At 43.5% G+C, this 115,343-nt stretch carries 103 protein-coding genes and 1 tRNA gene (2 of these 104 cut by a window edge); 66 read left to right on the top strand and 38 right to left on the bottom strand.

Annotated elements, in window-relative coordinates; translation table 11 throughout:
- The 3 genes from IE165_RS02845 to tyrS form a co-directional block, all read right to left on the bottom strand.
- On the bottom strand, window positions 1-213 hold the beginning of the coding sequence (locus IE165_RS02845) for an FtsK/SpoIIIE family DNA translocase (protein WP_189625098.1). 2,484 nt of this gene lie to the left of the window's left edge; only the first 213 of its 2,697 coding nucleotides appear in the window; the start codon lies at window positions 211-213; its stop codon lies off the left edge, out of view.
- Window positions 214-340: 127 nt separating this feature from the next.
- Window positions 341-736: a hypothetical protein gene (locus tag IE165_RS02840; protein WP_189625097.1), complete on the bottom strand. Its 396-nt coding sequence runs from the start codon at window positions 734-736 to the stop codon at window positions 341-343.
- Between the two features lie 49 nt (window positions 737-785).
- Complete coding sequence (gene tyrS, locus IE165_RS02835; protein ID WP_189625096.1) at window positions 786-2,069, bottom strand: tyrosine--tRNA ligase; 1,284 nt, start codon at window positions 2,067-2,069, stop codon at window positions 786-788.
- Between the two features lie 86 nt (window positions 2,070-2,155).
- On the opposite strand from tyrS, the gene IE165_RS02830 reads away from it, so the two are divergent.
- A complete protein-coding gene (locus tag IE165_RS02830; protein ID WP_189625095.1) occupies window positions 2,156-2,830 on the top strand; it encodes an ACP phosphodiesterase in 675 nt (224 codons plus the stop codon).
- A gap of 58 nt (window positions 2,831-2,888) precedes the next feature.
- Window positions 2,889-4,574: an amino acid permease gene (locus IE165_RS02825; RefSeq protein ID WP_189625094.1), complete on the top strand. Its 1,686-nt coding sequence runs from the start codon at window positions 2,889-2,891 to the stop codon at window positions 4,572-4,574.
- 138 nt (window positions 4,575-4,712) lie between these two features.
- On the opposite strand, the gene IE165_RS02820 is transcribed toward IE165_RS02825, so the two are convergent.
- On the bottom strand, window positions 4,713-6,656 hold the full coding sequence (locus IE165_RS02820; protein ID WP_189625093.1) for a KUP/HAK/KT family potassium transporter: 1,944 nt from the start codon (window positions 6,654-6,656) through the stop codon (window positions 4,713-4,715).
- A 235-nt stretch (window positions 6,657-6,891) separates the two neighbouring features.
- Here IE165_RS02820 and IE165_RS02815 point away from each other — a divergent pair, with 235 nt between their 5' ends.
- Window positions 6,892-7,305, top strand: a complete 414-nt coding sequence (locus IE165_RS02815) for a T9SS type A sorting domain-containing protein (RefSeq protein ID WP_189625092.1) — start codon at window positions 6,892-6,894, stop codon at window positions 7,303-7,305.
- 80 nt (window positions 7,306-7,385) lie between these two features.
- Here the strand turns inward: IE165_RS02815 and ispG are convergent, their stop codons facing one another.
- Window positions 7,386-9,404 (bottom strand): (E)-4-hydroxy-3-methylbut-2-enyl-diphosphate synthase, encoded by a 2,019-nt coding sequence (gene ispG / locus IE165_RS02810; protein ID WP_189625091.1) that lies wholly within the window; start codon window positions 9,402-9,404, stop codon window positions 7,386-7,388.
- A gap of 28 nt (window positions 9,405-9,432) precedes the next feature.
- Window positions 9,433-10,359 (bottom strand): toast rack family protein, encoded by a 927-nt coding sequence (locus IE165_RS02805; RefSeq protein WP_189625090.1) that lies wholly within the window; start codon window positions 10,357-10,359, stop codon window positions 9,433-9,435.
- 176 nt (window positions 10,360-10,535) lie between these two features.
- Between IE165_RS02805 and IE165_RS02800 the strand changes: the two genes are divergently transcribed.
- The 3 genes from IE165_RS02800 to IE165_RS02790 all read left to right on the top strand — a co-directional run bounded on the left by IE165_RS02800 (window position 10,536) and on the right by IE165_RS02790 (window position 13,042).
- The gene (locus tag IE165_RS02800) at window positions 10,536-11,270 is read left to right on the top strand and encodes an MlaE family ABC transporter permease (protein ID WP_189625089.1); all 735 of its coding nucleotides are present in this window, start codon (window positions 10,536-10,538) and stop codon (window positions 11,268-11,270) included.
- Between the two features lie 3 nt (window positions 11,271-11,273).
- Window positions 11,274-12,029, top strand: a complete 756-nt coding sequence (locus IE165_RS02795; RefSeq protein WP_189625088.1) for an ABC transporter ATP-binding protein — start codon at window positions 11,274-11,276, stop codon at window positions 12,027-12,029.
- Window positions 12,030-12,139: 110 nt separating this feature from the next.
- On the top strand, window positions 12,140-13,042 hold the full coding sequence (locus IE165_RS02790; RefSeq protein ID WP_189625087.1) for a class I SAM-dependent methyltransferase: 903 nt from the start codon (window positions 12,140-12,142) through the stop codon (window positions 13,040-13,042).
- Between the two features lie 107 nt (window positions 13,043-13,149).
- On the opposite strand, the gene IE165_RS02785 is transcribed toward IE165_RS02790, so the two are convergent.
- The 4 genes from IE165_RS02785 to IE165_RS02770 all read right to left on the bottom strand — a co-directional run bounded on the left by IE165_RS02785 (window position 13,150) and on the right by IE165_RS02770 (window position 18,598).
- Window positions 13,150-14,922 (bottom strand): hypothetical protein, encoded by a 1,773-nt coding sequence (locus IE165_RS02785; protein WP_189625086.1) that lies wholly within the window; start codon window positions 14,920-14,922, stop codon window positions 13,150-13,152.
- A 137-nt stretch (window positions 14,923-15,059) separates the two neighbouring features.
- Window positions 15,060-15,902, bottom strand: coding sequence for a formyltetrahydrofolate deformylase (purU, locus tag IE165_RS02780; protein WP_189625085.1), 843 nt, complete (start codon window positions 15,900-15,902; stop codon window positions 15,060-15,062).
- A 27-nt stretch (window positions 15,903-15,929) separates the two neighbouring features.
- A complete protein-coding gene (locus IE165_RS02775) occupies window positions 15,930-17,789 on the bottom strand; it encodes a DNA topoisomerase IV subunit B (RefSeq protein WP_189625084.1) in 1,860 nt (619 codons plus the stop codon).
- 305 nt (window positions 17,790-18,094) lie between these two features.
- Window positions 18,095-18,598, bottom strand: a complete 504-nt coding sequence (locus IE165_RS02770) for a cupin domain-containing protein (RefSeq protein WP_189625083.1) — start codon at window positions 18,596-18,598, stop codon at window positions 18,095-18,097.
- 207 nt (window positions 18,599-18,805) lie between these two features.
- Here IE165_RS02770 and IE165_RS18600 point away from each other — a divergent pair, with 207 nt between their 5' ends.
- From IE165_RS18600 to IE165_RS02700, 14 genes are all read left to right on the top strand, one after another.
- Window positions 18,806-21,028 carry a helix-turn-helix domain-containing protein gene (locus IE165_RS18600; RefSeq protein WP_189625082.1) on the top strand — a complete coding sequence of 741 codons (2,223 nt, stop codon included), beginning with the start codon at window positions 18,806-18,808 and terminating at the stop codon, window positions 21,026-21,028.
- Between the two features lie 96 nt (window positions 21,029-21,124).
- On the top strand, window positions 21,125-21,352 hold the full coding sequence (locus tag IE165_RS02760) for an AtpZ/AtpI family protein (protein ID WP_189625081.1): 228 nt from the start codon (window positions 21,125-21,127) through the stop codon (window positions 21,350-21,352).
- On the top strand, window positions 21,345-21,749 hold the full coding sequence (locus tag IE165_RS02755; RefSeq protein WP_189625080.1) for a hypothetical protein: 405 nt from the start codon (window positions 21,345-21,347) through the stop codon (window positions 21,747-21,749). Before IE165_RS02760 ends, IE165_RS02755 begins: the two co-directional genes overlap by 8 nt.
- A 114-nt stretch (window positions 21,750-21,863) precedes the next feature.
- A complete protein-coding gene (gene atpB, locus IE165_RS02750; RefSeq protein WP_229826305.1) occupies window positions 21,864-22,940 on the top strand; it encodes a F0F1 ATP synthase subunit A in 1,077 nt (358 codons plus the stop codon).
- A 38-nt stretch (window positions 22,941-22,978) separates the two neighbouring features.
- Window positions 22,979-23,167 (top strand): ATP synthase F0 subunit C, encoded by a 189-nt coding sequence (atpE, locus tag IE165_RS02745; protein WP_028070619.1) that lies wholly within the window; start codon window positions 22,979-22,981, stop codon window positions 23,165-23,167.
- 99 nt (window positions 23,168-23,266) lie between these two features.
- On the top strand, window positions 23,267-23,767 hold the full coding sequence (locus tag IE165_RS02740) for a F0F1 ATP synthase subunit B (protein WP_189625078.1): 501 nt from the start codon (window positions 23,267-23,269) through the stop codon (window positions 23,765-23,767).
- Between the two features lie 56 nt (window positions 23,768-23,823).
- Window positions 23,824-24,369, top strand: a complete 546-nt coding sequence (gene atpH / locus IE165_RS02735) for an ATP synthase F1 subunit delta (protein WP_189625077.1) — start codon at window positions 23,824-23,826, stop codon at window positions 24,367-24,369.
- Window positions 24,370-24,426: 57 nt separating this feature from the next.
- Window positions 24,427-26,001, top strand: coding sequence for a F0F1 ATP synthase subunit alpha (gene atpA, locus IE165_RS02730; protein WP_189625076.1), 1,575 nt, complete (start codon window positions 24,427-24,429; stop codon window positions 25,999-26,001).
- Window positions 26,002-26,075: 74 nt separating this feature from the next.
- The gene (gene atpG, locus IE165_RS02725; RefSeq protein ID WP_189625075.1) at window positions 26,076-26,963 is read left to right on the top strand and encodes an ATP synthase F1 subunit gamma; all 888 of its coding nucleotides are present in this window, start codon (window positions 26,076-26,078) and stop codon (window positions 26,961-26,963) included.
- A gap of 237 nt (window positions 26,964-27,200) precedes the next feature.
- The gene (locus tag IE165_RS02720; protein WP_189625074.1) at window positions 27,201-28,001 is read left to right on the top strand and encodes a hypothetical protein; all 801 of its coding nucleotides are present in this window, start codon (window positions 27,201-27,203) and stop codon (window positions 27,999-28,001) included.
- Window positions 27,991-30,021: a ComEA family DNA-binding protein gene (locus IE165_RS02715; RefSeq protein ID WP_189625073.1), complete on the top strand. Its 2,031-nt coding sequence runs from the start codon at window positions 27,991-27,993 to the stop codon at window positions 30,019-30,021. Before IE165_RS02720 ends, IE165_RS02715 begins: the two co-directional genes overlap by 11 nt.
- Window positions 30,015-32,099, top strand: a complete 2,085-nt coding sequence (locus IE165_RS02710) for a ComEC/Rec2 family competence protein (RefSeq protein ID WP_189625072.1) — start codon at window positions 30,015-30,017, stop codon at window positions 32,097-32,099. The genes IE165_RS02715 and IE165_RS02710 overlap by 7 nt, the downstream gene beginning before the upstream one ends.
- A gap of 4 nt (window positions 32,100-32,103) precedes the next feature.
- Window positions 32,104-34,005 carry a RecQ family ATP-dependent DNA helicase gene (locus tag IE165_RS02705; RefSeq protein WP_189625071.1) on the top strand — a complete coding sequence of 634 codons (1,902 nt, stop codon included), beginning with the start codon at window positions 32,104-32,106 and terminating at the stop codon, window positions 34,003-34,005.
- Window positions 34,006-34,135: 130 nt separating this feature from the next.
- Window positions 34,136-34,774: a sterol desaturase family protein gene (locus IE165_RS02700; RefSeq protein ID WP_229826304.1), complete on the top strand. Its 639-nt coding sequence runs from the start codon at window positions 34,136-34,138 to the stop codon at window positions 34,772-34,774.
- Between the two features lie 95 nt (window positions 34,775-34,869).
- Here the strand turns inward: IE165_RS02700 and IE165_RS02695 are convergent, their stop codons facing one another.
- Entirely contained in the window at window positions 34,870-35,916 is a 1,047-nt protein-coding gene (locus IE165_RS02695; protein WP_189625070.1) for a 3-oxoacyl-ACP synthase III family protein, read from the bottom strand.
- 66 nt (window positions 35,917-35,982) lie between these two features.
- On the opposite strand from IE165_RS02695, the gene IE165_RS02690 reads away from it, so the two are divergent.
- The 3 genes from IE165_RS02690 to IE165_RS02680 all read left to right on the top strand — a co-directional run bounded on the left by IE165_RS02690 (window position 35,983) and on the right by IE165_RS02680 (window position 39,663).
- The gene (locus IE165_RS02690) at window positions 35,983-36,264 is read left to right on the top strand and encodes an ATP-dependent Clp protease adaptor ClpS (protein WP_189625069.1); all 282 of its coding nucleotides are present in this window, start codon (window positions 35,983-35,985) and stop codon (window positions 36,262-36,264) included.
- Window positions 36,265-36,345: 81 nt separating this feature from the next.
- Window positions 36,346-38,799 (top strand): TonB-dependent receptor, encoded by a 2,454-nt coding sequence (locus IE165_RS02685; RefSeq protein ID WP_189625068.1) that lies wholly within the window; start codon window positions 36,346-36,348, stop codon window positions 38,797-38,799.
- Window positions 38,800-38,847: 48 nt separating this feature from the next.
- Entirely contained in the window at window positions 38,848-39,663 is an 816-nt protein-coding gene (locus IE165_RS02680; protein WP_189625067.1) for a 3-keto-disaccharide hydrolase, read from the top strand.
- Window positions 39,664-39,701: 38 nt separating this feature from the next.
- Here the strand turns inward: IE165_RS02680 and IE165_RS02675 are convergent, their stop codons facing one another.
- On the bottom strand, window positions 39,702-40,403 hold the full coding sequence (locus tag IE165_RS02675) for a YjjG family noncanonical pyrimidine nucleotidase (protein ID WP_189625066.1): 702 nt from the start codon (window positions 40,401-40,403) through the stop codon (window positions 39,702-39,704).
- A 103-nt stretch (window positions 40,404-40,506) separates the two neighbouring features.
- Here IE165_RS02675 and IE165_RS02670 point away from each other — a divergent pair, with 103 nt between their 5' ends.
- Genes IE165_RS02670 through IE165_RS02645 form a run of 6 tightly spaced genes read left to right on the top strand, consistent with a single transcriptional unit; the run spans window position 40,507 to window position 44,754 of the window.
- Window positions 40,507-41,385, top strand: coding sequence for a sensor histidine kinase (locus tag IE165_RS02670; RefSeq protein ID WP_189625065.1), 879 nt, complete (start codon window positions 40,507-40,509; stop codon window positions 41,383-41,385).
- Complete coding sequence (locus tag IE165_RS02665; protein WP_189625064.1) at window positions 41,375-42,085, top strand: response regulator transcription factor; 711 nt, start codon at window positions 41,375-41,377, stop codon at window positions 42,083-42,085. The genes IE165_RS02670 and IE165_RS02665 overlap by 11 nt, the downstream gene beginning before the upstream one ends.
- A 23-nt stretch (window positions 42,086-42,108) precedes the next feature.
- Window positions 42,109-42,606, top strand: coding sequence for a hypothetical protein (locus IE165_RS02660; protein WP_229826298.1), 498 nt, complete (start codon window positions 42,109-42,111; stop codon window positions 42,604-42,606).
- Complete coding sequence (gene hemE, locus IE165_RS02655; protein ID WP_189625062.1) at window positions 42,607-43,641, top strand: uroporphyrinogen decarboxylase; 1,035 nt, start codon at window positions 42,607-42,609, stop codon at window positions 43,639-43,641.
- 42 nt (window positions 43,642-43,683) lie between these two features.
- The gene (locus IE165_RS02650; protein ID WP_189625061.1) at window positions 43,684-44,235 is read left to right on the top strand and encodes a CopD family protein; all 552 of its coding nucleotides are present in this window, start codon (window positions 43,684-43,686) and stop codon (window positions 44,233-44,235) included.
- Between the two features lie 12 nt (window positions 44,236-44,247).
- Window positions 44,248-44,754: a hypothetical protein gene (locus tag IE165_RS02645; protein ID WP_189625060.1), complete on the top strand. Its 507-nt coding sequence runs from the start codon at window positions 44,248-44,250 to the stop codon at window positions 44,752-44,754.
- A 267-nt stretch (window positions 44,755-45,021) separates the two neighbouring features.
- Here IE165_RS02645 and IE165_RS02640 read toward each other — a convergent pair.
- A tRNA-Met gene (locus IE165_RS02640) sits at window positions 45,022-45,095 on the bottom strand.
- Window positions 45,096-45,321: 226 nt separating this feature from the next.
- On the opposite strand from IE165_RS02640, the gene IE165_RS02635 reads away from it, so the two are divergent.
- From IE165_RS02635 to IE165_RS02625, 3 genes are all read left to right on the top strand, one after another.
- Window positions 45,322-45,699 carry an START-like domain-containing protein gene (locus tag IE165_RS02635; protein WP_189625059.1) on the top strand — a complete coding sequence of 126 codons (378 nt, stop codon included), beginning with the start codon at window positions 45,322-45,324 and terminating at the stop codon, window positions 45,697-45,699.
- Window positions 45,700-45,750: 51 nt separating this feature from the next.
- Window positions 45,751-47,208: an LptF/LptG family permease gene (locus IE165_RS02630; protein ID WP_189625058.1), complete on the top strand. Its 1,458-nt coding sequence runs from the start codon at window positions 45,751-45,753 to the stop codon at window positions 47,206-47,208.
- Window positions 47,209-47,285: 77 nt separating this feature from the next.
- Window positions 47,286-48,500, top strand: coding sequence for a bifunctional 3,4-dihydroxy-2-butanone-4-phosphate synthase/GTP cyclohydrolase II (locus IE165_RS02625; protein WP_189625057.1), 1,215 nt, complete (start codon window positions 47,286-47,288; stop codon window positions 48,498-48,500).
- An 89-nt stretch (window positions 48,501-48,589) separates the two neighbouring features.
- Here IE165_RS02625 and IE165_RS02620 read toward each other — a convergent pair whose 3' ends face one another.
- Window positions 48,590-49,165: a pentapeptide repeat-containing protein gene (locus IE165_RS02620; RefSeq protein WP_189625056.1), complete on the bottom strand. Its 576-nt coding sequence runs from the start codon at window positions 49,163-49,165 to the stop codon at window positions 48,590-48,592.
- A gap of 155 nt (window positions 49,166-49,320) precedes the next feature.
- Between IE165_RS02620 and IE165_RS02615 the strand changes: the two genes are divergently transcribed.
- A complete protein-coding gene (locus IE165_RS02615; RefSeq protein WP_189625055.1) occupies window positions 49,321-51,195 on the top strand; it encodes an acyltransferase family protein in 1,875 nt (624 codons plus the stop codon).
- Between the two features lie 195 nt (window positions 51,196-51,390).
- On the opposite strand, the gene cydB is transcribed toward IE165_RS02615, so the two are convergent.
- Together cydB and IE165_RS02605 are read right to left on the bottom strand one after the other, a co-directional pair.
- Entirely contained in the window at window positions 51,391-52,467 is a 1,077-nt protein-coding gene (gene cydB / locus IE165_RS02610) for a cytochrome d ubiquinol oxidase subunit II (protein WP_189625054.1), read from the bottom strand.
- A 12-nt stretch (window positions 52,468-52,479) separates the two neighbouring features.
- Window positions 52,480-53,814: a cytochrome ubiquinol oxidase subunit I gene (locus IE165_RS02605; protein ID WP_189625053.1), complete on the bottom strand. Its 1,335-nt coding sequence runs from the start codon at window positions 53,812-53,814 to the stop codon at window positions 52,480-52,482.
- Between the two features lie 336 nt (window positions 53,815-54,150).
- Between IE165_RS02605 and IE165_RS02600 the strand changes: the two genes are divergently transcribed.
- Together IE165_RS02600 and IE165_RS02595 are read left to right on the top strand one after the other, a co-directional pair.
- Entirely contained in the window at window positions 54,151-54,405 is a 255-nt protein-coding gene (locus IE165_RS02600; protein WP_189625052.1) for a hypothetical protein, read from the top strand.
- Between the two features lie 439 nt (window positions 54,406-54,844).
- A complete protein-coding gene (locus tag IE165_RS02595; protein WP_189625051.1) occupies window positions 54,845-56,164 on the top strand; it encodes a PQQ-dependent sugar dehydrogenase in 1,320 nt (439 codons plus the stop codon).
- Window positions 56,165-56,252: 88 nt separating this feature from the next.
- On the opposite strand, the gene IE165_RS02590 is transcribed toward IE165_RS02595, so the two are convergent.
- The 5 genes from IE165_RS02590 to IE165_RS02570 all read right to left on the bottom strand — a co-directional run bounded on the left by IE165_RS02590 (window position 56,253) and on the right by IE165_RS02570 (window position 60,316).
- Window positions 56,253-56,525, bottom strand: a complete 273-nt coding sequence (locus IE165_RS02590) for a hypothetical protein (RefSeq protein WP_189625050.1) — start codon at window positions 56,523-56,525, stop codon at window positions 56,253-56,255.
- Window positions 56,526-56,693: 168 nt separating this feature from the next.
- A complete protein-coding gene (locus tag IE165_RS02585) occupies window positions 56,694-57,449 on the bottom strand; it encodes a LytR/AlgR family response regulator transcription factor (RefSeq protein ID WP_189625049.1) in 756 nt (251 codons plus the stop codon).
- Entirely contained in the window at window positions 57,446-58,489 is a 1,044-nt protein-coding gene (locus tag IE165_RS02580) for a sensor histidine kinase (RefSeq protein ID WP_189625048.1), read from the bottom strand. The genes IE165_RS02585 and IE165_RS02580 overlap by 4 nt, the downstream gene beginning before the upstream one ends.
- Before the next feature lie 95 nt (window positions 58,490-58,584).
- Window positions 58,585-59,655, bottom strand: a complete 1,071-nt coding sequence (locus tag IE165_RS02575) for an AI-2E family transporter (RefSeq protein WP_189625047.1) — start codon at window positions 59,653-59,655, stop codon at window positions 58,585-58,587.
- Window positions 59,656-59,710: 55 nt separating this feature from the next.
- Window positions 59,711-60,316, bottom strand: coding sequence for a hypothetical protein (locus tag IE165_RS02570; protein ID WP_189625046.1), 606 nt, complete (start codon window positions 60,314-60,316; stop codon window positions 59,711-59,713).
- Window positions 60,317-60,601: 285 nt separating this feature from the next.
- Here IE165_RS02570 and IE165_RS02565 point away from each other — a divergent pair, with 285 nt between their 5' ends.
- Complete coding sequence (locus IE165_RS02565) at window positions 60,602-63,784, top strand: SusC/RagA family TonB-linked outer membrane protein (RefSeq protein WP_189625045.1); 3,183 nt, start codon at window positions 60,602-60,604, stop codon at window positions 63,782-63,784.
- Between the two features lie 5 nt (window positions 63,785-63,789).
- Window positions 63,790-65,340, top strand: a complete 1,551-nt coding sequence (locus IE165_RS02560; RefSeq protein WP_189625044.1) for a SusD/RagB family nutrient-binding outer membrane lipoprotein — start codon at window positions 63,790-63,792, stop codon at window positions 65,338-65,340.
- Window positions 65,341-65,401: 61 nt separating this feature from the next.
- Here the strand turns inward: IE165_RS02560 and IE165_RS02555 are convergent, their stop codons facing one another.
- Together IE165_RS02555 and IE165_RS02550 are read right to left on the bottom strand one after the other, a co-directional pair.
- Window positions 65,402-65,851 (bottom strand): SRPBCC domain-containing protein, encoded by a 450-nt coding sequence (locus IE165_RS02555; protein ID WP_189625043.1) that lies wholly within the window; start codon window positions 65,849-65,851, stop codon window positions 65,402-65,404.
- A gap of 1 nt (window position 65,852) precedes the next feature.
- Window positions 65,853-66,509: a DinB family protein gene (locus tag IE165_RS02550; protein ID WP_189625042.1), complete on the bottom strand. Its 657-nt coding sequence runs from the start codon at window positions 66,507-66,509 to the stop codon at window positions 65,853-65,855.
- Window positions 66,510-66,798: 289 nt separating this feature from the next.
- Here IE165_RS02550 and IE165_RS02545 point away from each other — a divergent pair, with 289 nt between their 5' ends.
- From IE165_RS02545 to IE165_RS02525, 5 genes are all read left to right on the top strand, one after another.
- Window positions 66,799-67,506: a response regulator transcription factor gene (locus IE165_RS02545; RefSeq protein ID WP_189625041.1), complete on the top strand. Its 708-nt coding sequence runs from the start codon at window positions 66,799-66,801 to the stop codon at window positions 67,504-67,506.
- The gene (locus tag IE165_RS02540) at window positions 67,506-68,864 is read left to right on the top strand and encodes a HAMP domain-containing sensor histidine kinase (RefSeq protein WP_189625040.1); all 1,359 of its coding nucleotides are present in this window, start codon (window positions 67,506-67,508) and stop codon (window positions 68,862-68,864) included. The genes IE165_RS02545 and IE165_RS02540 overlap by 1 nt, the downstream gene beginning before the upstream one ends.
- A gap of 191 nt (window positions 68,865-69,055) precedes the next feature.
- A complete protein-coding gene (locus IE165_RS02535; protein WP_189625039.1) occupies window positions 69,056-69,577 on the top strand; it encodes a hypothetical protein in 522 nt (173 codons plus the stop codon).
- Entirely contained in the window at window positions 69,570-70,064 is a 495-nt protein-coding gene (locus tag IE165_RS02530) for a hypothetical protein (RefSeq protein ID WP_189625038.1), read from the top strand. Before IE165_RS02535 ends, IE165_RS02530 begins: the two co-directional genes overlap by 8 nt.
- Window positions 70,048-70,797, top strand: coding sequence for a YoaK family protein (locus IE165_RS02525; protein ID WP_189625037.1), 750 nt, complete (start codon window positions 70,048-70,050; stop codon window positions 70,795-70,797). Before IE165_RS02530 ends, IE165_RS02525 begins: the two co-directional genes overlap by 17 nt.
- 64 nt (window positions 70,798-70,861) lie before the next feature.
- Here IE165_RS02525 and IE165_RS02520 read toward each other — a convergent pair whose 3' ends face one another.
- The 5 genes from IE165_RS02520 to IE165_RS02500 all read right to left on the bottom strand — a co-directional run bounded on the left by IE165_RS02520 (window position 70,862) and on the right by IE165_RS02500 (window position 77,540).
- On the bottom strand, window positions 70,862-71,884 hold the full coding sequence (locus IE165_RS02520; protein WP_189625036.1) for an asparaginase: 1,023 nt from the start codon (window positions 71,882-71,884) through the stop codon (window positions 70,862-70,864).
- A gap of 9 nt (window positions 71,885-71,893) precedes the next feature.
- Complete coding sequence (locus IE165_RS02515; protein WP_189625035.1) at window positions 71,894-72,676, bottom strand: TatD family hydrolase; 783 nt, start codon at window positions 72,674-72,676, stop codon at window positions 71,894-71,896.
- A 116-nt stretch (window positions 72,677-72,792) separates the two neighbouring features.
- Window positions 72,793-73,764 carry an FKBP-type peptidyl-prolyl cis-trans isomerase gene (locus IE165_RS02510; RefSeq protein WP_189625034.1) on the bottom strand — a complete coding sequence of 324 codons (972 nt, stop codon included), beginning with the start codon at window positions 73,762-73,764 and terminating at the stop codon, window positions 72,793-72,795.
- 22 nt (window positions 73,765-73,786) lie between these two features.
- Complete coding sequence (locus tag IE165_RS02505) at window positions 73,787-74,797, bottom strand: DHH family phosphoesterase (RefSeq protein WP_189625033.1); 1,011 nt, start codon at window positions 74,795-74,797, stop codon at window positions 73,787-73,789.
- A 121-nt stretch (window positions 74,798-74,918) separates the two neighbouring features.
- On the bottom strand, window positions 74,919-77,540 hold the full coding sequence (locus tag IE165_RS02500) for a PQQ-binding-like beta-propeller repeat protein (RefSeq protein WP_189625032.1): 2,622 nt from the start codon (window positions 77,538-77,540) through the stop codon (window positions 74,919-74,921).
- A 184-nt stretch (window positions 77,541-77,724) separates the two neighbouring features.
- Between IE165_RS02500 and IE165_RS02495 the strand changes: the two genes are divergently transcribed.
- Window positions 77,725-78,114: a DUF423 domain-containing protein gene (locus IE165_RS02495; RefSeq protein ID WP_189625031.1), complete on the top strand. Its 390-nt coding sequence runs from the start codon at window positions 77,725-77,727 to the stop codon at window positions 78,112-78,114.
- Between the two features lie 152 nt (window positions 78,115-78,266).
- Window positions 78,267-80,747: a replication restart helicase PriA gene (gene priA / locus IE165_RS02490; protein WP_189625030.1), complete on the top strand. Its 2,481-nt coding sequence runs from the start codon at window positions 78,267-78,269 to the stop codon at window positions 80,745-80,747.
- Here priA and IE165_RS02485 read toward each other — a convergent pair.
- Window positions 80,741-82,072 carry an LUD domain-containing protein gene (locus IE165_RS02485; RefSeq protein WP_229826296.1) on the bottom strand — a complete coding sequence of 444 codons (1,332 nt, stop codon included), beginning with the start codon at window positions 82,070-82,072 and terminating at the stop codon, window positions 80,741-80,743. The two genes, priA and IE165_RS02485, sit on opposite strands and share 7 nt — an antisense overlap.
- A gap of 309 nt (window positions 82,073-82,381) precedes the next feature.
- On the bottom strand, window positions 82,382-84,133 hold the full coding sequence (gene aspS, locus IE165_RS02480; protein WP_189625028.1) for an aspartate--tRNA ligase: 1,752 nt from the start codon (window positions 84,131-84,133) through the stop codon (window positions 82,382-82,384).
- A gap of 580 nt (window positions 84,134-84,713) precedes the next feature.
- Between aspS and mraZ the strand changes: the two genes are divergently transcribed.
- The 15 genes from mraZ (at window position 84,714) to IE165_RS02405 (ending at window position 102,055) form a co-directional block, all read left to right on the top strand.
- On the top strand, window positions 84,714-85,187 hold the full coding sequence (mraZ, locus tag IE165_RS02475; protein ID WP_189625027.1) for a division/cell wall cluster transcriptional repressor MraZ: 474 nt from the start codon (window positions 84,714-84,716) through the stop codon (window positions 85,185-85,187).
- Window positions 85,180-86,094: a 16S rRNA (cytosine(1402)-N(4))-methyltransferase RsmH gene (gene rsmH / locus IE165_RS02470; RefSeq protein WP_189625026.1), complete on the top strand. Its 915-nt coding sequence runs from the start codon at window positions 85,180-85,182 to the stop codon at window positions 86,092-86,094. Before mraZ ends, rsmH begins: the two co-directional genes overlap by 8 nt.
- A gap of 10 nt (window positions 86,095-86,104) precedes the next feature.
- Window positions 86,105-86,512 (top strand): FtsL-like putative cell division protein, encoded by a 408-nt coding sequence (locus tag IE165_RS02465; RefSeq protein WP_189625025.1) that lies wholly within the window; start codon window positions 86,105-86,107, stop codon window positions 86,510-86,512.
- Between the two features lie 19 nt (window positions 86,513-86,531).
- Window positions 86,532-88,652 carry a PASTA domain-containing penicillin-binding protein gene (locus IE165_RS02460; protein ID WP_189625024.1) on the top strand — a complete coding sequence of 707 codons (2,121 nt, stop codon included), beginning with the start codon at window positions 86,532-86,534 and terminating at the stop codon, window positions 88,650-88,652.
- Window positions 88,653-88,657: 5 nt separating this feature from the next.
- Entirely contained in the window at window positions 88,658-90,112 is a 1,455-nt protein-coding gene (locus IE165_RS02455) for a UDP-N-acetylmuramoyl-L-alanyl-D-glutamate--2,6-diaminopimelate ligase (RefSeq protein WP_189625023.1), read from the top strand.
- Window positions 90,113-90,121: 9 nt separating this feature from the next.
- Complete coding sequence (gene mraY, locus IE165_RS02450) at window positions 90,122-91,366, top strand: phospho-N-acetylmuramoyl-pentapeptide-transferase (protein ID WP_189625022.1); 1,245 nt, start codon at window positions 90,122-90,124, stop codon at window positions 91,364-91,366.
- A 1-nt stretch (window position 91,367) separates the two neighbouring features.
- Window positions 91,368-92,741: a UDP-N-acetylmuramoyl-L-alanine--D-glutamate ligase gene (gene murD, locus IE165_RS02445; protein ID WP_189625021.1), complete on the top strand. Its 1,374-nt coding sequence runs from the start codon at window positions 91,368-91,370 to the stop codon at window positions 92,739-92,741.
- Between the two features lie 23 nt (window positions 92,742-92,764).
- The gene (locus IE165_RS02440) at window positions 92,765-93,958 is read left to right on the top strand and encodes an FtsW/RodA/SpoVE family cell cycle protein (protein ID WP_189625020.1); all 1,194 of its coding nucleotides are present in this window, start codon (window positions 92,765-92,767) and stop codon (window positions 93,956-93,958) included.
- Window positions 93,959-93,967: 9 nt separating this feature from the next.
- A complete protein-coding gene (gene murG / locus IE165_RS02435; RefSeq protein ID WP_189625019.1) occupies window positions 93,968-95,068 on the top strand; it encodes an undecaprenyldiphospho-muramoylpentapeptide beta-N-acetylglucosaminyltransferase in 1,101 nt (366 codons plus the stop codon).
- Window positions 95,068-96,426, top strand: coding sequence for a UDP-N-acetylmuramate--L-alanine ligase (gene murC, locus IE165_RS02430; RefSeq protein ID WP_189625337.1), 1,359 nt, complete (start codon window positions 95,068-95,070; stop codon window positions 96,424-96,426). The genes murG and murC overlap by 1 nt, the downstream gene beginning before the upstream one ends.
- Complete coding sequence (locus IE165_RS02425; RefSeq protein WP_189625018.1) at window positions 96,419-97,246, top strand: cell division protein FtsQ/DivIB; 828 nt, start codon at window positions 96,419-96,421, stop codon at window positions 97,244-97,246. Before murC ends, IE165_RS02425 begins: the two co-directional genes overlap by 8 nt.
- A gap of 45 nt (window positions 97,247-97,291) precedes the next feature.
- Complete coding sequence (gene ftsA, locus IE165_RS02420) at window positions 97,292-98,656, top strand: cell division protein FtsA (RefSeq protein WP_189625017.1); 1,365 nt, start codon at window positions 97,292-97,294, stop codon at window positions 98,654-98,656.
- Window positions 98,657-98,796: 140 nt separating this feature from the next.
- On the top strand, window positions 98,797-100,503 hold the full coding sequence (gene ftsZ, locus IE165_RS02415; RefSeq protein WP_189625016.1) for a cell division protein FtsZ: 1,707 nt from the start codon (window positions 98,797-98,799) through the stop codon (window positions 100,501-100,503).
- A 137-nt stretch (window positions 100,504-100,640) separates the two neighbouring features.
- The gene (locus tag IE165_RS02410; protein ID WP_189625015.1) at window positions 100,641-100,826 is read left to right on the top strand and encodes a BF3379 family histone-like protein; all 186 of its coding nucleotides are present in this window, start codon (window positions 100,641-100,643) and stop codon (window positions 100,824-100,826) included.
- Window positions 100,827-100,909: 83 nt separating this feature from the next.
- Window positions 100,910-102,055, top strand: a complete 1,146-nt coding sequence (locus IE165_RS02405) for a sugar phosphate isomerase/epimerase family protein (protein ID WP_189625014.1) — start codon at window positions 100,910-100,912, stop codon at window positions 102,053-102,055.
- A 25-nt stretch (window positions 102,056-102,080) separates the two neighbouring features.
- Here IE165_RS02405 and IE165_RS02400 read toward each other — a convergent pair whose 3' ends face one another.
- The gene (locus IE165_RS02400) at window positions 102,081-102,728 is read right to left on the bottom strand and encodes a response regulator transcription factor (RefSeq protein ID WP_189625013.1); all 648 of its coding nucleotides are present in this window, start codon (window positions 102,726-102,728) and stop codon (window positions 102,081-102,083) included.
- A gap of 211 nt (window positions 102,729-102,939) precedes the next feature.
- On the opposite strand from IE165_RS02400, the gene mscL reads away from it, so the two are divergent.
- The 5 genes from mscL (at window position 102,940) to tsaB (ending at window position 105,077) form a co-directional block, all read left to right on the top strand.
- On the top strand, window positions 102,940-103,347 hold the full coding sequence (gene mscL, locus IE165_RS02395; protein WP_189625012.1) for a large-conductance mechanosensitive channel protein MscL: 408 nt from the start codon (window positions 102,940-102,942) through the stop codon (window positions 103,345-103,347).
- 180 nt (window positions 103,348-103,527) lie between these two features.
- The gene (gene rpmH / locus IE165_RS02390; RefSeq protein WP_071790452.1) at window positions 103,528-103,686 is read left to right on the top strand and encodes a 50S ribosomal protein L34; all 159 of its coding nucleotides are present in this window, start codon (window positions 103,528-103,530) and stop codon (window positions 103,684-103,686) included.
- Between the two features lie 51 nt (window positions 103,687-103,737).
- Window positions 103,738-104,151 carry a ribonuclease P protein component gene (locus tag IE165_RS02385; protein WP_189625011.1) on the top strand — a complete coding sequence of 138 codons (414 nt, stop codon included), beginning with the start codon at window positions 103,738-103,740 and terminating at the stop codon, window positions 104,149-104,151.
- Window positions 104,114-104,368 carry a membrane protein insertion efficiency factor YidD gene (gene yidD / locus IE165_RS02380; protein ID WP_189625010.1) on the top strand — a complete coding sequence of 85 codons (255 nt, stop codon included), beginning with the start codon at window positions 104,114-104,116 and terminating at the stop codon, window positions 104,366-104,368. Before IE165_RS02385 ends, yidD begins: the two co-directional genes overlap by 38 nt.
- Before the next feature lie 7 nt (window positions 104,369-104,375).
- Complete coding sequence (gene tsaB, locus IE165_RS02375) at window positions 104,376-105,077, top strand: tRNA (adenosine(37)-N6)-threonylcarbamoyltransferase complex dimerization subunit type 1 TsaB (RefSeq protein WP_189625009.1); 702 nt, start codon at window positions 104,376-104,378, stop codon at window positions 105,075-105,077.
- 6 nt (window positions 105,078-105,083) lie between these two features.
- On the opposite strand, the gene IE165_RS02370 is transcribed toward tsaB, so the two are convergent.
- A complete protein-coding gene (locus IE165_RS02370; protein WP_189625008.1) occupies window positions 105,084-105,986 on the bottom strand; it encodes a CorA family divalent cation transporter in 903 nt (300 codons plus the stop codon).
- Window positions 105,987-106,098: 112 nt separating this feature from the next.
- Window positions 106,099-106,722, bottom strand: a complete 624-nt coding sequence (locus IE165_RS02365) for an OmpH/Skp family outer membrane protein (RefSeq protein ID WP_189625007.1) — start codon at window positions 106,720-106,722, stop codon at window positions 106,099-106,101.
- 217 nt (window positions 106,723-106,939) lie between these two features.
- On the opposite strand from IE165_RS02365, the gene gyrB reads away from it, so the two are divergent.
- Both gyrB and IE165_RS02355 read left to right on the top strand, forming a co-directional pair.
- Complete coding sequence (gene gyrB / locus IE165_RS02360) at window positions 106,940-108,898, top strand: DNA topoisomerase (ATP-hydrolyzing) subunit B (RefSeq protein ID WP_189625006.1); 1,959 nt, start codon at window positions 106,940-106,942, stop codon at window positions 108,896-108,898.
- 95 nt (window positions 108,899-108,993) lie between these two features.
- Window positions 108,994-109,875, top strand: coding sequence for a pirin family protein (locus IE165_RS02355; RefSeq protein ID WP_189625005.1), 882 nt, complete (start codon window positions 108,994-108,996; stop codon window positions 109,873-109,875).
- Between the two features lie 182 nt (window positions 109,876-110,057).
- On the opposite strand, the gene rpsA is transcribed toward IE165_RS02355, so the two are convergent.
- The 5 genes from rpsA to IE165_RS02330 all read right to left on the bottom strand — a co-directional run.
- Window positions 110,058-111,992: a 30S ribosomal protein S1 gene (gene rpsA, locus IE165_RS02350; RefSeq protein ID WP_189625004.1), complete on the bottom strand. Its 1,935-nt coding sequence runs from the start codon at window positions 111,990-111,992 to the stop codon at window positions 110,058-110,060.
- A gap of 248 nt (window positions 111,993-112,240) precedes the next feature.
- Complete coding sequence (locus tag IE165_RS02345) at window positions 112,241-113,212, bottom strand: YihY/virulence factor BrkB family protein (protein ID WP_189625003.1); 972 nt, start codon at window positions 113,210-113,212, stop codon at window positions 112,241-112,243.
- Window positions 113,212-113,622 carry an acyl-CoA thioesterase gene (locus IE165_RS02340; protein ID WP_189625002.1) on the bottom strand — a complete coding sequence of 137 codons (411 nt, stop codon included), beginning with the start codon at window positions 113,620-113,622 and terminating at the stop codon, window positions 113,212-113,214. The genes IE165_RS02345 and IE165_RS02340 overlap by 1 nt, the downstream gene beginning before the upstream one ends.
- Window positions 113,623-113,725: 103 nt before the next feature.
- Window positions 113,726-114,769, bottom strand: a complete 1,044-nt coding sequence (gene mltG / locus IE165_RS02335; protein WP_189625001.1) for an endolytic transglycosylase MltG — start codon at window positions 114,767-114,769, stop codon at window positions 113,726-113,728.
- A 10-nt stretch (window positions 114,770-114,779) separates the two neighbouring features.
- Window positions 114,780-115,343 carry the 3' portion of a PASTA domain-containing protein gene (locus IE165_RS02330; RefSeq protein ID WP_189625000.1) on the bottom strand. Its footprint extends 192 nt past the window's final position, so only the last 564 of its 756 coding nucleotides appear in the window; its start codon lies beyond the right edge, outside the window; its stop codon occupies window positions 114,780-114,782.

Here is a 115,343-nt window from a genome sequence, read left to right as displayed (position 1 = left end):
AGATACAAAAGATACTGCGAGCAAAAAAGAAACGAAGATCAAAAAAATGCCCGTGATCTTAAGCGCTTTTCGCTGACCTTCCGAAAAGTTTATTCTTTCGAACGACTTAAGCCGTTCTTTTTTTTGATATGTTGTATTTCCAGTACTCCGAGCGGGGCGTTTTCCGCTGCTGTTGTTACCGGGGCCTTTAAATGTATTTCCTTTATTTGACATGAAAAACTAGCTCTACCTCCTACATACAAACTTATAAAAAAAGGACGAGTATCGGATGACAAATTTAGCTTTGATCAACGATAGGGCACCCTCTAAAATAAGAATTTTTGCAGCACCAATGCTATATTTACATGAGGTTTAGTGGGATAGGTAACATGTATGTCACGCGGACAGGGATTCCCCGCTGCACGCCAGGAGACCATTTCTTTTTTGCCTTACTGTTAGCATGGATGGCTGTTTGCCCGATTCCATAACCTAAGTTTTTCTTGACATTAAAACTGGTCATGCTACCGTTCGTCAATCGGGTGATCAATTTAAGACGGTCACTTGCGGTGTAGTATTCCTCGTATTTTCGGAGATCGGGATGCTCCTGATCTGTTGAGATGATCCGGTAGAAGTAAGACTGTTCGGGCGTTTCAACCACTTGGCCCTCAATGGCGTGATAGTTTATTTGTTTGTTTTGCCCAAATAGTGATATATGAAAGAGAAGTAATAAAGGGGTTAGGTAGCTAAGGTTTTTCATTCTATAATTCGGTGTACAGGCAAATTTTCCTGTACACCGAAATAACTCGCTATTTCGCAATAATCAAAAAATAATTTTTCTTACCGCGTTGTGCCACGATGTATTTGCCGTTAATTAAGCTTTTTGCAGAAACCACCAATTCGACATCGTGGATTTTCTCCTTGTTTAACGCGACACCGCCGCCTTGCAGCATCTTTCTTGCTTCTCCTTTTGAAGGGAATACCTGTGTGTCTACGGCTAGCAAATCTAAAATATTGATACCTGCGGTCAGCGCCTCTTTGCTGATTTCAAACTGAGGAACGCCATCAAATACTTCGAGAACAGCCTCATGTTCCAAATCCGCCAAGAAATCCAATGATCCATTGCCAAACAAAAACTCGGATGTTTTTACGGCTGTTTCGTAGTCATGCTCGCTGTGTGTCCGGATGGTGATATCTGCTGCCAAAGCCTTCTGCACGGCACGTGTATGTGGCGCCGCGTCATGATCCGCTATGATGGCGTTGATTTCGGCTTCTGTCTTGAGGGTGAAAATCCGAATCCAATTTTTGGCATCGTCATCAGAGGTGTTAAGCCAAAATTGGTAATATTTGTAAGGCGAGGTCTTCTTCGGATCTAACCAAATGGCACCAGACTCCGTTTTTCCAAATTTTTGTCCATCGGCCTTTTTAATCAATTGGGTTGTGATGGCAAATGCGGTGCCTTGGTCCTGACGACGGATCATCTCACTGCCCGTTACAATGTTTCCCCACTGGTCGGATCCCCCCATCTGCACCTTGCAGTTGTGGTGCTTCCATAGGTAATAGAAATCATAGCCCTGTATGAGCTGGTAGGTAAATTCCGTAAAAGATAGCCCATTGTCTCCTTCCAATCGTTTCTTCACGGAATCCTTGGCCATCATATAGTTTACCGTAATTAGTTTTCCTACATCACGGATGAAGTCTAAAAAGCTAAAATCCTTGAACCAATCGTAGTTGTTCACCATTTTGGCGTCGTTCTCGCCGTCGCCAAAGTTCAAAAATTTCGCCAATTGTCCTTTCAGGCATTCGATATTGTATTGCAGCGTGGCTTCATCCAGTAGATTTCGTTCGGCAGATTTGAATGATGGATCGCCAATCATTCCCGTGGCTCCCCCTACTAAGGCAACAGGTTTGTGGCCGGCATTTTGGAAATGTATAAGTGTCATGATCTGGGTAAGATGTCCGACATGCAAGGAGTCTCCCGTAGGATCAAAACCGATATATCCCGAAACTTTCTCTTTGTTTAGTAATTCTTCAGTTCCAGGCATGATATCTTGCAACATACCTCTCCAGCGTAGTTCTTCTACAAAGCTCATTTTTTTGCTATTACGATTTTTTTATTAAGATTGCAAAGATACAAGATTAAGCTGTATCTTACGACAATAATTGAGAAGATTGGACCGTGAATTTTTTGTCGCACTATTATTTTGAACGCTACAGTCCGCACGCAGAAACTGTGTTGGGTGCCTTGCTTCCGGATCTGTTGAAGAATGTAGACAAGCAGTACAACTTTCAGCCTCAACGCGTTGAGGCAGCACTATTTGCACTGCCTCAAACACGGTGGATATCGGAGGGCTGGTATCGACATGTCGAGGTGGACAAGCTCTTTCACAGCGCCAGTTTTTTCTTGGATCACTGCCATCGTTTACGGAAGCAGCTTGATCCAATCGTTCAGCATCTTCCTGTAAGAGCTTCTTTTTTGGCGCACATCAGTGTCGAGCTGTTGTTGGATCATCTCCTGATAGCGCAGCAAGGTGTCAACGTGCATCGCCTTTACGAGCACCTAGCCCATGTTTCCAAGCCGACGATCGAAAAGTATCTCAAGCTAATCGGCGAAGTGGATATTCCGCGATTTTTAGTCTTTTACGAACGATTCATCGAGTCGAAATATATTGTACAATACCAGGACATAAGTAATATCTCGCATGCGCTATTCAATATTTGTAAAAGGGTTTGGACATTTGAGCACACTGCTGTGGATATTGACCAACTAACCGCAACGTTGACTGTGTATAAGGAGCAGTTTTTACATGACTACCTGGATATATTTCATTATATCCAAGATAATTTAGCCTAATTAGCTCAAATTTTATCATTTTTGTGCTTGTGGAGCTTCAAATTATTAACAATCTGATATGATAAATAAACTTTTCCGGAAGAAAAGCGTTGACCAAATTCTCCAAGATTCTCGAGAAGGTACAGGACTGGCGAAAGTATTAGGTGTACGGGATTTGGTATCGCTAGGTATAGCTGCGATTGTTGGTGCTGGTATTTTTAGTACCATTGGGCTCGCTAGCTTCGAAGGCGGCCCAGCTATTTCTTTGCTGTTCGTGTTTGTCGCATTTGCCTGTGTGTTTACAGCATTGGCCTACGCACAGTTTGCCAGTACAGTACCGGTGTCAGGGAGCGCCTACACCTATGCTTACGTTGCGTTCGGGGAGCTCTTCGCCTGGATTATCGGTTGGGCGCTTGTGTTAGAGTATGCTGTCTCGAACACCGTTGTCGCGATATCTTGGTCTCAATATTTTGTTTCTATGCTGGAGGGGTTCGGTATTTTTCTGCCAAAATGGTTGACCATGGCACCCGGCTATGCGATAGATGCCCACCTCAAATTTGTTGAGCAGGGGTTGTCCGCATTAAATGTGGCAGATAAAGCGGGACTAGAGGCCTACGTGACTGCTCCTCGGATCGCCGATATCCCCATTATCTTTGATTTTCCTGCCGGTCTGGTAACTTTATTGGTTACATGGCTCGTTTATATCGGAATCAAGGAATCGCAACGGGCAAGCAACATCATGGTTATGATAAAGGTCGGCATTATCGTGCTCGTGATATTAGGGGGGATATTTTACATCAAGCCCGAGAACTGGACACCTTTTGCTCCAAATGGTGTCCGCGGCGTAATGGGGTCTGTAGCGGCAGTGTTTTTTGCGTTTATCGGTTTCGATTCTATTTCAACCACTGCCGAGGAATGTAAGAATCCACAACGTGATTTGCCTCGTGCCATGATCATTTGCTTGATCATCTGTACCATCATGTACGTTGCTATTACGTTGGTCCTGACTGGTATGGTGAACTATACCGATCTAAATGTGAAAGATCCTTTGGCTTTCGTCTTTAAATACGTCGGGTTTGACCATATGGCGGGTATTGTCTCGGTTACTTCTGTCATCGCTATTACTAGCGCTTTGCTGGTCTATCAATTGGCGCAACCAAGGATATGGATGACAATGAGTCGGGACGGTTTGCTCTCCAAACGATTTGCACGTGTGCACCCGAAGTATAGAACGCCTTCTTACGCAACGATTATAACCGGCATTGTCGTTGCTATCCCTTCGCTTTTTTTTAAGATGGATTTTTTCGTCGATTTAACGAGTGTAGGTACATTTTTTGCCTTTATTTTGGTCTGTGCCGGCGTGTTGTATATGGATCATGCAGGTTTATCGGCCAAATCCAAATTTAAAGTTCCATATATCAATGGCAAATACCTCATTGGGGCCGGATTTCTCCTCGCTTGGATACTGTTGTTCAATTATGGAGAGGGAACCATAGCAGAGTGGCGTAGACTTTCCTTGGTCGAAATAGTGGAACATAAATCATTGGTGTTAATCTTTTGGCTCAGCTGGATACTACTTGCTGTGCTGGGATTTAGATATAGATTTTCGCTGTTACCCGTTGTCGGTATTTTAATCAATCTGTATTTGATGAGCGAACTGGGCGCCAGTAATTGGATTATTTTCATTCTATGGTTGGTCATCGGTCTTGTGCTCTATTTTGCATATGGATTTAAACACTCCAAGCTCAATAAAACGACAGCATAAGCATGTATGGCGCAAATTAGGGCAGCTTATCGAGATAGGCCGCCCTTGTTGTTAGTTGAGAACTGTCTGTCGAACCGCAGACTTTATCGAACTGTATAAATAGAAAAAGCCTTTCCTGAACCCCGAAGTTAAATCAATTTAGTTCAGTCTCTTTAATTTGACTTCTTTGGTGTTGGGAATATTGAGTGGCACACGTTCTAGGGTCACAAAGCTGCTATCTAAGCCGAATCCTTTCTCCTCGGAAAGACTAAATCGCTTCAAAATTTTGTAGATCTCCAAAATAATTTTTTCATGCCATTTAAGATCATGGGTTTTGGCTATCATTTTTTCCAACACAACAAAATTGAAATCGCCTGCAATCTTATGTTTTTTCAGTGTTTCGTAGTTACTGGTGATATCGATCTCGCCCTTCTCTACCATGTCTTCCACCACCTTACGGAAGAGTAGGCTAATCCGTTGCTCCTCCCTAAAACCCAGTTTGAAGTCTATTCGGATCAATTTGTTCGGAATTAATTGTTCTACGACAAATTCCCGCGTATGTGGGTTGTCCATCACATCCACATGTACGAGCCAATATACATCGGCGCGCTTTGGTTTTTTGTTGATAATGGAATAGATGATCTTTGATTCTATTTCGTTCTTGTTGTTCGCACTTGTTAAATAAACCAAGTGGGAGGAGAATAACGGAACCGATTTGTCCTCGCTAAGTTCGGATATGATAGGGAAATAATCGCGGATATGGTTGAATCGTACAAAGCTGTTCTTGATTTTCCTTGCTCCATACCAAGAGAACATTGCGATAAAAAGTGTCGAGGCCAGTAACAGCGTTAACCATCCACCATGTGTTAATTTAACCAAATTACCGGCTAAAAAAGCAATCTCTATTGTGAAGTAGAATACGGCAAATATGACGATCCAAATTTTCGATATGTGCACACGTGCGAGAAACACACACATCAAAATAGTCGTCATGATAAAAGTCAGATTGATGGCTAGACCATACGCAGCCTCCATATTGGAAGATTCCTTGAATACGGCAATAATCAGCATACAGCCAACATAAAGGATGAGATTAATGGAGGGGACATAAAGCTGACCCTTTTGATCGCTTGGATAGCGAATGGATACTTTGGGCCATATATTCAAACGAACGGCTTCCGAAATAAGCGTAAAAGATCCAGATATCATTGCTTGACTTGCGATAATGGCGGCCATGGTCGCAATCGCAATACCGTAAACTACAAACCCTTCGGGCATCATGGCGTAGAAAGGGTTTTTTTCGCCCATTTGCGTGCCAGCATGTTGCATAAGCCAAGCGCCTTGCCCAAAATAATTCAGCACTAAGGTCACTTTCACAAAGATCCAACTTATCCGGATGTTTGATTTTCCACAATGGCCCATGTCTGAGTATAGAGCTTCGGCTCCGGTTGTACACAGGAAAATTGCGCCAATCAGGAACAAGGCATTCGGATGGCTTATGATGGTGGAGATAGCATAATAAGGGTTTATGGCATAAAAGACCTCTGGAGCGTGCTTAATGTAGAGTGCGCCTAAAATACCGATCGTGCTGAACCAAATGAACATCATTGGCCCAAAGATCCGGCCGACAATGGACGTGCCAAAACGTTGGATAACGAATAAAATGGTAATGATAATGACAACAATAGGTAAGGTAGGCACTTGTGGATGTCTGATGGCCAATCCTTCTATGGCGGAAGATATCGTGATCGCCGGCGTAATCATTCCATCGGCCAACAATGTGCTAGCACCTACTATCGCAGGTATGATCAGCCATTTGGCTTTTTTCCTGACAAGAGAATATAGCGAAAGAATACCGCCTTCGCCTTTGTTGTCCGCATTTAGGGTTATCCAAACATATTTAATGGTTGTCTGCAGGGTGAGCGTCCAAAAAACACAAGACAAACTTCCTAGAATAAGGTTTTCCTCGATAGTGCCTTTGTTGAAGATTGCTTTAATAACATAGAGTGGGGATGTTCCGATATCGCCGAAAATGATACCTAAACTGATCAATAAGCCCGCGAAGCTGAGCTTATGCGTATCATGATGCTTATGAGTTTTCATGCAAAACAAAATTATCCTGCAAACTTACAGTAAATTACGTTCCAAACATATACAAAAAACCACACAACGAATAATCTTGTTAAAAATTGTTAAATGGTAATTTTTTTTTAAAATTGATATGGGAGATGACAACAAAACAATTAACTTTGTTAAGAGGATGTTTTGGATGTTGTTGCGGAAGAAATTGTGATTTTATACCAACTACCTATATCTACGTATAAGAAAAATGGAAGGAATGATGAGAAATATAGCTCTTTTTGCCATGATCAGCTTCTCTATGCTGCAGGGTGTTCAGGCTATGTCTACTTCTATGAATAATCTTTCTGTAGTGTTTAGTCCTTCCGCCAGCGTAGCAATACCAAATTTGCCTGAGGAAGATAGTGAAAAACTCATCAACAATGTTAAAGTCTTCTACAACCCCGTAGCTGAGCAAATCACGACAAATTTTAAATTATCAAAACAAGGTACGGTTACCATCAAGGTTATGGATGCGCTAGGCAATGAGGTGCTGAATTTAATGAACGGCCGTTTGGATGCTGGTATGCAGAACCTATCCTTCGACTCTAATGGAAAGCTGACGACCGGGTTTTATTTTGTGCGTGTCACCTCTGGCGCTGAGACCGTTGTCAAGCGGATTTCTGTACGCTAGAACCTGTAGTATTTACCTCCGTCCCAAAAAAAGGAAGAGCCGTTTTTTTTAAAGCCGACTCATCCGATTACAAGCAATTTTTATTTAAGAGGTGGTGTTTCCTCTTCCACCCACAGTCCGTCGTTCTTGATAATGTCAATGAGTTCGTCCAATGCATGCGTAGCGCTTACATTTTTCTTGACAACCTCTTTTCCTCGATAGAGTGTTATTTTATCTGGGCCAGCGCCCACGTAACCGTAGTCTGCATCCGCCATTTCTCCCGGGCCGTTCACGATGCACCCCATGATCCCGATTTTCAGTCCTTTTAGATGGCTCGTACGGCTACGAATCATCTGCGTTGTTTCCTGCAGATCAAATAGCGTACGCCCACAACTGGGGCAAGAAATATATTCTGTTTTTGAAATTCGGGATCGGGTGGCCTGTAATATCCCGAACGACAGCGAAGCGACCTTGTCGATAGGTGTTGCCGGGGAATCTATCCAAATGCCCGATCCTAATTTGTCTACCAATAGGGCTCCCATATCAGTCGCTGCATAGAGCTGTATCTTCGAAATAGGCTCTTCTGGATCCATATCGTCTCCAACGGCGCCAGAAAAATCCGCAGCAGGGTACGAACGTTTAATAATGACTGGATTATCTAAGCCGATTGTTTGGAGATTAACAAAAAATTGACGCTGGTCGGCCATGCCGTGGGGGTGGTTCGTTTCTAATACAAAGACTACTGTTTTATCCACTGCAAGGCTGCCGAAAGCATCGCTAACAAGATCCTCGTTAGTAAGGCGAATAAGGTTTAAAGAAGGATCGTGTGTCGATGACGCTTGGTAACTTGATAGATCGAATAAGGGGTGTTTGTTTGCCTTATTGTGTAAAGTTGCCCAGGTCGCATCATCGTAAATGACCTTTAGGTTTCCGGGCAAAACAAAAGATGGTAAATTGGACCCGAGGTAGACGAAGTCTACTGACTGATCGCCCATATGGTATTTGTCGTTCACGGCATCATAGCGATAACCTACGGCGTCCAATACGAAGGGATCCTTAAGGTTTGAGGAGGAAATATCGACCACGATGCGGGGTACCAGAGCTCCCCCGATAAAGGCATTCACCTCTTTTGTTTGGTATGGTGCTGTATGGCTATGGTTCGCTAGATTGACGATTTCCTGTTGCTTGTGGTTTTGCTGCATGGCTGCGCCCCGCTTCGCATACCTATTTACCAGTGCTATTGCTACAGGAGCCTCTTTTTCGGGCTCTTCAGTAAGTGAGACCCTAACGGTATCACCCAGCCCGTCCTCCAATAAGGTACCGATGCCTACAGCTGATTTTACACGGCCATCTTCTCCATCTCCAGCTTCGGTAACGCCCAAATGCAAAGGATAGTTCATGTTTTCAGCAACCATTTTTTCGACTAAAAGTCGATATGCACTGACCATGACTTGCGGATTCGAGGACTTCATCGATACCACTAAGTCGTAGAACCGAAGATCTTCGCAAATGCGGATAAATTCTAGTGCAGATTCCACCATGCCTTCCGGCGTATCGCCATAGCGGCTCATAATACGATCGGAAAGTGATCCATGGTTTGTTCCAATACGCATAACGGTACCATATTCTTTGCAGATATGAACTAAAGGCGCAAATTTTTTATAAATACGATCTAACTCCGCTTGGTAAGCCGCGTCCGTATAATCAATTTGATCGAATTTTTTCTTATCGGCGTAGTTCCCTGGATTGATGCGTACTTTTTCGATAAGGCGTGCCGCCGTTTCGGCCGCATTTGGAGTGAAATGTATGTCAGCAACCAATGGAACATCGTAGCCCCTTGCTTTCAATCCTTTTTTTATGTGGGCGAGGTTTTCTGCCTCTTTGATGCTTGGGGCAGTTATACGTACGTATTCACAACCAGCTTCAACCATACGAATTGTTTGCTCGATTGACCCGATCGTATCCATTGTGTCTACCGTAGTCATGCTTTGGATGCGGATCGGATTGTTGCCTCCCATGGCTATATTCCCCACTTTGACTTCGCGCGTGAGAAATCTGCTATATGTCGTTTTGGAGTTGCAGTAGCCCCCTTCCAAGTAAATTGCTTCGTTTGTGTCCATGCCTAGTCGCAAAGTTAGCTTTTTTAAGTTAATAGCGGGTAATGGTAAATGTATTGGCTGCTCCGTCTAGCTCGATATCAAATTTCGTAGGTGCTTCATCATAGTTGGCTGTTCGAGCTTTTCCATTTTTCTTGCTTTCAAAACCTTCAAATGAATTTTTCGACAGGATGGATGAATATTTTACACTGATAGCAGCTTCTTTAGGTATCTGGAAATGTATTTTTGAAGCGCCAGTGGCAATATTAATTGTCGATATTTCCGATCGCGGCATACCTAATTTCAAATCCATATTACTGGCTCCAGTGTTTATGTCAAGATGTTTGAAATGTAAGGCAGATAGATCTCCGTTCACGGTTGCAGCGCCGTAGTTAAATTCCAGATTCCAAATAGTTGATGGATTGATCGCGATGGTTGCACTGCCCGATTTTTTTCCATTGGACACCGGTTTCGCATCCAAAACAACCTGCTGAATCCCTTCTTGCAGCGTAGACTCTATATGCATGCCCATATTGCCGTCAGTACTTTGTGCGTCAATGAGATGTTGACTGCTGTTTGTATTGATTTCAAATTTGCCTGCGCCGCCGTTGAATTCCAAGTGAGCTTCCGATATTGCACTATCCAAATCGGCTTGAACATGGTTCGATAGTGCTGCATCATCATCTAGGTCACCGATTTTAATTGTTCTATTGTTCAGTAATTCGGAAGTCCAATGGCTTGAAGGACTGCTTAGTCCAATATAGGTAATCCATCCCAAGAAAAGCACATTGGCCGCAATTTTTATGTAGTTTCCATACATCCGATTTTGTACAATTAAATTGATACCAACGATAACGATTAACAATGGCCAGTATTTTAGCGTCGCGATGAAGTTGAAGTCTATCACGTCGATATTGTGCAACAACAATATGACGCCGATAAAGACAAACCAAAGTCCGGAAGTGATTTTGTTTTCCATATGCTCTATTTCCCTGTAAATATATAGGTCAAAACTATAACTTACTAATTTTTTATAAAACCAGTTTTAGGTTATGTTGTTAATATCTTCGGTGAGAGAAACCATTGTGTCGGTGAAATTTCTTCCCGGTAAATGTGTATCTTGCCGTAATGTTAATTTAAAAAGGCGATTATTCTATGATATTTCACCATTTTGGCGAATACGTTCTGCTGTTGCGTAAGGTTTTTAAAAAGCCTGAAAAATGGAAGATATATGCGAAAGAGATTTTTCATGAGATGAATGAGATCGGCCTCGGATCTTTAGGTTTGATCGTTATCATCTCTACATTTATTGGTGCGGTCATGACCTTGCAAATCGCTTTCCAGCTGGTTTCCGATTTAATTCCGTCCACGGTAATTGGACAAATCAACCGAGATTCGAACATTTTGGAACTCGGTCCTACCATTTCGGCCTTGGTATTGATGGGCAAGGTAGGGTCAGCGATATCATCTCAAATAGGGTCTATGCGGGTCACCGAGCAAATAGATGCGCTAGAGATTATGGGGATCAACGCACCTGGTTATCTCATTTTGCCCAAGGTGTTGGCAGGTGTGATTATGGTGCCTGTTTTGGTGATCATCGCTATTTTCTGTGCCATCTCGGGAGGCCTCATTGGCGGCTCACTTTCCGGGGCAGTAGCTGCTTCCGACTACATACAAGGTATACAGGGCGGATTTAATGGATTCACGGTTACTGTAGCTTTGGTGAAAGCTTTTGTATTTGGCTTTATCATAACCTCTGTGCCTGCTCATATGGGCTTTCATGTTCGCGGTGGTGCCTTAGAGGTTGGCCAAGCCGGGACAAAGGCGGTGGTCATTGGCTGTATATCTATTCTTGCTTCGGATTACATTATCACCGCGTTGATGCTTTAACTTATGATTGAGATTCAGAATATAAATAAATCCTTCGGGGACAACCATGTGTTGAAAGGGATAGATGCGATTTTTGAACCGGGTAAGGTAAGTTTGATTATCGGAGGGTCTGGCTCGGGGAAAAGTACACTGTTGAAATGTATCGTTGGGCTTCATGAGCCAGAGGAAGGGCAGGTCTTTTTCGATAAGCAGGAGTTTACCGGGATGGATTTCGAACAGCGGGTGCCCATCCGACGAGAAATAGGTATGCTGTTCCAGAATTCGGCCTTGTTTGATTCCATGACCGTTGAGCAAAACATCGTTTTTGCACTCGATATGTTTACGGACATGAGCCGACAAGAGAAAATCGACCGGGCCAACTTCTGCTTAGAGCGCGTTAACCTGAAGGATAAAAACAAACTTTACCCCGCCGAGCTTTCCGGAGGAATGAAAAAAAGGGTAGGCATTGCCCGTGCAATTAGCATGAATCCCAAATACCTCTTCTGTGATGAGCCCAACTCGGGGTTGGATCCTGCGACATCGATATTGATCGATGAACTTATACAGGAGCTTACCGAAGAATATCAATGTACGACGATTGTAGTAACGCACGATATGAATTCCGTGATGGGAATCGGGGAATATATTTTGTTTCTATACAAGGGAGAGAAGTTTTGGGAGGGCTCCAATAAGGAAATGCTACGCTCAGACGTACAAGAGTTAAATGACTTCGTATTTGCAAGCCCGCTGATGAAAGCAGCACGGAATACCATAAAATAGTCAAAGATGTGCTTAATTTGATATTTGTGTTGAAGTTCATACTTTTGCATACATTTTCTATTCCACGCGCCATTGCGTCAGGATTTTTTTTAACTTTTGAAATTTAGCTTTTGACTTCAACAACAACTATTCAGCTGCTTACGCCAAAACACTGGGCCGACTACGAGCTTATTGATTGCGGAGATTTTGAGAAATTGGAACGATTTGGGGAATTGGTGCTGATTCGCCCCGAGCCGCAAGCTGTGTGGCCTAAAACGCTGTCAGAGGCTGAATGGACAAAAAAACACCACATCCGTTTCAGGGGACGCTCGGCAACATCGGGGGATTGGGTAAAGAAAGATCCCAAGCTTAGAGATCGTTGGCATATCAGCTACAAGAATAATGATGTTGCCATAAAGTTTCGATTGGGCTTGACATCCTTTAAGCACGTGGGGATCTTCCCAGAGCAGGCTGTAAATTGGGACTATATTTCGGAGTCGGTAAAATCTTTTAAGACCGCACAACCGAAAGTCCTGAATCTTTTCGCGTATACAGGTGGAGCTTCACTCATCGCAAAAGCCGCTGGAGCGGATACCACGCACGTGGATTCCATCAAACAGGTTGTTACCTGGGCCAATGAAAATCAGGACCTTTCAGCGATCGATAACATCCGTTGGGTAGTCGAAGATGCGTTGAAATTTGTGAAGCGTGAACTTAAAAGAGGCAATACATATAACGGTATCATATTGGATCCACCAGCATATGGGCACGGGCCAAAAGGCGAGAAATGGAAGCTTGAAGATCACATCATGGAGATGATGCGCGATGTAGTGCAGCTATTGGATCCGAAGGAGCATTTCTTGATCTTGAATTCCTACTCGCTCGGATTTTCTTCTGTCATTGTCGAAAATTTGATCCGTACATCTTTTCCAGCGGTGGAAAACCTTGAGATCGGTGAGCTGTATCTGCAAGCAACGGCCGGCTCCAAGCTCCCATTGGGGGTTTTTGGTAAGTTCCGTAAGCTAGCGATATAACCTGAGATATCTAATGCAGAGCTGGCTGTAGTCTTTTTTTCTTCGGTAACGCAGGTTACTTATAGCTTGTCAATGGGATCTACGAATGTAGTAAATCCCATTTTTTGTTAGTGTTGAAGTTTTAGCAGTTGCTCTTCACAGGTCGTCAATCCCGATAAAAAGGCTGGAAGGTCAAAGACATTCAGCTTGCCAAATAGTTTGCCAAGTGTACGGTAGTAACTGATTCCGTCCAGCAGCTGTACTTTAAACTTCTCGGCAAATTTCACTTTTCTATCGTCTTGCGCGATATCTTGGATGTAATTCCGCAGATAGTCTACATACAGCTGGAGTTCATTGATAAAGAAGTGAGGCCTGTCGCTAAGGGCTATAGGTGCTCTGCCGTATATATGATCTACCATCTGTTGGAGCGAATAGGTTTCTTGAAAGAAAGCTGTGTTGGGGCCCGGGCAGATTGCGACAGCCGTGCTTTCCTTTGGCTTGCTGATACCATACTTCAGGTATGCTGCCGCTGCAAGGCCATCGCAAAGGCAAGCTTTTTCGGTTATTTTATGATAGGCTGCTCGGAACGCTTCAACAGATAGTTGCTGCGTTTCTAGCTCTTTTATTTTGGCATGTTGATAGGCGCGCGCGGCGGTACAAATAGGTGTTTCCGAAAATTCGGTGTTCGAAATGAGATACTTTTTCGTGCAAGGGCTTCCGGGGCGTCCCTTTCGGATACGCTCAAGACGTTCCTGTTCTGCCGTACTTTTCTTAAAATTTCTGAACGGGACACCAAGAGGAGAGGCGTTGCTAAGGTAGAAATCTTCCCTTTCTGAATGGATGAGGTGGTTTAATGTTTCGTCATCTACCGTGGTAGCTTCTGGAACCAATAAGAATGGTGAACCCCAACCAACGCTGTCGAAGCCATAGTAGGTCAACAGGAAAGACTGTTCTTGGGCAGTTCCAATGCCCCCCTGTACAGTAAACCGGATAGTAAAGTCGGGCACCTGCAGGTAGCCTTTCTGCAATAAAGCGCTTTTGTAAATACCCGACAATTCCTGTAGCAGTTCCTGCCTTTTTTGTTTGAATTCTTCTAATATTGGACCCAACAAATAACCATCTGTAGCAAAAGCATGGCCGCCACAGTTCAAGCCCGATTCTATACGGAATTCAGAAACCCAGATCCCCTTTTTTACGAGGTATTTCGCCTGTATATAGGCCGATCGGAAATCGGACACCTTTAGCGTGATCTTCTTTTCCAATTCGCCAACATCATTCGGAAGAAAGGCGGACAGTTCCGCGATGTATTGATAAAGCCGGGGGTTCATACCCGCGGAAAGGACGACGGATGAGCGCAGCGTAGAGTAGGCAAACCCACGTAAGGCCGCCAGCGCATCTGAGTGCTTATCTTCTAGTGTCACTCCTTTCGTGTCAAAATTGATTTTGTCAACTTTAGACATGATGTTTACATCAATATCGCCTGCCTGGATTGCTGACTTCAGTTTGTGGGACAGTACATCTCGTTCTTTGCCCGGCTCCATCTTCGACATTTCTAGATAGATCTTTTTGTCTGGGCTGCTATGAGGAAGCAGGTCGAAATATTTGTTTAGATCGGAGCCGGGCAGAAATGCACTGTCCTCCATCGCACGCACGTCGGCTTCGACAAGCTGCTTCAGCAGGTTCAAGTATGCCGTTATTCTCTTCGCGCGGTAATCGCCGTCTTTCTTTTGTATGGGTTGGCCTTGGATATTGTTTTTTTCTAAATAGAACAAGCGCATCCGCTCGATCAATTCATCATCAACAATGGAAACAACTGAATTGATTCCGAATTTAGCCACTTTCAAGGGGGTATCGACGGAAAATGCCAGTCCTAATACTGGAATGTGGAAACCATGTTTCATATAGCTGTAATATACTTGCGAAGTACGGCAAATACATATAGCTATAAAATAATGGAGCCGCTACGAAAAAATGATATCGATCATTTTGTACATGCATGCCCTAGTTTTACGCTGACGTTTCCGATAAGGTTGTGGCGCTACTCAAAGACGACAGTCTTGTTGCCCTGCCGCATCACGCGATCTTCCATAAGTAGCTGTATCGCGTGGCTAAGCACTGCTTTTTCAATCTCCTTACCCGCAATAACTAGGTTAGGAACGTCGTAACTGTGATTGATGGATTTGGTGCGTTGCACGATAATCGGTCCTTCATCCAAATCGTTGGTAACAAAGTGGGCGGTAGCACCGATGATCTTTACGCCTCGTGTATGAGCTTGTCGATAAGGGTTTGCGCCAATAAAGGCAGGCAAAAAAGAGTGATGAATGTTGATGAGTTTATTTTCAAATCGAGCTACGAAATCAGGAGATAAGATGCGCATGAACTTTGCCAATACGATATAATCCGGCTGATAGCTTTCGACGATTTCGGCCAGCTCATGTTCGAACTGTTCTTTGCTTTTGTCTTGATGCGATACCAAGTGATAGGGAATAGTAAACTTTTCCGTAAAATCTTTCAAGTTGTCGTAATTACCTACGACCGCTTTTACATCGGCATTTAGCGTTTGAAAGAAATGGCGAACTAATATATCTGCAAGACAATGATGCTCTTTTGTGACCAGCACAACAATTTTCTTCTTGCGATCGGGATTGATAGTCACGATCGCCTGAGGAGGTAAAGTGGACAGCAGGTCGTCCTGCAGGGCCGAAATTTTCGCAGGTAAACCGCTACATGCCACACGCAGGAAAAACTTTTTGTTTTCTTCGTCAACAAATTCCCGCATGGTGACGATATTCAGTTGATGCTGGGCAATGATCTGGGCAATTCCCGCGACCAGTCCAACGGCATCTTGGCATTGGATAAGGATTAAGGTTTGGTTGTGCATGCTTAATTTGCCTAATAGCCGTAACGCTTACGCGGTTACGGCAGCTTTTGCGAGTTCTTCTTCTAAGTCTACTTCTATGCGGAGGTTATCCACGATATGTCGTTGCCGCTCAGGGGTATTCTTCCCCATGTAATATTCCATTAACTGTGGTAATTTGTTCTCTTTGGATAAAATTACCGGATCTAAACGGATGTCTTTCCCGATGAATAGTCCAAATTCGGACGGAGAAATTTCTCCTAGCCCTTTGAAACGCGTAATTTCAGGCTTGCCGCCAAGTTTCGCTATGGCACGTTGCCGCTCTTCGTCGGAGTAGCAGTAGATCGTTTCCTTTTTGTTTCGCACCCTGAACAGTGGCGTTTGTAAGATGGAGACATGTCCGGCTTTCACCAAATCAGGAAAAAATTGTAGAAAGAAGGTCAACAGCAGCAGACGGATGTGCATGCCGTCCACATCAGCATCGGTAGCGACGACAATATTGTTGTAGCGCAAGCCATCTAAGCCGTCCTCTATGTTTAAAGCGTGCTGTAGCAAGTTAAATTCTTCGTTTTCATACACAATCTTCTTGGACATGCCGTAAGAGTTTAGCGGTTTTCCTTTTAAACTGAAGACTGCCTGTGTTTGTACATCACGAGACTTCGTGATCGAACCGCTGGCAGAATCCCCTTCGGTGATGAACAAAGTTGTCTCTTGGTTGCGTTCGTTTTTATCGTTGTAATGCACCTTACAGTCGCGCAGCTTTCTATTGTGCAAAGAAGCTTTCTTTGCGCGTTCGTTGGCAAGTTTCTTGATGCCGGCAATGTCTTTGCGTTCGCGCTCCGATTGTAAGATACGCTTCAGCAAAGCATCAGCGGTATCCTGATTTTTATGCAAGTAATCATCGAGGGCTTTTTTGATGAAGTCGTTGATAAAGGTACGTACCGTTGGACCCTCTGGACCGATACTTTGTGAGCCCAATTTTGTTTTCGTTTGCGATTCAAAAACGGGTTCTTGTACTTTGATCGCAATCGCGCCGATAATTGATGACCGAATATCCGCGGCATCGAATTCTTTTTTGTAAAATTCGCGTACGGTCTTTACAATTGCTTCGCGAAAAGATGCTTGGTGCGTTCCTCCTTGTGTGGTGTGCTGGCCGTTAACGAAAGAATAATATTCCTCGCCATATTGTTGACCGTGTGTTAGCGCGATCTCAATATCTTCACCTTTCAGGTGGATAATAGGATAACGCATGGCCTCGGTATCGATATTTCGCTCTAAAAGATCTTTTAAACCATTTTCCGAGATGTATTTTTGTCCGTTGAAATTGATGGTCAAACCGGCATTTAGAAACACATAATTCCAAATCATATTTTCCACAAACTCCGTACGGAATTTATAATTGCGAAAGATGGATTCGTCTGGAAAAAAACTTGTTGCCGTTCCATTCCGTTGGGAGGTTTCTTTTTGCTCGTCGCTCACCAGTTCGCCACAGCCAAATTGGGCGATCCTCGTTACACCTTGCCGATATGATTGCACAACGAATTGGCTGGACAGGGCATTCACCGCTTTTGTACCAACGCCGTTGAGTCCAACAGACTTTTGAAAAGCCTTGCTATCATACTTTCCTCCGGTGTTTATTTTGGATACGACGTCTACCACAGAACCAATGGGTATACCACGCCCATAGTCCCGAACTGCGACCTTGTTCTCATGAACGGTGATGTCAATCGTCTTTCCGGCGCCCATAACAAACTCATCGATGGAATTGTCCACAATTTCTTTTAACAGAACATAGATGCCATCATCGTATGCAGACCCATCGCCTAATTTTCCGATGTACATACCAGGACGTAGGCGAATGTGTTCTTTCCAGTCTAATGACCGTATACTGTCTTCGTTATATGTCGTCATGTAATTCTATGAGGTGTAAACTTACTCGTTTCGAGAACAAAAATAGCAAAAAATCTGAAGGATGCCTATGATGAAAAGGGGCGACTGTGTCGGGATAAAATATCGGGGCAGCATACAAGGGGAGGTCGGACTTATTTACATTTTTAAGGACGCTGGAGTTTTAAATAGATTCGTGCGATATAAAATCTGCTAGCATAGCAGTTTGTCCAATTTGCTTCCCATATGAAGCTGGCTAATCCCGGGAACCTTGGGGGAGGCAAAATGCATGAAGAGTGGTTTTGAATCTCCCTTCATGCATGTGTTGTTTAACGTCCGAAATCGTCTTGTACACGTACAATATCGCTTTCGTCAGAAGGGTTTTCGCTATCAGTATGTTGCCATATCTCCGCCACCACACCATAACCCGCTAACCCTATAAGACGATGTCTTTCTCCTTGTGAAAGACGGATAAACTCGCCTTCACCCAATCGTTTCAGCTCATTTTCTTCGTCTGTAGCGCTTGTTACCACCCCTACTTCACCTTGCGTAACGCGCCAGATTTCGGCTCTCCGGTGATGGTATTGCCAAGAGAGGCGTTTGTTCGGAGCTACAATAAGGATCTTTGGACTTAACTTGCCGGATATTTTTAACCCTTGTACGTCCAATCCATCGAAGTATTGGTCGGCAAATTGCTGCGCCTGATCTTCGTTGATAACAAAAAAGCCACCCCAAGGTCTCGTTTGGTCAATGTTGTCGATCTGGAAACCTTCGTTCTTTAATTTCTCCTCAATTTGGCTAAATAATTCGCCTTTATCAATATTTTCTGCCATGTCTTATGTATTTGCGGTGAAGTTAGCTGTTTTCTCAAAATACACAAAATAAAAAGGAGCTTTGGGTCACAAGGATGAGCAAATCTTGCTCAGAGCCGTTTTCTTCCGGCTAAGTGTCGCCTACGATCAGAATAGTGCGTTCGTTGTCCCTGCTGAACGGATAGATATGCTTATCTTTGTCTTTCATCAATCATCAAGGGGACATTCATGGGACAACCAAAAGTTGACGATAAAAATATTGCCTTCATGCAGGCCGTTTCTTTTGTCAATCAAACCAATCAACATTTGTTTTTGACCGGAAAAGCAGGGACGGGGAAAACTACTTTTTTAAAATATATACGCGAAAACTCGTACAAGAAGATGGCGGTTACGGCCCCTACAGGTGTCGCAGCTATGAATGCCGGCGGGACTACGTTGCACGCTTTGTTTTGGCTCCCTTTCGGAATGTTCATCGAAGATTACCCCTTGAAATGGGACGAGCACGATAGCGGCATTTACAACAAAAGTCGGCTCTTTTCGACCATCAAGCTGACAAAGCAGCGCCGAGCCATCTTACAGGAACTGGAACTTCTTGTTATTGATGAGGTGTCAATGGTACGGGCAGATACTTTGGATGCAATCGATGTCATATTGAAATCTGTACGGAGAGACATGCGTCCTTTTGGCGGTGTGCAAATGCTTTTTATCGGCGATTTGTACCAGCTACCGCCAGTCGTGCGCGATCACGAATGGCAGGTGTTGCGCCAGCACTACAGCAGTCCGTTTTTCTTTGATGCCAAGGTATTGCGTGAACATCCGCCGGTTTTGTTGGAGCTCCGTAAGATTTACCGCCAAAACGATAGTAATTTTATTGAGCTCTTAAACAATATTCGTAACAATAAGTGTACACAGCCTGATTTGGATTACTTAAACTCGCACTACCGCGAAGGTTTTACGCCAAACGGTGGTGAGCAGTTCATTACCCTTACTTCGCACAATAAGTTGGCCGACAGTATCAACCAAGAACAACTGCTTCAATTAAGTGGTACGCTCCACAATTTGAAAGCCGTCGTGAAGGATGAATTTCAGCAATCTTCCTATCCGGCGGAAGAGACATTGCCACTTAAGATCGGTGCCCAGGTAATGTTCATCAAGAACGATAGTGGCGAGGATCGCAAATTTTTCAATGGAAAGATAGGAGAGGTCAAGGAGCTCAATCTTGACAAACATCAGGTGGTTGTAGGGTTTAAGGATGGCTCAGAGGATGTGACCGTGCGCCGTGAAACATGGGAAAATATCCGTTACAACTACAATAAGGGCGAGGACAAGATAGAAGAAGAGGTAATGGGTACGTTTTCGCAGTACCCCTTGCGCTTGGCATGGGCCATTACGATTCATAAAAGCCAAGGATTAACTTTCGATAGAGCAGTCATTGATGCAGGAACTTCATTTGCTGCCGGACAAGTATATGTTGCCTTAAGCCGACTTACCGGTTTGGATGGTTTGGTGTTGAAGTCTAGGATTCCGCACCACTCTATTCGCACGGATTCTCAGGTAGTGGATTTCATGCAGCGGATGACCTCGGGGGAAGAGGTTGGCAAAATCTTGGAGCTATGTCAACGGCATTATATGGGGCAAATTTTGTTGCAGAGCTTTCGTTGGACATCCTTGGTGGAGGGTGCGCAGGAGCTTAAAGCATCGTTGATGAAGCGTAATATCGATAGTAAAGATGCTGCCTTAGACTATTTCGGGGGGCTGATTGGCGCACTGCAAGAGCAGGAGAAGGTTGCCAATAAATTCGTTACGCAACTTTATGCCATGCTTCGCGATAAAGAGCAGTTGGACTACGGTAAAATCTGTGCGCGAACTAAATCTGCCGTGGCTTGGTTTCTGCCAAAATTTGATGCCGATGTGCTCCTGTCGACGCAGCAGCATATTGAGGAGTGGAAGGTAAAGAAACGAACCAAGAAATACACCGAGGAGCTACGTTCGTTATTGCTTGATTTCAGGAGGAAGAAAGAACAGCTCGCCCATTGTTTGACCATAGCGGATATCTTGACCGAAGAAGGTGATTTGTCAGCCATTGTTCATGCACTGCACGAGCGGGAGACAACCAAAGACAGCCTCGTCAAATCCGTGGCGGATGACGATGCCGTGAAGGATACCAAAGCCATTTCGCTTGATCTATTTATGGATGGGTTTAGTATAGAGGATATTGCTAAGAAGCGCGATATGGTTGTAGGGACGATATACGGTCACTTAATCAATTATGTAGGGCAGGAGGTCGAGGCAACAGACCTAATTACAGAAGATAAACTCAACAGGATACTGGCTGTAATCCGGGAAAATCCGGAAAAATCGTCGTCGGAACTAAAGGGCATGTTAGGCGCCGATTTTGATTATCCAGATATCAAGATCGGGCAGAAGGTTTTGGAACTCGGGATCGGATAGCGCGCACACGCAGGGAGGAATAAATCATAGAAAGCACGAGTGTACAGGATAGTTTCTGCATATTAAATCCTATCTTTGAGTCCTTTTAGTTTGCTGATGGAAAAACACAAGGGAAGTAACGCCAAAAATAAGTGGTTGGTTTTTACGTCTATGCCCATACAGATGGGTTTGACTATTTATCTGTGCTACCGTCTAGGCGATTGGTTAGATGGCCGCTATGGCGTGGAAGGGGGATGGTGGATGAAAGGCTTGACCATGTTAGGCGTCATAGCATCGATGTATCAGTTTATAAGACAGGTCAATTATTTAAATAAGAATGAATAAGTACGCGAGATTTGGGGGATTGCTGTTTTTAGTAACCGTATTGGGTTTTGGGATCCATACGCTGCTGTTGCAAAATTTAGGCTTGAATGCCTATTGGAAACAAACTCACTACACGTTGATGGGCATGTATGCGTTTGGATGCATCGCTTCATTAACGGTCGCGACCTTCTTGCTACTAGCAGATTTCGCGATGAAAAATTACGTAAGTATCGTTTTTCTGGGTTGCATTCTTATTAAAGCGGTCGCGAGTTATTTGTTTATTCAATCTGGTCTAAATTTATTCGAAAACGACTTTTTAGAGTTGAACTTTTTAGGGGTGTTTTTTATCTTTTTAATGTATGATATATTGGTAGCGTATCGTCTTGTAAATCAAGAAGTAAAGGTTGTTGAAAAGTAAATCGCTAAAAAGTTCTAACATTTGTTAACAAATGCCAAATAAAGTTGTATTTTTGCGCAAAAATTTTTATCATTCAATAGTAAATCGAAAATGGTGAGTCTTAAAAGAGCACTTTTGTTTTTTGCAGTAATCTTCTTTGCTGTTGCCCCTTTTGCCACAGTTCACGCGGTAGAAGAAGGACATCACGGTCATGGCGAGCAGCCGAAGTCCCAAGCGGAAGAAATTCAGGAATACAGTCAGCATCACTTGCAGGACGATTATTATTTTTCACTGTTTACCGATAAAAAAGCCGGAAAACATTACGGTTTTCCGTTGCCTGTTATCCTGATTGATGGAGGCCTTAAGATGTTCTCTTCGGGAGCGTTTCATCATGGTGAAAAAGTGGTAGAAAAGGACGGGCAGTTTTACACGTTATATCATGGCAAGATCTACAAGACTGATGCAGCGGGTACATTGGCATTTGATGAGCATGGACACGCAACGAACGCAAAACCATTGGATTTTTCCATTACCAAAAATGTGGTGGGTTTGTTTTTGGCAGCCGCGCTTTTGTTTTGGGGTTTCATCAGCTTAGCTGGCACATACAAGAAAGGATCAAATGCGCTGCCTAAGGGCATCGGGCGAGCATTGGAACCATTGGTGCTTTATGTGCGGGACGAAATGGCGATGCCTAATATCGGTCATCGATACAAGGAGTTTATGCCTTATTTATTATCGGTGTTTTTCCTGATTTTTGTATTAAATCTTCTGGGTTTAACACCCCTTGGGTTTAACGTAACTGGTAATATTTCCATCACGTTATGCCTCGCACTGTTTACATTCTTAATTACCACTTTCAAAGCAAATAAGGACTACTGGAAACATATTTTTTGGATGCCGGGCGTGCCTGTTCCATTTAAATTCGTATTAGCACCTATTGAAGTTTTAGGCATGTTCACCAAGCCTTTTTCCTTAATGTTGCGTCTTTTCGCAAATATTACCGCTGGACACGCCGTCGTTATGGGACTAATTGCCATCGTATACTTATTTCAACAGCAGTTGACAATTCCGGGAAGTATTGGTGTATCCTTGGTATTGACGTTGATCTTGACGTTTTTGGAACTGTTGGTAGCCTTTTTACAAGCATTTATCTTTACGATGTTGTCTTCGTTATTTATCGGGATGGCAGTGGAAGAACATGCGCATCACTAAGCATTTTTTGTTAAATTTTATATTATAAATTCATTACTATGTACAACTTAATTGGAGCAGGTTTAATCGTAATCGGTGCAGGTTTAGGTTTAGGTAAAATCGGTGGTTCCGCTATGGAAGCTATCGCTCGCCAACCAGAAGCAGCATCTAAAATTCAAACTGCTATGATCATCATTGGTGCCCTAGTAGAAGGTTTAGCATTCGGTGCTTTAATCTTGGGTAAATAATCCAGTGTATCGTACAAGGCACCCTTTGCAACGGTTGGTTGCAAAAGGTGCTTTTTTCAAAGCACAAAAAATAACACTTTATATCTTAGACTATATACAATGGAAGCATTAATTAATCAGTTCTCATATGGTTTGTTCTTTTGGCAGATTATCATTTTATTGATTGTAATATTTATCTTAGGTAAATTTGCTTGGAAGCCAATCATCAATGCGTTGGAGGATCGCGAAAAGGGTATTTCTGATGCGTTGGCTTCAGCGGAGAAAGCTAAATTGGAGATGACCCGCTTGACGAATGAAAATGAGCAATTGCTGAAGGAAGCACGTGTAGAGCGGGACGAGATTCTGAAAGAGGCGAAAGAACTTAAAGATAAGATTGTTTCCGAAGCTAAGCACGAGGCGCAAGAGTCCAGCAAGCGGATTTTAGAACAGGCAAAAATTGAAATTGAAGAGCAGAAAAATTTGGCATTAGCCGCCGTTAAAAATCAGGTTTCTTCTCTTTCCTTGGATATCGCCCGTAAAGTGTTAACAAAAGAATTTGCAGACCAAGATAAGCAGGAAGCATTTGTTGCCGATTTGGTGAAGGATGTTAAATTAAACTAGCAGAGAAGAGCGCTTCGCTTTTTTAGTATTTAATTTTTAATTATTAATTTAATAGCATGTCAATTTTTACAGTCGCCTCGAGGTACGCAAAATCCCTTCTTGAATTGGTGCAGGAGCAAGGAGACTTGGATGCAGTGAAATCGGATGTCGAGCAGGTTATAGCGGTCCTTAAGTCTAATACGGAAATCCAAGCAGTTCTTAAAAACCCAATTATCAGCAGTGATAAAAAGCGCAGCATTTTGTTGGCGATTTTTGATAATAAGGTTAACCCATTGGTGGTTTCCTTTTTTACCATTTTGGTTAGCAAAGGGCGTGCGGATATCCTTTTGGACATTTTGCAGGAATTTATTCGAGAATACAACGAAGTAAAGGGCATTGTCAACGCAACTGTTTTTTCAGCGGCCGCGATGTCGGAAGCGAATTTGGGTGAGCTGCAGGCCAAGATTTCAAAAGAGGTGGGCGCTAAAGTTTTATTAAAGAACAAAGTAGACTCGTCTTTAATCGGTGGCTTTGTGCTGCGCGTGGGTGATAAGCAGGTAGATGCTAGTATTGCTGGTAAGTTGCAAAAATTGGATAAATATTTCGTAAGTCAAGGCGTATAGTCATCTTGAACTTGTTGGATAATAAAATAAAATCAAAAACCCCTTATAATAATTACAATGATAGAGGTAAGACCAGATGAAGTTTCGGCAATTCTTAGAGAGCAGTTGTCAGGCTTTAAATCAGAAGCCGAACTCGAGGAAGTGGGTACCGTACTTACTGTGGGTGACGGTATTGCTCGTATTTACGGCTTAACTAAAGTTCAGTCCGGTGAGTTGGTTGAATTTGATAACGGATTAGAAGGTATTGTGCTAAACCTCGAGGAAGACAACGCAGGTGTTGTGCTTTTAGGACCTTCGGACGAAATTAAAGAAGGTGACACGGTTAAACGTACCAAACGTATCGCATCGATCAAGGTTGGTGAGGGTATGTTAGGGCGTGTAGTGAACACCCTAGGTCAACCTATTGATGGTAAAGGACCGATCACTGGCGAAACGTATGAAATGCCTATTGAGCGTAAAGCACCGGGCGTTATCTATCGTCAACCAGTTACGGAGCCATTACAAACAGGTATCAAGGCGATTGATGCGATGATTCCGGTTGGGCGCGGTCAACGGGAACTGGTTATTGGGGATCGTCAAACAGGTAAAACGGCAGTTTGCATTGACACGATCTTAAACCAAAAGGAATTTTATGATGCAGGGCAGCCTGTGTTCTGTATATATGTTGCAGTAGGTCAGAAAAACTCTACGGTTGCCAATATCGTTCGAGTATTGGAAGAAAAAGGTGCCATGGCCTATACCATTGTGGTAGCGGCTTCTGCTTCTGATCCTGCGCCTCTGCAGTTCTATGCCCCAATGTCAGGTGCTGCGATCGGAGAATTTTTCCGTGATACAGGTCGTCCGGCATTGATCGTGTATGATGATTTGTCGAAACAAGCCGTGGCGTACCGCGAGGTGTCGTTGTTGTTGCGTCGCCCACCGGGACGTGAAGCATATCCAGGTGACGTATTCTATTTGCACTCCCGTTTATTGGAGCGTGCTGCAAAAATCAATGCGTCAGATGAGATCGCTCGTAATATGAACGACCTTCCTGATTCCATTAAGCATTTGGTAAAAGGTGGCGGTTCTTTAACTGCACTTCCTATCATTGAAACACAAGCTGGTGACGTTTCTGCGTATATCCCAACTAACGTAATCTCCATTACTGATGGTCAGATTTTCTTGGAGTCTAACTTGTTCAACGCTGGTATCCGTCCTGCGATCAACGTAGGTATCTCCGTATCACGTGTGGGTGGTAATGCACAGATCAAGTCGATGAAGAAAGTTGCTGGTACATTGAAATTGGATCAGGCGCAGTTCCGTGAGCTGGAAGCTTTTGCAAAGTTCGGTTCCGATTTGGATGCGGCAACTAAAGCGGTATTGGATAAAGGTATCCGCAACGTTGAAATTTTGAAGCAAGGACAGTATTCGCCCGTATCGGTAGAGAAGCAAGTAGCTATTATCTACGCAGGTACGAAAGGCTTGTTCCGTTCGGTTCCAGTTAAGAGTGTTCGTCAATTTGAGGAGGAATATTTGATGCAGCTAGAGCAGCGTCATCCAGAAGTCTTGGCGAGCTTAAAAGCCGGTAAATTTACGGATGAGTTGACGGATGTCTTAGAAAAAGTCGCTAAAGAATTAGCAGCAAAATATTAATCGGATAGGTGTATAGCGTATTGCGTATCGGTATACTCCATACACACTACTTTATACTCAATCTACTCTAGTATATGGCAAATTTAAAAGAAGTAAGAAACCGGATTAGCTCGGTAACCTCCACGCAGCAGATCACCAAAGCCATGAAAATGGTTGCGGCGGCGAAACTGAAGCGTGCAACAAATGCTATTGTACAGTTACGCCCTTACGCCAATAAGCTAAGAGATATTTTAGCACAAGTTTCTGCTTCTGTTGAAGGTAACGACTCTCCGTATACGCAGGATCGTATACCGACTAAAGTGCTGGTTATTGTATTGACATCCAACAGAGGATTGGCAGGCGCGTTCAACGCGAATGCGATAAAAATGGCTAACAATCTGATTTTTAGTAAATATGCAGAGCAGCATGCACGCGGAAATTTGCGTATTATCGCTATCGGCAAACGTGGTCATGATTTCTTCCAGAAGCGTGGCTTTCAAGTGATCGGTAACTACAATGATCTTTACAACGACTTGAATTTTCTTAATGTCTCGCAGGTGACATCCTATGTTATGGACGAGTTTAAAGCCGGAAACATCGATCGTGTGGAGATTGTGTATAACGAATTTCGGAATGCTGCTGTGCAGATCATGAGTGCTGAGCAGTTGCTGCCTTTACTTCCACCGGAAAGCTCTCAAGCCGAGAATGCAGCGAATGAGGTCGATTATATTATCGAGCCATCAAAGGAAAAGATTATAGAGGAGTTGATTCCAAAGGCTATCAAAACACAGCTTTTTAAAGCTGTGCTAGATTCCAATGCTTCTGAACACGGGGCCCGGATGACTGCAATGGATAAAGCAACGGAAAATGCGGGGGACTTATTGAAGTCGTTGAAGCTTTCCTATAACCAAGCCCGTCAAGCTGCGATCACAACTGAATTAACGGAGATTGTATCCGGTGCAGCAGCGTTGTCTAACGGCTAAATTTTAATTATTTTTATAAGGTCGAAGGGCTGTCCATTTTGATGTGGGCAGCCTTTCCTTGTTTTTTGTTGTCTTCAATAGATGGAAGGATCGTCACAAACCAAACTAGCCGCCACGTGCGTCTTCATCATTTCATAAATAAATGCCTGTTTATTGGCAGCCATTCATTTACTTTTCTTCCTGCTGTTTTTTCTTTAGAAGATTTTTTTTATATTTAACCATCAATTATAATGAATTATGATAATCAAGGTATTACTTCTCCTAGTAATCTCCTTCCGATTATCTGCTCAACAATTTTCTCCAGCACCTTTTTTAGGTGCCGGCGGTGCTGGTATAGCGCGGGAGGGAGTGTTTGCGCTGCATGATAATCCGGCAGGAATTACATCGCTAAAGCGACTGGCTGTGGGCAGCGCTTATCAGCAACATTTTGTGGGAACGGGCGTCGCTTCACAAGCGTTTTATTTGGCCGTTCCGTTTGCTTCTTCCCATGTTATAGGTATCAGCGCTGTAAACTATGGTATATTTGATGTGATTAGCCTCCTGAAAGCCGGCATTTCCTTTGCGCGTGCCTTTGGCCATCGATTTTCTTCTTCCGTAAGCGTGAATTACCATCAATTTGGCGTGCAGTTTTATGAGAGTGAACGGCAATTTAGTGCCGATTTAGGCTTTCAGTACCAAATGCTTAGCAGATGGAAGATCGGTGTATTTTGGCGGAATATCTCTAGCGCATCTTTTATGCCCTGGGTGGATCAACGGATTCCGCGACAGGTTGGTTTAGGTACATTGTTTCAATTGACGGAAGAGGTGCAGGCAGCCGCTGATATTTGGCGTGAAAATGCGTTAGATTGGGAGTATCGCACGGGCATCACCTACCGTTTTGTCCAACCGCTCTGCATTCGAGGCGGCTGGGCTTCCAACCCGTTTCGTTACACGGCTGGCATTGGTATCGTTAAAAGATGTTGGCAAATTGATCTAGCATCTACTTTTCATCCTACGTTGGGAACATCTCCACAAATCGCGATGTCTTATGTGTTTTAATGTAGCTGGCATTGCATTATGTGTTTTTGTGCTATACCAAGGGTTGGCACATGCACAGACTACACTTTCGGAAGAGACAGAAGAAGCCATCATAGAACAGCTTTTAGAGGGATTGGATGAAGCGGTGGATATGAGTGAATTTACAGAAGTATTACGCCACTACCAGCGCTTTCCAATAGATCTAAATCGGACAGATGGAAAAGATTTAGCAGACCTGTTGTTTATCACACCGCTTCAAATAGCGGGTATGCTGCAGCATCGGGAGCTGTCCGGCCATTTTCTTTCTGTGTTAGAGCTGCAGGCTGTGGAGGGCTTCGATTTGCCAATGATCGAGAAGTTGTTGCCGTTTGTCACCGTGCGGCCAATAGGCTCGCTGCACCAAACGGGTAAGGTAAATCAGCAACTGATCGTGCGCTATGCGCGTGTCTTGGAGCGGCAAATAGGATATGCGATGAGGGATTCTTCGCGATCACGATACTTGGGCGATGCCAATCGTTACGCTGTGCGATATAGGTTACGTTTGGGCGAGAATATCCGGTTGGCTATCAATATGAAAAAGGATGCCGGAGAACCTTTTTTTCGCCAGCAGCAGCGTTGGGGTTTTGACCATTATGGTGTCAGCTTGCACGTTAAAGGAAGTGGGTTTTTAAAGGAGTTGCTGTTGGGCGATTATGCGTTGCAGGTGGGTCAAGGTCTTGTAATTTGGAATGGACTGAGCTTTGGCAAAGGACCTATGATCACCACGACAGCACGCAGTGGTGCCGATATGCGGAGCTACACTTCGATGAATGAATATAATTTCCTGCGAGGCTTCGCGGGTAAGCTACAATGGAAAGCGCTATCAATGACGCCGTTTGTGTCCTTGCGTAAGCTCTCCGGAAATCGTGTAGAAACGGAGGAAGGCGTGGAAATTCGTTCACTTTCCACATCCGGATTACATCGGACACCCAACGAACTAAAGAACCGGCAACAAATCAACCACCTGACAACAGGATTAAATGTATCTTACGAACGCGCGCGATTACGTGTAGGGGCTTTGGGGGTTTATAGTTTGTATAATGGAACCATTACTCCTTTGCCAGCCTTGCGCAATATCCATCGATTTTCTGCGCAGTCAAGTTTGCATACCTCGACAAACTACCAATTTACCATTCGTAATATCTATCTCTATGGAGAATTTGCCTACCATATTAATGGCACTTGGGCCATGTTAAATGGCTTGCTTGCCAGTCTATCACCGCAGGTTTCGATGTTCTTGACCTACCGCAATTATCAGCCCGCCTACTATGCACCTTTTAGCCAAGCATTGGGGGAAGGTTCTCTCGTGGCAAACGAGCGGGGTGTATACGGAGGGATATCATACCAGCTGGCTAGGAAATTTGTCTGTATTGCCTATGCTGACGCGGTCCGCTTTCCGTGGATCAGGTTTCGTGCCGATGCTCCTAGTCGCGCTGTAGACCTTTTCCTGCAAGGTACCTACCAATGGTATAAAAAGGGGCACGTCGGCTTACGGTATCGTTATCGGATACGGCAGGAGAATACAAGATTGGATGTCGCAGAGCGTTATTTGGTGGACATAGAGCGTCGACAGGTCCGGTTGAACTTTCAATACAAGCTATCGAACACTTGGGAAATCCGCTCTCGTTTTGAGCGCATAGCCGTTCAGAAGGAACAGCAGATCGACAAAGGCATCCTTTTGTTTCAAGACCTTTTTTTGAACGTACGAGGGGGGCGATTGCATGCGAACGCCCGAGTAGCTTACTTCACGACTGATTCCTATGACGCAAGGCTGTATGCTTTCGAAAATGATGTACTCTATGCAAATGCCTTTCCCTTGTACAGCGGCAAAGGATGGCGTTCCTACGCGAACATCCGGTATAAGATAAACAAACAGATTGATCTATGGGCTCGCTATAGTTTTACACGTTACCGAGATGCGGAAAAGGTAGGCACGGGTCTTGACCAAAGTGACGGCCCATATCGTTCTGAAGTGAAAATTCAAATGCGATGTCAATGGTAGCAATTAGCATCGCCGAAGCACTCCGTAGAACACCCTTTGCAAAATTATTTTCAGTCCTTTCGCTTGGTATTGTAGCCGGTCGGTATATCGAGGTTTCTACTACGTTACTCCATCTATCAAGCATTATTTTCCTGATCATTGTCTCCTTATTGTTTCTTTGCGCCGCCTTTTCAAAAACTCTTCCGCGCGCTGTATTTCCTGTGCTTCTTTATTTCTGTTTTGTATGGGTCGGTTTTCAGTCCATCGCCTATCGACTACCAATCCATCAGAAGTTAGCGATAGACGGCTATGAAGCAGATGCAGTCATTGGCATCGTTAGCAATGAACCGACGGTTCGCGAAAAAATCATTAGATTTCCGATAAGCATCACCCAAGGACAGTTAGGTAAAGATCGCTTTCCTGCTTCTGGGTCCATCATCGTGAGTGTTGTTCGTACGGCAAACATGCCGTTGAATTATGGAGATAAGATTGCAATTGTCAACAAGCTTCAGAAGATACCGCCAGCTTATAATCCGCATCAGTTTGATTATCAGCAATATTTAGCTAATAAGAACGTGTACCATCAAGCTTTCTTACAAGAAGGGGAGTGGCATGTCTTAGAAAAGGGAAGTGGAAACTGGCTAGTCAGTATGGCGCTGCACTTACGCCATAGGTTGAGAGATAAGTTTGGAGAGGTAATATCAGATCCCGCGTCTCTAAATGTTTGTGCAGCACTTGTTTTCGGATATCGTAATGACTTTAATGACGAAATTTTACAGAAGTTTTCTGTAACAGGAACCGTCCATGTATTGAGCGTTTCGGGCATGCATGTTGGCCTCGTATTCTATTTGCTTAACCTGCTTTTTTCCCGCCTTAAATTTTATAAATATGGACGTTTTGTGCGGAATACTTGTATGTTGATCGCGATATGGAGTTACGTCATCCTGACCGGAATGGCTCCGTCTATTTTAAGGGCAGGTCTTATGATCTCTTTTCTACTGCTGGCCGATTTAGGAAAGAAGCGATATGGCGGTATCAATTCGCTTTTCGTTTCAGCCTTTGTATTGGTCGCCTTCGATCCGTTTTTGCTTTTCGATGTGGGATTCCAATTGTCATACGCTGCGGCATTCGGTCTGTTTACAGCATATCCTCTCCTGCGATCGTTATTCCGGCCTAAATTCTTCCTTGCTAGATATTTGATGGAACTTGTTTGGGTATCGATTGCGGCGCAATTGTTTACCAGTCCATTAGCGCTTTATTATTTCCACCAATTCCCAAACTACTTCCTTTTGGGTAATTTATTGGTTGCAATTCCGTCAACTTTGTTGATGTATATCGGAATTTTATTGGCAGTTTCACCCTTAACCTGGCTTAATATCATACTGGGAAAATGTTTGGACGGTCTCTGTACATTCATGTTAATGGGACTAGATATCATTCAATCTTTACCATTTGCTTTAGTGAGCGATATTTATTTGGAAAAAATTGATTTATTTTTTTTTATTGGTATACTGCTGACGATGGTGTGGTCTTGGTATAGCCGCAGAAAGTCCATACTGGCTATGGTTCTTTTGTTCACGGCGATGCTTAGTTTCCGTATGGGCGTGCAACGGTTGCGACGGCAGATGTTCCAAGGTTTAAAGATTTACAACGTGCAACACGATTTGGCTGTTGCAATTATCCATACGGGAAGAGCGGCCTTGGTTACTACGTTAGATAGCATGGATCATCCCAAACTTAAGCGACTAGTTATGGGAGATTTGTCACGATACGCAGATCCGTCGCAGATAGCGTTTTACAAAGCGGATGTGCCGGTAAAGGGTATACGCCTGATCGAAACGCCGTTTGGGCGCATCGCTCTAACCAATCGATTGGACGACACCGCAGCATTGCAATCAGCTTCTTGGATTATAGCAAGGCAGCTAAGAAATCAAAATGCCATAACCACATGTACGATTAATCCCAAAAGAGCTATTATCTTTGATGGATCAAACGAAGCCGGAACAATAGCGTTTATGGTACAAGGAGCTTCGTCCGGGCATGCGCACTATTATATCTTGAAGAATAATTATGCTTATGTTTGGGAGAAGTCGGATTAAAAAAATGGAAAGCAAAAGTTTAGCCATATTAAAGCAATACTGGGGATTTCAAACATTCCGACCCTTGCAAAGCGAGATCATAGCGTCTGTGCTGCAAGGGCGGGACACCTTGGCGCTGTTGCCTACTGGCGGAGGCAAATCGGTGTGTTTCCAAGTGCCAGCACTTCAGCTGCCAGGAATATGTATTGTGATCAGCCCACTTATTGCCTTGATGAAAGACCAGGTGCAAAATTTGCGAAAAAAAGGAATAGATGCCGTTGCTATTTTTTCAGGCATGTCTCACCGAGAAGTGGATATTGCACTTGATAACTGTATTTATGGACGTATTAAGTTTTTGTACCTATCTCCGGAACGACTTTACAGCGATTTGGTAAAAGAGCGAATCCGTTATATGAAGGTCAGTTTATTCGCTATCGATGAGGCACATTGCATATCGCAATGGGGCTATGACTTTCGACCACCCTATCTGCAGCTTGCCCTGTTAAGGCAGCTTCATCCGAATACTCCGTTTTTGGCGCTTACTGCTACAGCTACACCAGCCGTGGTTAAGGACATCCAGGATAAATTAGCTTTTGTCGGGGGCGCTGTATTTCAGCAGAGCTTTCGACGAGGAAATCTGGGGTATATGGCTTTAGCGGAGGACGACAAAATGGGACGAATGTTGCGCATGATTCAAAAATTGGGCGGTTCAGGGGTCATCTACGTCCGCAATAGGCGGGAAACACAGGAGGTTGCTCAATATTTGGTCAACCATGGCATCTCGGCCGATTTCTACCATGCTGGCCTAGATGCACAAACCCGTTCCCTTAAGCAGGATAGTTGGATGGATAATAAAGTAAGCGTGATCGTGGCGACAAATGCGTTTGGCATGGGAATCGATAAGCCAGACGTTCGCTTTGTGCTGCATATCGATATTCCCGATTCGCTGGAAGCTTATTATCAAGAGGCTGGGCGGGCAGGAAGGGACGGGAAAAAAGCGTTTCCCGTTTTGATGTACCAGCAAGCCGACAGAGATAGGCTTTGGGAGAACTTTGAAGCGAGTTATCCCCCCATTACCTTTATCCAACAGGTCTACCATCAATTGGCTAACTATTTTCAAATAGCTTATGGAGCTGGAAAAGGAGCTTTTTTTGATTTTGATATCGTCGATTTTTGCAAACGCTACCTTATTGATATCTTACCGACCATGAGTGCGCTTAAATTTCTAGAGCGTGATGGGTGGATCAGCGTATCAGAAGCGGTATTCATCCCTTCGCGTTTTAAGTTTGAAATCGACTACCAAGAATTGTATAAATTTCAGGTACAATCCGCTAAATACGATCCGTTGATTAAGCTTATTTTGCGGACATATGGAGGCGTGTTCGAATATTATGTGCCGATTAATGAATATGAGTTTGCTAAAAAGCTGAAAATGTCCTATAGCGATGTGGTCGATATGTTCGGAGGTCTGCAAAAATTGCAATTGGCAAGTTATCTTCCAAAAACCGATGCACCCCAACTGGAGTTTTTGCAACCAAGGGTAGATTATAGAAACCTGTTCATTGACGCGACGTTTATCCAAGAACGAAAAGATGTCAAGGAAAAGCAGCTTAAAGCGATTTATGCCTACCTAGACGACACCGAGTGTCGAAGCAAAGCACTCCAACGATACTTCGGTGAAAAAGATGACACCTATTGCGAAGTGTGCGATCTTTGTTTGATGCGGGCACACCGGCAAGATATAGCGAAAAAATTGCGAAAAGAGATCAAGCTGTTGCTGCTGCAAGATCAAAAGACAATTAAGCAATTAGTAGATGAACTGACTATCGGCAATGATGAAGTAAAAGTACGTGTAATCCGTGAATTGTTGGACGAGGGTGCGGTTTTGTTGGCGAACGGTTTTTACAGTTGGAAAACGCCGTTCTAATCTTTGAATCAGCGACAATTTATTCACGATAGATCGTGATTTGACAAAATAATGTTGATGTTCAAAAAGTAAAACTTTGATCCATGTTAAAGTCTTGTTAATTTTGTGTTATCATTAAACCCTTCATGGTATGGCAAAAAAATTATACGTATCAAACTCAACAGAATCTACTCGGATGTTTAAGAACAATTTTCTAGAGTCTTTGACAAAAATCCACTTTAGCGTTCCACTTATTTTTTGGATACCTGTTATTTGCTACCTGATTTACAGAGCGCTTGTTTTTGGGGAAATGGAGGTCGGCGACGTGCTATTCTATTTTTTTGGTGGGCTAGCTTTTTGGACGTTAGCTGAATATGTATTGCACCGTTGGGTATTTCACTATCATCCCACTTCTGCATGGGGGAAGCGTATCCACTTTATCTTTCACGGGGTACATCACGATTATCCTAGAGATCGCTTACGGTTAGTGATGCCGCTCTCGGCGAGTATTCCCCTGGCGACAACGATATACTTTTTATTTAGTTTTTTCTTTGAAGAGTTTACCCTATCTGCCTTTTTCGCCGGATTTTTAATTGGGTATCTCATTTACGATGAATGTCATTATGCCATGCATCACGCCAATTTCAAATCTGGTCTTTTCAAAAAAATAAAAGATCATCACATGCTGCACCATTATGCGGATCCGGAACGCGGTTTTGGTGTAAGTTCTTCGCTTTGGGATGCCATATTCAATTCAGGGTTCGGTAAGAAACACAAAAAGTCGACGTAAAGCCACCGACCTTTTGCGTATGCGGCAAGATTTTCCTTGCCGACTCTTTTTTGACTCACGGCGGCGTGGGTATTTCAAGCGTGCCGTTTACTTTGCTACCAGCGTATCAAGGCAGAACCCCAAGTAAACCCTGCGCCGAAAGCAGCGAGGCAGACTAGGTCTCCATCTTTGATCTTGCCCTGTTCCCAAGCTTCGCATAAGGCTATAGGCACAGAGGCTGCTGTAGTATTTCCATACTTCTGTATGTTGTTGAAAACCTGATCGTCACGTAGGCCTAATGTTTTTTGCACAAATTGAGAGATACGTAGGTTGGCTTGGTGAGGCACCAACATGTCGATGTCGCTGGCTTTAAGATTATTTTTAGCAAGTGCTTCGTGAATTACCTCGGGGAACTTGACGACAGCTTTTTTGAAGACCGCTTGTCCATCCATGTAGGGGAAAGCGGTTCCATCCGCCAACATATCACTTGTCATCAGCATTCCACCCAGTTCCTGATCGGGCCAAGTTGGTTTTTGGTCGAGCCATTTTCCACCTGAAGCGCCTGGATAGTACATCGCCAATTTTTCCGCTTCCCCTCCATCGGCATGGAGGTGGGTACTTAATATGCCTTTTCCTGCTTCGCTGCTGGGTTGCAGTACCACGGCTCCCGCGCCGTCACCGAAGATAACGGAAACGCTACGTCCGCGGGTCGAGTAGTCGAGCGCAAAAGAATGCTTTTCCGAACCGACCACCAATATATTTCTGTACATGCCGGTCTTTATAAATTGATCAGCGACAGATAGCGCGTACACAAATCCCGAGCACTGGTTACGGATATCCAGGGCACCGATTTCCTTCATTCCCATTTCCCGCTGTAGCAATACCCCGCAACCAGGAAAGTAGTAATCGGGAGATAGCGTGGCGAATATGATGAAATCGATCGCTTCCGTAGATGTCCCAGCCCGCTCGATCGCTATTTTTGCCGCTTCAACAGCCATGGTGGTCGTCGTTTCTTCCAATCTGTCTGCGTAGCGACGCTCTTTTATTCCTGTGCGTTCCTGTATCCATTCATCGCTTGTTTCCATAAAACGGGTGAGATCGTTATTCGTGTACACGTTTTTGGGCACATAATAACCGATGCCTGCTATCTTCGACTGAAACATAGTTTATATATTTTTGATTAATTGGTAAAAGTACGGCATTTTTTAAAAAATAACTACTTTTGTACCATGAGTGTACAAACCGAACAAGAGACCTTTACGCTTGACGAAATCTTGGCGTCTGTTAAGACCTCCAACCGTCTAATCCTCTGGAACGATGAGATTAACACCTTTGACCACGTGATCGCCTGTTTAATGAAACATCTACAGTACACAGAGCTGCAGGCAGAACAGATTGCGTGGAGGGTACACCATGACGGTAAATGTGCAGTTTTGGAGGGATCATTTACCGAGATGGAGGTTTATCGTAAAATTTTGAAGTCGGAAGGGCTCACCGTATCCGTAGAGTAAAACCTTGCGCGTAATAATACAGTTACGATAGAACGATAGCAGCTTTTATTTTGTTGTTTTGTGAACATGTATGTTCTTAAAATGATATCAACTAAAAACGTTAAACTTCTTTTACTTTTTATTTTCTTCCCATTTATTCTTGTCGCCCAAAAGGGGAAAATCGAAGCTCTTGTCATGGATGCGGAAACCAATGAGCCTATCATTGGCGCTAGCGCGTCCTTATTGCGTCAATCCGACAAACAATATGTTTCTGGCGCGCAAAGCGATGTACAAGGAAATCTTCGGTTTGGCGAAATCAATTTCGGAACCTACGCCTTACGTATAACTTATGTGGGTAAACAAGATATCATCCGGGACAATATCCAAGTGAATAGTGTCGATCCATTGAATCTAGGTAAGATCATGCTTACGGGCGATGGTAAGGTCATTCAAGAAGTGGTTGTGGAGGGACGCGCGCCCGAAATGCGATTGGGTATTGATCGGAAGATTTTCGACGTTTCGCAAAGCCTCGTGAGTGTCGGTGGCTCGGCAACAGACCTTTTGCAAAATGTACCTACCTTACAGGTGGATATGGACGGCTCGGTGTCCCTGCGTGGCTCGAGCAGTGTCAAGATTCTGATTGATGGGCGCGAGTCGGCTCTTGCGGGGAGCGACGTAAATGCCTTGTTGCAATCTCTGCCGGCCAATGCAATTGATAAGGTCGAGATTATCACCAACCCTTCCTCAAAATATGATGCCGAGGGCCAATCGGGGATCATAAATATCGTGATGAAAAAGAATGTGCGTACGGGGCTGAACGGAACTGCAACGGCGTCTGCCGGATCGTACAATAACTACATGGCTGGTGTTACGCTAAATTTCAGGGATAAGAAATTCAACTATTACGGGAATTATAATTTTAATAGAAGGAATATGTTGGGGTCTGGTGCCAGAGATAATCTGTACTTGAATAACAATAGCCGTATCGATAATTCCGAAGAGACGTCCCGACGAGGGGTTAATAATACTGTGAAATTGGGAGCAGATTACTTCCTGAATGACAAAACTACAATTGGATTATCGACAAATTTAAGTGTCCGCGACAATAATCGCGACGCAGACCTTATTTACCGCTATGTGAATCATCCCTCACTTACAGGTACCAGTACACGCCTTTCTCGACAGAAAGAAAGCGATCTCGGTTATGAATTTAATGTTGATGTCATTCGTAAATTTGAGCGTGAAGGTGCAGAGCTGGTAGCAAATTTCAATTACGGTAGGGATACGGAAGATGGAACGAATAGCTTTACGCAAACCTATAGCTCGGGCTCACCAACAGATGGAAGGATAAACGAGACCAGCGAAGACGGTAAGATGATGAACATCCAGCTAGACTATGTGCTCCCATTCAATGAGGATAGTAAATTCGAAGCAGGATACCGAAGCTTGATTCGCAAGTCTTTCGATACTCAATTTTCAGACACGCTCAACACAGTCACTAATCAGTATTTTCCAGACTTCTCCATCAGTAATGATTTCGATATGACCAATGCGGTACATGCGCTTTATGTCAATTATCAAAATAAACTATCGGGGAGGATTGGTTATCAAGTGGGGCTCCGTGCCGAGCAGGTCGATCTTACCACCAAGTATTTTGGAAAAGATCCTAATCTGTCTGATGCAGAGCAGGTCGTAGATGGCGGACAGAACTATTTTCGATTGTATCCAACCGTTTTTCTGACCTATGACGTGAACGAAGGTGGAGATAAGGTGCAGTTGAGTTATTCGCGTCGGGTACAGCGTCCGCGCGGATGGCAGGTTAACCCGTTTCCCGATGTATCGGACGAAATGAACAGACGTCAAGGTAATCCAAATCTATTACCTGAGGACATCCATTCGTTTGAAGCCAGCTTTGCCAAAACCTATAGTAAATGGAATTTTATTTCTACGGCCTATTATCGCCGAATGAACGATGTGATGCAGCCTTATATTTATTTGGTCGATGAAAATAGTGTCACATTCAGCCGCTGGGAAAATTTGACCAGTTCTAACGTGGCTGGTCTTGAGTTGATCTCGAAGGTCAATATCACAAACTGGTGGGACGCGACTTGGAACGGAAATTTGTTTTACAATAAATTTGAAGGCAATGCGGCTTTTGCTATTCAGGAACAAGAAGGAATAAACTGGAATACAAACCTAAATTCCAATGTGAAACTGCCTAAAAATTGGGCATTTCAGCTTCGTGGAGATTACTTTGCGCCACGTGTGATGGCACAAGGCAAATCAAAGTACATGACGGGGGTAGATGTTGCGGTGAAAAAAGAGTTTATGAACAAGCGGGCGAATCTCTCGCTGAATGTGCGGGACTTATTCAACACGCGACGGTTTGGCGCTCGGACAACTACACCGCAGGTCGTGACAGACTTTGAGCATCGTTGGATGAAACGAATGGTAACCTTATCGTTCTCCTACCGTTTTGGGCTCCAAGATCTGACGAAAAAACGTGAACAAAAAGATAGTGGGGATATGGGCGACGAGATGGGAGGCGGCTTTTAATGAGATTTTTACTATCTTTATTCAGCAACTAAACTTATGCATGTTAATATGAAGAGAAATTTTATGTATGTAATAGGCGCAGCTATGCTCGTATCTAGTGTGGCTTGTAGTGCGCAACAGTCGAAAAAGGCGTCATCAACCGTTCCGCAATATGAGGTGCTGAACCTTCCCAAGGTCGATCTTAAGAACTTTAAAAAAGATGCAAATGGTGCCTACGTTATTTTTGATGGCACTTCGCTGAATGGTTGGCGAGGCTACAACAAAGAAAAGGTTCCGGCGAAATGGTCGATTGAAGACGGGATGTTGAAATTCTCCAAGAATCCGGTTGGTGTAACGAATCCGGATGGAGGTGACTTGATCTTCGCACACGACTTTAAAAACTTCGAATTGGAATTCGAGTGGAAAATTTCTCAATCGGGAAACTCCGGCGTTTTCTTTTTAGCAAAAGAGGTTAAAGACCAACCGATCTACATATCCAGTCCGGAATACCAGCTGTTGGATAACGATAACCATCCTGATGCCAAGATGGGAGTGGACGGCAACAGGAAATCTGGTTCGTTGTATGATATGATTCCGGCAAAGCCTCAAAATGGAAATCCTGCTGGACAGTGGAACAAAGCGAAGATTGTCGTGAACAAAGGAAAAGTCACTCACTACCAAAATGATGCAAAGGTCGTAGAGTATACGTTATGGACGAATGACTGGACGAAATTATTGCAAGCAAGCAAGTTTAGCGAATCCAAGTGGCCATTGGCATTTGAGCTGTTAAACAATGTGGGAGGTAAAACCAAATCTGGTGTCATAGGATTTCAGGATCATGGCGATGATGTTTGGTTAAAAAATATAAAGGTGAAGGTTCTTTAGAAAATAGTTAGAAGGAGGACGTTGATCCTCCTTCTCTGTTAAAAGTAAGATTGCAGTTCCCGCAAGTCTGCGATCATGTATTTCACGTCAGCAGGCCTTCTTGCGCCCACCGCATTAAAGAATATGGCATCCATGCCAACCGCTTGAGCGCCTCTTACGTCAGCATCTAGATTGTCGCCAATCATAACCGATTTTCCTACAGCAGCTTCCCCGTTTTTTAATGCGTAATGAAAAATAGCCGGATTGGGTTTGTTAACGCCTACATTTTCGGATATGACGATTGTTTGAAAATAATTCACCAGTTTGCTGTGTGCCAATTTGGTTTCGCAGGCCTCTTTAAAGCCATTTGAGATTACATGCAGCCGATAATTGTTCGCAAGGTACGCCAACGTTTCATGTGCATGAGGAAAGAGGTTGGTTTTCGTGGGGCAAATGGCTAGATATTCTTCTTCAAAAGCCCAAGGAAATAATGAAGGAGAGATGCCGAGCTGTGAAAAAGTATCTTCAAATCGTGCTTTTCTGAGCATTGCTTTATCTATTAGGCCATGATGATAAAGCCCCCATAGGCGGTGGTTGTTGGCTGTGTACGCATCTATGAAAGCATCTGGGCTGCTTTCACCGGTTAGCGCATCGAATTTATAGGTATGGTAGAGCTCTTGCAGCGTCTCACGTGCGTTTTTATCAAAATCCCAAATGGTGTGATCCAAGTCAAAAAAGATATCTTTTTTATCAAAAAACATGTGCAAATATAGGAAAGGATTTTTCTTATTAGTGTCAAAAAAAGTTTACTATTTCCGTAGCCTGACGCAAATAGTTACTTTTGTGCATATAGGTCATAGGTATATGAAAAGAGCCCTCGTTTTGTTTTATTTTTTGGTGTTCTACGCAGTCATGCAGCTAGGTTGGTGGGGTTATCTGTTAGTTAGTTACGAACCGGAGCGCAGAGGCATGATTATCGGCGAGGGGATTTTCTTTCTGCTGATTTTTATTTGGGGAGCCATGCGATTGAAGAAATTGTTCAGCCGCGAACATAAACAGCAGCAACAGCAGCAGAATTTTCTGTTATCCGTAACACATGAATTGAAGTCACCCCTAGCGTCCGTGAAATTGTATATTCAAACGATTCTCAAGCGAGATCTGGATCGCGAGCAGCAAAAAATGTTTTTGACCAATTCTTTGAAAGATATTGAACGTTTAGACGACTTGGTGGAAAACGTTTTGCTAACGACTAAGCTGGAAAGTCGTAGCTTTAATCTACCAAAAGAAGATTTTAATTTTACGGAAGTAGTAAATTCCGTGGTGGACAGGTTGCAGAAGAACGCATGCAGTTCACAAGTAATCAAACCAGAGCTAGAGGAGAATGTGGTGATCCATGCAGATAAATTTGCTATTACTAATGTCGTCAATAACTTGGTCGAGAACGCCATCAAATATTCTCCGCCATGCGCGAGTGTTTTGGTGCAATTGCGGAAGAATGATTTTGGGAAGTTACAGTTTTCGGTGGCGGATCATGGGCAAGGTATACCGGATGAAGAAAAAAAGAATATATTTAACAAATTTTACCGCGTGGGAAACGAATCCACCCGTAAAACTAAAGGCACAGGCTTAGGGTTATATATTGTGAAAACCGTGTTGCAAAAACACAATGCCTCCATTAAAGTAAAAGATAACACTCCTTCGGGGAGTATTTTTGAAGTAACATTTGATAACTATGCAAGCTAAACAGCGTATACTTTTGGTAGAAGACGAGGAGCATCTATTGGAAGCAATCAAACTAAATTTGGAATTGGAAGGCTATCGGGTCACTACAGCGACAGATGGTAAAAAAGCGTTGAAAATATTTAAAGAAGAACGGTTCAACCTAGTGGTGTTGGACGTGATGATTCCGGAAATCGACGGTTTTCAGGTGGCAGAGACGATTCGACTGCAAAACACCGAAGTACCTATTATGTTTTTAACGGCGAAAAACAGTAGTGAAGACCGTATAACGGGATTGAAAAAGGGCGCCGATGATTATTTGGTTAAGCCTTTCAATTTAGAGGAGCTTATATTACGCGTTGGAAACCTGATCCGACGAGGCTTAAAAGCAGATGATCTGAAAGAGTTTAATTCGTATACTATCGGCGAAAAGACCATCTATTTTAACTCTTATGAGCTGCATCACGCCGATGGCAGCATCACTTCGCTGACCAAAAAGGAAACGATGCTGCTCAAGTTGCTTATTGAACGCAAGAATGAGGCGGTTTCGAGGGAGCAAATATTGGAAACGGTTTGGAATTATGACGTTTATCCCTCTACAAGAACGATCGATAACTTCATACTAACCTTCCGTAAATATTTTGAACCCGACCAAAAACATCCGGTGTTCTTTCACTCCATACGTGGAGTAGGCTATAAATTTACGGATACGCCAACCGTTTAACGCTGATGAATACACGATCCAGAATGATTGTCATCGCAATCGCGGCGGCATTTCTTCTTTATGCATTGTACGCGCGCCATTTCAATATAGCGATCTATATTCTAGGTGGTATAGGGTACATCATTTGGAGTCATTTTCGTGAGGGGACGGTGTTTTTGGCTACGCAGGCTTTTCATAAGCAGGATTATGAAAAGACAGAACGTTTGCTGAACGAAATTCAAAACCCGGATCGGTTGCGTAAAGGTAGACGCAACTATTACGAGTTCATGATGGGAAATATCCGCCTTAAGCAAGAACAGATAGAGGAGGCCGAATATCATTTCCAATTGGCCTCTAGGTTGCCTTGGAAGCGAGATACCGAGAAAGGGTTCGTTTTGATCAATTTAGCAAACATTAACCTGCGAAAGAAGAATTACGAACGGGTACCGGTGTATATTGAATTGGCGAAGAAACTTAGATTGACAGAGCGCCAACTAGGAATTGTCCACAAAATTGAAATAGAACTTAATAAACAGAGCTAAGTGAATCAACTTTTACAGAACGACTTATTGATTAAAGCTGCGTTGTCGCAGTCTACGGAGCGTCCACCGGTATGGATGATGCGACAGGCAGGTCGATTTATGCCCCAGTATTGGGAAATAAAAAACAAGTATAACTTCTTGGAGATGTGCAAAACGCCCGAGATTGCGGCCGATGTTACGATGTTGCCGGTAGATCTATTGGATATTGATGCTGCCATTCTGTTTTCTGATATTTTAGTGACAGCGGAAGCTATGGGAGGCGATCTTTCCTTCGAACAGGGGGTAGGGCCACGGTTCAGTAACCCTGTTCGTTCGCAGAGCGATGCGGATAAGCTACAGGTTGACTGCTTAGATAGATTGCAATATGTTGCCGACGCAATTAAAGTGATACAACAGCGTCTGAGTGGCCGCATTCCGCTTATTGGATTTGCTGGCGCGCCCTTCACCATTTTAAGTTATCTTGTCGAGGGAGGGTCATCCAAAGATTTCAAACGTACGAAATTGTTGCTGAACAATGAACCACAACTCGCGCACTATATCTTGCAGAAGATTGCCGATGTGACCATTCAGTACCTGAATATGCAGATCGATGCCGGTGTGAATGCTGTGCAACTTTTTGACAGTTGGGCACTGGCGCTATCGTGGAATGACTATCGTGATTTTTCGCACTATTACAATAAATATATACTGGCCGGTATCAGACGCACTGTCCCGGTTATTTCTTTTTGCAAGGGGTCATCTGTTTTTGCTCCGATGATGGCGGAGGCACATCCTGATGTCATTTCGATCGATTGGAATGCTGATTTGAAAAATATCAAACAAACACTGCCGGAAGGTATTGCAGTACAGGGAAATCTCGATCCATTTGTGTTATACGCAAACAAACCGGTTATTAAGGAGAAAATCCTTCAATTATTTGAACGAATGCGCGGCGAAAGTGGTTTTATATTTAACCTTGGTCATGGTATTATGCCGGATATACCATTCGACAATGTTAAATACGCTATTGATGTCGTAAAGGAATTTAGATATTAAGAAGAGCAGGGGCGAATAAGCCCCTTCTTTATATTGCTGACTATGTTGTACTTATATGCAAAATCGATACATATCATCTTTATGGTATGTTGGATGGCAGGCCTATTTTATATGCCGCGCCTTTTTATCTACCATACAGAAGCTCGGCAAAAGTCTCCGGAGGTCTATAAAGTCCTGCATGCACAATTTGTATTGATGGAACGTCGGCTTTGGTGGGTGATCACCACGCCTTCCATGTATTTGATGATCGCGTCCGCTGTCACTATGCTATACCTGTCTCCTGGACTTTTGACCCAAGGTTGGATGCACGTAAAACTAGCGTTTGTTGGCTTATTGGTATTTTATCACTTCAAGTCACAGCATATCATGAAGCAGCTGGCGGCGGAACGTTGCTCCTGGAAGTCTTCCCAACTCAGACTTTGGAACGAGTTGGCGACCGTCGTGCTGTTTGCCATCGTTTTCTTGGTGATCTTTCGCTCTGCGGTAGATTGGCTATACGGTGTATTTGGTCTCGTGGGTTTGGCCGTATTATTGATGGTTTTGATTAAGTTGTACAAGAAATATAGAAAATCAAAGGGTGAAAAAATAGATTAAAACAATTGAATTATGAAAACAATCCGCTTACTTTTTATCGCAGTCTTGACCATATCGTCTTTGCTTACCAAAGCACAGGACCACACTTGGGCTTTTGGATTTTATGGTGATGTCCAGCTAAAGGCACCCGCCTACAACGGTGCATTCGGTATTCAAGGCAAGTACGATTTTGGAACCTACTCTGCAGTGCAGGCACAGATTTACGGGCGCAATGGATTTGTAGCTGCCGGAGCCGATTACCTTTTCTCATTTCTTGACAAGGAAAAAAGCAATTTTAACGTGTTTCTGGGAGCGGGTCTGAGCCAAGATTTCTATCGTTTCAACGAAATCGATGGGGAAATAGTTACCCCAGAAGCGAGGCGAAATTTCACAGTTTCCAATGCACAGTTAGGGCTGAGCTACTATTTTCCGGACGCGAATATATCCGTGTACGGGGGCTACAAAGTGAAATATCATTTTGACTGGGAAGAGTTTGAACCCAATTTTGTGATGTTTGGACTACGTTACCATCTTTGGTAGTAGTTTAGGGCTATGCTAGGGACGAGTGCTACAGCATAGCTACATTTTTCGACTTATTGCCGGGCATGCCTTGTCATTTTTAGGAAAGAATAGCCACTTAAAAGTCAATCGACCAACATCCCTAGTATTTTGATGCGAGGCACAAGGGTTTGTTATAGCTCGGGGCATGCTCGTATCTCGCCACAACATTTAGGGATGTTATGGCCATACCTCCTTACCAACGAAAAAGCCTTTAGAATGTTGATTCTAAAGGCTTGTTTTCCAATGTAGCGGGGAGCAGGATCGAACTGCCGACCTCAGGGTTATGAATCCTGCGCTCTAACCATCTGAGCTACCCCGCCGTTTTCGTGTTGCAAATATAGTAAATACAGACTATATGCAAAGAAAAAAAAGTAATTCAGCACCCTTTTATAGTGTTAGTCTGCACAATGTGCTCATTTTTAAATGGATAATTTGTCCGTGTTTGTTGCCATAAAATTAATTGGACATTCTATTTTGATTACCAAAATAAAATTGTATAATTACAACCATCAACAATGGTTTTTATTATTAACCAAAACAAACTGTATGGAACAAAAAGTTGAAATTCATTTGGAATATATCATCAATTCATCACCTCGAATTTTATTCCCCTATATTCAGGAGCCTAATGCATTATCCCAATGGTTTGCCGACGATGTGAATTACAAAGATGGGATATACGAGTTCATTTGGGATGATGAAGTAAATAAAGCGAGACTGGTCGCCAGCAAAGAAAACAAGTCCGTGCGTTTCAAGTGGATTGATGATGAGCCGTATTATTTTGAAATCGAGATTATCCAAGATGAGTTGACGAATGATGTCGCATTGGCCATAACCGACTATGTAAAACAAGATAATTTGGAAGACAGAAAAAAAATATGGGCCAATTCCGTTGGCTACCTGCAGAGTGTTATCGGAGCATAAAAAAAATAGTATCTTTGTATCGGAGATTGCGAAGGGAAATTCAGCGTCGATATGAAGAAGATACACCTCTTGATTTTACAGGCATTTATAAGGCCATTTATGGTATGTTTTTGTATCGTGATGTTTGTCCTGCTAATGCTTTTTTTGTTTAAGTATATTGACGATCTGATCGGAAAGGGCTTTGAATGGTATGTGTTAATGGAGCTGATCGGTTACCAGTGTGCTGTACAGCTGTCAATGGCCCTGCCTTTGTCGATGCTGCTATCGTCAATCATGACGTTCGGGAATTTGGGTGAAAGCTACGAGTTGGTAGCAATAAAGGCTGCTGGCTACTCCCTGCGAAAAGCTATGACCCCCTTAATCTTTTTCGTTACCTTTTTTGCTGCGGGATCTTTTCTCTTTTCTGATTATATTCTGCCTGTTGTAAACCTGAAAATGGGTTCGCTTCTTTGGGACGTTCGTAACAAAAAAGCTGATTTTTTAATTAAATCGGGGATCTTTAACAGCACCATCCCTGGCTATTCCATTCGAGCGAAAAGCAAAAATGAAAATGGTACCGTGTTGTACAATCTAATGATTTATGATCATCGGGCAGGAAATGCGACGAATAATGTGCTTTTGGCTAAAGAAGGATTTATGCAGAATTCAGCCGACAATAATTACATGATTTTGCGTCTGAAAGACGGTGTGCGTTATGAGGAGTCGAGGGCAAAAAATGCGAAACGCTACGACCCTCGACAGCAATTTACACGTTTCCGGTTTAAAGAGACCGAACAGAAATTTGATATGGAGGCTTTTCAGATGAAGCGCACGGATGAAAGTTTTTTCAAGACCCACCATTCGATGTTGAACCTTCGCCAGCTAAAAATATACACAGACTCCAATCGGATTCAGTTGGATAGTATACAACGAAGCATCTTTTTAGAAGCTAAGAATTATGTGACATACTTATCCCCCTATTATCACGAAGCACAGTCGAGCCCCGTTCCGGTCAAGAAATTCGATAATTTCTTGACGGATTACGTTCCTAAGGAACAACGAAGGATGCTCATCAGTAATGCACTTGGCCAGGCACAACAGATGAATAACGTCTTCGAAATGAAGGAGCCGGATTTTAAAGCCTATGTCGAGAAAGACATACGCTATCATATCGAATTTCATAGAAAATTTACCTTGGCTGTTTCTTGTTTATTGCTTTTTGCTATTGGTGCACCACTAGGAGCTATTATCCGTAAAGGGGGGCTAGGACTACCCGTTGTGGTGGCGATTATATTCTTTTTGATCTATCATATTATTTCCACAATGTCAGAAAAAGCTGCTAAAGACGGTAGTCTTGATCCAATTTTTGGCATGTGGATGGCGATTATTGTGCTCAGTCCTTTGGCTATGTTTTTAACATACAAATCAACCACTGATTCGTCATTGTTCGATATTGAGCAATATAAACTGAAGATGGAGAAAGCATGGGGTTGGATCAAATCTAGATTTCGCAGGCGGTTATCCCAATAACCAACAGATTTTTGACAAGGGTATTATACAAAAGAAAGCAAAGAACGCTAATTTTGCTGACGCAAGACTAACACAACATGGAAATAAAATTAAATACGATCGAAGACGCCATCGCGGATATCAGGGCAGGTAAAGTCATCATCGTTGTTGATGACGAGGATCGTGAAAACGAAGGTGACTTTGTGACGGCAGCCCGAAACGCGACCCCTGAAGTCATCAACTTCATGGCTACGCACGGTCGTGGTTTGGTGTGTGCGCCATTAACGCAAGAGCGCTGTATGGAATTGAATCTAGACCTTATGGTCGGACAAAATACCGCAGTTTACGAGACCAATTTCACGGTATCTGTTGATCTTCAAGGCTATGGTTGCACAACAGGAATATCAGCATCTGATCGCTCAAAGACTATTAAAGCATTGATAGACCCCAACATTAAGCCTGAAGAACTAGGGAGACCGGGGCATATTTTTCCGCTTATTGCGAAAGATGGCGGCGTTTTGCGGCGTACGGGACACACCGAAGCTTCGGTAGATTTATCTCGTCTAGCAGGCTTCGAACCCGCCGGTGTGTTGGTAGAAATCTTGAAAGATGATGGTGAAATGGCTCGCCTTCCAGATCTTATGGAAGTCGCGAAAAGGTTTGATTTGAAGATTATCAGTATTGAAGATCTTATCGAATACCGGCTGAAACACGATTCACTTATCCAAGAAGAAGAAACGGTTCATATGCCAACCCAATGGGGAGACTTTCAATTAAAGGCATTTACCCAAAAAAATACAGGTGAGCAACATCTTGCGCTTTATAAGGGCGAATGGAAAGAAGATGAGCCCATACTCGTACGAGTGCACAGTTCTTGTATTACGGGTGATATATTCGGCTCTTGTCGCTGTGATTGTGGTCCTCAACTTCATAAATCCATGGAAATGATTCAGGCGGAAGGAAAAGGTGTGGTTGTCTATATGAACCAAGAAGGCCGAGGTATAGGATTGATCAATAAATTGCAGGCGTACAAGTTGCAGGAGCAAGGTGTCGATACTGTCGACGCCAACCTGCAGTTGGGATTTAAAGCTGATCTCCGCGATTATGGAGTCGGCGCACAGATTCTACGTCATATCGGCGTAACGAAGATGCGTTTGATGTCAAATAACCCAACAAAACGCGCTGGTTTGGTGGGCTATGGGTTAGAGGTTGTGGAAAATGTCCCCATCGAGATCCAGTCTAATCCTTTTAATGAATCGTACCTACGGACCAAAAGAGATCGTATGGGACATTCTATTATGAAAGATAGTTGATTTTATATCGCCTCGCAGCCATAGCTTGCGAGGCGATATAGTCTTACTGATAAAATGATGTGCTAATTTTCCTTCGCCATAGCACATCGCTACTTCATAACCACTATTTCATATTTATAGAGGAGCCCTTGCAATCCCCAAATAGAGAATTTTGCGCGTTTAATTCGATTGTGCTCCGGATCTATTTGATAATTGAACGAGTTTTGTAGGTCAGCTTTTTCTAAGTTACTTTGCCAAAAGACGGCGCGCTCCAAATCGCATTCGGCAAATAAAGCACCAGTCAGATCTGTACCTGTAAAATCAACCTCCTGTAATTTACAGCTGTTGAACTGCTGCATCTTTAGCTTCAATTTCGCAAATACGCTATGCTGTAGCAAACAGTGTTCGAATGAAAACGAGAGACCAAACGTACTGCAGCTTGCAAACGATATGCCCATCAATTTGCAATGCGAAAACCTTACATCTTGAAAGCCTGTCCGAGAAACGTCGGCCAAACATAGGTCGCAATGTGTAAATGTGCAATTGATAAAGTTACAATCAGAAAGATCTACTTGGTAAAATACACACCCATCAAAGATACATCCATCATATACCGCACCCCGGTTGTCCTGCGATTGGAAATTTATTTTGACGTACTGCTTATCCTGATGGTATACAGATTCCATGTGAAGAAATGATTTGCTGTCTGAAAGCACGCAATTTACATTTTTATAACGCACGGGACATACTTTCACATGCATTTTAGGAAAATACGTATACAGCTATCCAATAATTATCGGAATTAATTCGATATATTTATAATAAAATTATAACTGCCGTCATGTTGCCTACCACCAACGATACCCGTTATGATATTGTTTTTCTGCGATGCTTGGCCATTGTTGCAGTAGTTTGTTTTCATTTCGATCTTGGTATTTTTCGGGATGGATATGCAGGCGTAGATATATTTTTTGTCCTTTCAGGCTATCTGATGACCCAAATCATAACGCGTCAAGTAATGTCCGGAACCTTTAGTCTCCTTGCTTTTTACGCGAGGCGGTTGACGCGTGTACTGCCCGCGTTGCTATTTCTAATCGTTGTTTTCCTATTGCTGATCTACTTTTTGCTCGGAATAAAACTGTATGATTTCTGCCGATTCGCACTGTCCAGCGTACTTTTCTTATCAAACATACATTATTACCAAGCGTCAGGATACTTCGCAGCGTCGTCACAGCTCAACTTTTTGCTGCATACTTGGTCTCTTTCCGTTGAGGCACAGTTCTATCTGATCTACCCCCTTATTTTGTTGGGAATAGGAAAAACCAGTAAAAAGCAATTTAACGTGACGATGCCGATGTTGTTTGTACTGCTGCTTTTATCCTTCGGACTTATGTGCTATGCCATGCAGACTGATCGATCGTTTTCGTTTTATATGGTTCCGACTCGTTTGTGGGAGTTCTTGATGGGGGGGCTGACATTTGTCTATCGTCCCGTATGGGTATCGCGTATCGCCATTTCTTTGCGAAAGGTTCTCGGATTTGTTGCGATCGTTTTCTTGGTATTGGCCTTAAGCGGATTTCTCGAAATCGGATATAGGGGTTGGCCATCGGCATCGACCTTCATACCGGTGGGGCTTACCGCGCTGTTGCTGCTGTTATCACCTGATTTTAGGTTTTATCGATCTTTCTTGGTGGTTTACATCGCACGGATTTCCTATAGTTGGTATTTGTGGCACTGGCCTATGCTTGTCTTTTGTACCTATTTTGCTTGGGACCAACATTCCACTAGAGTTTTGGTTTTTCTGTTATCCATTGTAATAAGCGGTGTTGCCTATCTATTGGTAGAACGAAGACGATATTTTTGGAAGCCACGCCTACTTATTTTGGGGCTTTTCTTGACAGCATGTGTTACTTTTTCGTTGACACGCATTTCGCCGAATAAAATATTATTGACGGATGTCGAATCAAGGTTGACACCGTTTCTTCGCAGCTATTCCGTTCAGTGTGCTCCCGAACAATATGATTTCGGTAGGGGGCATTTGTTAGCAAATGCGCCGTTCGATAAGTTTGATCGCCGTCAACTTTTTGAATTTTCAGATAGTCTAAAGAACTACTTGCTTTTGGGTGACTGCCACGCAGGCATGTTTTCAGCGACGTTGCGCAATCTAGCCAAGAAAAACAATGTACATCTTATGCAGGCAACCGCAGATGAAACTTTTCCGGTTCCCGGTATCAGATCGGTTTTCCAAGGTCCAACCCAACTGATGAACTACATGTACGGCAGCTACCTGCCGGATAACTTACGAAAAATTGATAAGGTCATACTGGCGGCAAACTATGTCAGTTACGGTAAGAAGGAGCTCACCAATTATATCAACCAAATAGATTCATTCTTTTCCGCTTACCATGTCCCGATTATCGTGATTGGACAAACCGAGGGCTACTGTATAGAATATCCGGTAGTGGAGGTGCTGCATCGTCGATTTGGCATACATCGTTCGGATTATTTGTTGCCGGCACGTTACCATGCGAACCAGTTTTTGAAATGTTCCAAGATTTCTGAACGATATATTGACGTGTATAATTTACCTGAAATTATGCATGGAGACGGATATCAAGCTTACCTGTATGACGCCGACCATATGTCTACTTTCGGAACAAATCAGTATGAGGATCTTTTGCAAGATCGAATTTTCGGAGGCAATCCAAAACCCTGAAGATGCTGCGCTAGCCTTATCCCACTAAAACGCATACGCGTGAGGCGGCGGATGGAGATAAAAAGGGCGTTGTCGGTTACAAATACCTCTTGCTTTATTGTACAGATGTCTATATTTAACTACCTCGTTTTTGCCTATACAAATTGCACATTTTTTGCGGGGCGCGTGCCGTATTGGCGTATAAAGACAGTTAACCTAGTGCCCTCCATAGTCAAGCTCGTCCAATTTTCCTTTGAATACCCTAAATTGTATAATGAAATAAACAATGACTAAGACAGCGGCGATGATAAACCAAACCAGTCCTACCGTTAGTCCATACTCATTTGCGGAAGCGTTGTAAATCGTTAACGAAGGGCTGACGCTGTTGGTTGATGGCAATAGAACGGGATACATGGATGCTGCAGTGGTTCCAAAGCTACCCACGATAAACAGACTTGAACACACAAAGCCGGTACCGTCTCTTTTGAACCTTTTAATATTGAATTGGCCTATTAGGCCTGTCAGGCCAATAATAGGAAAGATCCAGAGCCAAAAATGCTCTTCGAGATTTGTGAAGGCTATCGGTTTGACATAATACCACAGCGCTGCCGACAGCAAGACTAAAAATAGCAAAACACCATTCAATTTAAATATAAGGGGGCGTAAACGTCGGTTGATCGTTGAATTTGACTTTAAAATAATCCAGTTCGCTCCGTGAATTGTCAATGTAATGACGGAGACCAGTCCGAGAACAAGAGTAAACCAATCGATGATCCCTTGATGCTCGGCAAGTGGGTCAAATGTAGGGTTCCATAACGGGAGAAAGAAATAGGGTGCTTCTTGTTGTGCAACGCCATTTTCAACCACCCCTAGGTTAACCCCGCGCACGACGTTGCCCAACGCGGCACCAAAAAATAGCGCCAATAGTAGACTTGCCATACCGAATGCGCGATCCCATAGCCGTTCCCAAAGCCGATTGTGCACCTGCCCACGTAGTTCCAGACCTACTGCCCTGAAAATAAGGAGCCATAGGACGAGCATCAACGGCAAGTAGAATCCGCTAAAAGACGAAGCATATAATGTAGGGAAGGCAAAGAATAAAACACCGCCAGCGGCAATTAACCAAACCTCGTTTGCATCCCAAAATGGACCAATAGCATTCGTTACAGCTTTCCGCTCGGCTTCATTATTTGCGACAAGGAAATGCACGATGCCCGCGCCAAAATCATAACCATCCAACACGATGTAGGTGGCCAACATCACAACAAGAATAATAAACCATAATGTCTCCATAGCGCAAAAATGTTAAGGTGTTAATAGGGGTTCTGGACCTCTGCGGATGATTTTTAATACCAATAGTAAAAACAAAAGACCGAGCATCAGGTAAAGCCCTACAAACCCTAAAAGCGTGAACAATGTGTTTCCTGAAGATACCGTGGGCGAAACACCGCTGGTCATTCGCATCAGGTTGTAAACCAGCCAAGGTTGTCGACCTAACTCTGCGGTGTACCAGCCTGCAGTGTTTGCAATATAGGGGAATGGAATCATGAACATTAAGATCCACAGCATCCAGTTGGAGTCATAGAGTTTTTTCCTAAATAGCAGAAAAGCTGCTACCAACATAATAGCAATAAAAACCGTACCTAGGCCTGCCATAATATGGTAGGCAAAATATAAGCCTGGGATATTGGTAGGGTGCTGATGCTCGTCAAATTCATTTAATCCCTTTATTTGTGCATCCCAACGCTGGTAGGTTAGAAAACTTAATATATTTGGTACGGCGATTTTATTGTCTAGCTTTTTGTTTACCATATCCGGTTGCCCGATCAAAACGATCTCTGCGCCTCCATCTTCCGTCTCAAAGATCCCCTCCATCGCAGCGAAGGTGGCAGGTTGATAATTAACCACGTTTTTTGCCGCTAAATCTCCCGTTGGAAAGGCTACTACGACAGAAGCTATGCAACCAAAGATTACGCCCGCTTTTAGAAAAATTTGCCCGAAATGCTTTTGCCGATTGCTAAGTACATAAAATGCGCCCACGGCGGAAACAAAAAAGGAACTTGTGATCAACGATCCTGCCTGGTTGTGCAAGTAGGAGGGAAGTAGCCACGGGTTTTTAAACAAAGCGCTGAAGTTCGTGAGAACGAAGGTTCCGTTTTCCAATATCTCGTAGCCTACAGGATGTTGCATCCAAGAATGTGTAGCTATAATCAAATACCCACTAGCCCATGAACCCAAAAATACCATCACACCGGTCACAAAATGTAGCTTTTGTCCTAGTAGTTTCTCGCCGAATATGAACATGCCCAAAAACGAGGATTCCAAGAAAAAAGAAAACATGCCTTCCATCGCTAATGTCTGACCAACGATACCACCCGTTAAAGCAGAAAATTTAGCCCAATTGGTGCCAAATTGAAACTCCATGGGAATGCCGGTGACAACGCCCATTGCAAAATTAAGAGCGAATATCTTCATCCAGAACTTTGCAGCGTCGTTGTAATGTTCATTTTTTGTTCGAATAGAAATCCATTTGAAATAAACGATCATCAGTGAAAGCCCCATGGTCAATTGTGGGAAAAGGTAATGAAAGGTAATGGTGAAGGCAAATTGAAGCCGGTGGTAGAGGATCATGTCTTCCATAGTGCAGGACTTTTGTGAAATAAATATATTTATTATTTCTATCCGAAATCGCAAGGCATCCACTTATTGGACGAATTATTTTAATTTATAATCATTCTAAATAATTGCTTTAAATTTCTTTTCCTACCAAATACCCAAGATTATGAAAGAGAAGTAATAGTTGGTTTGCATTTATACGGGTATATGCGCGTAGATGTACGCTAAAAAATTTTTTTTCGAACATTTCGCACGGATGATAGTTTATTCTCTACAATCTGATCAATCGGCGACAGCAGGTGGATTAACGTCAAGTGAAAAGTCGTTTTGCAACACAGGTTTTAACGAAAATAACGAATTATGGAACTTACATTGCCGGAAAGACGAATAAAAATTATCAAGAGTACAGAGGATCGAACTTTGGGGACATTTAGTGAAGAAGTCTTTAAGGAATGTTTGGATAATGGGGACGTTTTGCTATCTTTCCAAGAGATAGAACGTGCGTTTCGAGCAAATCCAAATTATGAATTTCTCCACGGTGCACAAGATCATCTATCCATCCACTTCAGAGATATCCATTCCTGTCAGGAAATACGTTTTAGTGCAGCGGATTGATAAGGGTTTTATTTTCTTCGCTATACAAAATCTGCGATGCAGATTGAAGAAATCACAGGTTAACCCTTTTCAATACGTGTGCAGGCATGTAAAGGAGATGCTGTGATATTCCAACAGCAATCCCCTCATTCAGCATTTGCTTTTTCGGCGCTGCTGTCGCCGTGTAAAATTGAATTTTTTTTAGAACAAGTCGAGGATGAATTGGCTTTGGTGCGTCCTCTATTTTGCTCATAAAATAAACGGATAGCGAAAAGGGGTTGAGGAGAGATCCTCGCATGCGCGCTGAAATTCAGTATAGGTTTGCGCTTTAAGATTGAACGCCGTTTGATGTGTACGTGTTGCAAGAAATTCAGAACATTTTTGTGGCTATCTTGGTTCTCATTAAGGAGAACGGATGCGTTGCTTCTAAAGATCGAACATCATATAAAAAAGAGACAGGATGAAAGAAGAACAGATAAATAGGGCAAAGCTTTTGCTCGCTTTGTTTGCAATATGTTATTTAGCTGTAAGCTGCGGACCGGGCGCTCGGCACGCGGAAACAGACCAAAGAGATTCCGCTGCAAAAGAATTGGAATACGGCATGCAGATAGTGCCGCAAGAACCGCTTGCAACGCCCTCTAAAAATAAATTCGCCAAAGTGGTTGGTTGGAAAGACGGGAAGACACCGATTGCAAAACGAGGTTATCGGGTGGTCAAGTTTGCCGATAGTCTAAATAGTCCAAGACATATCTATGTAGCACCAAACGGCGACGTATTTGTTGCGCAGGCTCGTACAGAAAAAGATAATGAAGATGCGGAAAAATTGGATTCACGTAATAAATTTCGAAGCACAAGCCCCAATAATATCATTCGGTTACGAGACAAAAATGGAGATGGTATTGCCGAAGAACGATCGGTTGTGCTGAGCGGGTTGTCACAGCCGTTCGGCATGTTAGTTTTAGGGAATTGGTTTTACGTAGCCAACACTGATGGTTTGATGCGGTTTGCGTATAAGAATGGTGAAATAGCTAAAGAGGGCGAAAAAATAGTAAGCTTGCCAGCGGGTGGATATAATAACCATTGGACCCGAAATATTATTCCGAATGCGGATAGCACAAAAATATTCATATCGATCGGTTCAGGTAGTAACGTGGGCGAAAATGGTATGGAGCATGAAATACGTCGGGCTGCGATATTGGAAGTTAGTTTAGACGGCTCTGATGAGCGAATCTTCAGTTCTGGCATTCGAAATCCTGTAGGTATGGATATCGAGCCGCATACGTCCACCTTATGGACAGCCGTCAATGAGCGGGATGAGCTGGGCGACGAACTTGTTCCGGATTATATTACCAGTGTTAAAGAGCATGGATTTTACGGATGGCCTTATACGTATTGGGGGCCTCATGTAGATCCGCGGTGGAAAGATAAACTTCCAGACGGTATCGTACAAAAATCCATAACGCCTGACTACGCGGTAGGAGCGCACACTGCTTCTCTAGGATTATCCTTCAGTAAAGCAGATGGATTCCCAGAAGGGGCCTATATTGGACAACATGGTTCATGGAACCGATCCGCTTTTTCGGGATACAAAGTGATGTTTGTACCGTTTTCAAAAGGTAGACCCGCCGGAGATCCGCAAGATTTTCTCACCGGATTTATTAGTGACGCGGCAAAAGGTGAGGTGTATGGAAGGCCAGTCTCTATCACTTTTTCAAAACGCTACATGTTAGTCACCGATGACGCAGCGAACAGTGTGTGGGCCGTTACTCGCGACGAATAGCATGTTGCTAGCACACCTTTAGCTTGCCAAGCTTTGCAAGAAAGCTTGGCAAGCTAAAGGTACAGCATGGCGATAGTGGCCAACAATATCAGTAATAGGCCGATTGCAATAGGGGGCGACCAAGATCATCTTTCTCGAACGCGGCTAAAAAGGAAACTTGATGGCCTTCTAGCTGAAGAAAGCGAGAGATGAAATCCTCGTTGCGAAGCGTCGATTCGACACGCAGAATAAAGTCTTCATCATCTAAATCGATCGTCGCAAATTTTACTTCTTTTGACACGGTATAAAGCTTTGCGATGAGATGGGACCGCTCCAAAATTGTTCGGATAGAGGTTTTAAAAACCAATACATACTTCTTCATGGTAAACGATTTTTGTTGATAAGCCTGTAAGCACCGATCAATGATGCTAACACACTGCAAATATGCATTGATTGTCCTACACCGAAAGGTGGAAATCGGCTGAAGCGGACAAATCTTAGGCCGAAGCGACATTTTTGTCGGTGAAATGAATGGATATGATCGGTATGGTTAACCTTCCAACCACTGTATAAAGGCTTGATACTTTTCCTTGCTCACCGAAATTTTTGTAGGATGATCCACATGCAGATTTAAGATAAGTTTTCGCGACAAACTCGTATTGGCAAAGGCAATTGCCGTCCTTTTTAGAAGATTTTGTCGATTAACCCGGAAGAATTCGTCACCTAGCATATGTTCCATCTCTTCCAACGACTTGTTAACCAGAAAATCTTTCCCAGCAAAAGTCTTCACGAAAATATTATCGTACTCGATATAGCACATCGCGATGTCATGCAATTGAATGGGGATAATTTTATCGCCACTGATCACGATGAGTGATTTTTTCCTACTCTCGACCGGATGTTTAGCTTGCACCGAATGCACCATTTCCAACGTATTTGGGTTGAAGGACTGTTGTAGCAACCGATACTTCGCCAGTGTTTTTGCTATACTGTCATCCGAAAATGGTTTTAGTATATAATCCAATCCAAATGTTTGGAAGGCTTCCAACATGTATTGGTTATATGCTGTACAAAAGATGATGGGCACTTTCGGTGGTACTTGTCGGAAGATATCAAAAGACTCTCCGTCGCCAAGCTGTATATCGCTGAAGATTAGGTCAATCGAAGGATTCGTTTTGAGATAAGATACGGCTTCCTTCACGCTGGAAAGACGAGCACATAAATTTGTTTTGGGCTCTATCCGCTTTAATGTTAACCCAAGATCTTCCGCTGTCAGATCTTCATCTTCTATGATAATTGTTCTCATGCGTGAATGATTTTGACATGTACTTCAAAACAGGATCCTTGGTCTTGGATAATGACGCTATCTTTCATATAGTAGCTGAAGCGCTCTTTGAGGTTGTTAAGTCCGTAGTTGTTGGTATCTTCGGTGGCTTGTTTTCTCGCGCAGACATTATTACGTACGATAATCCAGCCCTCTTGCTGGCTGATATCAATATGCAAAGGGTTTTCAATGGTGTAATGGTTATGTTTCAGGGCATTGTCAACCAAAGGCTGCAAGGAAAATATCGGTAGATGAGCCTTGAAACTGCTTGCTGATACATCGATATTATACTGAATGGCTTCTTTAAAACGTATCTTTTGCATAGATAGATAATCTTCACACAGCTTTAACTCCTGTTTGACCGTTGCTAGGCCATCGTCGGACGTCATAAAACTGCCGCGCAGGTAATCCGAAAGTTGAAGAAGATATGATTCTGCCATCGTGCTATCTTTTTTAATAAGCGATTTTAGGCTAGAAAGCGCGTTGAAAAGGAAATGTGGTTGCACCTGTTGTCTCAGCATTTGGTTTACAGCGCGTTCTTTAAGTTTGTCTAATTTCGAACGTTCCAGTTCTAATTGATTTTTAAAGTAATCGTTCATTAAGAAATACAGCCATAAAAGCACAATGAAATCTAGAATGGCCGCGCGAAATCCGGACAGTAGAAAGAAATTGAGCGATGAACCCTGTATGATACGACATTCTTCGTGTGTCAGCATTCCCAGTTGTGCAGAAAACGCTAACATCATCAGGCAAATACCGAAGGTTAGAACATAACCGAATATTTTGACCTTTATCGGCGATTTGATTGGATCTTTTACATCGAAATGCACATGAAGCAGCAGGTTGCAAATGATCACGCCGAACAAACCAGCAAATGCGATTGCGGTATTCAGCCAAAACCGGCCTTGGTCTTTATAAAGTGAGTCTATAACTAAGATAGAGACGATGCAGAGCGAAAAGATCGCACTTCGTTTTGTCCAATACTTTAATGGATAGCGATGTCTATTTTGTACAAAACCCATGTGCTACGTTGTTTTGCAAGCAAAGATAAGGGATTCTTTGCGAATACCAACGACGGTTGGCACAGCCGCCATCATGCATTAGGATTAACGCGGCGTTAACGATTTATGCTCTTTTTTTTCAAATTTAATCTCTTTTTCTTTTCTGTGCCGATCAGGTAACCGTAAGGTTTGAGCGAATCAATCCTATCACAGATTATTTTGCAGATTCCGATTGCGGGGATGGCCAATACCATACCTGAAATACCCCATATGGCTTCCGCCACCACAAGGCCTACAATCACGAAAAGGGGATTTATGTTAACCTCATTGCCAACAATGAGCGGTTCTAAGAGATATGTTTGTATAAACTGAACAAGGGCGTAGATAGCGATCACTAAAAGAATCATGCCTGATTCTCCTCCTTGTGCGATAACTCCCAAAATAGTGATGCCAGTACCTGTCAGGTTACCTACGAAGGGGATCAACTCGAGTAAACCACAGAGAATGGCAAAGAACAGTGCGTTTTCAACACCAATAGCACTAAATCCTATTCCATATAATATCCAAAGTACAACAATCATTTTTGCAAGCCCACTGACATATTTGGCGGCCACTTGCGTAGAAGATTCTAAGATATCCTGCGTTTTGGCCCTGCCCGTATCTTTGCTAAGCTTTAAGATAAAATTCTTTATGCGGGCTCGGTAAAATAGCAATAGGTAAGTATAAACAAAAACGAGTAAGGTGTCCACGGACATACTAAAAAAGCCAACAGCAAAGCTTGTCGTCAGACCGATGGTCTGCTGACCCGCTTTCATCTCTTCTTGAGCGATAGCCTTTTGTTGGTCTTTATCAATTCCAAAACTATCATCTACCCACTCCTGAACACGCGTTAGTACTTCCATGACGTTCTTTTTGATGGCATCCAAATTATCCGAAAAGCTCTGTAATTGCCAATTTAGTAAGAAAAATAAGCCTATGGCTGCCAACACTAAAACGATTATGGCAAGTAAAGCAGTCGCCCAACGAGGAATTTTGTGTCGTTCCAGCCTGTTGCTGGGCGCAACAAACAGCATGGCGAGCACGCCCGCTATAGCAATGGGAGCTAAAATATTGCGTGCAAAATACAGGATGACGCCGATAAAAACAGCAATTGCCAAAAGCTGATAAACATTAGTGCGGGTTTGCATAGTTCGTTATGTGAAATCTCGCTTTATCTCTTGATATGTATACAGACAGTCGTCTCTATTTTTCCACGAATGTCCATAAGTTACGCTTAACCTTATGGAAAACCTCGTCTTCCAAGACATAAAGGTCAGGACCTTCGGTCCAAGTTTCTTTCCCTTGGCTGTATTGCAACAATCTATAGTCTACACGAACGCTATCCCCATATTCTGTTATACGCAGGTAGTCGTAATCAGAGAAATTGGAAGCGCCACTAGGCCGTAGATAACAATCTTGCTCAACAACAGTTTGCGCAACTTTATCGTTTGGGAAATATTTCGTTATCAGTGTCTGATGCGCATCAGACCCCTGTCTTCCTAACCCCAAAGCTGTCGTTAGCTTACATTTTTCGCCATCGCAGCCGCTCCCGCCCATCGCTGCGTAAAATGCAGCCATAGCTTGTATCGGCTCCTTAAGTTGGGAAGCAACAGCATAGTCGATATTCCCGGGTATAGAATCTGTATCATGGATAAGCTCGTAGCGGACAGAATCTTGTAGTTTGGCATCATGCGTGCTGTCGTCAATACGAGGGCTAACAGGTCGTTTGTTGTCTTGCTGGGCATTGTTACACGACCCCAAAAACAAATAACATCCCAATAGCATGTTTAAAATAGGTAGTCTTTTCATACCCACATATAACGTATCAGTTTGCTAAAGGTTTCTTTAAATTTTATTCTCCTGCAAATCAGGGTTTTTTATTATAGTGTGCTAGGCTTTACATTTTTCTGACTTTAAAGTCTACTAAGTTAATGGAATAAATGTACATTTGCCGATCAAATCATTTACATCTACCGTGAAACTATGGCTATTGCGTTTATCTATCGAATGTGTTTAGGAGATAATTGATAGAAAATTATTCTCCGATAACGATTGAACAGCTTGTAAAAGAATTTTCAACCCTAAGTATTTCTAATGAAAACAAAAAACTATCTAAGTATAGTGGGGATCGCTTTTGCCTCCATGACGGGGCAGCTATATGCGCAAACCTCACTTAAGGGTCGCGTAATTGACCAAAATAATCAGCCTGTTGTAGGCGCAACGGTTACGGACAACCATACAAAAGTCCAAGCAATCACCGATCGTGATGGTAGCTTTTCCATTACTGTAAAGGAAGAAAATCCATCCATTACCGTAAAGTTCATCGGATTTGAGATGCATACCATTACCGATTTGAAAGATGGGACGGTAACCGTTCGATTAGTTCCAGAAGCGGATGAGCTAACAGAGGTCGTCGTTACCGCGCTAGGTATCTCGCGAGAGAAAAGGGCTTTAGGATATGCAGTACAAGAGGTGAGAGGTGTTGAATTGCAGACCCGTCCAACCAATGCACTAAGCGCGTTGTCTGGAAAGGTAGCAGGCATGCAGGTGACCAGCTCTGGCGGAAATATGGGAGGATCGACCCGTGTTACCTTGCGTGGTATTAATTCGATTTCTGGCAATAATCAGCCTCTTTATATTGTTGATGGCACGCCACTGGACGACAGGGATCTCAATTCTTCTGCTACAATCAATGGTAGTGCGGGAAAGGATGTGGGAAATTTGATCCAGGATATCAATCCAGATGATATAGCTGATATCTCGGTTTTGAAAGGTCCGGTTTCTGCGGCTTTATACGGTTCAAGAGCTGCTAACGGCGTGATTATGATCACCACAAAAAAGGCGAAGCTCGGCGAACAGACCTCCATCTCTCTTCATACAGGAATGGACTTTGAACAGATTGTTCGGCTGCCGTCAAGGCAAAAGCTTTATGGACAGGGGTATGCTACTGCATTTCAAACCGTCAATATTAATGGCATGGATTATAAGATAGTCGATTATGCCTCGGACGAAAGCTGGGGACCAAAACTCGATGGCACCCCTGTACTACAGTGGTATAGCCTGAACCCGGAGGATGCATCCACATATTTGCAAGCCACGCCGTGGGTGTATCCTAAAAACGATGTGAATTATTTCTTCCGTACAGGTTTAGCCAATACCAATAATTTGGCCATCGCAGGGAGTGGTGGACAGACAAGTTACCGCCTTTCATATACCAATAAGAATGTGCGTGGCACCACGCCCAACTCAACGCTCGGACGCAACAGCCTAAACTTTTCTGGAAGCACGCAATTGGGCAAACTGCGGGTAAGCTCCGTCTTAAATTATGTAAATAATCAGTCGTTAGGCAAGCCGTGGGCGGGCGCCTCCAATAGAAATATTATGCTGGAAGCATTTCAGTGGGGAGCAGTACAAGTGGATTACAAATTGTTGGAAAACTATAAACGGGCCGATGGCACACCTTTGGCCTGGAACAGAACGGGCTGGCAGAACACGCCTGCAGCGGAGGCCACCCGCTTTATTGACAACCCGTATTGGTCCGCATACGAAAGCTATATGGAAGAACAGCGAGACCGGATTTACGGCAATGTAGGCTTGGATTACCAAGCAACCAGCTGGTTGAATTTGCAAGCAAAGGTGCATGGGGATGTCTACAGCTTTAGCTCCGAAGATAGGATCGCTGTCTACTCCCGAAGCGCGTCGCAGTATGAGGAAGCAGGCAACAACCTCAACGAATACAATTATGAATTTATCGCGACGGCAAAGAAGCAGTGGCAGGACTTTTCGTTAAACGCGCTAATAGGAGGTAACATACGAGATATGAAACGTAAAGTTAATTATGCGGTCACGCAAGGCGGGTTAATTATTCCCAACTATTATAACTTGAAAAATGCTTCATCCGTGCTGACTGAAAATTATCGCTATCAGCGGCGTATAGGCTCGCTGTTTGGAAGTGCCTCACTAGGCTATAGAGATGTATTGTATTTAGATGCAACTGTTCGGAACGACTGGTCTTCGACGCTACCAAGTAACAACTACTCGTACTTCTATCCTTCTGTATCCGGTAGCTTCGTGTTTAGCCAGCTCGACGCGATACGCCAAGTTGATTGGATATCTTTTGCGAAAGTCCGTGCAGGGGTATCTTGGGTGGGCAATGATACCGACCCGTACATGTTGAATAAGGTCTATAGTGCGGAACAAGCTTTTGCGGGCGTACCCTCATACAGTTTGCCGGCAGTCCTCAACAATGCAAACCTGAAACCGGAGATCACACAATCATGGGAGGCTGGTTTAAACATGCAATTTTTTCAAAACCGTTTGGGCTTTGATGTGACGTATTACAACAACACAACGCGCGACCAAATATTGCCTGTACCCGTATCCTCTGCGTTTGGTTATGAGTCTAAAGTCCTCAATGCAGGACGTGTCGACAATAAAGGTGTTGAAATCATCTTAAATGCTACCCCGATACGCAAAGAAAATTTTCAATGGAACACGAACATCAACTGGGCACGAAATGTAAACAAAGTTGTCAAACTAGATGATCTCGTGAACACCCTAAGCCTAAGCAACACGCTCGTCAATCTTGTCGCACGCGAAGGGCAGCCCTATGGGCAGCTTTTAGGATATGATTTTGTATATGCAAATGACGGACAGCGTGTCGTGCAGGCTGATGGTACGTATATGCGGACCTCGCAATTGGTGCCGCTCGGTTCTGTATTGCCAAAGTTTCTTTTCGGTTTTCAAAACAATTTTGTCTACAAAAATTTCAATCTCGGATTTTTGGTTGATGGTCGGGTAGGAGGAAAATTCTTCTCGCAAACCTACAAGGTTGGGATGTATGCCGGCATCCTGGACAAGACAGCGGCAGATAACGTACGTGAAACGGGCGTGGTACTCGACGGTGTGAAGGCCGACGTGACTTTCGATCCAGATGGTACATACCATGTCAGCAATCCAGTAGAAAATGATACCCGTATTACGGCGCAACAATGGGCAAGAAACGAGTATAATGGGCCGACAACATTTTCTATTTTCGATGCCACTTTTATCAAACTAAGGGAGGTGACTTTGGGGTATACCATTCCCTTGAAGGATACCAAATTAATCAAAAATCTCGGTCTATCCGTTTATGGCAGGAATTTATGGAATATTTACACAACAAGTAAATATATCGATCCTGAATTCACCTCCAGTGGCGGAAATGTGCAAGGGATAGAAGGAGGGAACATTCCGGTTCCTATCACTTTTGGGTTCAATGTAAACGTTAAATTCTAAAACAAATGAAAGTTGTTAAATTGATTTATATACTGGGAATTGTTGGATCTGCAGTATTGGCAGGCTGCTCAAAAGATATTTTTAGTGAAATAAATACCGATCCAAATCGCCCTTCGGCGGTGTCCACACCATACATATTAGTGAGTGCAGAAAAGCAGTTGATGAATACCTTACGCAATGAAGAAATGAATCTGCGTGGTGCGCAGCTGTATGCACAGTATTTCAGCCAAAACATTTATACAGATCAATCGCGCTACGTTGTTACCAACAGCTATGCCGATAATTATTGGACAGGTTTGTTCAAGGCGTTAAACAACCTCAACGAGATTATTAAATTAAATACCGACGAGTCTACGCGCGCTATTGCGGCAGCGGGCACAGCCGGAACGAATGCCAACCAGATAGCGGTGGCTCGTATATTGAAGGCTTACGCCTTCCAAGCCCTAACTGATGTATTTGGTGATATTCCCTATCAATCTTATGGCAATGCGGATCCGGATTTTCAAGCGCTACAGCAGAGCCCAGATAATTTAACGCCAGCTTACGCTACGCAGGAGAAGATATATAAGGATCTACTGAACGAGCTGCAACAATCGGCCGATACACTCCTCAAGTATGGGTCGGCCACGACATTTGGTGCTGCTGATATAATTTACCATGGGAAAAACGCAAATTGGGCGAAGTTTGCAAACTCCTTGCGCCTCCGGATGGCCAACAGAATTGCCAAGAAAGATGTTTCTTTGGCCACAGAACATATCGAAGATGCTTTGAAAAAAGGCGTTTTTACGTCAAATGCAGATAATGCGACATTCAGGTATACGACGACCTCACCGAACGAAGCGCCGCTTTATCGTGCAACTGTAATCGCCAACAGGAAGGACTTTGCGGTATCTCACGTATTAGTCGAAGCGTTGCAAGGCAAACGCGGTCCTTTTACGGTAGCAGATCCGAGATTGGCCAAATATGCGAAGCCCAATGTTAAAGGGGCGTATGTGGGGCAGCCGTATGGTTTGCCCTTAGCGGCGGGCAATCTATTTCCGACAGACTCGATCTCCTTACCGGGGGAGATAATGAACGCCGCAGATTATGCGGAGATCCTGCAGGAATTTGCAGAAGTTCAGTTCCTCATCTCCGAGTACAAATCTTGGGACCAACAGGCGTACGAAACCGGTGTGCGCGCGTCATTGGAGAAATGGGGCGTCGGTAGCACGGAGGTTGCTGCATTCATTGCGGCACTTCCACCGGCAAATCAAGAACGTGTGCTGACACAGAAATATCTAGCCTTGTACAACCAAGGTGTAGAGGCGTGGTCCGAGATACGGCGGACAGGCTATCCGTTGTTTCTGGTGAAAAAAGACGACGTCATATGGTCTGGAATACAGGGAGGCATTACGCAAACCTATCGTTTTACGCCAGAGGTGGGGTCAGCGTTGCCCGTGCGATTTATTTATCCACTGAAAGAACAGAGTACCAATAGAGGTAACTATCAACGCGCATTGACGAATCAGGGTGACGATTTGACAAGTACCAAGATTTGGTGGAATACCAATGAATAAGGTACATAAATAACAGCTGGGGTGGTGTATATGTTGTCAAAAATATACGCATCACCCCTTGTTAATTTTCGCAAAGCTCCTTTAGCTTTTGAAGTGCTCGAGGCCATGTATCGTCGAAATACGCTATATACTCGTCGGCGGTATCGACATCCACCGTTAACGTAGTATTGCCATTCTTTTCCTCAAAGGTATAGTTTTCGATTGCACCAGCCCACTGCTCAATTTTTTCGCCCGTCGTAATTTCTTCCTCTCCATCGAGCATGCCATAATGCCTGATGGATATGAATGCGTCGGGGATATGTTCTGCAATTTCTGCGATCATCCCCTGACGTTTTCCATCTTCCGAAGGTCCTAGGAAATAAATTTTGTCTCCTTTGTTCCAGCCACCCTCAAAATCGGACGCTGGATGGAATGCTGCCGTCCATAGCCGGTAAGTTTCTCGCTGTAGCATAGTTTGAAATACATGCGCGCGTCCGGCTTGTATGTCGATGTTGTATGTCGATTTTTTCATGCTATTTTTTTGGAAAATCTTTGTTCATTTTTATTTCTTCGATCTGTTTGATATGCCGCGCCATATGCGCAGCAATAAAAAGAAGGTTTTGATATCCGTTTACTGTTCCAGTGGGATACTCACTGATATGGTTTCGCAGATCCTGTTCATCCGCCTGTCTGATATAAGCTAGGATAGGGGCACGCGCGGCTGCGAGCTCTGCTAATGCTGTTTCGCTATCTGTATATTTTCCTACTGGCTGTAGTTCCTGTGGCGCTTGGAATTTTTGCGTACGGTCGCCCATCATCTGTATCAGCGCTTCGTCCGAGACTTTCACTTCTTTGCGGCGCTGTGGTTGCGGCGCCTTTTGCAGCTCATCTTTTGCCATCTTGAATAGCATAGTTTCGGAAAGGATGATATGCTCCAGACATTGGCTTATAGACCATTTTTCTGGCGTAGGTTTAAAAGCCAGTTGCTGTGCCGAGAGACCCCGTATTTGCGTCGTCAGGTCTGTTGTCGTCTCTTCGAAATATTGTAATAAAGAATCGATAGCTGGCGGTGTCTCTTTTTCGATTGCATAAATTTCATTGGTCTTTTCTACCGCGCTAAAGGATAATGCGATAACGAGCAAGGGGAGCATGGAGCAGCTTAATAACCAGCTGATAACGTTTTTTTTCATTTGATCTTGTTTAAAGATTTGATTTATCCACAGTTCGAAACATTAGCAATTGTTTGTCTAAGACAAGTATAAGTTTTTTTTGTTCTCCTGTTCTTTGCATAAGACAAGATTTTTGATAACGACGGATCGAGTTAGGATATCGGTCAGGTTTAATGCCCACTTATGCTACTGGAGATTATCGGGTACGTGAATATATTTTTTTAGGGTTTAGCATTAGCCAGCTTATCAATTATCCATGGAAATATCATATTTTAGCTATTTATAAACCAAAGCAGCAAAGATAATTTCTATGGACGGACAGCGTATACTATTAGTAGAAGATGAGAAAAATGTGGCGGAGGTCATTATGCAAGGGCTGGAGGAAGACGGTTATAAGGTATTGCATGCAAAAAAATATGAGGATGCTTTGCATACGTTACAAAATAATCCTATAGATCTGGTCATCCTTGACGTTTTGTTACCCGAAATGAACGGCTTGGATATTTGTAAGAACTTCCGTGTGCTGGGATATACAGATTTGCCTATACTGATGGTCACTGCATTGGGTAGTCCGGAGAACGTCGTACTGGGCTTGGATAGCGGGGCCGATGACTATTTGTCCAAACCTTTCAAGTTGATCGAGCTTAAGGCCCGGGTGCGCACCCTTATCCGCCGCAAACAGGAGATAACTAAACAGGTGCAATCCGTGGAAAAGCGCGTATTTCGCTATAAATTTTTGCAGATAGACGACTACAAGAAAATCGCTTATGCCGACGGACAGGAATTAAACCTCACATCGACGGAATATCGCCTTCTTCTGCTCTTTATACAGTCTCCCCAAAAGGTGTTTGAACGTAGCGAGCTATTGGATAAAGTTTGGGGGATCAATTTCGATATAGGTTCCAATGTTGTGGATGTATATGTAAACTACCTGCGCAAGAAAATCGAGAAGGTCACGCCGATTAAAGCTATCCAAACCGTTATTGGTATGGGTTATGTGCTAAAGATTGAAAACTGATGCGTAATTACAACAAAATCCTGTATTCCTTGATTGCCATTTTGGTAGTATACACAGCGTCCTTTGTGGTGTTTATTATGTATTCCATTACAAATTTTGCGTTTTCAGACTTCTATAAACGCTTGGAATTGCGGCGTAACCTCGCTGCCGAAGAAATGTTCTACGGCAAAAGTGTTGCAACTGGATGGTCTTTGAGCTACGTCGAAGAACTGAATAAGCAGCGTGAATTTATTGTGGAACTGGATGCCAGTGGCAAGATCATACATAGCAGTGGTTTCGATAAAAAGCTATGGAAGCATATCGATAAGACCGGCACGAGCAATTTCAAGATTGGCAATACATTCTATGCTACAAAGTATTATTTCCAAAAGGGTCGACATTATATACTCGGCGTTTCCGCCGAAAATTATTTCTACACCCATCACCTGAACTATCTTCGAAATCTCTTGATTGTAGCACTTCTGCTGGGGGTACTTTTTGTGGTCGTCATTTCCTTATTGGTTAAACGCTCTTTTATAAAGCCGATCAGCGAATTGATCGGTGAGGTAGAGAAAATAGGTTCGGAAAATCTTTACCTGAGGCTTACTGTGGGGCGAGATAGCGGGGTGCTGAGCAAACTTGCCGATACATTTAACCAAATGCTGACGCGAATTGAAACCTCTTTCGAAACGCAGAAAAATTTTATAAGTAATGCATCCCACGAGTTGAACACCCCGCTCACTTCCATTATCGGTATCGCTGATTTGGCGTTGTCAAAGCAACGCAATGTCGACGAATATAAATATTCGATACAAAAGATTGCGGATGCGGCGGAGAATTTGGAGAAAAAAACTAGTGCATTGTTGCTATTGGCCCGTACAGGCTTTGAAAATAACAACCTTAACTTTAAACCTGTACGCATTGACCAAATTATCATGGATGCCGAAATGACTGTAAAAGCTATAAATGAACACTTCCACATCAAAACGGACTTCAGTATGCTGCCCGATGACAGTATAAAGTTGAAGGTAAATGGATCTGCCCCACTTTTGCAACTGGCTATTTCCAATGTCGTTTCCAACGCTTGCAAATATTCAACCAACCATACGGCCTATGTGGCGTTGGGTGCTTTCGATAAGGGGGTGTTGATACTTATTCGGGATGAAGGTATTGGAATTCCTGCAGAAGAAATGTCGTTCATCTATGATCCGTATTTCCGAGCGTCTAACACGGCAAACTTTTCAGGTTATGGCATCGGCCTTCCACTCGCGCGTAACATCATCAAAATGCACAACGGTCAGCTCTCCGTGGCTTCCACATTAGGCAAAGGTACTACCGTCCGCATTGAGTTGCCTAGTATAGACAGCAGACTGTTGTAGCCAACGTTGAAAGGCTGATGCAGAAGAAATAGTGCATCGCTCTCTGCAATACCGCCATTTTTAATACTGCTTTAATCTGGCAACCGTTTCTAATCTTATTTTAACGATTATGCTAAAAGTCTAATGGAAAACTAATCTGTGTTTCATCCCATTGCTATGGTACTACTGTATATTTGAAAAAATGGCAAAGTATGGAAAATGTAGCATGTGTTCTCATTCCGACTGATTTCAGTGTATATTCCCTTCGTATCGTCTTAGACTTCATGGAGAAACGTACAGATCGGAAAGTAGAGCTTGTGCTTGCTTGTGGATATGATATCGGAGATTCCATTACAAGCCTCCTAGGCATCACAAAAGAAGATCACTTGGCTCGACTGGAAAGCGCGGACTTTATCAAGGGCTGCGAGATGATCAGATCCCGCTTTAAAAACAATTTGGTTGGTATGTATTGCGATTTACTGATATCAAGAAACAGTCGGTATTTACGAAACTATTTCAAAGGAAGTCGCGTTACGCATATTGTATTGCCAGAAGGATATACATTTGCCTCCAAGGAACGCAACGTCTTTGATATCACGGAATTATTAAAAGAACATGTATATCATATTGGTGTAGCCACTATACCAGTGAGTTTAGAGAAACAAGTGGTCGAAGGAATAGATAGCATGGATAGCTTCTTTTTCAGGAAAGATTGGAGGGTTAGCTATGAGTAGAGATAGACTTGTTATAGTAATGTATGCATTTATTGCCTCATTGTTGATTGGCAGCAGTTTGGTGGTGATTTATTACGAAAGCCCGGAACGTCTGATTCAAGGGGAGTGGGTAGAGAAAGAGTGGCGTCTAGAGAAAGACAATGCTTCGCCAGAATTGGCATCAAGTTCGCAGTTGCAAGAAGGTTTAAGAAAAGAAATTCTACGAGATGTTGAAGAACTGCACTTGGGTGTATGGAAGTTTGGAGAAGATCGGACGCTCTATGCAGCGGATGCAAGCGCAAATCGGGACTTAAAATGGCTCATTAAAGGTCGAGGACATGTTTTGGAACTACGAAAAAATGGTAAACCCATCGAAAGTTTTCAAATCCAGCAGATAAGTGCGGAAAGACTCGTGTTACACCTTAATTTTGATCTGCAGGTCAAAGGTATCATAGAGATTGTATTAGAGAGAAAAGATCCTACTGGTCGATATGCTGAGAAAATATAGTAATCATCGTACGCAAAGCGATAATGTGAAGTTGGGGGCATTGACCGCTTTTTCTGCAGGCATGGTCAACGTTGCCTCGGTGACCGTGTTTTTTGCGTTCACCTCTAACGTTACGGGCTACTATGCGGTTTTCGCACAAGAACTCAGTAAAGGCAACTGGTACCAAGGAGCTGTCGTGCTTTTGTGGATTTCCCTCTTTTTCACCGGTAGCTTCCTCTCCAATCTCGTCATTGTGCAGGGCCGAGGCCGGTGGAGCCAATATATATCCCATGCTATTCCGGTCGTATTGGAATTTTTGAGCATCCTTTTCGTGGGACTGTATCTCGACTTTTTTTACACAAACTCTTTACAGGAGACAGAGTTTCTGGTCGCTGCACTGCTCTTTGCCATGGGACTGCAAAACGGACTAACCGCAAGCATTTCAAATTCGGTCGTGAAAACCACCCACTTGACCGGGCTAACAACCGACTTAGCGATTTTGGTTTCCATGTTTAGTAAACGTCAAAATAGACAAAATAAGGCGTTGGTCGATAAATTCCATTTGCTATTGACCATCATGACTGCTTACGTCTGTGGAGGTGTGTTTGCAGGCATTGGCTACTTATATTTAGAAAACGGTACATTTTACCTCACCTGTCTCATTTTATTGGTCATTGCGCTGTATGACTTTTACAAGTTAACCCGCGTGAAGCACCTGTTTGACAGAAGGCATAAAGAGGCTTGTTCCGCATAAAATTCCCGACCTTCGGGCAGTCGGGAATTTGAAACTTTTTAGGTAATATCCTTGCTTAGGGACGTCAATCGTTTACTGTAAGTTCTCCACGAATGTCTTGCTCTATCCAAAACGCTACTGATTCCTGGTCCTTAAAATGCCCCTGGAGATACATCAGCTTCGTGACAGCAGCTTCGAAAGTCATATCGTAACCATTTAAAATGCCAATCGCTTTCAAACCCTGCGACGTTTCATAGCGCCCCAGTTCGACGGAACCAACTTTACATTGCGAAATATCCAAGATGTTTTTACCTCGGTCAACGGCTTTGGCAAGCATTTCCAAAAACCAACCGTCAGTCATTGTGTTTCCAGAACCGAAAGTCTCCATAACGATGCTCCGTACGTCGGCGTCCAAGATCGATTGAATGAATTTGGGACTGATGCCGGGGAATAGCTTTAACACCCCTACGTGGTTATCTAACTGCGTATGCATGATAAACTGTTTGTCGGTATTGTCCAACAAAGCCTCCCTGTTGTAGTTGATATGAATGCCCGCTTCGGCAAGCACGGGATAATTAGGCGAGCGGAATGCTTCGAACTTCGCGGAGTTGTATTTAAAGGATCTGTTTCCTCGAAAGAGTTTGTTGTCGAAAAGAATGCAAACCTCTTGTATGATCGATTTTCCGTTTTCTTTTGCCGATGCAATTTCCAAAGCGGTCATCATATTCTCGCGGGCATCTGTTCGGATTTCTCCGATTGGCAACTGCGATCCGGAGAGGATAACTGGCTTCTGCAATCCTTCCAGCATAAAACTTAAGATGGATGCAGAGAACGACATCGTATCCGATCCATGTAGAATCACAAATCCATCATAGTGGTCGTAATTGTTTTTTATGATTTGTGCCATCTCCACCCAAATGGAGGGCTTCATATTTGACGAGTCAATGATCGGTGTAAAGGAATGTACCGTCAATTTATAATTTAGACGCGCCAAATCGGGTAAGTTCCGCGCAATCAGCTCGAAATCGAAAGGCACAAATGTTCCGGTGTCAGGATCTTTCACCATCCCTATTGTACCGCCTGTGTAAATAATGAATATGTTATGCATGGTGAAGCGCTATATACCGAATATTTTTTTTGAATTTGCTGTACTAATAGCAGCGATATGTCGAATGTCCATTTCTTTGATATCAGCTACTTTCTGTGCAATGTACGCCAAGTAACTGCTCTCATTTTCCTTCCCACGGAAGGGTACAGGCGCAAGGTAGGGCGCATCGGTTTCTAAAACGATATGCGCCATATCAATCTCGCGAACGACGGCATCCAATCCAGATTTTTTAAACGTTACCACACCGCCTATACCTAATGAAAAACCGAGGTCAATTGCTCTATGAGCTTGCTCCAATGTTCCGGTGAAACAGTGTAGAATGCCGAACAACTTGTCATCCTGCAGTTCGACTAGCAATGCAAATAGTTCGTCAAACGCTTCGCGGCAATGTATGTCTATGGGTAAACCCAACGACTTGGCCCAATCTACCTGTATACGAAAGGCTTCTTTCTGCCAAGGTAGAGTCGTCTTATCCCAATATAAATCAAGGCCAATTTCTCCTATAGCATAAACAGTTTGCTTGGCCAACGTTTTTTCGATAACCTGTAACTCCTCCCTAAAATTAGCTTTCACTGAACAGGGATGCAAACCCAACATCGGAAAGCAGTTGTCGGGGTACGCTTTGGACGCTGCCAATACGCTATCCATGGATGCACTATCCACATTCGGTAAAAACAAGCGATCTATCCCTTTTTCGAAGCACCGAGCAAGCTGTTCGTCCAGTGCGATCCCCACTGGATGATAATAGATATGTGTATGCGTGTCGGTTAGGGTATAGGGTTTAGTGGACATAATGCTGTTGATAATGCTCGCTAAATTAGGCTTTTCGCATTAGAAGACCTAATTACAACAAAAAAACGCAAGACTTTTAGTAATCTTGCGTTTTCATTATCAAATTGATAAAATTTTTATTTTTTTGTTGCGACCGAATCGATAGCAGGGGCGTCTGTTTTAGGGCCTGGGACGACATCAAGAACCTCGATTTCGAAAACGAGTGGTGCATATGGAGGGATGGTCCCGCCGCCACGTTCGCCGTAACCTAGGCTAGAAGGTACTAAAAATGTCGCTTTGCTACCTTTGCTTAGCAATTGGAAACCTTCCGTCCAACCTTGAATAACAGGATCGTGTCCTACACGAAAACGTAGCGGTTCATACGGACGCATTGGGTTGAACTTGTTTTCTTTCTTTGCCAGTTCCGCATTGTTTGTATCAAAAATGGTTCCGTTTACGAGTCTACCTGTATAACTTACCACTGCAGTATCACCTACAACAACCTTATTTCCTTTTCCCTCTTCGGCAATTACATACTGAAGGCCAGAAGCGGTCTTCTTAGGCTCCAGTTTTTTATCCGCAATGTAACTGGCCAATTTACCTTCTTCAGCTTTCTTTAAGCCTTCAATTTCTCCTTTAAAGTAATTGTCAATCTGCGCATACAAAGCAGAATCCGTCAACGTTCCTTTTTTAAAGTGCTTTCTAACCTTTACGGTAAACGTGACAAACTTGTCGGCGAATTCCGGTTTTGGTTGGCCAGTTTTTGCCGCCATCGTGTCCAGATTCAAACGGAAAATGGCGCTATCGCCTTCGCCCAAAAACTTGAACATCGAATTGTAATCGCCGGCGTACAATCCTGGAATGGAATCAGGGGCAATATTGATAATCTGCGGCAAACCGATGTCGTATGTACTTTGTAATAACGAATCTTTGCGATCCGATTTTACAATCATATCTACCGATAATAAATCGCCTGCTTGGGCTTTTTCTGCGCCGGCATCTTTTACGATGTTATATTCAAGACCACCATCACCTTTTTTGAAATTTTGGCAAGCTGCAGTCGCTAACACGGTTACAGCTGCCGAAAGGAATAAAATCGATTTCTTCATTTTTCTGATCTAATCACTAAATTTATGTTGTTAATATTTCTTTATAAGCTGGTAAAATAGACTTGAATTTGTTGACAACCTGACTAAGCTCCTCATTCGAACTTCCTCCAGAAGCATTTAAATGCCCGCCCCCATTAAAGTACTTTTTACAAATTTCATTACATGGAATGTCTCCAATAGATCGCAAAGATAATTTAATTAATTCGGTTCTGTCAATAAATAAAGCAGCTAATCGAATTCCCTTGACGGAAAGTGCATAATTGACCAAACCTTCTGTATCGCCTGTCGTTACGTTGAACTGCTGTAAATCCTCTTTGCTGACCGAGAAAATGGCCGTATTGTATGCTGGAATCACTTCCAAACAATTTAACAAACAGTAACCCAAAAACTTCAAGCGGCTTTCTGTAGAACTGTTGTAAACTCGCTCATGTATTTCCCAATTTCTCGCTCCTGCATCGATTAACGAAGCGATAATCTGGTGCACGGCGGAAGTTGTGGAACGAAAACGGAACGAGCCAGTATCTGTCATGATCCCTGCATACAAGCAGGTAGCAATCTCGGCTGTTAATCCTTCTTTGTCTCCAATCACCGTGCAGATAAAACTGTAGATTAACTGCGCAGTCGCAGCAGCACTTGGATCCCAATACCGTAGGCTCGCGAAATCTTCCGGATCAAGGTGATGGTCGATCATCCATTTCTGCCCTGCGGCGTGTTGGATAATGGGTTCCAAAATATTAGTTCGGCTGAGGGCACTGTAATCTAAACAAAAGATGATGTCGGCATGCTGGAGTAAATCCGTTGCCCTATCTTTCGCTGTCGGATAAATAATTACGTCTTCACGCCCTGGCATCCAGTCCAAAAATGTTGGAAAATCGGAAGAAAGCACCACCTCCACAGCATGTCTCTTCGCTTTTAGCCAATGATATAGAGCCAATGAAGAGCCTAAGGCGTCGCCATCAGGCTTATGATGGGTGGTGATAACGATATTCTTAGGTTCGGAAAGTAAACGTAAATGTATTTGTCCTGTCAGCATAAATATTCTAAGATTGCAAACCTACTATAATTTTGTTGGTTAAAGAAATTTTTTGACAACAAGTCTTTACGGTAGTAAATCGCGGTGCAAATTGCATAGCTTCCGTTGCTTGGAGAAAACCTTACTTCTTAAACGCATATAACTTTCGGTCCCTTCTAACGCTCAAGAGGAACGTTGGACTGTTGTAATCTATTTTTCCGTAGTAATATAGCGGCATGGATTCAATCGGAAAACCTTCGATGACGGAGCCTTTTTCATCAAAAATATAGATGAGGCCATTTTCACGTGAAGCAATCCCCATCAGCTTTCCGTTACCGGCATTGTCAAAAAACTGAGGTCTATCATCCACTACCTGCGTAAATGTGAAATCGTATATTAACTGGCCATCTGGAAATTGATTCACGACGAGTTTTTTGCCATCTAACACGATAAGTCTACCGGCAGGATACGACCCGCTTTGATCAAAAGCAAATACGGATTTCCCGTGCCACGGCCCAATTTTTCGCTTTATCGCCGGGTTTTTAAAATCGACCGTTACCAGGTTGCTAGCAGTGTCGACCGCGGCAAGCGACAGGCTTTGATCGGACGTGCTCAGGAACGCGATGGGACTGCGAAAGTGACTGCCTTCCACGACTTCTTTTCGAAGAAGTTGTCCCATCGCATCGAACTGGTAAAAATAGCCGTTATCTGTGCCCACAAACACCTCATTGTTCCGTACCTTTACATCAAATAAAATTCTGCCGGCTAGCTTTTCTGAAGTCCATTTTTCCATGCGCCTCCCATCTAGACCGTATACCAGCAATTCGTTCCCCGCCGGGATAAAAATAAGCTGTTCCCCGCCGACGTCGGCAATCGTCGGGCTATAGCTCGGCTCGCTGCTCAAACCGAGGGAGAATCCAGGCAATCCATTGCCATTGCTGTCAAACCTGTATAAACGGTTGCGGTCTGTGACCAATACAATGGATCGATCCGCAAGTTGCTGGGCTTGACCAACCACCCGGCCTTGAAAAACGGCTGACCACAGCTGCTTTCCAGACGGATGTATGCCATGGACGGTATGGTCTTGTTCCTGTATCAGAATAAACTGGCTGGTATCAGAATGCTCAAAAACTTGAGGTGCTGTTATTGGACGGTTTTTAAATGCATAGGTCCATTCTGGTGTTGCACCTAAAGCGGTCTTGCTTTTATAGATGCCGTAAATACTCGATAGAAAATCACCGTTGTTACCAGAAATTTGCACAGACCAAGAATAAAAGTCTTGGAAGCCATAGTCTGAATTATGGCGAAAATCCGATCGGAAGGCTGGTTTCAGTAAATTACTGATTAACGATGACGAGCTTCGCATCCGTTGGAAATAGGTTACATTAGCCTCATTTCCCTGTATTCTTTCAAAGTTTTTAAAGCCGAGTGTATTGATTAGGAGATTTTCCCGCGCCCAATCGCGCTTAAAATCCTGTAACACACTTTGACTGCTGGCGAGGACTACAATGTTTCCGATGCGGATAAAATAAGGTCTATTAAATGCTTTGAATGGGTCGCCGAAAAGTGCGTAAAGCATATTGGCATGGTCGAAACGGAAAAGCGAATCGCCCGTTTGAGTCGAAATCAAATCGATCTGCCGACTAAATTCAGTAGAATTATTCAGCTTGATAAAGCCTAAGATCGTTTGATTGCTCTGTTCGACGATAGCAAATTCGTTTCCAAATATTTGACGTGTATCCTTACTTGTCAATAGCTCGCTATCGATCGCTGACTGCTGAAACAAATTAGATAACCGGTCTGCTTCCCCTCGAGCATCAAACATTTTTTGCAGATCGTCGTGAAACATTGCTGAGCTGCTGATCGCAAATGCCATATAGGATGCGGTATTTTCCGGGAAATAGTTGAAAAGACTTTGCGTAGTTTTACTTTGTCTACCAAATACTTCAAGATAATTCTTGCGCTCGCGCATGGTTTCGCTTTCACCACTCAAAATCAATGCGTCATTCTTGAAGTTCAGATTCCAAGCAGATTGGCCTCCGACTGAGCGGAAAAGCTCGAGGTAGCTGCCTGGCTGGCCGCGCATCAGGTGACGAGCAATGTGGTCTATTTGATCGTGTACAAAGTAAACACATAATGGAGAGTTTCTGCTGTTGTTCTCTACAAAATAGTCTATGGCGGCTTTGCTCAGCTTCGGTTGTTTTGGATCTGTTACTTTATAGATGAGGCTGTCTGAATAGCTCGCAAAAATTATGTGTTTGTAATAAGTGATATGAAATATGCTGTCTTTACTGTCAGCGTGCAAATCAAAAATACGTACACCCAACGTGTCGCGGGCGGTCACTTCATAATCGCTAGCCGCTTCACGTATCATTGTCTCTAAGTCGGCTCCTTGTATACGTTCATTGGTTGGTATACTAAAGAGGGAAACAATTTTTTCTCCCGATGGGTGAAAAGAAATGAGGATGTCCGTTCCATTCACATAGGGCTGTAAAGCAGCGTTTCGTAAAAGCTTGCTTTTCCAAAACTGCCATTGCTTCATTTCTCCTTTACCAACCAACGCCTCAAAGATTTCAAAGTCCTTGAAAATGTTGTCTGTGATTGCGTCGTTATGAAAGCTGCTGACCAAAAAAGTTTCCTTTGGCAAAAAACTGAGCGGTCGAAGGCCTTCTTTCTCGCTGCCGTTTAAATCAGTGAAGTAATATATGGAAGCGCCGATAACTGCGACAAACAATAATATAGATAGTATGATGGTATTTCTCATTGCGCACAAACCTGTAACAAAGTCAAAAATAAAAAAATAAAAAGTAAAGCAGGAACAAAACAACGGAATATGCGTTCGGCAGAAGTATGTTAAGCGGAGAAAAGCAGAAAATGAAAACACAATATGCTTTTATTTTTATACATTTATAAGCGCAAAACATACGTTATAGAATTTTATCTCCTTTATGAATAAACAAATTATATTAGCAGCTTCTTTTTTTGGTCTGACAGCTGTGATATTAGGGGCGTTTGGGTCGCACGGGCTGGAAGGCAAGATTAGCGATTATCATATGGGAACGTGGGCTACAGCTAACCAATATCAATTTTATCATACCTTCGCGTTATTGTTTCTTTCTACCTTTTCAAGGGCTAAAAATGCATCCATACGCATTTCCTTTATAGCGTTTATGTTAGGGATTGTGTTGTTCTGCGGCTCCCTGTATTTACTTAGTATACGTTCCCTGATTGGGTTGGAAGGTTTGACGATGTTAGGACCAATCACGCCACTGGGCGGCTTGTGTTTCATCATAGGTTGGGGAGGGTTGTTTGTTGCGGCGTTAAGAAACCGTTCGTGATTGCAGCAAGCGTTAAAGGTGAGAAACGATACCTCCTAGCGAGCGTGTAGTTTTTTAAATCTAAATTGAAATAGCCGTTTTGTAAATCCTTTATTTTCCTCACGCCGTTTTATATGGGGAAGATATCACACAGGATTTCTACCTTTGTTCATATGTCTGACACCACTTTGTTTAGCACAGATCGAGAAACCCTTTTTGTAGAGGTTATTTTGCCTTTGCATATAGCGAAAACTTACACCTATAGGGTTCCGGTAGAGTGGAATAAAGACGTGTCGATTGGCAAACGCGTAATTGTGCAGTTTGGTCGCAACAAAATTTATGCGGCGGTTGTCCATCGAGTGTCTAAAGAAGCTCCCTTAACTTACGAGGCTAAATATATTTTGCATGTGATTGACGATGAGCCGGTTGTCGACAGCAGCCAGCTGGCCTTGTGGGAATGGATGGCGAGTTATTATATGTGTTATCTTGGCGAAGTGTTGCAAGCAGCCTTGCCTGCGGCTCTCAAAATGGCTAGTGAAACAAAGATCGTAGCAGCTGACACCGCAGAGCTCGACCGTTCTCTTTTGTCTGATAAAGGCTATTTGGTTATGGAGGCGTTAGACTTAGCCGGCGAGCTTACTGTTAACGATATCATAAAACTTCTTGGTCAAAAAACGGTTTTCCCCTTATTAAAGTCGCTCTTTGATCACGGTTACATTTTGATTTCGGAAGAGATCAAAGACCGCTTTAAGCCGAAACGTAAGTCCTTCTTGCGTCTTGCAACGGCCTTCGCGGATCCGGAAAATATGCGCGTACTCATGGATGCACTGAACCGTGCCCCAAAACAGCAAGATGCCCTACTGGCGTTTCTCCAGTTGCGTAAATCTAAGGCAGAGGTGACAAGGCAAGATATCATGGAGGCTGCTGGTGTCAGCGCGGGGATTGTCAAATCGCTCATTGAAAAAGAGATCTTCGATGTGGAGGAAAAAGTCGTGTCCCGTTTGGGCGGAGAGGATGTCGAAATCACGACCACGTTTGTATTTAATGAGAAACAGCAGCAAGCATTTGACGAAATAAATACACTTTTTCAACAAAAAGATGTCGTGCTGCTGCATGGCGTTACCGCCTCGGGTAAGACACAAATTTACATCCGTTTGATTGAACAGGTAATCGAGTCGGGGAAAAATGTCCTCTATCTATTGCCAGAAATTGCCTTGACTTCGCAAATTACAGATCGACTGAAAATGCATTTCGGCGATAAACTCGGCGTTTACCACTCCAAGTTTAATGACAACGAACGCGCTGAAGTATGGCACAAAGTTTTGAGCGGCGAATATCATGTCGTTATTGGAGCCCGTTCCGCCGTATTTCTACCGTTCAAAAATTTGGGGCTGATAATTGTGGATGAGGAGCACGAGAGTTCCTACAAGCAATATGAACCCGCTCCCCGCTATCATGCAAGGGATACAGCAATATACCTCGCACATCTACATCATGGCAAAGTATTGCTCGGCTCGGCAACACCGTCGATAGAGAGCTACTTTAACGCAAAAGCAAATAAATATGGGTTGGTAGAACTTAAAGAACGCTTCGGAGATGCTAAACTCCCTGATATTCATGTTGTAAATATTGCTGAGGAAGGGCGAAAGGAACAGATGTTCTCCTATTTTAGCGGAGTTTTGCTGCAAGCAATAAGCGAAGCTTTGGAGCGAAAGGAGCAGGTTATCCTTTTTCAAAACAGACGTGGGCATACACCTTTCGTTCAATGTAGTACATGTGGTTGGGTAGCTAAATGTATAAACTGTGATGTGAGTTTAACTTACCACAAGTCGACCAATCATTTGCACTGTCATTACTGTGGACATAACGAGCCTCCTATTCAAGTCTGTCCGGCATGCGGTATGCCACATATTGAAAGTAAAGGATTTGGGACGGAACGCGTAGAAGAGGAGTTGGAACTACTTATTCCGCAGGCACGTATAGGACGTTTGGATCTGGATGCGGCAAAGGGAAAATATGGATTTGACAAAATTATTACGGCGTTTGACGATCAAGAATTTGATATCTTGATTGGTACACAAATGGTTGCCAAAGGACTGGATTTCGGTCATGTTAGTCTTATCGGAATTATCAATGCGGACGCCATGATTAATTTTCCAGACTTTCGTGCTTACGAGCGGGCATTCTCACTTTTTTCTCAGGTGGCGGGACGCGCCGGAAGGCGAGAGAAAGATGGGCGTGTGGTGATTCAGACGTATTCGCCTAACCATCGGGTATTGGAACAAGTTATACTACACGACTACGAAAGGATGTTCTTGACCGAAGTGAAGGAACGGAAGAACTACCAATACCCCCCATTTTATCGATTGATAAAGATCGATTTACGAGATGCCGATATGCAGCGTGCTCACGATGGAGCACAGCGATTGGCCCATTTGTTGCGCGGCAACTTAGGCAGTCGCGTGCTTGGGCCCGAACCCCCCTTGGTGTCTCGTGTTCGAAATTATTTCATTCAAACTATCACATTAAAAGTGGAGCGGAACAATGTGAGTATTGCAAAAGTTAAGGAGTTGATTCAGCAGGCCATCTTGCAGTTTGAAATGGATAAAAGTAACAAAGGAATCCGTATCGCTATTGATGTGGATCCCTATTGATTCTTTTTTTTCTCCTGATCCTGCCATTGCTGCGCAAAAGACTTTTTAGCTACACGCGGCAAGCTGCGCTCTTTTCCCCAGCTTTTTTTCAAGAGATGCTGAAAGAGAAAGTTTTTCGTCTTATGTCCAAAAAAATCCAGTAAACGCCGGCGTAGGAACAAATAAGCAAAGCCACCCCAAAACCTTTTCTCTGATTTCCTCACTAAATTTTGTTCAACAGCTTCCTTACGGTTCAATAACAACATTTTGTCGATTTCTATCCGAACAGGGCATATGACGGATGCTTGGCCATCTAAGGGCGATGCAAAGCTTAGATGGCTGAGGTCTTTTGTCGTATTCATATGTGGCGCAACCATGGAGCCGATAGGTCCTGGGTGTACGTTGTCATCCATAAGTGTTCCACCGCCGCTGTTAACAGGATAAATATAACGGCAGGCACTGCATTGTATACAATATAAACCTTGTCGTTGTTCTTTTTTTGCTAATAGATTGCTGCGTCCATTGTCCAGCAGGATAACATACATTGCTTCCGGCCCATCCACTTCGCCTGCTTGTCGCGGACCACTCAAAATACTGTTGTATACTGCCGGACTTTGTCCGTTGGTATACGACGCGAGCAAAGGCCAAAATAAGTCCATATCCTGAACAGAAGGAACAATCTTATCGATTCCCGCAATGAAGATTTGTATTTTTGAAAACGAGCTGAGCAACATGGCATTACCCTCGTTTTCTGTAAGGCCGATGCTACCGCTGTCCGCGATTAAAAAGTCAACTCCGGCGATACCGATTTCAGCTTGATTAAGCTTTTCTCGAATAAGTTGGTTTACCTTTTCGATAAGCTGCTCAGGTTTGCTATCGATCGGTGTCTGAAATTTTTCGTGAAACTGTTGGATGATAGCTGAAAGGTTTACTAGAGAAGGAGGGAAAGTCCAAGTGGACGACTCCTTGGGGAATAGCCGCTTAATAAATGCCAAGGTATCTGTTTCTGCGGGGTCAAAGCCTTTATCATGAAGAAAGTCGAATAAACCAATTTCTTCACAGCTTGCCGAAGTGGTCTTTACTATAGCTTTTGTTTCCTGATTCGCAAGAATACGCCTTATTTCTTCCCGTGCCTCCTCTGCGTCATTTGCCCATATAACTTTCCCGCCACGGCGAGTAAAGTTTGCTTCGAAATCCAACAGATACCGGTCCAAGTTTTCAGTCGCCTTCCATTTGGTGAGGTGTGCTTTTTTCTTGGAGTTCTCTAGGTCGAAAAATTTCTCCGTTCCGTCAGCTAGTGCTTCTTTAAAGCTGTCTAGATTACTCTTCGTGATGTCGCTACGCATAGTGTCAATTTGTTTGACTGTGCTTTCGTTAATAAATATGTCTGCCAATTGCCGCGCCATATGATCAGTCTAGTATTTTGAAAGGACGACAAAAAGCTTTGCTATGTGCTTAAATGAAGGTCGATTTAATAAAACTGCTGTACGCTTTGATAAGGACAGCGCAAAGAAAATGCCAAGTGATACAAAATATGCGCACAACCGGGTGATGACATGGTCAGAATGGTCCAAAAAAGAAATTGAAATACCCTTTTTGGACCAAGTTCCGCCTGTTTAAAAAGCCTATAAGAACGCGTCAAAGCTCCTATCGTGCTAATCGAGATCCAAAGCAATACTGAGCTCTTCCAACTGGCTGCCGGCGATAGGAGAAGGCGCGTCGATCATCACATCGCGACCCGCGTTATTTTTCGGGAAAGCAATAAAATCTCGAATCGTCTCTTGTCCGCCGAGGATGGCTGTCAAGCGATCGAGACCGAAGGCCAGTCCACCGTGAGGTGGCGCACCGTATTGGAAAGCGTTCATTAGAAAGCCAAATTGTTCCTGCGCTTCATCGGCAGTAAAGCCTAGGTGCTTAAACATCAGCGCTTGTGTTTCCTTATCATGTATACGGATCGAGCCGCCTCCAATTTCGTTGCCATTTAATACAAGGTCATAAGCGTTGGCACGCACCTTCCCGGGGTTGGTGTCCAGCAAGTGGATATCTTCTTGTTTTGGTGAGGTGAACGGATGATGCATGGCATGGTAGCGTGCACTGTCTTCGTCCCATTCCAATAGCGGAAAGTCTATGACCCATAAAGGAGCAAATTCATTAGGCTTTCGCAAACCTAGACGGTTGCCCATTTCCATACGCAATGCACTTAGCTGCGTGCGGGTTTTCAAAGTAGGACCTGATAGTACGACGATGAGATCTCCCGCTACAGCGCCCGTTGCTTCGGCCCATTTCGAAAGATCCGCTTGATCGTAAAACTTGTCTACAGATGATTTATAGCTGCCATCCAATTCACATTTACAATAGACCATTCCAGATGCTCCTACTTGAGGACGCTTTACCCATTCGATAAGTTCGTCTATCTGTTTCCGGGTATACGAAGCTGCTTGCGGTATGGCGATGCCGACAACTAATTCTGCATTGTTAAAAACCGCAAAATCTTTATGCTGAGCAACGGCGTTAAGTTCTCCGAATTTCATGCCAAAGCGAATATCCGGTTTGTCGTTTCCGTAGGTACGCATGGCTTCATCAAATGTCATGCGCGGAAATTTGCTGACTTCGATCTTATGGATAGCTTTTAATAGATGTCTTGTCAATCCCTCAAAGACATCCAATATGTCTTCTTGTTCAATAAACGACATTTCGCAATCAATTTGTGTAAACTCTGGCTGGCGATCAGCACGTAAATCCTCATCGCGGAAGCATTTAACAATCTGAAAGTAGCGATCCAATCCCCCAACCATCAATAATTGCTTGAAGGTTTGGGGCGACTGTGGTAGCGCATAAAACTGGCCCGGGTTCATTCGTGAAGGCACAATAAAATCTCGAGCGCCTTCAGGGGTTGATTTTATAAGGTAAGGGGTCTCCACTTCGCAAAAGTCCAAGTTTGATAGGTAATTGCGTACCTCTTGGGTTACTTTATGGCGGAACAACAGACTGTTTTTGACTGGATTGCGACGTATATCGAGGTAACGATACTTCATCCGAATATCTTCCCCGCCATCGGTCTCGTCTTCTATCGTAAAGGGCGGAATCTCAGAAGCGTTCAACACCGTAAGCTCGTTTACCAATACTTCGATATCGCCAGTCGCTATGTTTTTGTTTTTGGATTCACGCTCGATGACCGATCCTTTTATTTGGATGACAAACTCCCTCCCTAAACCCTTTGCTTGCTGCATGATAGAGGTACTGGTTCGCGATTCGTCAAAGATCAACTGCGTGATACCAAAACGGTCACGCAAATCCACCCATACCATAAACCCTTTATCTCTCGATTTTTGAACCCAACCCGCAAGTGTTACCTCCCTATTTATATCGGCTATACGTAATTCGCCGCAATTATGACTTCTATACATCTTCAATGAAAATTAAAAAAATAATAAAATCGTGCAGACGTCCTGATACGCAATGCGCGTTCGCCTCAACAAGATTTCACGCAAAAATATCGGATTTCAGTGACAATAACGAAAGTTTGTCAGGAAAGCACACGGTATTACCAACGGTAAAGCCTTAATCGGGTAATTAAAGAACTGCCGTTAGAAAAAAATACTTGCCGATGCGCGTACGGTTGATTGGAAGCCTTCGTTAGCTACGTATACGAACGCCCCCGTTTACAAATAATGCTAAGATTAACATTCTTCTCCACTTTCCCCCACCGAGCAAGATATTTGAGTATAGTTAAGCTAAATTACCGCTTTTTACGGCGTATTGCCATTCCTTGCATGTGCTGCTGACCACGGCTTTTGGTTGAAATGCAGGTGGTTAATTTAATGATTTAATTAATTGTAATTCATTATTTTATATATGCTATTGATCGATGTTCAGTCGTATTTCGAAGGCCTGTGTTAATGTGGAAAACTTTTTTGTGTTAGTTTGTGGGGGAAAGTGGGAGAAAGTGTATACTTTTACATTAAAATTTGATTAGGCTCATAGAGGATGAACTATTTGATTGGAGAATACGAATGCAAGCTGGACACCAAGGGAAGAATGGTTGTTCCTGCCGCGCTCAAAAGGCAGTTGCCGGATGTAGAGCGGGAAGGGCTTGTTGTGAATCGTGGTTTCGAGAAAAATTTGGTCATTTATACGCGTGCAGAATGGAATAAAATTCTGAAGCAGTTGTCAAGGCTTAATCAGTTTCAGCCAAAAAACAGGGATTTTGTCCGTAAGTTCATGAGTGGCGCGACGGAGTTGGCATTAGATGCTGCTGGTCGGGTTTTGTTGCCGAAAAGTTTGTTGGAGTATGCAGAGGTTGCTTCGGATGTGGTGCTGGCCTGTAATTTAGAAAAGATAGAAGTGTGGTCGAAAGCGCAATATGATCAGCAGCTAGGTGCATTGTCCGAAGAGGATTTTTCCGATTTGGCGGAGCAAGTGATGGGTGGTTTTGATTTGGAAGGAGGTCTGGATGGATAGCTCTTCGGTTTACCACGTGCCTGTTATGTTGCGGGAGTGTATGGAAGCTATGGCGCTTAAGTCTGATGGAGTATATGTGGATGTGACGTTTGGCGGTGGTGGTCATTCGCGGGAAATCCTGAAGTATTTGGGTGCAACAGGCAGACTGATTGCTTTTGACCAAGATCCTGATGCGGTGAAAAATGCGATCGACGATCCTCGGTTTACGTTGATTCATCAGAATTTTAAATTCTTAAAAAATAATTTACGTTTACTGGGAATCAAGCAGGTAGACGGGGTGTTGGCTGATTTGGGCGTTTCTTCTCATCAATTCGATTCGGCTGAACGTGGCTTTTCCATTCGCTTCGATGCTGATTTGGACATGCGGATGGACCAGGTGGCGGATTTAGATGCTAAACGGGTTTTGAATACCTACGGGGAAGAAGAGCTGCACAGGATATTTGGTATGTATGGAGAAATTCAAAATGCTCGTTCTTTGGCTAAAACAATTGTTACAGCTCGTTTGACTGGTGCAATTCAAACGGTTGCTGGATTGAAGGAGGTGATCAAGCGTTTGGTGCCGAAGGGTAAAGAGCATAAGTACCATGCACAGGTTTTTCAAGCGCTACGGATTGAGGTTAACCAAGAATTGGTGGCTCTGCAGGATTTCCTTGAACAGACGGTGCCGGTGCTACGTCCCGGTGGTCGTTTGGTAGTCATGTCCTATCATTCTTTGGAAGATCGCTTGGTTAAAAACTTCATGCAGAAGGGCAAATTCAAAGGTGAAGTAGAAAAGGACTTTTTTGGAAATGAAATAAAGCCATTTAAAATAGTTAGTCGGAAGGCAATTACTGCTGGACAAGCGGAGTTGGTTGATAATAACAGATCGCGTAGTGCAAAATTGCGTGTTGCTGAACGGGTAGTTTAATTTTTTTGTGATGTCGAAAAATACGATAAAAGACAAGGAGCTAAGCGAAGAGGTTCAGGAAAAAATGAATGAATCGGTTGAGCGAAAGGTTGTGGAGACGCAGCATTTTCTGCGATCTATTTTTTCGACAAAAAAGCTTTCCAGTTATTTGGTAGCTAAAAATTTGCCATTTGCGGCTTTTGTGGCGCTGTTGGGGTTGCTATATATCTCTAATCGGCATTTGGCCGAACGCACGGTGCGGTCTATCGATCGGTTAGGGCGGGACGTGAAGGAGTTGAGCTGGGACTATAAGTCGCTGTCTGCGGAGTTGATGAAATTAACGACACAGACTGAAATTGCTAAACGGGCAGATACATTAGGATTAAGGGAGCGTATGGAGCCGCCTATCAAGATAGAGGTGGTTAAAGAAAATAAATAACACGTTAACACGTAGTCATATGAATATTAGGAAATCGATACTCATTCGGGTGTACCTGGCGTTCGGGCTGATGGTGTTTGGAGCGTTGTTGGTTTTCGGGAAGCTGCTTCACCTGCAGTATGTGGATGGGGGTGAATGGCGCGCTATGGTCGATAGCCTCACGATAAGGGAACGTTCTATTGAGGCAGCACGTGGTAATATATATTCAAATGATGGTAGTCTGTTGGCTACCTCCGTTCCTGAGTATGAATTGCGGTTTGATGCGATGTCCATTCCACACGAGGAAAGCGATGTTTTTAATTCAAAGGTCGATTCGCTGGCCACGCGCCTCGCAAACCATTTTGGGGACAAGTCCGCCCGACAATATTTGACACAGTTGAAAGGTGCACGAGCGAAGAAAGCACGCTATATGTTGTTAAAACGTAATGTGTCCCATCAAGATTTGAAAATTATAAAAGGTTTTCCACTGTTTCACTCGTTCAAAGAGGGCAAAAAGAGATATGCGACCAGCTTGGTTACGGTAAGGGAAAACAAAAGAATACTGCCATTTACAAATCTTGCTGCGAGGACCATTGGCTATAAAAACACAAAAGGGGATACTGTTTTGGTTGGTTTGGAGGGGGCTTACGGTTCCTACATCGACGGAAAGAGTGGTTCTCAGCTCATGCAACGTATAGCAGGAGGGGTCTGGGTGCCTGTAAGCAGGGAAGTGGAAGTGGCGCCTGTCGATGGCTCAGATATTATTTCCACCCTTGATGTCAATATGCAGGATATGGCGCAACGAGCCTTGGAAAAACAACTCGTTGCCAGTGACGCCGATAATGGCTGCGTGATTTTGATGGAGGTAAAAACTGGCGAGGTTAGGGCTATTGCCAATTTCACAAGAGATGCTGAAGGGGTCTTTCGCGAAAAATATAATTATGCCATTGCACAAGGTGCGGATCCCGGTTCGACATTTAAATTGGCCAGTTACCTAGCCTTGCTGGATGATGGATTAGTTGATACGTCTACTAAGGTGGACATAGGGAACGGGACATACAAAGTTCCGTCGCATACAATCAAAGACTCACATGCCCCAAAGAAATCGGTGCTTAGCGTAAAAGAGGCTTTTGAGGAATCGTCCAATGTGGGCGTAGCGAAATTGGTGCATACGCACTATGGCGATAACCCAGCTAAATACACAGCGAAGCTCCATCATTTTGGATTGGGGCAGCCATTAGGTTTACAGATTCCTGGTGAAGTAAAACCTTGGGTCAAGACGCCAGAAAGCCGTACTTGGAGCAAGCTATCGCTGGTGCAAATGGCCTACGGTTATGAATTGCGGCTGACGCCGCTGCAGATGCTGGCTTTTTATAATGCCGTGGCGAATGATGGTAAAATGGTAGCTCCTCTTTTTGTGAAGGAGATTCGCCATTTAGGAAATACCGTGGAACGTTTCGAGGCTCGCGTGATTAGCAAACAGATTGCGTCTAAAGCGGCTGTTGATAAGGTGCAGGGTATGTTGGAAGGGGTGATGACGGAAGGGACAGGCAAGAAGCTGAGCTCTCCGTTGTATAGCTCAGCAGGAAAAACGGGAACGGCACAGATGAACGATGGTGCCAGAGGGTATGGCGCTAGGCGATACCAGTCTTCTTTTGCGGGCTATTTTCCAGCTGAAAATCCGAAGTACTCAATAATTGTGGTTATTAGAAATCCGCGCAAAGGCTATTACGGTGGGGCGATTGCCGGACCTGTATTTAAAGAGTTGGCCGATATGGTATACGCGAACGACCTCTCTTTGCACGGCACTTTCGCTGGTAGAAAGGTCAATGTAGCGGGGTCTAGGACGCCGCTAACATTGGGTGGTTCTAAGGAAGCATCTAATGCCGTTTATGAAGCATTGGGCTTTCATCCGACAGCTTGGACCGCACTGGCCCAATCCATTGACTCTTCGGCGAAAGGAATACCATTTGTGGAAGTGAAGATTAAAGAGGGAGTGGTGCCCAACGTTTTGGGCATGGGGCTTTCCGATGCGGTGTTTACCATGGAAAACGCTGGCTTTAAAACCAAGATATCCGGAAAGGGCAAGGTGGTCACGCAGTCGTTGGTTGCAGGGGTAAAAATGAAAGTAGGTACGCCAATTGTTTTGGCACTGAATTAATACGTATGAAGCTGAAAGAATTATTACATGCTATTCCAGTGCAGCAACTCGAAGGTGCTATCGAGATGGATGTACAAGCTATATCGTTCGATTCACGGAAAGTTGTCAAGAACGGCATGTTTGTAGCAGTTCGTGGGCTGCATACGGATGGACATTTATATATCGATACAGCGCTGGAGCGGGGCGCTTCGGTGCTGGTGGTGGAAGAGTTACCTGCTGATATCCGCACGGACGTAACGTATGTTTTGGTGGATGATACGGCCTATGTATTGGGTTTGTTGGCTACTAATTTTTACGGCGATCCGTCCAAAAAATTGAAACTTGTAGGTATTACCGGTACCAATGGCAAAACAACCGTCGCTACGTTGCTTTTTAATCTTTTTACAGCTTTAGGATATCATGTGGGACTAATTTCTACGGTTCAAAATAAGATCGGAGATCGCATTATTTCTGCCACGCACACCACGCCAGACCAGATCGCGCTGAACGCGTTGCTCCAAGAAATGGTAGATGATGGTTGTGACTACTGTTTTATGGAAGTAAGTTCCCATGCTGTCGTGCAGCAGCGAATTGCGGGCTTGAGATTTGCAGGGGGGATATTTACGAATATTACACACGATCACCTAGATTTTCATGGCACATTTGATCACTACATCAAAGCAAAAAAGAAGTTTTTCGATGATTTGGATCGCTATGCTTTTGCGCTGACCAATGTGGATGATAAAAATGGAGCCGTTATGCTGCAGAATACTTTTGCGCACAAAAAAAGCTACGGTCTGAGAAATATGACCGATTTCAAGGCTCGCATTGTGGAAAGCCACTTTGACGGTATGCTGTTGCATATTGATGGGCACGAGTTGTGGGTGAAATTGGTGGGCGGTTTTAACGCATACAATCTATTGGCGGTATACGGTGCAGCGATCTTGCTGGAGCAGGAAACCATGAAGGTCTTGACCGCCATGAGTGAAATTGCGGGTGCAGCAGGGCGTTTTGAGGTGGTACGCTCCAAAAATGGTGTTACCGGTATAGTGGATTACGCACATACCCCGGACGCTGTGGACAACGTGTTGTCGACCATTCGTGAACTTAGAGGGATCAATCAACAGATTATAACCGTATTGGGCTGCGGTGGCGATCGCGACAAGGCAAAACGTCCGGAAATGGCGGCTGTGGCTGTGCGGCTGAGCGACAGAGTGATCCTAACATCAGACAACCCGAGGACAGAAGATCCATCCGCTATCATTCGGGATATGGAAGCCGGGGTAGCGCTAACAGACCGGAAAAATGTGTTTACGATTACAGAACGTCAAGAAGCTATCCGGGCGGCATGCCATTTGGCACAGCCTGGTGATATTATCCTTGTGGCGGGAAAAGGTCACGAGAAATACCAAGAAGTGAATGGGCAACGTCATCATTTTGACGATAAAGAGATTTTAGAACACACATTTAACGAACAATAATAGAAGCGAATGTTATATTACTTATTTAGCTGGCTACAAGAGCACGTACACATTCCTGGTGCGGGTCTTTTTCAGTACATTTCTTTCCGAACGGCCATGGCTGTTATTGTTTCGTTAATGATTACCACCGTCTTTGGCGGGCGTCTTATTCGAGCGCTGCATAATCGTCAGGTCGGCGAGACGGTTCGGGACCTTGGGCTGGAGGGGGAAAAGCAAAAGGCCGGTACACCCACGATGGGCGGACTCATTATCATCGCGGGGATCCTCATTCCGACACTTTTGTTTGCCAAACTAGATAATATCTACGTTCTCGTCATGATCGTCACAACCGTGTGGATGGGATCAATCGGTTTTTTGGATGACTATATTAAAGTTTTTAGGAAGAACAAGGAGGGACTGGCAGGAAAATTTAAGGTTATTGGCCAGGTTGGATTAGGGACGTTGATCGCGATAACCATGTACTTTCATCCCGATATTGTATCGCGAGAGGAGGTCACCAATCCCACCTCGACACGCGCTGTCCAAATTATGACAGATACGCAAACTGGAGAACGCTACTACGCGGAGAATGTAAAGTCCACAAAAACGAACATACCGTTCTACAAGAATAACGAGTTTGATTATGCAAAGGTCTTGAGCATCTTTGGACTAAATGGCTCTTTGCTGACATTTATCGTGTTTTTAGTTGTCGTTGTGTTTATTGTTACAGCAGTGTCCAATGGCGCAAACATCACCGATGGAATTGATGGTTTGGCTACAGGAACCTCCGCGATCATCGGGATTACCTTGGCTATTTTGGCCTACGTGTCTGGTAATGTCATTTTTTCTGACTACCTCAATATCATGTATATACCCAATTCGGGCGAGCTAGTGATTTTCGCAGGCGCTTTCGTGGGGGCCTGTACAGGATTTCTGTGGTATAATGCGTTTCCTGCCCAAGTTTTCATGGGAGATACCGGTAGCTTGGCGATCGGAGGAATCATTGCAGCCTTTGCTATACTTATCCGCAAGGAATTACTCATACCCGTGTTATGTGGGGTCTTTTTATTAGAGAATGTATCGGTGATCTTGCAGGTTTCTTACTTCAAGTACACAAAAAAGAAGTATGGGGAAGGCCGCCGCATTTTTCTGATGTCGCCGCTGCATCATCATTATCAGAAAAAAGGATATCATGAATCAAAAATAGTGATGCGGTTTTTTATCGTATCGATCATCTTGGCCATTTTAACCATTGTCACTTTAAAAACGAGATAATATGCCCAATATAGCACATACATATTATCCACAGTCCGGCTTTTTGGTGGTGCTGGGTGCCGGCGAGAGCGGGGTGGGGGCCGCTGTGTTGGCAAAAGATAAAGGTTTTGAGGTGTTTGTTTCCGACAAGGGAGCTATCGCTGAGTACTATAAAACGACCCTTTTGCAAGAGGGGATTGCATTCGAAGAGCTTCTGCACAGTGAAGAGCGGATCCTGCAGGCAGCGCTCGTAGTAAAAAGCCCTGGCATACCAGAAAAGGCTCCATTGGTGAAGGCATTGAAAGCCTCAGGCATTCCGGTGATTTCGGAGATCGAGTTTGCTGCGCAATATACCGATTCGAAGTTGTATTGTATCACAGGGTCTAATGGTAAGTCTACAACGACAATGCTAACCTACTACATGCTGCAAAAAGAAGGCGTTAATGTAGGTTTGGCCGGTAACATTGGAAAGAGTTTCGCATGGCAGGTAGCGCGGAAGGAGTACGATGTTTACGTATTGGAGATTTCGAGTTTTATGCTTGATGATATGTATCATTTTCGAGCTGATATAGCCGTTATCCTAAATATTACACCGGACCATTTGGATCGTTACGACTACAGATTGGAGAACTACGTGGCCTCTAAGTTTAGGATAGTCCGTAACCAAACCGAAGCGGATTATTTTATCTACTGTCTCGATGACGAAGAGACCGCTAAAGCTCTTTCATTATATGATACGAAGGCGATACACCTTCCGTTCTCGCAGAAAGAGATGGTAAGGCAGGGAGCTTACGTGGACGAACATAAAAATATTGTAATTAACATATCTAACAAAGAAATTTTCGCGATGAATATAGAAGAGCTATCCTTACAAGGGAAACACAATGTCTACAACAACATGGCATCCGGCCTTATTGGCAAAGCGATGGAATTGCGGAACAAGACGATGATGGAGAGCATGAGTTCCTACGTTAATATCGAGCATCGTTTGGAGCATGTGGCCTGTATAGGTGGTGTGAATTATATCAATGATTCCAAAGCAACGAATGTCAACTCGGTATGGTATGCTTTGGAAAGCTTTTCTCCGGATATTATCCTCATCATTGGAGGTGTTGATAAAGGTAATGATTATGAAATGCTTCGAGACTTGGTGAAAGCAAAAGTAAAGGCGATCGTATGCATCGGAAAGGACACCACCCGCATTCACGAATCTTTTGAAGACGATACGGATGTTATTGTAAACAGTTCGTCCATGCAGGAAGCTGTTGAAATAGCGTCGCATCTCTCAAAAAAAGGAGATACGGTGTTATTGTCACCTGCCTGTGCTAGTTTCGACTGGTTCAAGAACTACGAAGAACGCGGTGATAAGTTTAAAGAGGCTGTGATGGCTTTGTAAGGACCTAATAAACAGTTGCGCTGATGGATCAGATTTTTAACAAACTAAAAGGAGACAAGTGGATATGGATCATTGTGATCGTGTTGTCCGGTTGGTCGCTATTGGCGGTATACAGCTCGGTAGGCACGCTTGCCTACAAAGAGGGAAAGGGTACAGAGCTATACCTTTTTAAGCACTTCTCCATTATCGCCATAGGTATTGGATTAATGTATCTGTCACATAAGTTGGATTACCGCTATTACGCGGGCATTTCTAAACTACTCATGATCATTACCATACCGCTGTTGTTGTTTACCCTGATCGGTGGAAACAAGGTGAACGATGCGAGTCGCTGGGTTACCATTCCCGTGATAAATCAAACTTTCCAAACATCGGATTTGGCAAAATTGGCTCTCATCACATTTTTAGCACGTATGCTATCGCGTAAACAAGAAGATATCAAAGATGTGAAGAAGTCGTTTGTTCCCATAATGGGCGCTGTTTGTGCGGTATTCGTGCTGATCGCGTGGGCAAATTTATCCACTGCGCTGATGCTTTTCGGTACCAGTATTCTTTTGCTATTAATCGGGCGTATTTCGTTCAAGCAAATTGCTATCGTCTCTTTGGGCGTAGGTCTGCTCGGTTTGATCGTAATTGCTGTGGGACCGAGGCGGACTACATACTTCAGCCGTATCGAAGGTTTTTTTCGTTCAGAAGAGGTGGCCAGCGGGACAGTTTCTTTTCAAGAAGATAAAAATTACCAAGCAAATCTCGCGAAAATGACCATCGCTTCCGGTGAATTTTTCGGCAAGGGGGCTGGAAATAGTGTTGGGCGTAATCTATTGCCTCACCCGTATTCCGATTTCATTTTCGCTATTATCGTCGAGGAGTATGGTACATTGGGTGGCGCCATACTGTTGGCACTTTATATGGCGCTGATGTATCGTTGTATACGGATTGTCACGTTGAGTCCGCGCGCTTTTGGAGCTTTTTTGGCAGCTGGCCTTGGGTTTAGCCTGACAATCCAAGCGTTGGCAAATATGGCCGTTGCCGTTGGTTTAGGTCCGGTCACCGGTGTTCCGCTACCGTTGGTGAGTATGGGGGGAACATCGATCTTGTTTACGAGCGTCGCACTTGGTATCATCTTGAGTGTGAGTCGCAATATTGAAGAATTGAAGGATAAAGAGGAATTATACGAAGCACCAAGGACAAAAAAAGTGGTGGTCGGTACAATTTAGTAAGAAAGCATGGCAAATAAGGTAATCATAAGCGGCGGCGGAACTGGAGGACATATCTTTCCAGCGATAGCAATTGCGAACGCCCTTCGCCGTTTGCAGCCCGATATAGACCTATTGTTTGTGGGCGCAAACGGTCGTATGGAGATGGATCGCGTACCTGCTGCGGGTTACGAAATTGTAGGCCTCGATATACAAGGTATAGACCGAAAATCCTTGTGGAAAAACGTGGGTTTACCCTTTAAAATGTTGAGTAGTTTGCTGAAGGCGCGACGGCTGATTAAGGCGTTCGAAGCCGATGTGGCGGTAGGTGTAGGTGGTTATGCCTCTGGTCCGCTGCTGATGATGGCAAACGCATTGGGGCTACCTACATTGATTCAGGAACAGAATTCCTACGCAGGTGTAACGAATAAACGCTTAGGGAAAAAAGCCAAGAAGATTTGTGTGGCCTACGAAGGGATGGACAAGTTTTTTCCAGCGGAAAAGATCTTGCTGACTGGTAATCCTATTCGTCGCTCGTCCATACAGATCGAAGGTCGAAAGACGGAAGGTCTGGCATCTTTTGGCTTGCAGAAGGGAAAAAAAACAGTATTGGTAACGGGTGGAAGTCTTGGAGCCAAAACGCTGAATGATTGTGTATTGGGCGGTTTGGAGCAGTTTGTCGATCAGGACATGCAGGTCATATGGCAATGCGGAAGTTATTATTATGAGGCTTTAAAGAACACGTTGATCGATAGACTCCCTGTCAGTGTGGTGCTTTTGCCTTTCCTACAGCGTATGGATTATGCCTATGCCGCTGCCGATATCGTGGTGTCGCGCGCCGGAGCGGGTACCATATCGGAACTTTGTGCTGTAGGAAAGCCCGTCATTCTAGTGCCCTCTCCGAATGTGGCTGAAGACCACCAAACGAAGAATGCGAAAGCACTGGTAAGCAAGGGGGCTGCACTATTGGTGTCCGATGTAAGCGCGCGAACCAATTTGGTCGATACTATTTTGTCCTTAGCCACAGATGAATCGAAATGTTTCGAGCTAAGCGAACAGATTAGCAAGCTTGCCATGTTGGATGCTGATGAATTAATAGCAAACGAAGTTTTAAAATTGATAGATAAATGATGAATCTCGACCATATAAAACGTGTTTACCTACTCGGAATCGGAGGTATCGGTATGAGCGGTTTGGCCCGCTACTTTCGTCATTTGGGATGCGAGGTGAAAGGATATGACAGGACAGAAACTGATTTGACAAAAATGTTGCAGGACGAGGGTATCGAAGTTATCTATCAAGACGATATATCCTTGCTGCCGGCTGACTACCAAGAAATTTCTGCGCAAACATTGGTTATTTTCACGCCCGCTGTTCCGAAAGATTTACGTTTAAAAAACTTTTTCCTAGATAAAGGATTTACGTTATATAAGCGATCGGAGGTTTTGGGCATCATCAGCGCGAGCAGGTTTACGATTGCTGTCGCGGGTACGCACGGGAAAACAACAACCTCCACGATGATTGCACATATATTGAAAGATTCAGGCTATGATTGTTCTGCTTTCCTCGGGGGTATCAGCTCAAATTACAATACGAATGTACTGTACGGCGCAAATAATGTGGTGGTCGTGGAAGCAGATGAATATGACCGCTCCTTCTTGACCTTGCACCCCAACATAGCAATAGTCACTTCTGCAGACGCAGATCATTTGGATATTTATGGTGACGAAAAGCATCTGATTGAATCCTTTGCTTTGTTTTTGGGGCGTGTTGTAGAAACTGGCATATCTATTGTTAAAAAAGGTTTGCCGTTCACGGGATCATTAACCTATGCAAAAGAAGAGATATGTGACGCATACGCTAAAGACATACGGGTAGTTTCCGGAGAGTTTTATTTTGACTATTGCCGGAAAGAGGGTGCCACAATTTCGAATCTACATTTGGGAATTCCGGGGATTCATAATGTGGAAAACGCGGTTGCGGCGATTACGGTAGCACTTTCTTTGAACATCGACGAGGCAGCAATCCGTCAAGCATTGACCTCGTTTCGTGGGGCAAAACGGCGCTTTGAATATATTGTCCGAACCGATCGAGCTACCTATATCGATGATTACGCACATCATCCAGAAGAGCTGCGTGCTTTTTTAGCATCCATGCGTAAGCTGTATCCCAGGAAAAAGCTGACGGTTATTTTTCAGCCGCATCTATTCAGTCGTACACGCGATTTCGTAGAGGGTTTTGCTGAAGTGCTAGGGATGGCCGACGAGCTTTTATTGATGGATATCTACCCGGCACGCGAACAACCCATAGAAGGGGTGACATCGGCTTGGTTGTTGGATAAAGTCGGCATAGCGAATAAACGGCTGGTTTCGCCAGCGGCCGTATTGGATATCGTGAAAGTCGAAAGGCCAGAGCTAGTTGTGACAGTCGGAGCCGGAGATATTGACAGATTGGTTAAACCCTTAAAAGAACTGTTGGAGAATGCCTAACCGAATGCGCAACATACCTTGGAGGATTTTGGGCTATGGATGCCTGACGGTCGTCGCACTGATAGGTGTAGGCATGCTGATGGGTGTGGTCAACAAGAAGGCCGATGCACAAGTATGCACCTCTATGCGGGTTATGGTGGAAGGCAAAGAAGCCTTTATTGATCAACATGATATTTCGGATCTCGTAAAAGGCAAATTTGGACAGGTCGTTGGGAAACCATTGCGATATATCCCTGTCCAAAAAATCGAACAGGCATTGTTGGAGCTCCCGTACGTGTCTGCAGCAGAAATCTATGTGGATATGGACGGGGTATTGCAAATCGCTGTTCAGCAAAGAGAAGTTGTATTGCGCATTGTGAACAAGAATGGAAACGAGTACTATATCGATACGAAAGGAGCTAAGGTGCCCGTGACGTTGCGCTATGTTCCGCATGTGTTGGTGGCCAACGGAAATATTAAGGAAAGCTACCGAAAGGCGCTGGACACGGTGGAAACAGCGTTGGTGAAGGACTTGCTCCGGATCGTAGCACATGTAAAAGGAGATCCGTTGTGGAGTAACCAAATCGTGCAGCTTTATGTGAACGACTTCGGAGATATCGAAATTGTCCCTCGCGTGGGAAATCAGCAATTGGTATTGGGGAATGCCGTCAAACTAGAAGAAAAATTGGACAGATTGGTCGTTTTTTACAAGAATATTTTGCCGCGCGTGGGCTCGGATGCCTACGAGAAGGTTAATGTCAAATACGACGGACAGATTATCTGCGAGCGTAAAGAAGGGTGGATGCTTGATAGCCTGCAGACAAAGATGAAAATGAATTAAGTAACACAGAGAAAAATAATATATACAGCAACAAATACACAGCATATGAAACCAAGATTAGCAGAAAACGAAAAGGAGAATCCAATCATCGTAGGGTTGGATATCGGAACCACGAAGATTTGCGTAACCGTCGGACGTCGTAGTGGTAGCACCAAGATTGAGCTATTAGGTGTGGGGAAGGCAGAATCTTCAGGTGTAAATCGGGGCGTCGTTGCCAATATTCAAAAGACAGTGAGCAGTATCCGTGAGGCCGTTGCAATTGCTGAGGGGCAATCTAACGTAGATATTAAGGTGGTCAACGTCGGGATCGCGGGTCAGCACATCAAGAGTATCCAACACCGTGGTATTCTTACCAAACGTGACTACGACGAGGTCGGTCGTTTAGATGTGGAACAATTGATCTCAGACATGTATAAATTGGTGCTTCCTCCTGGTGAGGAAATTATCCACGTGCTGCCGCAAGAGTTTACCATAGACAATGAACCTGGTATTAAAGAACCTATTGGAATGGCCGGTCGCCGCGTGGAAGCGAATTTTCATATTATATCCGGCAGGGTTACCGATATCCGTAATATCAAACGCTGTGTAGACAATGCGGATCTTGAGGTTTCCTCGTTGGTTTTGGAACCTCTTGCCTCGTCTGAAGCTGTGTTAGACGAAGAAGAAAAGACTGCTGGTGTTGTTTTAGTTGATATTGGTGGCGGTACTACGGACGTCGCTATCTTTCACGAAGGGATTATTCGTCATACGGCGGTTATTCCATTGGGTGGTAATATTGTTACGGAAGATATTAAGCAAGGTTGTTCGGTATTACGCAACCAAGCCGAGCAACTGAAAGTACGCTATGGCTCTGCTTTGGCCGACGAAAATAAAGATAATGAGGTGATCTGCGTACCTGGTATCCGCGGGCGCGAGGCAAAGGAGATTTCTGTCAAAAACTTGGCCTATATCATCCAAGCACGTATGGAGGAAATTATCGAACATGTGTATTATGAGATCAAATCATCAGGCTACGAAGATAGGTTGATTGCTGGTATTGTCATTACAGGTGGTGGTGCTCAATTGAAGCACTTGGTGCAGTTGGTCGAATATATCACCGGCATCGGCTGTCGTATTGGCTATCCAAACGAATATTTAGCGAAAACGGAAATGCTTAACAAGCAAGCGTTGGAAGAGTTGAAAAGCCCGATGTATGCGACGTCAATCGGACTTTTGATTAAGGGTGTGCAGGCGATTGAAGAAGATGAAGCTACCCATCAGGAAATGGCCACGAAAAAAGTCACGAAAGAGAACGTTACGGAAATTGCCGAAGAAAAGCGTAAGAAAGAAAGCTGGTTCACTAAAATTTTGTCTGATTTTATTAAAGACGACGCTGGAATTGACGATGACACCTTTATTGGTAAAAAGTAAGTTATCCACAAATGGGCATTTTTCCACAATTTAACAATTGTGGAAAACTATGGTGAATAAATTGGTATTATTACATTGGAATTGTTGAACCTATGGGCGTTTATCTAAGTGGTTTAACAAGAGTTAAATAGGGTTATTTTATGTCGATACAATTTGAAATGTTAAAGGAACAATCATCGATAATCAAGGTTATTGGTGTGGGTGGTGGCGGGGGCAATGCCGTTAATCACATGTACAAGCAGGGGATTAGTGGAGTAGATTTCATCGTTTGTAATACGGATGCGCAAGCGTTGGAGTTGAGTCCCATTCCGAACAAAGTTCAACTGGGCGCTAGCTTAACAGAGGGAATGGGCGCCGGTGCTGATCCTGATGTGGGCGAGAATTCCGCTATTGAAAGTATTGAGGACATCAAACGGATGCTGGGTACCAATACCAAGATGCTATTTATCACAGCAGGAATGGGCGGCGGAACGGGTACAGGTGCAAGTCCGGTGTTGGCCAAAGCAGCCAAAGAGCTGGGTATACTTACCGTTGCTATCATTACTACACCTTTTACATTCGAAGGTAAGCGTCGTCGTTCCCAAGCTGAGGAAGGTCTGGAAGAGCTGCGAAAATATGTAGATTCTTATTTAGTAATTTCCAATGATCGACTGCGCGAAATATTTGGTAATTTAACTATGACTGCAGCCTTTGCCAAAGCCGATGATATCTTGACGACGGCAGCAAAAGGCATCGCTGAGATTATCACCATTCCGGGCTATGTGAACGTCGACTTTAAAGATGTTCGTACCGTGATGAACGATAGTGGCGTCGCTATTATGGGGAATGCTATTTCTTCCGGTGAAAACCGTGCTATCGAAGCAGTTACAGGTGCTCTCGCGTCTCCTTTGTTGAAAGATAATGAGATTGAAGGAGCACGTTATATCTTACTGAACATTACTTCTGGAAGAAAAGAAGTAACGATGGACGAAGTGGCGATTGTGACCGATTATATCCAAGAGAAAGCCGGCCTGTCTGCGGATTTGATTTGGGGTAACTGTATTGATGAGCATTTCGAGGATGAGCTGTCCGTTACCATCATTGCTACCGGTTTTCAGACTGCCGAAGAACGCGTGAAAGAAAAGGAGAAGGAAAAAATTGCGTTACCCTTAACCCCTGAACCTGTCGCAAATCAGTTCGTTAAACCTATCGTTCAAAATCAATTCGCTGCAACGCCCGAGCCAGCTACGACTCAATCGACACATGTTAAGCCTGTACAAAACTCGATACCATCAGGTCCGTCAGCGATTTCCTCTCCGCCTCCGGTAGATCTTTTTACATCGCCCAAACCTATTCATTCGTCAATTGTGAAAAACGAGGAACCACAGGTCATACGTCATACGCTCAGTTTGGATGAACCTGAGCAGGCGCAAGAACCCTCGATTGAGAATAATGGTGGATTTGAATTGAAGACCTCACCTTCGATGTTTGAATTCAAACTTCCTTCGGTTTTTGATACATACCGTGCTGGCGAGGAAAAGGAAAGCGAACAAGGAGCACCTGCGACGAGTAATACTTTTAACGATTCGCCAGCAGCACAAGAAGAACATAAAGAGATGGATTTTGAAGATCAGCTGATGAAAACGAAAGAGCGTATCCTTCGTCTGAAAGAGTTGAGCATGAAATTGAAGTCAAGTAACGGCTTGCAAGAGTTGGAGAATGAACCGGCTTACAAGAGAAGGCAAAAAGCGCTGGAAGATGTGCCCCATTCTTCGCAATCTCAAGTTTCCAGGTTCACGTTGTCCTTTGATGAAGGTGAGACAGAAATACGACCCAATAATTCTTTCCTACACGACAACGTAGACTAGACTACACTTATTTATTTATAGAAAAGACAGCGTACGCGCTGTCTTTTTTTTATAAAAATTTTTTTATTTGCCAAAAGGTACTACTTTTATAAAGCAATTAATTATTAATAGATTATAACACTTAAATCATTTCAATTATGGCTAGTATTGATAAATTCAACGAGCTGAAAGCATTAGTAGATGGCTTGGAAGCCGACGCGGATAAATTCTTTGTGAAAGGAAATAGCGCCGCCGGAACACGCGTTAGAAAAGGCCTGCAAGACATCAAAAACCTGTCACAGGATCTGCGCCTAGGGATACAGGAGCTGAAGAATAAGAAATAATGAATTCTTATACATAGCGAATTCGGAAAGCCCTTTAAGGGCTTTTTTAGTATATTTACGGATAAACTTAGCACAGTATTTTTATGGTGAATAAACTAAATAATCCCATTTGGGTCATGAGTTCAGCGTATGATAAATTGTCTTTGGATGAGCTGATTCGGACCTCTAAAGCTGTCGGCGCCCAAGGGATCGACCTCTGCGTATTCAGAAAAGATGGAACTCGTTCTGACCATACCGCAACACACCTAGCCTATGAGGGCTTCTCTGCCGAGAACGGTCGTACCTTGATCGACCAGTTTAATCAGGCTGAACTTAGTCTTTCCTTGGGGGCTTTTGAAAACATGATCGGAGGCGACCCCGTCGAAAGAGTAAATAACCAAAACCATCTCCTAAGGCTTATTCGTATCGCACATCTCCTTGGTGGAGATTCCAATGATGTGAAAGTGGGAACATTTGTGGGGTATAATCATGAGCTAGGTAACGAAATCGATGGTTTTCAAAAGAACCTCGAAGAGTATGAACGTGTTTTTACACCGATAGTGAAGTATGCCGAAGATCTCGGTGTAACCATCGTATACGAAAATTGTCCGATGGAAGGTTGGCGATCGGCGCGTTACACAAGCACTTACAACAATTTGCCAGGCGTATTAGCCGCCCGAAAATTAATGTATACGATCATACCAAGCAAGGCACACGGAGAGATTTACGATCCATCGCATGATATTTGGCAGAATACTAATCCGGTCGATGTGGTGGAGCAGATGGACATTTCGCGGTTGAAGCGCATCCATGTTAAAACAACGAGGAATTTAAAAACCAAGGCGCGTATCGAATGGGGTGGGATGTATCCTATGCAGCACGTAGACCCCAACTTGGCTCGGCAAGCGAACGTTGCTATACCGAAAAACGATTGGGATCGTCATCACTATGAAGCGATGTTGCCCGGTTTTGGCGGCTCTGACCATATGGACTGGAACGATTTTGTCAACGTCTTGCACAGGCGCGGATTTGAGGGACCCTTTGAGATAGAGAATGAGGCAAGAAATTCGAAGGACACTGGGAGTTCGAAAGCCACAGACCAAGGCTTCACCAATTGTATCCGGTTTCTTTCCCCCTTACTATGGGATCTAGATGAGCACAACGGTTACTATTATAAAAAACAAAAAGAATTAAGTATGCCAAATGTTGCCGATATTCCGGAAATAACGATCGCGCAACTGAGTAGATAATGTGTAGGAGCTGAAGAGCAGTAACCTAATGCTGCTCTTCATCGTGTAGTTTGAATAACTCAATCAATTCCGGCAAATTCGTAACATTAAGTTTTTCAAATATTCTACTTTTATAAGTGCTAACCGTCGAAGAACTCAATTCCATCAAATTTGCGACATCAAGAATCCCCAAGCCCTTGATGAGGTGCTTGGCGACATCCATCTCTCTGTTAGAAAGCTTGCGCAACTGGTCTTTGTCATCAAATGACGATTTACTTGTTGTCAGTTTTTGGATGTATAACTCCTTGACGGCTTCAGACATATAACGGCCTCTGCTCATGATGTTTTGTATCGCATTTTTTAGCTCGGACATCGCGGTGTTCTTATGCAGATATCCGCTGGCCCCAGCGCTGATATAGCGTAGGGCATAGAGGTTTTCTTCATAAGAAGAAAAGATCAAAATCTTGACCTGTGGTTGGATTTCCAAGATTTCCTTTACCATTTTGATGTTGTTGCCGCCTGGCATATTGATGTCTAGTAACAGTAAGTCTACAGCGTCCTTCTTCAGTTCCGTATAAACCTCATCATACGTTTCCGCTTGCAGTATGATCGCATCGGAGATAAGCTCTTTTATAATAAAAGATGCACCAAGTCGAACAATACTATGATCATCGGCAATTAATATCTTTTTCATCGTACTTGACACTGTTTAATTTTCTAAGCGCGTGAACTAAAAATGTATCCAGCCCTTTAACAAAGATATAAAAAAACTCAATGAAAGCGGTTTTATAGATGTATTGTGGCGCAAAAAAATACTTAATTTGAAGCTGAAAAACTACAATACGATTCGATTTTGTTAAAATTATTTTCATCTTTGTTTATTGATAACTTATAAATGATACATTATGGGATTTTTTAAAGAGTTTAAGGAATTTGCAATGCGCGGTAGCGTGGTCGATCTGGCAGTCGGTGTTGTTATCGGCGGTGCTTTTGGGAAGATTGTGACATCGTTGGTAAACGATATTATTATGCCGCCTATTGGCTACCTGACAGGAGGTGTGGATTTTAGCAATTTGAAATACGTCATCACTCCAGCCGACGAGGCCGCAGGGATAACAGAGGTGGCGATCAATTATGGAACCTTTGTCAATGTAGTCATTCAATTTATTATCGTCGCGTTCTGTATTTTCTTAGTTATTAAAGGCTTGAATTCTTTAAAGAAGAAAGAGGAAGCAGCGCCAGCCGCCCCAGCAGCACCTTCGAAGGAAGAAGTGCTATTGACCGAGATACGGGACATCTTGCGCAATAAATAGGCAGCCACGGTAGCAATTCCTTTAGCCAAAAAGCTGAAGAAGACAAGGGAGAGGTCTTGTTTTCGCGATGATGGAAAATTTTGCAAGATTGTTTGTTTCTTACGCAAAGAAACTGTACTTTTGCATTCCCCTTGCTGGGACAGATTGAACAAAAAAATATAAAACAAGCATAATAGCGTCATGAAAAGAACATTTCAGCCTTCGCAAAGAAAAAGAAGAAATAAGCACGGATTTAAGGAACGTATGAGTTCGGCTAACGGTAGAAGAGTATTAGCTTCCCGTAGAGCAAAAGGTAGAAAGCGCCTTACCGTATCAGACGAATACCGTCACAAAGGATAGTATGATATTGCCGGTGACTCCTCCGAGCCTCTGAGCCGGCGTTTTGTCACGATGAGCTATACATTTACAAAAGAAGAACGGCTATGTAGCAAGAGACTTATTGACGGTCTTTTCCATAACGGTTCTTCTTTTGTATTATACCCCTATCGTATCGTCTTTCTGCTTGCCAATAACCAGCATGATAATGACGGGCCACCTGCGCAATGCATACTTTCCGTCTCGAAAAAAAGATTTAAGCGCGCGGTCGACCGTAACTTTATCAAACGTAGGATGCGGGAAGCCTATCGGCTTCAAAAGTCGAGTCTTTACGGTTTTCTCCATGAACATTCCGTACATTTGTTGGTAGCTTTTCAATACATTGGAAAGGAAAAGTTGCCGTCGGTGCAGCTCCATCAACGGATGGGATTGGTATTGGATAAATTAAAAGATGAAAGTAGTAAGGTTTTTTTGGATTTGGATAGTTAAATGGCCGCTGCAGAGCGTGTTCGTATTGATCATTCGTTTCTATCAGATTTTTATTTCCCCATTCCTAGGTGCTAATTGTCGATATACGCCCACTTGTTCCCAATACGGGAAAGAAGCCATTTTGAAGTATGGTCCTTTTAAAGGCGGACTTATGGCCGTTCGACGTATAGTGCGCTGTAACCCATGGGGGGGGCATGGACATGACCCCCTGCCATAATTTAGCTATGAACAATATCTATGTATTACAAATAGAGACAGCAACACCGGTCTGCTCCGTTGCCATAAGCAAAAACGGAAAGACTATTGCTGCAATTGATGCCGAGTTGCCGAATCTACATGCAAGCCATTTAACGGTATTTATAGACCAGCTCCTTCGCGATGCCGATATCTCATCGGTTGATTTGGACGCTGTTGCAGTGAGTATGGGTCCGGGCTCGTATACCGGTTTACGAATTGGAGTTTCTACGGCAAAAGGTTTATGCTATGGCTTGGATATACCTTTGATCGCTATCAATACGCTTGATGCCATGGTAGCCGGCTTTGCACGTCGGGATCCCATGCAGATGGTCGGCAAAATGCTGGTTCCAATGATCGACGCCCGTCGCATGGAAGTGTACATGGCACAGTACAGGGAAGGGCAGGTCAAGGTTCGGGATACGGAAGCTTGTATAATCGATGCAGATTTCTTTGCCACCGATGATAAAAGTCAAGCGCAGTTCCTGCTCTTTGGCAGTGGTGCAAATAAACTGGCACTCCTGTTTACGGAAAATCCATGGGTTCAGGTAGTTCCAGGTTTTCTCAACAGTGCAGATTTCCTATCGGGATTGGCCTTTGAGAAATATAGCTTGAAACAATTTGAAGATTCGGTGTATTTTGAACCATTTTATCTCAAAGATTTTATTGCGACTACGCCTAAAAAGCGATAGAATCCGTTATAACCACTTCCGCTTTTTGAACCAGTAATAGATCACTAACGCCAACAGGGCCATGCCAAGCATCACCGCGGGGTAGCCATAATACCATGCTAACTCGGGCATGTGGTCGAAGTTCATGCCGTATACCCCCACGATAAAGGTCAGCGGCATAAAGAAAACCGAAAATATGGTTAGTGTACGCATGATGTCATTGGTGTGGTTGGATTCTATATTGAAATAAACAGATAATAGCTGCGCGGTATTTTCGGAAATATTGCGATACAGGGTGGATGAGCGAGCGTAGATATCCTTGAGATCTTGCGTATAGATGTTCTTGAACGCACGGAGGTGAAGTAGGTCGACGATATCCTTATACAGCGTGAGGATAATTCGAATGAGATCGATTTGCCGCTTGATATAATATAATTGGCGTAAAAAATCTTTCCTTCGTTGATGTAGGAAAACCATCTCCTCATAGCTGTCCAATTGCCTGTTGAGTTTGTTTATCACTAGATTTTCAAAAGTTTTTAAAGCTTCCGAGGTCAGATGATTTACAAAAAGCTTGCTGGTATGTAGTTTTTCAAGTGGAAAATTTATAGCCAACTTTTCCACGTAATCCACCGGCTCGCGATGGACAGTGATAACAAAATTTTCCCCAAAAAAGATGGATACTCGCTCTGTTATTTCGGTTAATGTGTCGGAGAAATTGTCGAACTTTTTTGGTATGGATCGTATTATCAAAAAGTAGTAGTGCTCAAATTCTTCAATCTTAGGTAATTGGCCCACCTGCAAACAGTCTTTTATCGAAGAATCGTGGAGATGAAACTTTTCTTTCAACGAACCGAAATCTTCGAGGGTCGGCTCGAGTATATCGATCCAGGTGAATTTTGAGCTTGCGTCCTCCAATATGTTCCTAACCATATACGCGTTGATTAAACTTGGCGCAATGTATCAATCAAATCGTTGAAAAACAAATAAAAGGCCCCTCTGTTTTTAGAGAAGCCTTTTGATTTCTTAAAGCTATTGGAAAAAGCTACTTTTTTTCTTTCGATTTTTTATCCTTATACTCTTTGTTCAGCGCGTCAATAACATCGGCTGTAATATCCAGTTTAGCGTCGGCATAAAGTACAGTAGGATTGGATTTGGAATAGGTAAGTACTAGTGTGTAACCATTATCTTCTGCATGTTTCTTCAGGTACTCTGTGATGGCGTTATAGACGTTGTTGAATTCCGTAGATTCGTCCTGTTGTATAGAAGCGGATGCGTTTTGGTCTAGACGGCCTAACTCCTGCTGTTTGCGGGATAACTTTTCTTCAGTTGCCTGACGCTCAGATGCGCTCATCGTGGCCGCCTTCTGTTGGAAATCAGCAACCTCTCTTTGGAATGCCTGTCCTTTGGATTGTAAATCGCTTTGAGCCTTCTTAACCTTCGCCTCTAATTTTGTCCGAATATCCTTGAAATACTCATATTTTTCTGACAAAGTGTCCGAGTTGATGTAAACGATTTTTTCTGTTTTAGTCGATGTGGCGGTGCTTGTGGCGGTTGAATCCTTGGTTGCCACCGGGTCGGTTTTTGTACCTTGGTTACAAGATACGATTGCCACCACTAACGCGAGGCCTAAGGATACATTGGTTAATGTTGCAAATAGTTTATTCATTCTAATCTAATTTTCAAGTTTTAAATTTTCAAAAAGCAAACCTAATATAAAAAAATTAGATTTTCCCAATTCCGGGTTCAAATCTTCAAAAAAATCGGTGTTTGTTGACGTTTATTTTGCTCATTTTTTAAAGCTTTGGAATCGTGCTAAAGTTTGATTTTTAGCGAAAAAAATCGTATTTTTGAATGTTAAACGGTACTCATTTTAATATCATTTCATGAGCGAAGAAAATAAAAATATCTCGACGTACTCAGCGGACAATATCCAAGTTTTAGAGGGATTAGAGGCAGTGCGTAAAAGACCTTCTATGTATATCGGGGATACCGGTGTCAAAGGTTTACACCATTTGGTTTACGAGGTAGTTGACAACTCGATTGACGAGGCTGTAGCGGGTTACTGTACGGATATATTCGTCCGTATTCATGAGGACAATTCTGTTTCAGTGAGCGATAATGGTCGCGGTATACCTACTGGGATCAATAAAAAAGAAAATAAATCGGCACTGGAGCTCGTCATGACTGTGCTTCACGCTGGTGGTAAGTTTGATAAGGATACCTATAAGGTTTCAGGTGGTTTGCATGGGGTCGGCGTGTCATGTGTGAATGCTCTTTCTACACATCTATCGGCAGTGGTACAACGCGATGGTAAGATCTTCCAACAGGAATATGAGAAAGGAAAGCCGATGTACGATGTTAAGGAAATTGGGTTAAGTGAAACTACAGGAACAACGGTGACTTTCCGCCCCGATGCCGAGATATTCACGATGACCACCATCTACAACTACGACACATTAGCCAATCGCTTACGGGAACTTGCTTTCTTGAATAAAGGTGTACGGCTTACCCTCACCGACGAGCGCGAAGTATTGGAAGATGGTTCCTTTAAGTCGGATGTTTATTATTCTGAGGGCGGACTACAGGAATTTGTTAAATTTTTGGATGGTACGCGCCAGCCATTGATTCCAGATCCGATTTATGTAGAGGGGATCAAACAGGGAATTCCTGTAGAATTGGCGCTGCAGTATAACGACACCTATTCAGAGAATGTCCATTCTTATGTGAACAATATCAATACCATAGAAGGTGGTACACATGTAGCCGGATTTCGTAGAGGTTTAACGCGCACGTTAAAGGCATATGCCGATAAGTCGGGCTTGTTGAAAAACTTGAAGGTTGATATCACGGGTGATGATTTTCGAGAAGGTTTGACAGCCGTGGTTTCTGTCAAGGTTGCGGAACCTCAGTTTGAGGGGCAGACAAAAACGAAGCTGGGCAATAACGAGGTAATGGGCGCCGTTGATATTGCTGTGGGTGAAATTTTGGGCATATATCTAGAAGAGAATCCCCGCGAAGCAAAGGCGATCGTACAGAAAGTTGTTATCGCCGCGCAGGCTCGTGCAGCGGCACGTAAGGCACGCGAATTGGTGCAGCGTAAAACTGTGATGGGCGGCTCTGGCTTGCCCGGCAAGTTGGCCGATTGCTCGGATAACGATCCAGATAGATGTGAAATTTTCTTTGTCGAAGGAGACTCCGCCGGTGGAACGGCCAAGCAGGGCCGGGATCGCCGCTTTCAAGCTATTATGCCGTTGCGCGGTAAGATTTTGAATGTGGAGAAAGCCATGGAACACAAGATCTATGAAAATGAAGAGATCAAGAACATGTTTACGGCCCTGGGCGTTAGTGTCGGTACAGCCGAAGATTCAAAAGCGCTCAATTTGGATAAATTACGCTACCATAAGATCGTTATCATGACGGATGCCGATGTAGATGGTTCGCACATCGCGACTTTAATTTTGACGTTCTACTTCCGCTACATGAAGGAGCTGATTGAAAAAGGTTATGTGTATATCGCTACTCCACCGCTATATATGGTGAAAAAAGGACGAGATTTTGAGTATGCTTGGAACGAAGATCAACGGATAGCCGCCATTCAGCGTTTGAAAGGGTCGGGCAAGGAAGATTCTGTCAACGTGCAACGTTATAAAGGACTAGGTGAAATGAATGCCGAGCAACTTTGGCAAACAACTATGGACCCAGAACATCGCACATTGCGCCAAGTGACCATACAAAATGCCGCAGAATGCGACCGTATATTTTCTATGTTAATGGGCGATGAGGTAGCTCCACGGCGCGAATTTATTGAGAAGAACGCACGATATGCGAAAATAGACGTTTAAGTTTTCTCCATTTTTTTGATTATTTAATAAAATTCCCAATCGTTCACGGTTGGGAATTTTATTTGTAAATTGTATAGGTTTTAACGTCTATTGTTATGTCTAATATTGATTTTATCCTTGAGGAGAAAGCCGCTGATATCGGTAATTTTTTAGTAGGTCGCTTGTTGCCCTTTCGTCAAAAACGATCCATAGGCCCCTTCGTGTTTATCGACCATATGGGGCCTGCCTGCCTAGCGGACTATGAGAACCTAGATGTTCCGCCGCACCCACATATTGGACTGTCCACTTTAACCTACCTGTTTGACGGGGCCATTATGCACCGAGACAGTATGGGTACAGAAATCGAAATAAAACCTGGTGCTGTCAATTGGATGACGGGAGGAAAGGGAGTAACACACTCGGAACGTACACCCGATTATTTACGTAAGCAGGACAAGTTTATGCATGGTCTACAGATTTGGGTAGCGCTCCCCAAATCGCTTGAATTTATGGATCCAGAATTTTTCCATATAGAAGCGAAGGATATTCCAGCATGGGAAGAGAATGGTGTGCACTACAAATTAATCGCAGGCGAAGCCTTTGGTCGCAAGTCGGGAGTACCCGTCTATTCGCCTCTTTACATGCTCGAGATTAAGGCAAGAGAAGAAAAGAAGATCGATATCGGTACGTATTTGTTCGGTGAAAGCGGCCTGTACATTTTGGAAGGAGAAATTGAAAACCAGGGATATGCCTATGGCCCCAAACAGATTCTGATAACAAAGGATGCGCACCTCTGTTCGTTCACGATGAAGCCCGATACAACAGTTTATATCTTTGGTGGAGAGCCTTTTCCCGAGGAACGTTTTATCTTCTGGAACTTCGTAGCTACGGATAGAGCGACGATCGAGCAGGCAAAAGAAGATTGGCGGAACCATCGCTTTCCGAAAGTGATCAACGACGATGGTTATGTGCCTTTACCCGAACCTAGAATAAAGTAAAAAAGAAAGTATAATATTGGCTTACTTTGCTTGGTACACCAAGCTCAAACCGATAATATTTCGTTAAAATTTCTCAAGCCTACATCTTTAATGTAGTTAATCGTTAGCATTTTTGGTGAAAATACAATAAAAAATCCCCAACCTTATGGTTGGGGATTGAGAAAAGTATTTTAAAATCTTATTTATTTAGATTTTTTTTCGTCACCTTCCATCTGCTCTTTCAACTGAGCAAGAACATCCAAATCACCTAAAGTAGATTTCTCGACAGAGTCTTTTACTTTTTTCACGGCTGAGTTGGCAGCTTTAGCTTCTTTCTTACGAGCATTGAACTCTTCGATACGAGCTTCCGCTTTTTGATCTTCCCAAATACGAGAGTGTGAAATGACCAAACGTTTGTTTTCTTTATTGAATTCGATGATTTTAAATTCTGTAACTTCATCAACTTTCAATGCGGAACCGTCCTCTTTTACGGAGTGTTTGTTCGGACAGAAGCCTTCAACTCCATATTGTAAAGCAACGATATCACCTTTGTCGCCGACCTTAATCACCGTACCTTCGTGAACGGAACCCTCTGTGAAGATGGTCTCGAATGTGTCCCAAGGATTTTCTTCCAATTGCTTGTGACCCAAAGATAATTTACGGTTCTCTTCATCAAGCTCAAGAACCACAACTTCTAATTTTTCACCAACTTTAGTGAACTCGTTAGGGTGGTTGATTTTCTTAGACCAAGATAAGTCAGAGATGTGGATCAAGCCGTCTATACCGTCTTCCAACTCGACAAATACACCGAAGTTAGTCATGTTTTTTACGATAGCAGACTGCTTAGAACCTACAGGGTAACGTTCTGTGATGTTTTTCCATGGATCAGGCGTCAATTGTTTGATACCTAAGCTCATTTTACGTTCATCGCGATCCAACGTCAAGATTTCCGCCTCAATTTCATCGCCAACTTTCAAGAACTCTTGCGGTGAGCGTAAGTTTTGTGACCATGACATTTCAGAAACGTGGATCAAGCCCTCAACACCAGGGATGATTTCTAGGAAAGCACCATAATCCGCAACGGTTACGATCTTACCTTTCACTTTAGAACCTACTGCTAACTCTGTATCTAAAGATTCCCAAGGGTGTTCTGATAATTGTTTCAAACCTAAAGCGATACGTTTTTTCTCGTCATCAAAATCGAGAACAACTACGTTGATCGTTTGGTCTAATGCCAATACTTCTTTCGGATGTTCGATACGTCCCCATGAGATATCCGTAATGTGAAGCAAACCATCAACACCACCTAAATCGATAAACACACCGAAATCTGTGATATTTTTGACTGTACCTTCCAATACTTGGCCTTTCTCTAATTTCGCAACGATTTCAGATTTTTGGTTTTCCAAATCATCTTCGATCAATACTTTGTGTGATACAACAACGTTTTTGAATTCATGGTTGATTTTTACCACTTTGAATTCCATCGTTTTGCCCACATAAATATCGTAATCGCGAATAGGTTTGATATCAATTTGAGATCCAGGCAAGAATGCTTCTACACCTCTGATATCAACGATTAAACCACCTTTTGTACGAGATTTGACGAAACCATCGATGATCGCATCATTTTCCAATGCATCGTTGATTGCTTCCCAAGATTTTTGTGTTTTAGCACGTTTGCGTGATAAAACTAATTGACCGTTCGCATCTTCCTGAGACTCTACGAATACATCAACCGCATCACCAACTTTCAAGTCAGGTAAGTCGCGGAACTCAGATAATGCTACAAGACCGTCTGATTTGAAACCGACGTTTAAAACGACATCTTTGTTATTGATAGATACAACGATACCTTCAATAATTTCTCCTTGATTGATTTGGTTGAAAGTTCCTGCATACTGCTCTTCCAATTTGTTACGCTCAGCTTCGCTGTAATTACCGAAAGCTTTTTCGTCCAACTCCCAATCGAAATCACCTTGTGGTGTGATCCAAGTGTTAGATTTAATTTCGTCGATCAATTTTGAATCTGCTTCAGACTCGATTTTTTCAGTGTCTTTCACTACTTTAGTGTCAGCACCTTGTAGCTCTGCGTTTTTTGCCGCTAACTCTTTTTCTGCTTCTTGTTTTTTTGCCATTAATTATTTTTTCTCCTTTTCCCCACGTCGTAGGGACTGCAAAAATACGAAAAACTTTTATATACAAGAGATTAAGTGAAAAAAATGTTTTCTTTGGATTTTTTGCTTACTGAGGTTCAAATACTGGTATTTTTTCCAGATTATAGAACCGCTTTTGTCGTCAATCCGTATGGTCATAAGCGATTTAAACTGTTGGATACTGCTTATTATTGAGGTACTGAATGTGGTAAATTGTTAAATAAAAATTTTCAAGAATCGCTTTTGAAGGAGTTGTACACGCGAGGTTTAACGATTTTAATACTTTGCTTGGACAATGCTATGGCAGCGTTTAGTTCAAAGCCTATAAGGAGAATGAGGGAATTAAGGTACATCCAAATCATGACCACGATAAGCGTTCCAATAGATCCATACAGCTTATTGTAAGCCCCGAAATTGTCGATGTAAAATGTGAACCCGGAAAAGGTCAATACTGCCAAAATTGTGGCCAAACTGGCGCCAGCATTAAAGAATTTCCATTTTTTGGCGTCGCTGGGACCGAATTTATAAAGGATACTCACTGTGAAAAAATAAATGCCAAACAGTACAATCCACCGTGACAGCGTGACTACAGACGTCCAAAACCAAGAAATATCGTAATCGATTTGTTTCTTTAAATAATTGATGACAAAGCCAGCTCCCGTGAATATGCCAATCCCCATTGCCAATGCTAAAATAATAGCAAAAGAGAGTCCAATGGCTGCTATTCGTCTACGAAACCAAGATCGCTTCTCTTTAGCGAGCGACGCTTTATTAAAAGCCATCATCAAGGTGGTCATGCCATTGGTGGCAAAAAATGTAGCCAATAAAAAACCTACAGACAATAGTCCAGAGTTTTGATTCCTCACAATATCCACCAGCGTAGCTTGTAAAAATTCATAAGCATTATGCGGTAAAGCCACTTGAATGAGATCTAAAAGCTTCTGTTGAAAGTTATCAACTGGAATATACGGAATCAACGTAAACAGAAATAGGATAGCCGGAAAAATAGCTAACATGAAATTGTATGCCAAGGAAGAAGCCTTATTCAAAATCGATTCGCGAGCAATCTCCTGAAAGAAAAAAGTAAACACCGTATAAAGCGGGAGTGAACCGAAACCTGGGACAATAGCTGCTTTCGTCCATTCAATAAACCGATCGTAAATTTTTAAACGTAAAAGGGAGCTATGTATGTTCTTTTGCATTATTCGCTAAAGTATCGAGCCATTTTTTCCTGAAATATTTGGGGAGCTTTGCAGGGGCGTTTTTTTTCCATGTCCACAAAAACAAGCTGCGTAGATCCTGTATTCAAAAGTACACCATTTTCATTAAAAACCTCATATTCAAATTTTATTCGCACGTTCGGCTTTTCACGGATATAGGTTTTTATGGTGATTAAATCATCGTAGCGAGCAGGCTGCATATATTTGCAGGTCAGGTCGGTCACCGGGAGCATCACGCCTATCTCTTCCAATTCTCTGTAGGAAATACCCGTACTTCTTAACATCTCTGTACGGGCGACTTCGTAGTAAGATGCATAGTTGCCGTAATACACGTATCCCATTTGATCCGTCTCTGCATATCTTGTCCTTATCGTGGTTTGGTGTGTAAACATCTTAAGCTTAAAATAGTAAAATGAGCCTTTGCCGTGTACGAGATACCGCCTACTTTCGTAACGTTTTCTTCCGTAGCTGCGCGTTAATTTGATTATTGAAAAATTATTTTTTGATATTTCTGGCGTCTAATGCACGTTGGAATTTTCGGGCGTTGACCAAATGCTCGGCCTGTGTGACCGCAAAATTGTGATAGCCAGAGAAGTCGTCTTTCGCACACATATAAATGTAATCATGCTTTTCGTAATGCAATACTGCATCGATAGCCGCTATGCTGGGCAACATGATTGGGCCTGGAGGGAGTCCTTTAAAACGGTATGTATTATATGGATTGTCGATCGTCAAATGCCTATTCAGTACACGACGGATGCTAAAGTCATTGTTTGCAAAGATTACGGTTGGATCCGCCTGAAGCAGAATGCCTCGTTTCAAACGGTTAAGATAAAGGCCCGCAATCTTCGGCATTTCATCTTTGTGCAGCGCCTCTCCCTTGACGATGGAAGCCAAAATACTGACTTCTGTTGGGCTTAGGTTCAATGCGGCAGCTTTTTCCTTTCGCTCTGTATTCCAAAATTTATTATATTCTTCATGAAAACGAGCGATAATCTTGTCCGGAGAAGTATTCCAGTAAATTTCATAGGTGTTTGGGATAAACATACTAAAGAAATTCGATTCCGTAAATCCATAAGATTCTGCTACCTTGTCATTTTGCAAAATATGCAGAAAAGCCGCGGAGTCGGCTTCAAAATTTTTACCTAAAAGCGCAGCGAAATTTTCTTTCAAACGAATATTCTCGAACCTGAACTTGACCGCTTCCTGATAGCCGCCACGCAGATTGCCGATAAGCCTTCTATTTGATAATCCTTCCGTTAATTTATATCGACCCGGTTTTACCGAGGCCGGATAGTCCATTGCCTTGGCTGCATAGTCGAAAAATCGCACATTTCCCACAATTTTTTTTTCTTTTAATTGTCGTAAAACGTCGGGATAGGTATCGCCACTGTGTACGTATAAATAGGGTTCGTTTTTTGTTACGCTAGGACCCAGAAAAGCTTGGTACCCTAAGTAGCCAACAACTATTCCGGCAATTAAAACGAGCAGTAGCAGGATTTTTAGGAATTTTGGGAAACCGTTTTTGTTGTCGCTCATGTCTACTTCTTTAATTTGATAATGTCAAGTTTACCGCTGTTCCTAGGCCGACAAACCCCGCGGTACTGTCGGGTTGTTGGCTAATGACTTTTGCACTGAGCGAATCAAGTATGGCGCCGCTATAATTGATCGTTCCTAAATTGAGACCTACACCTATTAGGGCAAAACGCGCTTCGTCCAGCGACAAACCGACAAGGTTGGGGAGCTCTACCTCACTGGCGCCTCGACCATTTCCTAAAATAAGGGTAACTTTGGAACCTTTCGGTACCATCCTACCAGCCTTCAACGGTTGGCCAGCAAATTTAACGTCTAAGACGACGTCTCGTGCAATATCCGAAATATACACCGTGTCCCCGACTTTGAGTGATTGATTCCTGAGAATAGCGGTAGCTTCGATAAAAGTTTTGTCGATAATGTCTGGAAATGACACCTCAGGAGGGACTTGAGTAATGATGGTTAGGTATATGGTACGGCCTGTTTTTACATGTGACTTAGGCTCAGGATCCTGCTCGATAACCAGCCCTGGCTTCATATCCATTTGGTAGACAGAGTCTATAAAATATTCCAAGTCGGC

Origin of the sequence: Sphingobacterium griseoflavum, assembly GCF_014653155.1 — a bacterium.
GTDB classification, from domain to species: domain Bacteria; phylum Bacteroidota; class Bacteroidia; order Sphingobacteriales; family Sphingobacteriaceae; genus Sphingobacterium; species Sphingobacterium griseoflavum.
The sequence above is the reverse complement of the archived record's forward strand: the minus strand, read 5'-3'. Positions and strand labels throughout refer to the sequence as shown.

Coding starts and splice junctions, on each gene's coding strand:
- IE165_RS02840 (WP_189625097.1), bottom strand. CDS start 736: ATGAAAAACCTTAGCTACCTAACCCCTTTATTACTTCTCTTTCATATA.
- tyrS (WP_189625096.1), bottom strand. CDS start 2,069: ATGAGCTTTGTAGAAGAACTACGCTGGAGAGGTATGTTGCAAGATATC.
- IE165_RS02825 (WP_189625094.1), top strand. CDS start 2,889: ATGATAAATAAACTTTTCCGGAAGAAAAGCGTTGACCAAATTCTCCAA.
- IE165_RS02820 (WP_189625093.1), bottom strand. CDS start 6,656: ATGAAAACTCATAAGCATCATGATACGCATAAGCTCAGCTTCGCGGGC.
- IE165_RS02815 (WP_189625092.1), top strand. CDS start 6,892: ATGATGAGAAATATAGCTCTTTTTGCCATGATCAGCTTCTCTATGCTG.
- ispG (WP_189625091.1), bottom strand. CDS start 9,404: ATGGACACAAACGAAGCAATTTACTTGGAAGGGGGCTACTGCAACTCC.
- IE165_RS02805 (WP_189625090.1), bottom strand. CDS start 10,359: ATGGAAAACAAAATCACTTCCGGACTTTGGTTTGTCTTTATCGGCGTC.
- IE165_RS02800 (WP_189625089.1), top strand. CDS start 10,536: ATGATATTTCACCATTTTGGCGAATACGTTCTGCTGTTGCGTAAGGTT.
- IE165_RS02795 (WP_189625088.1), top strand. CDS start 11,274: ATGATTGAGATTCAGAATATAAATAAATCCTTCGGGGACAACCATGTG.
- IE165_RS02785 (WP_189625086.1), bottom strand. CDS start 14,922: ATGAAACATGGTTTCCACATTCCAGTATTAGGACTGGCATTTTCCGTC.
- purU (WP_189625085.1), bottom strand. CDS start 15,902: ATGCACAACCAAACCTTAATCCTTATCCAATGCCAAGATGCCGTTGGA.
- IE165_RS02775 (WP_189625084.1), bottom strand. CDS start 17,789: ATGACGACATATAACGAAGACAGTATACGGTCATTAGACTGGAAAGAA.
- IE165_RS02770 (WP_189625083.1), bottom strand. CDS start 18,598: ATGGCAGAAAATATTGATAAAGGCGAATTATTTAGCCAAATTGAGGAG.
- IE165_RS18600 (WP_189625082.1), top strand. CDS start 18,806: ATGGGACAACCAAAAGTTGACGATAAAAATATTGCCTTCATGCAGGCC.
- IE165_RS02760 (WP_189625081.1), top strand. CDS start 21,125: ATGGAAAAACACAAGGGAAGTAACGCCAAAAATAAGTGGTTGGTTTTT.
- IE165_RS02755 (WP_189625080.1), top strand. CDS start 21,345: ATGAATAAGTACGCGAGATTTGGGGGATTGCTGTTTTTAGTAACCGTA.
- atpE (WP_028070619.1), top strand. CDS start 22,979: ATGTACAACTTAATTGGAGCAGGTTTAATCGTAATCGGTGCAGGTTTA.
- IE165_RS02740 (WP_189625078.1), top strand. CDS start 23,267: ATGGAAGCATTAATTAATCAGTTCTCATATGGTTTGTTCTTTTGGCAG.
- atpH (WP_189625077.1), top strand. CDS start 23,824: ATGTCAATTTTTACAGTCGCCTCGAGGTACGCAAAATCCCTTCTTGAA.
- atpA (WP_189625076.1), top strand. CDS start 24,427: ATGATAGAGGTAAGACCAGATGAAGTTTCGGCAATTCTTAGAGAGCAG.
- atpG (WP_189625075.1), top strand. CDS start 26,076: ATGGCAAATTTAAAAGAAGTAAGAAACCGGATTAGCTCGGTAACCTCC.
- IE165_RS02720 (WP_189625074.1), top strand. CDS start 27,201: ATGATAATCAAGGTATTACTTCTCCTAGTAATCTCCTTCCGATTATCT.
- IE165_RS02715 (WP_189625073.1), top strand. CDS start 27,991: ATGTGTTTTAATGTAGCTGGCATTGCATTATGTGTTTTTGTGCTATAC.
- IE165_RS02710 (WP_189625072.1), top strand. CDS start 30,015: ATGGTAGCAATTAGCATCGCCGAAGCACTCCGTAGAACACCCTTTGCA.
- IE165_RS02705 (WP_189625071.1), top strand. CDS start 32,104: ATGGAAAGCAAAAGTTTAGCCATATTAAAGCAATACTGGGGATTTCAA.
- IE165_RS02700 (WP_229826304.1), top strand. CDS start 34,136: ATGGCAAAAAAATTATACGTATCAAACTCAACAGAATCTACTCGGATG.
- IE165_RS02695 (WP_189625070.1), bottom strand. CDS start 35,916: ATGTTTCAGTCGAAGATAGCAGGCATCGGTTATTATGTGCCCAAAAAC.
- IE165_RS02690 (WP_189625069.1), top strand. CDS start 35,983: ATGAGTGTACAAACCGAACAAGAGACCTTTACGCTTGACGAAATCTTG.
- IE165_RS02685 (WP_189625068.1), top strand. CDS start 36,346: ATGATATCAACTAAAAACGTTAAACTTCTTTTACTTTTTATTTTCTTC.
- IE165_RS02680 (WP_189625067.1), top strand. CDS start 38,848: ATGAAGAGAAATTTTATGTATGTAATAGGCGCAGCTATGCTCGTATCT.
- IE165_RS02675 (WP_189625066.1), bottom strand. CDS start 40,403: ATGTTTTTTGATAAAAAAGATATCTTTTTTGACTTGGATCACACCATT.
- IE165_RS02670 (WP_189625065.1), top strand. CDS start 40,507: ATGAAAAGAGCCCTCGTTTTGTTTTATTTTTTGGTGTTCTACGCAGTC.
- IE165_RS02665 (WP_189625064.1), top strand. CDS start 41,375: ATGCAAGCTAAACAGCGTATACTTTTGGTAGAAGACGAGGAGCATCTA.
- IE165_RS02660 (WP_229826298.1), top strand. CDS start 42,109: ATGATTGTCATCGCAATCGCGGCGGCATTTCTTCTTTATGCATTGTAC.
- IE165_RS02650 (WP_189625061.1), top strand. CDS start 43,684: ATGTTGTACTTATATGCAAAATCGATACATATCATCTTTATGGTATGT.
- IE165_RS02645 (WP_189625060.1), top strand. CDS start 44,248: ATGAAAACAATCCGCTTACTTTTTATCGCAGTCTTGACCATATCGTCT.
- IE165_RS02635 (WP_189625059.1), top strand. CDS start 45,322: ATGGAACAAAAAGTTGAAATTCATTTGGAATATATCATCAATTCATCA.
- IE165_RS02630 (WP_189625058.1), top strand. CDS start 45,751: ATGAAGAAGATACACCTCTTGATTTTACAGGCATTTATAAGGCCATTT.
- IE165_RS02625 (WP_189625057.1), top strand. CDS start 47,286: ATGGAAATAAAATTAAATACGATCGAAGACGCCATCGCGGATATCAGG.
- IE165_RS02620 (WP_189625056.1), bottom strand. CDS start 49,165: ATGGAATCTGTATACCATCAGGATAAGCAGTACGTCAAAATAAATTTC.
- IE165_RS02615 (WP_189625055.1), top strand. CDS start 49,321: ATGTTGCCTACCACCAACGATACCCGTTATGATATTGTTTTTCTGCGA.
- cydB (WP_189625054.1), bottom strand. CDS start 52,467: ATGGAGACATTATGGTTTATTATTCTTGTTGTGATGTTGGCCACCTAC.
- IE165_RS02605 (WP_189625053.1), bottom strand. CDS start 53,814: ATGGAAGACATGATCCTCTACCACCGGCTTCAATTTGCCTTCACCATT.
- IE165_RS02600 (WP_189625052.1), top strand. CDS start 54,151: ATGGAACTTACATTGCCGGAAAGACGAATAAAAATTATCAAGAGTACA.
- IE165_RS02595 (WP_189625051.1), top strand. CDS start 54,845: ATGAAAGAAGAACAGATAAATAGGGCAAAGCTTTTGCTCGCTTTGTTT.
- IE165_RS02590 (WP_189625050.1), bottom strand. CDS start 56,525: ATGAAGAAGTATGTATTGGTTTTTAAAACCTCTATCCGAACAATTTTG.
- IE165_RS02585 (WP_189625049.1), bottom strand. CDS start 57,449: ATGAGAACAATTATCATAGAAGATGAAGATCTGACAGCGGAAGATCTT.
- IE165_RS02580 (WP_189625048.1), bottom strand. CDS start 58,489: ATGGGTTTTGTACAAAATAGACATCGCTATCCATTAAAGTATTGGACA.
- IE165_RS02575 (WP_189625047.1), bottom strand. CDS start 59,655: ATGCAAACCCGCACTAATGTTTATCAGCTTTTGGCAATTGCTGTTTTT.
- IE165_RS02570 (WP_189625046.1), bottom strand. CDS start 60,316: ATGAAAAGACTACCTATTTTAAACATGCTATTGGGATGTTATTTGTTT.
- IE165_RS02565 (WP_189625045.1), top strand. CDS start 60,602: ATGAAAACAAAAAACTATCTAAGTATAGTGGGGATCGCTTTTGCCTCC.
- IE165_RS02560 (WP_189625044.1), top strand. CDS start 63,790: ATGAAAGTTGTTAAATTGATTTATATACTGGGAATTGTTGGATCTGCA.
- IE165_RS02555 (WP_189625043.1), bottom strand. CDS start 65,851: ATGAAAAAATCGACATACAACATCGACATACAAGCCGGACGCGCGCAT.
- IE165_RS02550 (WP_189625042.1), bottom strand. CDS start 66,509: ATGAAAAAAAACGTTATCAGCTGGTTATTAAGCTGCTCCATGCTCCCC.
- IE165_RS02545 (WP_189625041.1), top strand. CDS start 66,799: ATGGACGGACAGCGTATACTATTAGTAGAAGATGAGAAAAATGTGGCG.
- IE165_RS02540 (WP_189625040.1), top strand. CDS start 67,506: ATGCGTAATTACAACAAAATCCTGTATTCCTTGATTGCCATTTTGGTA.
- IE165_RS02535 (WP_189625039.1), top strand. CDS start 69,056: ATGGAAAATGTAGCATGTGTTCTCATTCCGACTGATTTCAGTGTATAT.
- IE165_RS02530 (WP_189625038.1), top strand. CDS start 69,570: ATGAGTAGAGATAGACTTGTTATAGTAATGTATGCATTTATTGCCTCA.
- IE165_RS02525 (WP_189625037.1), top strand. CDS start 70,048: ATGCTGAGAAAATATAGTAATCATCGTACGCAAAGCGATAATGTGAAG.
- IE165_RS02520 (WP_189625036.1), bottom strand. CDS start 71,884: ATGCATAACATATTCATTATTTACACAGGCGGTACAATAGGGATGGTG.
- IE165_RS02515 (WP_189625035.1), bottom strand. CDS start 72,676: ATGTCCACTAAACCCTATACCCTAACCGACACGCATACACATATCTAT.
- IE165_RS02510 (WP_189625034.1), bottom strand. CDS start 73,764: ATGAAGAAATCGATTTTATTCCTTTCGGCAGCTGTAACCGTGTTAGCG.
- IE165_RS02505 (WP_189625033.1), bottom strand. CDS start 74,797: ATGCTGACAGGACAAATACATTTACGTTTACTTTCCGAACCTAAGAAT.
- IE165_RS02500 (WP_189625032.1), bottom strand. CDS start 77,540: ATGAGAAATACCATCATACTATCTATATTATTGTTTGTCGCAGTTATC.
- IE165_RS02495 (WP_189625031.1), top strand. CDS start 77,725: ATGAATAAACAAATTATATTAGCAGCTTCTTTTTTTGGTCTGACAGCT.
- priA (WP_189625030.1), top strand. CDS start 78,267: ATGTCTGACACCACTTTGTTTAGCACAGATCGAGAAACCCTTTTTGTA.
- IE165_RS02485 (WP_229826296.1), bottom strand. CDS start 82,072: ATGCGTAGCGACATCACGAAGAGTAATCTAGACAGCTTTAAAGAAGCA.
- aspS (WP_189625028.1), bottom strand. CDS start 84,133: ATGTATAGAAGTCATAATTGCGGCGAATTACGTATAGCCGATATAAAT.
- mraZ (WP_189625027.1), top strand. CDS start 84,714: ATGAACTATTTGATTGGAGAATACGAATGCAAGCTGGACACCAAGGGA.
- rsmH (WP_189625026.1), top strand. CDS start 85,180: ATGGATAGCTCTTCGGTTTACCACGTGCCTGTTATGTTGCGGGAGTGT.
- IE165_RS02465 (WP_189625025.1), top strand. CDS start 86,105: ATGTCGAAAAATACGATAAAAGACAAGGAGCTAAGCGAAGAGGTTCAG.
- IE165_RS02460 (WP_189625024.1), top strand. CDS start 86,532: ATGAATATTAGGAAATCGATACTCATTCGGGTGTACCTGGCGTTCGGG.
- IE165_RS02455 (WP_189625023.1), top strand. CDS start 88,658: ATGAAGCTGAAAGAATTATTACATGCTATTCCAGTGCAGCAACTCGAA.
- mraY (WP_189625022.1), top strand. CDS start 90,122: ATGTTATATTACTTATTTAGCTGGCTACAAGAGCACGTACACATTCCT.
- murD (WP_189625021.1), top strand. CDS start 91,368: ATGCCCAATATAGCACATACATATTATCCACAGTCCGGCTTTTTGGTG.
- IE165_RS02440 (WP_189625020.1), top strand. CDS start 92,765: ATGGATCAGATTTTTAACAAACTAAAAGGAGACAAGTGGATATGGATC.
- murG (WP_189625019.1), top strand. CDS start 93,968: ATGGCAAATAAGGTAATCATAAGCGGCGGCGGAACTGGAGGACATATC.
- murC (WP_189625337.1), top strand. CDS start 95,068: ATGAATCTCGACCATATAAAACGTGTTTACCTACTCGGAATCGGAGGT.
- IE165_RS02425 (WP_189625018.1), top strand. CDS start 96,419: ATGCCTAACCGAATGCGCAACATACCTTGGAGGATTTTGGGCTATGGA.
- ftsA (WP_189625017.1), top strand. CDS start 97,292: ATGAAACCAAGATTAGCAGAAAACGAAAAGGAGAATCCAATCATCGTA.
- ftsZ (WP_189625016.1), top strand. CDS start 98,797: ATGTCGATACAATTTGAAATGTTAAAGGAACAATCATCGATAATCAAG.
- IE165_RS02410 (WP_189625015.1), top strand. CDS start 100,641: ATGGCTAGTATTGATAAATTCAACGAGCTGAAAGCATTAGTAGATGGC.
- IE165_RS02405 (WP_189625014.1), top strand. CDS start 100,910: ATGGTGAATAAACTAAATAATCCCATTTGGGTCATGAGTTCAGCGTAT.
- IE165_RS02400 (WP_189625013.1), bottom strand. CDS start 102,728: ATGAAAAAGATATTAATTGCCGATGATCATAGTATTGTTCGACTTGGT.
- mscL (WP_189625012.1), top strand. CDS start 102,940: ATGGGATTTTTTAAAGAGTTTAAGGAATTTGCAATGCGCGGTAGCGTG.
- rpmH (WP_071790452.1), top strand. CDS start 103,528: ATGAAAAGAACATTTCAGCCTTCGCAAAGAAAAAGAAGAAATAAGCAC.
- IE165_RS02385 (WP_189625011.1), top strand. CDS start 103,738: ATGAGCTATACATTTACAAAAGAAGAACGGCTATGTAGCAAGAGACTT.
- yidD (WP_189625010.1), top strand. CDS start 104,114: ATGAAAGTAGTAAGGTTTTTTTGGATTTGGATAGTTAAATGGCCGCTG.
- tsaB (WP_189625009.1), top strand. CDS start 104,376: ATGAACAATATCTATGTATTACAAATAGAGACAGCAACACCGGTCTGC.
- IE165_RS02370 (WP_189625008.1), bottom strand. CDS start 105,986: ATGGTTAGGAACATATTGGAGGACGCAAGCTCAAAATTCACCTGGATC.
- IE165_RS02365 (WP_189625007.1), bottom strand. CDS start 106,722: ATGAATAAACTATTTGCAACATTAACCAATGTATCCTTAGGCCTCGCG.
- gyrB (WP_189625006.1), top strand. CDS start 106,940: ATGAGCGAAGAAAATAAAAATATCTCGACGTACTCAGCGGACAATATC.
- IE165_RS02355 (WP_189625005.1), top strand. CDS start 108,994: ATGTCTAATATTGATTTTATCCTTGAGGAGAAAGCCGCTGATATCGGT.
- rpsA (WP_189625004.1), bottom strand. CDS start 111,992: ATGGCAAAAAAACAAGAAGCAGAAAAAGAGTTAGCGGCAAAAAACGCA.
- IE165_RS02345 (WP_189625003.1), bottom strand. CDS start 113,212: ATGCAAAAGAACATACATAGCTCCCTTTTACGTTTAAAAATTTACGAT.
- IE165_RS02340 (WP_189625002.1), bottom strand. CDS start 113,622: ATGTTTACACACCAAACCACGATAAGGACAAGATATGCAGAGACGGAT.
- mltG (WP_189625001.1), bottom strand. CDS start 114,769: ATGAGCGACAACAAAAACGGTTTCCCAAAATTCCTAAAAATCCTGCTA.